The 112,366-nt window shown below is 71.0% G+C and carries 102 protein-coding genes, 1 tRNA gene, 1 other RNA gene and 10 pseudogenes (1 of these 114 cut by a window edge); 72 read left to right on the top strand and 42 right to left on the bottom strand.

Annotated features, from left to right (window positions below; genetic code table 11):
• Positions 1 to 428, bottom strand: a 428-nt coding sequence (locus QQK26_RS00005; protein WP_284228781.1) for an aminotransferase class I/II-fold pyridoxal phosphate-dependent enzyme, incomplete at its 3' end; no start/stop codon positions are given.
• Between the two features lie 335 nt (positions 429 to 763).
• On the opposite strand from QQK26_RS00005, the gene QQK26_RS00010 reads away from it, so the two are divergent.
• The 7 genes from QQK26_RS00010 (at position 764) to QQK26_RS00040 (ending at position 8,930) form a co-directional block, all read left to right on the top strand.
• On the top strand, positions 764 to 1,159 hold the full coding sequence (locus QQK26_RS00010; protein ID WP_284228783.1) for a hypothetical protein: 396 nt from the start codon (positions 764 to 766) through the stop codon (positions 1,157 to 1,159).
• 50 nt (positions 1,160 to 1,209) lie between these two features.
• Positions 1,210 to 1,767 carry a hypothetical protein gene (locus QQK26_RS00015; protein WP_284228784.1) on the top strand — a complete coding sequence of 186 codons (558 nt, stop codon included), beginning with the start codon at positions 1,210 to 1,212 and terminating at the stop codon, positions 1,765 to 1,767.
• Positions 1,768 to 2,961: 1,194 nt separating this feature from the next.
• Positions 2,962 to 4,722 carry a S1C family serine protease gene (locus QQK26_RS00020; RefSeq protein WP_284228787.1) on the top strand — a complete coding sequence of 587 codons (1,761 nt, stop codon included), beginning with the start codon at positions 2,962 to 2,964 and terminating at the stop codon, positions 4,720 to 4,722.
• 66 nt (positions 4,723 to 4,788) lie between these two features.
• A complete protein-coding gene (locus tag QQK26_RS00025) occupies positions 4,789 to 5,826 on the top strand; it encodes a glycosyltransferase family 2 protein (RefSeq protein ID WP_284228788.1) in 1,038 nt (345 codons plus the stop codon).
• Positions 5,826 to 6,632 (top strand): CDP-alcohol phosphatidyltransferase family protein, encoded by an 807-nt coding sequence (locus QQK26_RS00030; protein WP_284228790.1) that lies wholly within the window; start codon positions 5,826 to 5,828, stop codon positions 6,630 to 6,632. The genes QQK26_RS00025 and QQK26_RS00030 overlap by 1 nt, the downstream gene beginning before the upstream one ends.
• A 137-nt stretch (positions 6,633 to 6,769) precedes the next feature.
• Positions 6,770 to 7,609 carry a glycosyltransferase family 2 protein gene (locus QQK26_RS00035; protein ID WP_284234354.1) on the top strand — a complete coding sequence of 280 codons (840 nt, stop codon included), beginning with the start codon at positions 6,770 to 6,772 and terminating at the stop codon, positions 7,607 to 7,609.
• 34 nt (positions 7,610 to 7,643) lie between these two features.
• Entirely contained in the window at positions 7,644 to 8,930 is a 1,287-nt protein-coding gene (locus QQK26_RS00040) for a CDP-glycerol glycerophosphotransferase family protein (RefSeq protein ID WP_284228795.1), read from the top strand.
• A 21-nt stretch (positions 8,931 to 8,951) separates the two neighbouring features.
• Here QQK26_RS00040 and QQK26_RS00045 read toward each other — a convergent pair whose 3' ends face one another.
• Positions 8,952 to 9,824 carry a hypothetical protein gene (locus QQK26_RS00045; protein WP_284228797.1) on the bottom strand — a complete coding sequence of 291 codons (873 nt, stop codon included), beginning with the start codon at positions 9,822 to 9,824 and terminating at the stop codon, positions 8,952 to 8,954.
• Positions 9,825 to 9,964: 140 nt separating this feature from the next.
• Between QQK26_RS00045 and QQK26_RS00050 the strand changes: the two genes are divergently transcribed.
• From QQK26_RS00050 to QQK26_RS00070, 5 genes are all read left to right on the top strand, one after another.
• Positions 9,965 to 10,885, top strand: a complete 921-nt coding sequence (locus QQK26_RS00050; protein WP_284228799.1) for an ABC transporter ATP-binding protein — start codon at positions 9,965 to 9,967, stop codon at positions 10,883 to 10,885.
• Positions 10,882 to 11,682, top strand: coding sequence for an ABC transporter permease (locus QQK26_RS00055; RefSeq protein WP_284228801.1), 801 nt, complete (start codon positions 10,882 to 10,884; stop codon positions 11,680 to 11,682). The genes QQK26_RS00050 and QQK26_RS00055 overlap by 4 nt, the downstream gene beginning before the upstream one ends.
• Positions 11,683 to 11,841: 159 nt before the next feature.
• Entirely contained in the window at positions 11,842 to 12,678 is an 837-nt protein-coding gene (locus QQK26_RS00060; RefSeq protein ID WP_284228803.1) for an HtaA domain-containing protein, read from the top strand.
• Positions 12,678 to 13,775 carry a heme/hemin ABC transporter substrate-binding protein gene (locus QQK26_RS00065; protein WP_284234356.1) on the top strand — a complete coding sequence of 366 codons (1,098 nt, stop codon included), beginning with the start codon at positions 12,678 to 12,680 and terminating at the stop codon, positions 13,773 to 13,775. The genes QQK26_RS00060 and QQK26_RS00065 overlap by 1 nt, the downstream gene beginning before the upstream one ends.
• A 124-nt stretch (positions 13,776 to 13,899) precedes the next feature.
• A complete protein-coding gene (locus QQK26_RS00070; protein ID WP_284228805.1) occupies positions 13,900 to 16,098 on the top strand; it encodes an HtaA domain-containing protein in 2,199 nt (732 codons plus the stop codon).
• A gap of 147 nt (positions 16,099 to 16,245) precedes the next feature.
• Here the strand turns inward: QQK26_RS00070 and QQK26_RS00075 are convergent.
• From QQK26_RS00075 to QQK26_RS00085, 3 genes and pseudogenes are all read right to left on the bottom strand, one after another.
• A pseudogene (locus QQK26_RS00075) lies at positions 16,246 to 16,994 on the bottom strand (ABC transporter ATP-binding protein).
• Positions 16,994 to 17,812, bottom strand: coding sequence for an ABC transporter permease (locus QQK26_RS00080; protein ID WP_284228807.1), 819 nt, complete (start codon positions 17,810 to 17,812; stop codon positions 16,994 to 16,996). Before QQK26_RS00080 ends, QQK26_RS00075 begins: the two are co-directional and overlap by 1 nt.
• A 117-nt stretch (positions 17,813 to 17,929) precedes the next feature.
• Positions 17,930 to 18,622, bottom strand: a complete 693-nt coding sequence (locus QQK26_RS00085) for a phosphocholine cytidylyltransferase family protein (protein ID WP_284228809.1) — start codon at positions 18,620 to 18,622, stop codon at positions 17,930 to 17,932.
• A gap of 697 nt (positions 18,623 to 19,319) precedes the next feature.
• Here QQK26_RS00085 and QQK26_RS00090 point away from each other — a divergent pair.
• From QQK26_RS00090 to QQK26_RS00100, 3 genes are read left to right on the top strand one after another with little or no spacing between them, the layout of a single operon-like run.
• Positions 19,320 to 20,072: an ABC transporter ATP-binding protein gene (locus tag QQK26_RS00090; protein ID WP_431308021.1), complete on the top strand. Its 753-nt coding sequence runs from the start codon at positions 19,320 to 19,322 to the stop codon at positions 20,070 to 20,072.
• Positions 20,048 to 21,622, top strand: coding sequence for a hypothetical protein (locus tag QQK26_RS00095; RefSeq protein WP_284228811.1), 1,575 nt, complete (start codon positions 20,048 to 20,050; stop codon positions 21,620 to 21,622). The genes QQK26_RS00090 and QQK26_RS00095 overlap by 25 nt, the downstream gene beginning before the upstream one ends.
• A gap of 59 nt (positions 21,623 to 21,681) precedes the next feature.
• Positions 21,682 to 21,945 (top strand): DUF3039 domain-containing protein, encoded by a 264-nt coding sequence (locus QQK26_RS00100; protein WP_284228813.1) that lies wholly within the window; start codon positions 21,682 to 21,684, stop codon positions 21,943 to 21,945.
• A 241-nt stretch (positions 21,946 to 22,186) separates the two neighbouring features.
• On the opposite strand, the gene QQK26_RS00105 is transcribed toward QQK26_RS00100, so the two are convergent.
• Positions 22,187 to 23,662: a nicotinate phosphoribosyltransferase gene (locus QQK26_RS00105; protein ID WP_284228814.1), complete on the bottom strand. Its 1,476-nt coding sequence runs from the start codon at positions 23,660 to 23,662 to the stop codon at positions 22,187 to 22,189.
• 81 nt (positions 23,663 to 23,743) lie between these two features.
• On the opposite strand from QQK26_RS00105, the gene murI reads away from it, so the two are divergent.
• Genes murI through rdgB form a run of 3 tightly spaced genes read left to right on the top strand, consistent with a single transcriptional unit; the run spans position 23,744 to position 25,938 of the window.
• Positions 23,744 to 24,574, top strand: coding sequence for a glutamate racemase (gene murI, locus QQK26_RS00110; protein ID WP_284228815.1), 831 nt, complete (start codon positions 23,744 to 23,746; stop codon positions 24,572 to 24,574).
• A gap of 45 nt (positions 24,575 to 24,619) precedes the next feature.
• Positions 24,620 to 25,351 carry a ribonuclease PH gene (gene rph / locus QQK26_RS00115; protein WP_284228816.1) on the top strand — a complete coding sequence of 244 codons (732 nt, stop codon included), beginning with the start codon at positions 24,620 to 24,622 and terminating at the stop codon, positions 25,349 to 25,351.
• Positions 25,348 to 25,938, top strand: a complete 591-nt coding sequence (gene rdgB, locus QQK26_RS00120; RefSeq protein WP_284228817.1) for an RdgB/HAM1 family non-canonical purine NTP pyrophosphatase — start codon at positions 25,348 to 25,350, stop codon at positions 25,936 to 25,938. Before rph ends, rdgB begins: the two co-directional genes overlap by 4 nt.
• A gap of 60 nt (positions 25,939 to 25,998) precedes the next feature.
• Here the strand turns inward: rdgB and QQK26_RS00125 are convergent, their stop codons facing one another.
• Both QQK26_RS00125 and QQK26_RS00130 read right to left on the bottom strand, forming a co-directional pair.
• Entirely contained in the window at positions 25,999 to 26,601 is a 603-nt protein-coding gene (locus QQK26_RS00125) for a response regulator transcription factor (RefSeq protein ID WP_284228818.1), read from the bottom strand.
• Positions 26,598 to 27,746: a sensor histidine kinase gene (locus QQK26_RS00130; protein WP_284228819.1), complete on the bottom strand. Its 1,149-nt coding sequence runs from the start codon at positions 27,744 to 27,746 to the stop codon at positions 26,598 to 26,600. Before QQK26_RS00130 ends, QQK26_RS00125 begins: the two co-directional genes overlap by 4 nt.
• 133 nt (positions 27,747 to 27,879) lie before the next feature.
• On the opposite strand from QQK26_RS00130, the gene QQK26_RS00135 reads away from it, so the two are divergent.
• The 7 genes and pseudogenes from QQK26_RS00135 to QQK26_RS00165 all read left to right on the top strand — a co-directional run bounded on the left by QQK26_RS00135 (position 27,880) and on the right by QQK26_RS00165 (position 34,065).
• Positions 27,880 to 28,776 carry an ABC transporter ATP-binding protein gene (locus QQK26_RS00135; RefSeq protein ID WP_284228820.1) on the top strand — a complete coding sequence of 299 codons (897 nt, stop codon included), beginning with the start codon at positions 27,880 to 27,882 and terminating at the stop codon, positions 28,774 to 28,776.
• Between the two features lie 28 nt (positions 28,777 to 28,804).
• A complete protein-coding gene (locus QQK26_RS00140) occupies positions 28,805 to 29,530 on the top strand; it encodes an ABC transporter permease (RefSeq protein WP_284228821.1) in 726 nt (241 codons plus the stop codon).
• A 199-nt stretch (positions 29,531 to 29,729) separates the two neighbouring features.
• Positions 29,730 to 30,656 carry a metal ABC transporter substrate-binding protein gene (locus QQK26_RS00145; protein WP_284228822.1) on the top strand — a complete coding sequence of 309 codons (927 nt, stop codon included), beginning with the start codon at positions 29,730 to 29,732 and terminating at the stop codon, positions 30,654 to 30,656.
• 41 nt (positions 30,657 to 30,697) lie between these two features.
• Positions 30,698 to 31,141: pseudogene (locus QQK26_RS16095) on the top strand (metal ABC transporter ATP-binding protein); the annotation flags it as partial.
• 292 nt (positions 31,142 to 31,433) lie between these two features.
• Complete coding sequence (locus tag QQK26_RS00155; protein WP_284228824.1) at positions 31,434 to 32,360, top strand: metal ABC transporter permease; 927 nt, start codon at positions 31,434 to 31,436, stop codon at positions 32,358 to 32,360.
• Complete coding sequence (locus QQK26_RS00160) at positions 32,357 to 33,028, top strand: metal-dependent transcriptional regulator (protein WP_284234348.1); 672 nt, start codon at positions 32,357 to 32,359, stop codon at positions 33,026 to 33,028. Before QQK26_RS00155 ends, QQK26_RS00160 begins: the two co-directional genes overlap by 4 nt.
• Before the next feature lie 125 nt (positions 33,029 to 33,153).
• A complete protein-coding gene (locus QQK26_RS00165) occupies positions 33,154 to 34,065 on the top strand; it encodes a cation diffusion facilitator family transporter (protein WP_284228826.1) in 912 nt (303 codons plus the stop codon).
• A gap of 151 nt (positions 34,066 to 34,216) precedes the next feature.
• Here QQK26_RS00165 and QQK26_RS00170 read toward each other — a convergent pair whose 3' ends face one another.
• From QQK26_RS00170 to QQK26_RS00190, 5 genes are all read right to left on the bottom strand, one after another.
• Positions 34,217 to 35,143: a hypothetical protein gene (locus QQK26_RS00170; RefSeq protein ID WP_284228833.1), complete on the bottom strand. Its 927-nt coding sequence runs from the start codon at positions 35,141 to 35,143 to the stop codon at positions 34,217 to 34,219.
• 498 nt (positions 35,144 to 35,641) lie between these two features.
• Positions 35,642 to 36,538, bottom strand: a complete 897-nt coding sequence (locus QQK26_RS00175) for a DedA family protein (protein ID WP_284228835.1) — start codon at positions 36,536 to 36,538, stop codon at positions 35,642 to 35,644.
• A 32-nt stretch (positions 36,539 to 36,570) separates the two neighbouring features.
• Positions 36,571 to 36,652 (bottom strand) — tRNA-Leu (locus QQK26_RS00180).
• A complete protein-coding gene (locus tag QQK26_RS00185; protein ID WP_348519969.1) occupies positions 36,616 to 37,560 on the bottom strand; it encodes an endo alpha-1,4 polygalactosaminidase in 945 nt (314 codons plus the stop codon). Before QQK26_RS00185 ends, QQK26_RS00180 begins: the two co-directional genes overlap by 37 nt.
• A 9-nt stretch (positions 37,561 to 37,569) precedes the next feature.
• Positions 37,570 to 38,085, bottom strand: coding sequence for a putative glycolipid-binding domain-containing protein (locus tag QQK26_RS00190; RefSeq protein ID WP_284228838.1), 516 nt, complete (start codon positions 38,083 to 38,085; stop codon positions 37,570 to 37,572).
• Positions 38,086 to 38,283: 198 nt separating this feature from the next.
• Here QQK26_RS00190 and QQK26_RS00195 point away from each other — a divergent pair, with 198 nt between their 5' ends.
• The 10 genes from QQK26_RS00195 to QQK26_RS00240 all read left to right on the top strand — a co-directional run bounded on the left by QQK26_RS00195 (position 38,284) and on the right by QQK26_RS00240 (position 46,801).
• On the top strand, positions 38,284 to 39,456 hold the full coding sequence (locus QQK26_RS00195; protein WP_284228840.1) for a TadA family conjugal transfer-associated ATPase: 1,173 nt from the start codon (positions 38,284 to 38,286) through the stop codon (positions 39,454 to 39,456).
• Complete coding sequence (locus QQK26_RS00200) at positions 39,453 to 40,322, top strand: type II secretion system F family protein (RefSeq protein ID WP_284228842.1); 870 nt, start codon at positions 39,453 to 39,455, stop codon at positions 40,320 to 40,322. The genes QQK26_RS00195 and QQK26_RS00200 overlap by 4 nt, the downstream gene beginning before the upstream one ends.
• 52 nt (positions 40,323 to 40,374) lie before the next feature.
• Positions 40,375 to 41,256 (top strand): type II secretion system F family protein, encoded by an 882-nt coding sequence (locus QQK26_RS00205; RefSeq protein WP_284228844.1) that lies wholly within the window; start codon positions 40,375 to 40,377, stop codon positions 41,254 to 41,256.
• A 319-nt stretch (positions 41,257 to 41,575) separates the two neighbouring features.
• On the top strand, positions 41,576 to 42,112 hold the full coding sequence (locus tag QQK26_RS00210; protein ID WP_284228846.1) for a hypothetical protein: 537 nt from the start codon (positions 41,576 to 41,578) through the stop codon (positions 42,110 to 42,112).
• 16 nt (positions 42,113 to 42,128) lie between these two features.
• Positions 42,129 to 42,425 (top strand): hypothetical protein, encoded by a 297-nt coding sequence (locus tag QQK26_RS00215; protein WP_284228848.1) that lies wholly within the window; start codon positions 42,129 to 42,131, stop codon positions 42,423 to 42,425.
• Between the two features lie 622 nt (positions 42,426 to 43,047).
• The gene (locus QQK26_RS00220; protein WP_284228850.1) at positions 43,048 to 43,458 is read left to right on the top strand and encodes a hypothetical protein; all 411 of its coding nucleotides are present in this window, start codon (positions 43,048 to 43,050) and stop codon (positions 43,456 to 43,458) included.
• 96 nt (positions 43,459 to 43,554) lie between these two features.
• Complete coding sequence (locus QQK26_RS00225) at positions 43,555 to 44,118, top strand: hypothetical protein (protein WP_284228852.1); 564 nt, start codon at positions 43,555 to 43,557, stop codon at positions 44,116 to 44,118.
• Positions 44,111 to 44,512 (top strand): hypothetical protein, encoded by a 402-nt coding sequence (locus QQK26_RS00230; protein WP_284228855.1) that lies wholly within the window; start codon positions 44,111 to 44,113, stop codon positions 44,510 to 44,512. The genes QQK26_RS00225 and QQK26_RS00230 overlap by 8 nt, the downstream gene beginning before the upstream one ends.
• A gap of 599 nt (positions 44,513 to 45,111) precedes the next feature.
• Positions 45,112 to 46,050 (top strand): tyrosine-type recombinase/integrase, encoded by a 939-nt coding sequence (locus QQK26_RS00235; protein ID WP_284228857.1) that lies wholly within the window; start codon positions 45,112 to 45,114, stop codon positions 46,048 to 46,050.
• Positions 46,051 to 46,210: 160 nt separating this feature from the next.
• A complete protein-coding gene (locus QQK26_RS00240) occupies positions 46,211 to 46,801 on the top strand; it encodes a PIN domain-containing protein (RefSeq protein WP_284228859.1) in 591 nt (196 codons plus the stop codon).
• On the opposite strand, the gene QQK26_RS00245 is transcribed toward QQK26_RS00240, so the two are convergent.
• The 4 genes from QQK26_RS00245 to QQK26_RS00260 form a co-directional block, all read right to left on the bottom strand.
• Positions 46,798 to 47,079, bottom strand: coding sequence for a hypothetical protein (locus tag QQK26_RS00245; protein ID WP_284228862.1), 282 nt, complete (start codon positions 47,077 to 47,079; stop codon positions 46,798 to 46,800). The two genes, QQK26_RS00240 and QQK26_RS00245, sit on opposite strands and share 4 nt — an antisense overlap.
• 16 nt (positions 47,080 to 47,095) lie before the next feature.
• Positions 47,096 to 47,557 carry a hypothetical protein gene (locus tag QQK26_RS00250; RefSeq protein ID WP_284228864.1) on the bottom strand — a complete coding sequence of 154 codons (462 nt, stop codon included), beginning with the start codon at positions 47,555 to 47,557 and terminating at the stop codon, positions 47,096 to 47,098.
• Positions 47,558 to 47,656: 99 nt separating this feature from the next.
• A complete protein-coding gene (locus tag QQK26_RS00255; protein WP_284228866.1) occupies positions 47,657 to 48,550 on the bottom strand; it encodes a hypothetical protein in 894 nt (297 codons plus the stop codon).
• A 23-nt stretch (positions 48,551 to 48,573) separates the two neighbouring features.
• Complete coding sequence (locus tag QQK26_RS00260) at positions 48,574 to 49,011, bottom strand: hypothetical protein (protein WP_284228867.1); 438 nt, start codon at positions 49,009 to 49,011, stop codon at positions 48,574 to 48,576.
• A gap of 183 nt (positions 49,012 to 49,194) precedes the next feature.
• Here QQK26_RS00260 and QQK26_RS00265 point away from each other — a divergent pair, with 183 nt between their 5' ends.
• On the top strand, positions 49,195 to 50,031 hold the full coding sequence (locus QQK26_RS00265) for a DUF3800 domain-containing protein (protein WP_284228869.1): 837 nt from the start codon (positions 49,195 to 49,197) through the stop codon (positions 50,029 to 50,031).
• A 144-nt stretch (positions 50,032 to 50,175) separates the two neighbouring features.
• Here the strand turns inward: QQK26_RS00265 and QQK26_RS00270 are convergent, their stop codons facing one another.
• Complete coding sequence (locus tag QQK26_RS00270) at positions 50,176 to 51,828, bottom strand: recombinase family protein (protein ID WP_284228871.1); 1,653 nt, start codon at positions 51,826 to 51,828, stop codon at positions 50,176 to 50,178.
• On the opposite strand from QQK26_RS00270, the gene QQK26_RS00275 reads away from it, so the two are divergent.
• The 5 genes from QQK26_RS00275 to QQK26_RS00290 are packed head-to-tail and all read left to right on the top strand — an operon-like array spanning position 51,829 to position 53,313.
• Positions 51,829 to 51,963 (top strand): hypothetical protein, encoded by a 135-nt coding sequence (locus QQK26_RS00275; RefSeq protein ID WP_284235385.1) that lies wholly within the window; start codon positions 51,829 to 51,831, stop codon positions 51,961 to 51,963.
• 11 nt (positions 51,964 to 51,974) lie between these two features.
• Entirely contained in the window at positions 51,975 to 52,211 is a 237-nt protein-coding gene (locus QQK26_RS16100; RefSeq protein WP_348519970.1) for a TadE/TadG family type IV pilus assembly protein, read from the top strand.
• A gap of 52 nt (positions 52,212 to 52,263) precedes the next feature.
• Complete coding sequence (locus QQK26_RS16105; RefSeq protein WP_348519971.1) at positions 52,264 to 52,404, top strand: hypothetical protein; 141 nt, start codon at positions 52,264 to 52,266, stop codon at positions 52,402 to 52,404.
• The gene (locus tag QQK26_RS00285; protein ID WP_284228873.1) at positions 52,379 to 52,861 is read left to right on the top strand and encodes a hypothetical protein; all 483 of its coding nucleotides are present in this window, start codon (positions 52,379 to 52,381) and stop codon (positions 52,859 to 52,861) included. The genes QQK26_RS16105 and QQK26_RS00285 overlap by 26 nt, the downstream gene beginning before the upstream one ends.
• Positions 52,862 to 52,875: 14 nt before the next feature.
• Entirely contained in the window at positions 52,876 to 53,313 is a 438-nt protein-coding gene (locus QQK26_RS00290; protein ID WP_284228875.1) for a pilus assembly protein TadG-related protein, read from the top strand.
• Between the two features lie 33 nt (positions 53,314 to 53,346).
• Here QQK26_RS00290 and QQK26_RS00295 read toward each other — a convergent pair whose 3' ends face one another.
• Positions 53,347 to 54,012 carry a histidine phosphatase family protein gene (locus QQK26_RS00295; RefSeq protein ID WP_284228877.1) on the bottom strand — a complete coding sequence of 222 codons (666 nt, stop codon included), beginning with the start codon at positions 54,010 to 54,012 and terminating at the stop codon, positions 53,347 to 53,349.
• 392 nt (positions 54,013 to 54,404) lie between these two features.
• The gene (locus tag QQK26_RS00300; RefSeq protein WP_284228879.1) at positions 54,405 to 55,808 is read right to left on the bottom strand and encodes an MFS transporter; all 1,404 of its coding nucleotides are present in this window, start codon (positions 55,806 to 55,808) and stop codon (positions 54,405 to 54,407) included.
• Positions 55,809 to 55,866: 58 nt separating this feature from the next.
• Between QQK26_RS00300 and prfB the strand changes: the two genes are divergently transcribed.
• The 4 genes from prfB (at position 55,867) to smpB (ending at position 59,574) form a co-directional block, all read left to right on the top strand.
• Positions 55,867 to 56,979, top strand: a complete 1,113-nt coding sequence (prfB, locus tag QQK26_RS00305) for a peptide chain release factor 2 (RefSeq protein WP_284228880.1) — start codon at positions 55,867 to 55,869, stop codon at positions 56,977 to 56,979.
• A 161-nt stretch (positions 56,980 to 57,140) separates the two neighbouring features.
• Positions 57,141 to 58,121: a cell division ATP-binding protein FtsE gene (gene ftsE / locus QQK26_RS00310; protein WP_284228882.1), complete on the top strand. Its 981-nt coding sequence runs from the start codon at positions 57,141 to 57,143 to the stop codon at positions 58,119 to 58,121.
• Positions 58,118 to 59,026, top strand: a complete 909-nt coding sequence (ftsX, locus tag QQK26_RS00315) for a permease-like cell division protein FtsX (RefSeq protein WP_284228884.1) — start codon at positions 58,118 to 58,120, stop codon at positions 59,024 to 59,026. The genes ftsE and ftsX overlap by 4 nt, the downstream gene beginning before the upstream one ends.
• 74 nt (positions 59,027 to 59,100) lie before the next feature.
• Positions 59,101 to 59,574 (top strand): SsrA-binding protein SmpB, encoded by a 474-nt coding sequence (gene smpB / locus QQK26_RS00320; protein WP_284228886.1) that lies wholly within the window; start codon positions 59,101 to 59,103, stop codon positions 59,572 to 59,574.
• 162 nt (positions 59,575 to 59,736) lie between these two features.
• Here the strand turns inward: smpB and cysE are convergent, their stop codons facing one another.
• Entirely contained in the window at positions 59,737 to 60,285 is a 549-nt protein-coding gene (gene cysE / locus QQK26_RS00325) for a serine O-acetyltransferase (protein ID WP_284228888.1), read from the bottom strand.
• Between the two features lie 26 nt (positions 60,286 to 60,311).
• Positions 60,312 to 61,244, bottom strand: a complete 933-nt coding sequence (gene cysK / locus QQK26_RS00330) for a cysteine synthase A (protein ID WP_284228890.1) — start codon at positions 61,242 to 61,244, stop codon at positions 60,312 to 60,314.
• A 229-nt stretch (positions 61,245 to 61,473) separates the two neighbouring features.
• Here cysK and ssrA point away from each other — a divergent pair.
• Positions 61,474 to 61,844, top strand: a transfer-messenger RNA (tmRNA) gene (gene ssrA / locus QQK26_RS00335).
• Positions 61,845 to 62,559: 715 nt separating this feature from the next.
• Here the strand turns inward: ssrA and QQK26_RS16355 are convergent.
• A pseudogene (locus tag QQK26_RS16355) lies at positions 62,560 to 63,210 on the bottom strand (recombinase family protein); the annotation flags it as partial.
• 44 nt (positions 63,211 to 63,254) lie between these two features.
• Here QQK26_RS16355 and QQK26_RS00350 point away from each other — a divergent pair.
• Positions 63,255 to 64,444 (top strand): IS3 family transposase gene (locus QQK26_RS00350; RefSeq protein WP_284228901.1). Its coding sequence is split into 2 segments (ribosomal slippage): positions 63,255 to 63,533 and positions 63,536 to 64,444, totalling 1,188 coding nucleotides; the frame shifts between segments, so codons are not numbered across the junction.
• A gap of 130 nt (positions 64,445 to 64,574) precedes the next feature.
• On the opposite strand, the gene QQK26_RS00355 is transcribed toward QQK26_RS00350, so the two are convergent.
• Positions 64,575 to 64,862 (bottom strand): helix-turn-helix domain-containing protein, encoded by a 288-nt coding sequence (locus QQK26_RS00355; protein ID WP_284228903.1) that lies wholly within the window; start codon positions 64,860 to 64,862, stop codon positions 64,575 to 64,577.
• 197 nt (positions 64,863 to 65,059) lie between these two features.
• Here QQK26_RS00355 and QQK26_RS00360 point away from each other — a divergent pair, with 197 nt between their 5' ends.
• Together QQK26_RS00360 and QQK26_RS00365 are read left to right on the top strand one after the other, a co-directional pair.
• Entirely contained in the window at positions 65,060 to 65,554 is a 495-nt protein-coding gene (locus QQK26_RS00360) for an FHA domain-containing protein (protein ID WP_284228905.1), read from the top strand.
• Between the two features lie 80 nt (positions 65,555 to 65,634).
• On the top strand, positions 65,635 to 66,045 hold the full coding sequence (locus QQK26_RS00365) for a hypothetical protein (RefSeq protein ID WP_284228908.1): 411 nt from the start codon (positions 65,635 to 65,637) through the stop codon (positions 66,043 to 66,045).
• Between the two features lie 257 nt (positions 66,046 to 66,302).
• Here the strand turns inward: QQK26_RS00365 and QQK26_RS00370 are convergent, their stop codons facing one another.
• Positions 66,303 to 66,569, bottom strand: coding sequence for a hypothetical protein (locus tag QQK26_RS00370; RefSeq protein ID WP_284228910.1), 267 nt, complete (start codon positions 66,567 to 66,569; stop codon positions 66,303 to 66,305).
• On the opposite strand from QQK26_RS00370, the gene QQK26_RS00375 reads away from it, so the two are divergent.
• From QQK26_RS00375 to QQK26_RS00385, 3 genes are all read left to right on the top strand, one after another.
• Positions 66,569 to 67,609: a hypothetical protein gene (locus tag QQK26_RS00375; protein WP_284228912.1), complete on the top strand. Its 1,041-nt coding sequence runs from the start codon at positions 66,569 to 66,571 to the stop codon at positions 67,607 to 67,609. The two genes, QQK26_RS00370 and QQK26_RS00375, sit on opposite strands and share 1 nt — an antisense overlap.
• Positions 67,606 to 68,112, top strand: a complete 507-nt coding sequence (locus QQK26_RS00380; protein WP_284228915.1) for a hypothetical protein — start codon at positions 67,606 to 67,608, stop codon at positions 68,110 to 68,112. Before QQK26_RS00375 ends, QQK26_RS00380 begins: the two co-directional genes overlap by 4 nt.
• Positions 68,113 to 68,580: 468 nt before the next feature.
• Entirely contained in the window at positions 68,581 to 68,997 is a 417-nt protein-coding gene (locus tag QQK26_RS00385; RefSeq protein WP_284228918.1) for a hypothetical protein, read from the top strand.
• A 337-nt stretch (positions 68,998 to 69,334) separates the two neighbouring features.
• Here QQK26_RS00385 and QQK26_RS00390 read toward each other — a convergent pair whose 3' ends face one another.
• On the bottom strand, positions 69,335 to 70,276 hold the full coding sequence (locus tag QQK26_RS00390; RefSeq protein WP_284228920.1) for a LysR family transcriptional regulator: 942 nt from the start codon (positions 70,274 to 70,276) through the stop codon (positions 69,335 to 69,337).
• Positions 70,277 to 70,376: 100 nt separating this feature from the next.
• Here QQK26_RS00390 and QQK26_RS00395 point away from each other — a divergent pair.
• From QQK26_RS00395 to QQK26_RS00415, 5 genes and pseudogenes are all read left to right on the top strand, one after another.
• Positions 70,377 to 71,368: pseudogene (locus tag QQK26_RS00395) on the top strand (putative oxygenase MesX).
• A 14-nt stretch (positions 71,369 to 71,382) separates the two neighbouring features.
• Complete coding sequence (locus QQK26_RS00400) at positions 71,383 to 72,417, top strand: methionine synthase (RefSeq protein WP_284234360.1); 1,035 nt, start codon at positions 71,383 to 71,385, stop codon at positions 72,415 to 72,417.
• Positions 72,418 to 72,512: 95 nt separating this feature from the next.
• On the top strand, positions 72,513 to 73,160 hold the full coding sequence (locus QQK26_RS00405; protein ID WP_284228922.1) for an NAD(P)-dependent oxidoreductase: 648 nt from the start codon (positions 72,513 to 72,515) through the stop codon (positions 73,158 to 73,160).
• Between the two features lie 25 nt (positions 73,161 to 73,185).
• The gene (locus QQK26_RS00410) at positions 73,186 to 73,548 is read left to right on the top strand and encodes a winged helix-turn-helix transcriptional regulator (RefSeq protein WP_284228924.1); all 363 of its coding nucleotides are present in this window, start codon (positions 73,186 to 73,188) and stop codon (positions 73,546 to 73,548) included.
• A 118-nt stretch (positions 73,549 to 73,666) separates the two neighbouring features.
• Positions 73,667 to 74,569, top strand: coding sequence for a TolB family protein (locus tag QQK26_RS00415; RefSeq protein ID WP_284228926.1), 903 nt, complete (start codon positions 73,667 to 73,669; stop codon positions 74,567 to 74,569).
• 83 nt (positions 74,570 to 74,652) lie between these two features.
• Here QQK26_RS00415 and QQK26_RS00420 read toward each other — a convergent pair whose 3' ends face one another.
• The 10 genes and pseudogenes from QQK26_RS00420 to QQK26_RS00465 form a co-directional block, all read right to left on the bottom strand.
• Positions 74,653 to 75,318 carry an SDR family NAD(P)-dependent oxidoreductase gene (locus QQK26_RS00420; RefSeq protein WP_284228928.1) on the bottom strand — a complete coding sequence of 222 codons (666 nt, stop codon included), beginning with the start codon at positions 75,316 to 75,318 and terminating at the stop codon, positions 74,653 to 74,655.
• 177 nt (positions 75,319 to 75,495) lie between these two features.
• Positions 75,496 to 76,298: pseudogene (locus QQK26_RS00425) on the bottom strand (ABC transporter ATP-binding protein).
• 13 nt (positions 76,299 to 76,311) lie between these two features.
• Positions 76,312 to 77,385 (bottom strand): FecCD family ABC transporter permease, encoded by a 1,074-nt coding sequence (locus QQK26_RS00430; protein ID WP_284228930.1) that lies wholly within the window; start codon positions 77,383 to 77,385, stop codon positions 76,312 to 76,314.
• Positions 77,382 to 78,345, bottom strand: a pseudogene (locus tag QQK26_RS16360) (FecCD family ABC transporter permease). The gene QQK26_RS00430 and the pseudogene QQK26_RS16360 overlap by 4 nt, the downstream one beginning before the upstream one ends.
• Positions 78,346 to 78,494: 149 nt before the next feature.
• Positions 78,495 to 79,445, bottom strand: a complete 951-nt coding sequence (locus tag QQK26_RS00440) for a hypothetical protein (RefSeq protein ID WP_284228933.1) — start codon at positions 79,443 to 79,445, stop codon at positions 78,495 to 78,497.
• The gene (locus tag QQK26_RS00445) at positions 79,445 to 79,876 is read right to left on the bottom strand and encodes a flavodoxin domain-containing protein (protein WP_284234362.1); all 432 of its coding nucleotides are present in this window, start codon (positions 79,874 to 79,876) and stop codon (positions 79,445 to 79,447) included. Before QQK26_RS00445 ends, QQK26_RS00440 begins: the two co-directional genes overlap by 1 nt.
• 108 nt (positions 79,877 to 79,984) lie before the next feature.
• Positions 79,985 to 80,539: pseudogene (locus tag QQK26_RS00450) on the bottom strand (sulfite reductase subunit alpha); the annotation flags it as partial.
• Positions 80,540 to 80,699: 160 nt separating this feature from the next.
• A pseudogene (locus QQK26_RS00455) lies at positions 80,700 to 81,119 on the bottom strand (flavodoxin domain-containing protein); the annotation flags it as partial.
• Between the two features lie 115 nt (positions 81,120 to 81,234).
• A complete protein-coding gene (locus tag QQK26_RS00460; protein ID WP_284228935.1) occupies positions 81,235 to 85,038 on the bottom strand; it encodes a glutamate synthase-related protein in 3,804 nt (1,267 codons plus the stop codon).
• A gap of 56 nt (positions 85,039 to 85,094) precedes the next feature.
• Positions 85,095 to 86,906 (bottom strand): annotated as a pseudogene (locus tag QQK26_RS00465) (glutamate synthase central domain-containing protein); the annotation flags it as partial.
• A gap of 190 nt (positions 86,907 to 87,096) precedes the next feature.
• Here QQK26_RS00465 and QQK26_RS00470 point away from each other — a divergent pair.
• The 8 genes and pseudogenes from QQK26_RS00470 to QQK26_RS00505 all read left to right on the top strand — a co-directional run bounded on the left by QQK26_RS00470 (position 87,097) and on the right by QQK26_RS00505 (position 95,271).
• Positions 87,097 to 88,059, top strand: coding sequence for a MetQ/NlpA family ABC transporter substrate-binding protein (locus QQK26_RS00470; protein WP_284228937.1), 963 nt, complete (start codon positions 87,097 to 87,099; stop codon positions 88,057 to 88,059).
• Between the two features lie 150 nt (positions 88,060 to 88,209).
• Positions 88,210 to 89,160 (top strand): methionine ABC transporter ATP-binding protein, encoded by a 951-nt coding sequence (locus tag QQK26_RS00475; RefSeq protein WP_284228939.1) that lies wholly within the window; start codon positions 88,210 to 88,212, stop codon positions 89,158 to 89,160.
• A complete protein-coding gene (locus tag QQK26_RS00480) occupies positions 89,153 to 89,815 on the top strand; it encodes a methionine ABC transporter permease (RefSeq protein WP_284228941.1) in 663 nt (220 codons plus the stop codon). The genes QQK26_RS00475 and QQK26_RS00480 overlap by 8 nt, the downstream gene beginning before the upstream one ends.
• A 153-nt stretch (positions 89,816 to 89,968) precedes the next feature.
• Positions 89,969 to 90,946: a mevalonate kinase gene (gene mvk / locus QQK26_RS00485; RefSeq protein ID WP_284228943.1), complete on the top strand. Its 978-nt coding sequence runs from the start codon at positions 89,969 to 89,971 to the stop codon at positions 90,944 to 90,946.
• A pseudogene (mvaD, locus tag QQK26_RS00490) lies at positions 90,943 to 91,785 on the top strand (diphosphomevalonate decarboxylase); the annotation flags it as partial. The gene mvk and the pseudogene mvaD, both read left to right, overlap by 4 nt.
• A gap of 130 nt (positions 91,786 to 91,915) precedes the next feature.
• Complete coding sequence (locus QQK26_RS00495) at positions 91,916 to 93,037, top strand: phosphomevalonate kinase (RefSeq protein ID WP_284228949.1); 1,122 nt, start codon at positions 91,916 to 91,918, stop codon at positions 93,035 to 93,037.
• 13 nt (positions 93,038 to 93,050) lie between these two features.
• Complete coding sequence (locus tag QQK26_RS00500; protein ID WP_284228951.1) at positions 93,051 to 94,070, top strand: hydroxymethylglutaryl-CoA reductase; 1,020 nt, start codon at positions 93,051 to 93,053, stop codon at positions 94,068 to 94,070.
• 34 nt (positions 94,071 to 94,104) lie between these two features.
• Positions 94,105 to 95,271 carry a hydroxymethylglutaryl-CoA synthase gene (locus tag QQK26_RS00505; protein WP_284228953.1) on the top strand — a complete coding sequence of 389 codons (1,167 nt, stop codon included), beginning with the start codon at positions 94,105 to 94,107 and terminating at the stop codon, positions 95,269 to 95,271.
• A gap of 134 nt (positions 95,272 to 95,405) precedes the next feature.
• Here QQK26_RS00505 and surE read toward each other — a convergent pair whose 3' ends face one another.
• Together surE and QQK26_RS00515 are read right to left on the bottom strand one after the other, a co-directional pair.
• The gene (gene surE, locus QQK26_RS00510; protein ID WP_431307970.1) at positions 95,406 to 96,074 is read right to left on the bottom strand and encodes a 5'/3'-nucleotidase SurE; all 669 of its coding nucleotides are present in this window, start codon (positions 96,072 to 96,074) and stop codon (positions 95,406 to 95,408) included.
• 64 nt (positions 96,075 to 96,138) lie between these two features.
• Positions 96,139 to 97,086: a 1-phosphofructokinase family hexose kinase gene (locus QQK26_RS00515; RefSeq protein WP_284228954.1), complete on the bottom strand. Its 948-nt coding sequence runs from the start codon at positions 97,084 to 97,086 to the stop codon at positions 96,139 to 96,141.
• 176 nt (positions 97,087 to 97,262) lie between these two features.
• Between QQK26_RS00515 and QQK26_RS00520 the strand changes: the two genes are divergently transcribed.
• Positions 97,263 to 98,060 carry a sulfite exporter TauE/SafE family protein gene (locus QQK26_RS00520; RefSeq protein ID WP_284228957.1) on the top strand — a complete coding sequence of 266 codons (798 nt, stop codon included), beginning with the start codon at positions 97,263 to 97,265 and terminating at the stop codon, positions 98,058 to 98,060.
• A complete protein-coding gene (locus tag QQK26_RS00525; RefSeq protein WP_284228959.1) occupies positions 98,057 to 99,514 on the top strand; it encodes an MFS transporter in 1,458 nt (485 codons plus the stop codon). Before QQK26_RS00520 ends, QQK26_RS00525 begins: the two co-directional genes overlap by 4 nt.
• A 343-nt stretch (positions 99,515 to 99,857) precedes the next feature.
• Here the strand turns inward: QQK26_RS00525 and hisN are convergent, their stop codons facing one another.
• The 3 genes from hisN to aroA form a co-directional block, all read right to left on the bottom strand.
• Positions 99,858 to 100,649 carry a histidinol-phosphatase gene (gene hisN / locus QQK26_RS00530; RefSeq protein ID WP_284234366.1) on the bottom strand — a complete coding sequence of 264 codons (792 nt, stop codon included), beginning with the start codon at positions 100,647 to 100,649 and terminating at the stop codon, positions 99,858 to 99,860.
• 487 nt (positions 100,650 to 101,136) lie between these two features.
• Positions 101,137 to 102,228, bottom strand: a complete 1,092-nt coding sequence (gene rsgA / locus QQK26_RS00535) for a ribosome small subunit-dependent GTPase A (protein ID WP_284228962.1) — start codon at positions 102,226 to 102,228, stop codon at positions 101,137 to 101,139.
• 7 nt (positions 102,229 to 102,235) lie between these two features.
• Positions 102,236 to 103,639, bottom strand: a complete 1,404-nt coding sequence (gene aroA, locus QQK26_RS00540) for a 3-phosphoshikimate 1-carboxyvinyltransferase (protein WP_284228964.1) — start codon at positions 103,637 to 103,639, stop codon at positions 102,236 to 102,238.
• Between the two features lie 44 nt (positions 103,640 to 103,683).
• Between aroA and QQK26_RS00545 the strand changes: the two genes are divergently transcribed.
• Both QQK26_RS00545 and QQK26_RS00550 read left to right on the top strand, forming a co-directional pair.
• The gene (locus QQK26_RS00545; RefSeq protein ID WP_431308022.1) at positions 103,684 to 104,391 is read left to right on the top strand and encodes a sigma-70 family RNA polymerase sigma factor; all 708 of its coding nucleotides are present in this window, start codon (positions 103,684 to 103,686) and stop codon (positions 104,389 to 104,391) included.
• The gene (locus QQK26_RS00550; RefSeq protein ID WP_284228968.1) at positions 104,388 to 104,630 is read left to right on the top strand and encodes an anti-sigma factor family protein; all 243 of its coding nucleotides are present in this window, start codon (positions 104,388 to 104,390) and stop codon (positions 104,628 to 104,630) included. Before QQK26_RS00545 ends, QQK26_RS00550 begins: the two co-directional genes overlap by 4 nt.
• A 64-nt stretch (positions 104,631 to 104,694) precedes the next feature.
• On the opposite strand, the gene QQK26_RS00555 is transcribed toward QQK26_RS00550, so the two are convergent.
• On the bottom strand, positions 104,695 to 108,393 hold the full coding sequence (locus tag QQK26_RS00555) for a multifunctional oxoglutarate decarboxylase/oxoglutarate dehydrogenase thiamine pyrophosphate-binding subunit/dihydrolipoyllysine-residue succinyltransferase subunit (RefSeq protein ID WP_284228970.1): 3,699 nt from the start codon (positions 108,391 to 108,393) through the stop codon (positions 104,695 to 104,697).
• Between the two features lie 166 nt (positions 108,394 to 108,559).
• Between QQK26_RS00555 and guaB1 the strand changes: the two genes are divergently transcribed.
• The 3 genes from guaB1 to QQK26_RS00570 form a co-directional block, all read left to right on the top strand.
• Complete coding sequence (gene guaB1 / locus QQK26_RS00560; protein WP_284228972.1) at positions 108,560 to 109,999, top strand: GMP reductase; 1,440 nt, start codon at positions 108,560 to 108,562, stop codon at positions 109,997 to 109,999.
• Between the two features lie 136 nt (positions 110,000 to 110,135).
• Positions 110,136 to 111,434 carry a hemolysin family protein gene (locus QQK26_RS00565; protein WP_284234368.1) on the top strand — a complete coding sequence of 433 codons (1,299 nt, stop codon included), beginning with the start codon at positions 110,136 to 110,138 and terminating at the stop codon, positions 111,432 to 111,434.
• Positions 111,431 to 112,366 carry the 5' portion of a hemolysin family protein gene (locus QQK26_RS00570; RefSeq protein ID WP_284228974.1) on the top strand. 102 nt of this gene lie beyond the right edge of the window, so 936 of the gene's 1,038 nt are visible here — the first part of the coding sequence; the start codon lies at positions 111,431 to 111,433; the stop codon falls past the right edge of the window. Before QQK26_RS00565 ends, QQK26_RS00570 begins: the two co-directional genes overlap by 4 nt.

Genomic DNA, 112,366 nt, shown 5'->3' on the forward strand with positions numbered 1-112,366 from the left:
CCGGCCAGGGCCACGGCCGCGGCGTACGAGTCGTAGAACGGTTCGAGCACGACGACCTCGTCGCCGTGGTCGACGAGCGCCAGGATCGTCGCGGTGAGCGCCTCGGTCGCGCCGGCCGTGACGAGCACCTGCGCAGCATCGAGCGGGATGCCGTAGAACCGCAGCTGATGCTCGGCGACCGCCTCCCGCAGCGCCGGCAGGCCGGGCCCGGGCGGGTACTGGTTGACGCCGTCGGCGATCGCCCGGCGCGCCGCCTCGAGCACCTCGGAGGGGCCGTCCTCATCGGGGAAGCCCTGCCCCAGGTTGATCGCCCCGGTCGCCGCGGCGAGGGCGCTCATCTCGGCGAAGATCGTGGTCGCCAGCTCGCCGGCGTCGTCGAGCAGCAGGGCGCCGCGGGCGGTGCGCTGCCAGGGGCCGGGGATGTCCATCGCTACCTCACGTCGAGCTCGGGGTCGGGCGGTCCACCAGCGGCGCGACCGCCCACCGCGAGGCTAGTGCCGTGGGCGTCACGTCCTCCACAGCTGCTCAGCCCTGCGTCTCTTCACGGAGAGCGGATGCACGGCGCCGGCAGCGCCGCCGCCCCGTAGGTTCCCGTGCCATGCACACCCCACGGACGCTCCTGCTCCCACTCATCACCCTCCCGCTCGCCGGCTGCGCTCTGCTGCCGATTCCGGGACCCGGTCGGGGCGACGTCGCTGCCCCGACGACAGCGCCGGACTCGTCCGCGACCGCGTCGGCGGAGCCCGTCAGTGACGAGGACCTCATGCGCGTCGCGGTCGCCGACTACCAGGACTACGTCGTCGTCGCTGGCGAGGTCGCCACGGGCCGGGCGGACCCGAGTGCGCTGAGCGCTCACCTCGACCCGTCGCTGCTCACGGCAGAGACATCCCTGAACGAGCGCCTGCACGCGGCCGGCCTCACGTTCGGCGCCGTCCCGGAGCTGGGCGAGGTGCGCGGCACGATCCTGCAGCAGAGCGACGAGCTGGCGCAGGTGCAACTCGAGGTGTGCCTGGAGGGCGAGCACGTGGCGCTCGGCGACAGCGGCCGCACGCTTGGCCGACTCGAGCAGACCGTCGACCTCGTCGCCGCGCCCGAGACGGGCTGGGTCTTCGTCGTCGAGCGATTGGCCGAGGGCACTGCCTCGCCCATCTGCCGATGACCCTGTGGACGGCCGGTTCGCGGAGCAGCGGGTGCGGCTACGGTGACGCCATGCTCCTCCGCCGCGCCGCCGCCCCGATCGCGCTCTTCACCGCCGTGGCATTCGCCGGCTGCACCGCGCCCGAGCCTGAACCGGAGCCGACGGTCGCGCCCCCGACGGACGAACCCATCTTCGCCTCGGAAGAGGAGGCGCTGGCGGCGGCGGAGGAGGTCTATCGCGCGTACGTGAAAGTCATCGACGACATCCTCAAAGACGGAGGGGCGGAACCCGAACGACTCGATCGATATGCCATCGGGCAGGCCGCCGAACTTCAGAAGGCCGGGTTCGCCGAAGCGCTGTCCAGCGGCGTCAGGAGCCAGGGTGAGACAACCTTCGTGATCGACAAGCTGCAGCATTGGAGTGGCAACCCCTCTGAGGGCTCGGAATCGATAGCCATCTTCGTTTGTCAGGACGTCTCAGCCACAGATTTGGTCAACGCCGACGGAAAGTCCGTATCCGATCCGGGCCGGCCACCGGTCCTTCCGTTCGAGATTGGATTGACGAGTACAGCGTCGGGCGCACTCGTGGTCTCGAGGGATGAGTTATGGCGCGGTCCAAACTTCTGCTGACACTCGCAGTTGTGACGCTACTAAGCCTCCTCCCAGGTGCCGCCTCGGCAGCTTCCGGGGCTGGCGGCACCGAGTGCGGGAGACTGCAGCAAGTCGCCGGATCCTGCCCGGTCATTGAGAGCGACAGCGACGGTCGGACTGTGACGTTGGACGGAGCAGTTGGTGCTCGTTCTGACGCCAACCAGTCGCGCTCCTCGGAGGCGACTGGTTCGGGTCCGGGCAAGAACGACTCCCCGTCGATGAAGCCCGAGGCGCCTGACCCGCGCGACTGCCTCCCGGTGAACGTCGTCGGCTCTGGAGAAGGATGCCTCGCGGGAGAGGACCAGCCGCCCCAGGACACCCCCGGCCCAGCCCCCACCGTCACGATCAACGACCTCGCCTCCTTCTCCCCGCGCGCCGACCGCCTCAGCGCCGAGCCCGGCGATTGGGCGATCACCGGGCTCCCCGTCAACCCGGTGGCCGACGACGCGCCGGTGTCCGCATCCGGGGAGCTGCTGGGCCTGCCCGCGGAGGTCCGCTTCACGCCGGTCGAGTTCCTGTGGGACCGCGGCGACGGGTCGACCCTGAGCACGCCTGACGGCGGCGCGACCTGGGCCGAGCTCGGGCAGGCGGAGTTCTCCGACACCAGGACGAGCCACGTCTACGACGATCCCGGCGTCTACACGCTGGCGCTCTCGGTGCGTTTCGCCGCGGAGTACTCCGTCGGCGGCGGCCTTGGACGCCGGTCCCCGGCACCCTGGTGTCGGAGTCCGGCTCGTTCGAGATCACGGTCGGCCGCGCGGGCACCGTGCTCGTCGACCGGGACTGCCGCACGGGAACCCGCGGCCCCGGCTGCTGACCGAGCGCTGCAGCCCGAACGGAGCGGGTCCTACGGCGGACTGCTCGCAGAGGCGCTCCCGGACGCTGGCCGATGCGGCGAAGCGCCTCCGCACCCGTTCCGATCCTCATCGACGCGGTGTTGGGGCGCTTCGCCGACAGTGGGGCGCGTGCCCGCATGCCCCGCTGTCGTCGAGGCGCCCCAATGCGGAGGATCGGACGCGAGCCGGCGCCCTCGGTCGCCTCTAGCCCCCTCCGTTCCGCCCCCGGCGAATCGCGCTGGCAACGCCATAGACAAGGGCCAACCCGCTCACAGAATCGCCATACAGTTCATTCAGGTGTGCGCTGGAAGCTGGCTCCGCCTGAAAGGAAACCCCGATGAACGAGAACCCGAACACCGGCGCCGGTGACACCGACCCGAACCGTCAGCACGACAGCGCGTCCGTCCCCGCCGAGGAGGGCTCGACGCCGGAGCAGCAGCAGCACGCGAGCCAGCAGGGTGCCGAACCGCAGCATCCGGCAGCCGCCGACGCGACCGCGCAGACCGCGGCCCAGCGGCCCGACGCCGCGACCGCGCAGACCCCGGTCCAGCAGCCCGCCCACTCGGCCCAGCAGCCCGCCGCGAACCCGCAGCACGGCGAGCGCCAGCAGTTCGCGCCCCCGGTCGCGCCGCAGGCCGCCGCCCACGCGCAGCACGGCGCGCAGCACGCCGCCTACCAGCAGCAGGGCCACCCCCAGCAGCACGGCCACCCCCAGCAGCAGGGCCAGCCCCAGCCGCAGTACGGCCAGTACGCCCAGCAGCAGTACTCCCAGCAGCAGCCGAGCCCGGGCTCGCACCACCTCCCGGGCGCCGCCTTCGGCCCCGCGGCCACGGGACCGGGCACCCAGCAGTGGGCCCCTCCCGCGCAGAACGCGCAGAACGCGCAGAAGAAGCCGAGGAACCGCCGCGCCGGCGTCGCCGTCGCGGCCCTGGCGCTCGCCGCGCTGGTCGGCGGCGTGTCCGGTGCCGGCATCACGTCGCTCATCGGCGGCGGTGCGGGCAGCAGCTCGGTCGCCGGCGTCGAGCACGCCAACCCCACCTCCGTCACCGTCAACGACACCGAGGACGTCAACCTCGTCACGGCCGTCGCTGCGCAGGCGACCCCCTCCGTCGTCACGATCTCCGTCTCCGGCGGCGACGCCTCCGGCAGCGGTTCGGGCGTCATCATCAGCGACGACGGCTACGTGCTCACCAACAACCACGTCGTCTCGCTCGACGGCTCGGTCGCCGACCCGAGCATCCAGGTCACCGACTCCGAGGGCCGCCTCTACGACGCCACGATCGTCGGGACCGACCCCGTCTACGACCTCGCGGTCATCAAGCTCGATGGCGCCAGCGACCTCACGCCGGTGGAGTTCGCGAACTCCGACGACCTCAACGTCGGCGACCGCACGATCGCGATCGGCGCCCCGCTCGGTCTGAGCAACACCGTCACCGACGGCATCGTCAGCTCGCTCAACCGCAGCATCTCGGTCGCGTCGAGCGAGGTGCCCGACGGGGGATCGACCGACCAGGGCGAGGGCAACCAGCAGAGCCCCTACGACTTCTGGGGCTTCGACCTTCCCGGTCAGGAGCAGCAGCAGCAGGCGAGCTCGACCATCTCCCTCTCGGTCATCCAGACCGACGCGGCGATCAACCCGGGCAACTCGGGTGGCGCGCTGCTCGACGCCAACGGCGACCTCATCGGCATCAACGTGGCGATCGCGACCGCGGGTGGCGGCGGCACGAGCTCGAGCGCGGGCTCCATCGGCGTCGGTTTCTCGATCCCGTCGAATGTCGCAGAGCGCATCTCCAGCGAGCTCATCGCGAACGGCGAGGCGACGCACGGCCTCCTCGGCGCGACGGTCGGCGACGTGACCAGCACCGACCAGTCCTCGACGGTCGGCGCGCTCATCGACGACGTCTCCCCGGGCGGCGCGGCTGCAGCGGCCGGACTCCGCTCCGGCGATGTGGTCACCGCCATCGACGGCAAGCCGGTGACGAGCATGAGCGACCTCGTCGCCCAGGTGCGCGCCCAGGCCGCGGGTGCCTCCGTCACGATCACCTACAACCGGGGCGACGGCGCCGGCGAGGTCGAGGTGACGCTCGGCTCCATGTGAGCCGCCGCGCAGGCCCCGTCCCGGCAGGGACGGGGCCTGCGCCATGCCCCCACTACCATGGGGCTCATGCAGCAGGACGACTCCCTTCCCGGCGTCTCCTACGTGATGCCGGTGCTCAACGAGGTCGAGCACGTCGAGGCCGCCGTCCGCTCGCTGCTCGCCCAGGACTACGCCGGCGAGGTCGAGGTCATCCTCGCGCTCGGCCCGAGCATCGACGGCACCACCGAGCTCATCGAGGCGATGTCGGCGCGGGATCCGCGCATCCGCTTCCTCGACAACCCGGTCGGCTCGACGCCGGCCGGCCTGAACGTGGCGATCAGGGCGTCGGTCTTCCCGGTCGTCATCCGGGTCGACGCGCACTCGGTGCTCACGCCCGACTACACCGCCGTCGCCGTCGAGACGCTGCTGCGCACGGGCGCCGACAACGTCGGCGGCATCATGCTGGCGGAGGGGACCAGCGCCTTCGAGCGCGCGGTCGCCTTCGCCTACGGCTCGCCCGTCGGGCTCGGCGGCGGCAGCCACCACGTCGGTGGCGAAGAGGGACCCAGCGAGACCGCCTACCTCGGCGTGTTCCAGCGGCACCGTCTGCTCGAGGTCGGCCTCTTCGACGAGGACATCAAGCGCGGCCAGGACTGGGAGCTCAACCGCCGGCTGCGCCAGACCGGCGGCACGGTGTGGTTCACCCCGCGCCTCACCGTCACGTACCGGCCCAGGTCGAGCCTGCGCCGCCTCACCCGCCAATTCGTCGCCACCGGCCTGTGGCGCGGCGAGCTGGCCCGCCGGTTCCCGGCGCAGAACTCGGTGCGCTACTTCGTGCCCCCGCTCGCGGTCGTCGCGATGCTGCTCGGCACCATCGCGGGCCTCGTGGGCGCGATCACAGTGTCGCTCGGCGGCGCCGCCTGGCCGCTGCTCGGTTTCGCAGTGCCCGGCCTCTACCTGCTGGGTGTGATCGCGGTCGCACTGGCGTGCATCCCCCAGCTGGGTGCGGGCGCGGCCCTGCGTCTTCTCGTAGTCTTGCCCTGCATCCACATCGGATGGGGGCTGGGCTTCGTCATCGGCTTCGCCAAGCTCACCCGCAACATCTCCTACTACCGAGGGCGCTAGTGACCGCATCACCCGCCGGCGTCCGCCCGGCCTCGATCGCCGAGCTGCGCGCGGTCACCCAGCCGCCGGAGGTGCGTCAGCGCGCCAACGCCGAGCACTGGACCGCCAGCCTCTACCTGCGCGACCTCTCGCCGTACCTGACCTGGGTGCTGCTGAAGACCCCGATCAGCGCCAACGGCGTGACCGGGCTCATGATCCTCACCGGCTGGGCCACGGCCGCCGCCGTGCTCATCCCGGGCATCCCCGGCGCGATCGTCGCCGTGCTGCTCGGCCAGCTGCAGATGCTCGTCGACTGCTGCGACGGCGAGGTCGCCCGCTGGCGCGGCACCCGCTCGCCGATGGGCGTCTTCCTCGACAAGGTGGGCCACTACACGACCGAGGCGCTCATCCCGATCGCGCTCGGCGTGCGCGCCGCGGGCTGGCCCTTCGAGGCGCCGGCGGACTACCTCTGGACCACGCTCGGCCTGCTGCTCGCGCTCGTCATCGTGCTCAACAAGGCGCTCAACGACATGGTGCACGTCGCCCGTGCCAACGCGGGGCTCGAGAAGCTCGCCGACCGCAAGCACGAGTCGGTGCCGACCTCCGGTGCGCTCGCCACGCTGCGCCGCGCGGCGCGCTTCCTGCCGTTCCACCGCCTCTACCACTCGGTCGAGCTCACGCTGCTCATCGGCGCCTCCGCCGTCGTCGGCCTGTTCGTCGGCGACATCGAGGCGGCCCGTTGGCTGCTGATCGCGCTCGTCCCGCTGTCGCTGCTCGCACTGGCCGGCCACTTCGTTGCGATCCTGGCCTCGAAGCGGGTGCGTTGACCGCCGCCCCGGACGGCCGAGCGGATGCGGCGCCGAGCGTCCCCGCGGACCGAGCGGATGCGAGCACGCCGCAGCCGTCGGCCGCGCCGCACACGCAGCCGGCCGCACCCGCGGCGCCGAGCGTCGGCGTCGTCTCGCTGAGCCAGGGCACCCGCCCCGACGATCTGCGCCACGGCCTCGAGACCCTGCTCGCGCAGACCGGCGTCGAGCTCGACATCGTGGTGGTCGGCAACGGCTGGGCTCCCGTCGGCCTGCCCGAGGGCGTCCGCGGGCTGCACCTGCCCGAGAACCTCGGCATCTCCGCCGGCCGCAACCGCGGCGTCGACGCGGTGTCGGGGGAGTGGGTCTTCTTCCTCGACGACGACGCGAGCCTGCCGAGCCCGACCTTCCTCGCCGACGCGATCGCCCTCATCCGCTCGGATCCGTCGATCGGCCTGCTGCAGCCGCGCGTCGTCGACCCCGAGGGCCGAGCGAACCCGCGGCGCTGGATCCCGCGCATCCGCAAGGGTGAGGCCACCGACTCCGGCCCCGTGTTCTCGGTCTGGGAGGGTGCGACCCTGCTGCCCCGAGCGGTCTTCGACCGGACGGGCGGATGGGCGGCGCCCTTCTTCTACGCGCACGAGGGCGTCGAGCTGGCCTGGCGGGTCTGGGATCAGGGCCTGCGCGCCTGGTACGCCGGCGACCTCGTGGCGCACCACCCCGCCATCGACCCCGCCCGGCACGACTACTACTACCGGCTCAACGCCCGCAACCGGGTGTGGCTGGCCAAGCGCAACCTGCCGTGGGTGCTCGCGCCGATCTACGTGGGCAGCTGGACGGCCATCCAGGTGCTGCGCTGGGCGCGCCGCCCGGAACAGCTGCGCGCCTGGTTCGGCGGCTGGGCGGAGGGATGGCGCGAGACGCCGCCCGGACGGCGCCGTATCTCTTGGGTAACGGTCGCACGCATGTTCAGGGCCGGTCGAGGACCGATCATTTAATCTGGTGCCTCCCCACGTTCGACTGGAGTTCACCATGCCCTTCCGCCGCGATCTGGCCACGGCGCGCAAGCTGGTCGTCGAGGCGCTGCACGCGCGGCGGCTGCAGCGCCGGCTCTGGCCCCTCTACCGCGAGCGCGAGCGGCTCGAGCGGGGCGAGGCCGAGGTGGTGGTCTACTTCGCCGACAGCGACGTGAACATGTACCAGATCCGCCAGTGGTACGCACCGCTGGCCGAGTTGCACAGGACGCATCCGGTGACGATCATCGCCCGGCACCCGACGGCCGCGCTCGCGCTGCTGCAGGAGTCGCCGGTGCCCATCGTCTACGCCAGGAAGGTGGCCCAGCTCGAGGACTTCATCGACAAGCAGGAGCTGCGCGTCGTCCTCTACGTCAACCAGAACGCCAAGAACTTCCAGATGATGCGCTACGGGCGCATGTGGCACGTGTTCATCAACCACGGCGAGTCCGACAAGATGTACATGACCACCAACCAGTTCAAGGCGTACGACTACGCCTTCGTGGCCGGCGACGCGGCGCTCGAGCGGCTCGGCAGGGTGCTCTGGGACTACGACTTCGACAAGCGCGCGATCCCGATCGGCCGCCCGCAGGCGGACCACTTCGCCGGCGCGCTGCCCTACGAGCCCGACGACCGCACGGTGGTGCTCTACGCCCCCACGTGGGAGGGCGACCGACCGGCGGCGGCGTACGGCTCCATCGCCACGCACGGTCGCGAGCTGGTGCGCGCGCTCACCGCGACGGGACGCCATCGCGTGATCTACCGCCCGCACCCGCGCAGCGGCGTGCTCGACGAGGAGTACGGACGCGCGCACCGCGAGATCGTCGCCGAGCTCGCGCGCGCGAACGCCGCCGATCCGGGCGCGCAGCACGTCTTCGACGACGGCCCCGAGATGGGCTGGCAGCTCGCCGCCGCCGACATCGCGGTCTGCGACATCTCGGCGATGGTCTACGACCGCCTCGCCACCGGCAAGCCGATCATGGTGACCCGGCCCGCGCATCCGGAGGCCAGCGTCGACGAGTCGGGCTACCTCGGTGCCGCCGAGTGGCTCACGGTCGAGGGCGCAGCGGATGCGGTGGCCGAGCTCGATCGTGTGATCGGCAGCAGCGACGCGCAGGAGCGCCTGCAGCACTGGGTGCACCGGCACTTCGGCGACACGGCCCCCGGCGCCGCCACCGCGCGGTTCCACGCGGCGATCGAGCGTCTCCTGGAAGCCTGGGATCGTCATGCCCGCCTGCACGATGCCACGGACGTGCCGACCGCGTCGGACCCGTCGTCGCAGCATCCGCTCCGTCAGGCCGGCTGAGTCGGGCTCACGCCGGCCGAGCTAGGACCGCTCCCGCTTGCGGCGGCCGGGGAGGAGCGCCCTGCGAGGCGCGAGGTCGCGCTGCTTCCGCTCCCGCGGGGCCTTCGTCTCGATCGCGAGCGCGTCGGGGAACACGTCGGCAGGCGGGCCGAACGCCGTGCGCGAGGCCGCGATCACGCGCCGGCCCAGGATGAGGTTGCCGCTGCCGCCGATCGCCGCGCCGATGCCGAACGGCACGAGCCGGCCGATCGCGCCGGCACCGGTGTTGGCCGCGAAGCGTCGCAGGAAGGCGTTGCGCAGCTGATCGCCGATCGGCCCGAACGCCGTGCGCGGCAGCCTCTGCGCCAGGGTGCTGCCCCAGTAGCCGCTCATGCCGACGCCGCTGCCGGTGGCCTGCGCGGTGAGGTGCTTCACCAGCTCGACGCCCGGTCCGCCCATGATCATCGTCATGACGAGCGCGCGGGCCCGTGTCGGATCCTCCAGCGCGATGCCGTGCAGCTCGGTGATGGACTGGGCGTAGAGCGCACTCGCCTCGAGGAAGCCGGCCGTCTCGACGCCGGTGAGGGCGAGCGCGGCGCCGGTGCCGAGCCCGGGCACGGCGGCGCTCGCGCCGACCGCCGCTCCGCCCGTGGTGACGGCGGCGAGGTAGCGGCGCTCGAGGATGCGCGCGATCTCGGCAGGGCTCGCATCCGGCTTGGCGCGACGGATGCTGCGCAGGTGGGCGAGCACGGCCGGCCGGTGCACGCTGAGCAGCTTGTCGACCCAGCCGCCGAGGCGCTCGGCCATCGGGTCCTGCGGCGGGCGCAGGTCGAAGTCCGGCATGTCGTGCGGTTGCGGTCCGCCGGATGCGATCGGCGGCACGATCGGGCGGATCGGCTCCTGGGGCTGGGACATGCTCCTCCTGGTTCGGGTGATGCACACGCTACGAGGACGGGATGCATGACAGATGTCACACGTCCGCATGCCGCCTGACACTGGCCTGAGCGCACCTCAGGAAGCCAAGCTGGAGATCACTCAGAGGAGGGGAGCGCCGCATGGCGAGACGAGGATCACCCATCGAGGTCAGGAACCTCACCAAGCAGTACGGGAGCGCGCGGGCCGTCGACGACCTGAGCTTCACGGTCGAGCCGGGCCGGGTCACCGGCTTCCTCGGCCCGAACGGCGCGGGCAAGACCACGACGCTGCGCAGCCTGCTGGGGCTCATCCGCCCCACCTCCGGCTCCGCGACGATCGGCGGCAAGCGCTACGCGGAGCTCGACAGCCCGCTCACCACGGTCGGCGCCGCCCTCGAGGCGAACAGCTTCCACCCCTCGCGCAGCGGTCGCGGGCACCTCGCCATCCAGGCGAAGGCCGCGGGCGTACCAGCGGCCCGCGTGGACGAGGTGCTGCTGCGCGTCGGCCTCGCCGAGGCCGGCTCGCGCAAGGTCGGCGGCTACAGCCTCGGCATGCGCCAGCGCCTCGGCCTCGCCGGAGCACTGCTCGGCGACCCGTCGGTGCTCGTGCTCGACGAGCCGATCAACGGGCTCGACCCGGAGGGCATCCGCTGGATGCGCTCGTTCCTCAAGGTGCTCGCCGAGGAGGGGCGCACGGTGCTGATCAGCTCGCACCTGCTCAGCGAGGTGCAGCAGACGGTCGACGAGCTCGTCATCATCGCGAAGGGCCGGCTCGCCTACCAGGGCGACCTGGCCGGCCTCGCCGGCGAGACCACCGTCACGGTCGACGCCCCGCGCCGGGCCGAGCTGCAGGCGGCGCTCGCGCCGCACGCCGCGGTGCAGCCGCTGCCGAACGGTCTCGTCGTCACTGGCCTCGACGCCGAGCAGGTCGGCGCGCACGCCTTCGCCGCGGGCATCCCGCTGAGCGCTCTGAGCACGACCGCGAGCGGGCTCGAGGACGTCTTCCTGAACCTCGTGACCGGCGAGCATACGACCACCGCGATGGAAGGAGCGGGGCGATGACCCTCATCCGCTCGATCAGCGCCGAGAGCGCGAAGCTCTTCGGCCTCAAGACCTGGTGGATCCTGCTGCTCGTCATGGTGGCGTACGTGGGCGCCTTCGCGGCCGGCATGGCCGCGATCTTCGGTGGTCTGCTCGGCGGCGATCAGCCGATCGAGGGCATCGCGGTCGCCGAGCTCGTCTACAGCCTGGGCAGCACGATCGCCTACGCCTTCCCGGTGCTCGTCGGCGCCTTCATCGTCACAGCGGAGTTCCGTCACGGCACCCTCACGCCCACCTTCCTCGCCACGCCGTCCCGTGCGGTCGTGCTCTCGGGCAAGGTCGTCGTCGCGGCGATCGTCGGCGCGGTCTTCGGCCTCGGCATCGTGCTCGCCTCGGTGGTGCCGGGTGCCGCGGTGCTCGGGGCGACGGGCGCCGAGACCGGGCTGGACGACCCCGACGTGTGGCTGATCATGGCGCGCACCGTGCTCGCCATGGCGATCTGGGCGGTGCTCGGCCTGGGGCTCGGCTCGGTGTTCCGCAACCAGGTGGTCGTCATCGTGATCGTGCTCGCGTTCACGCAGTTCCTCGAGCCCACCCTGCGCGTCGCGCTCGGCTTCACCGACCTCAACGCGAGCGTCGGGCAGTTCCTGCCGGGCGCCGCGGGCGACGCGCTCGTCGGGGGCAGCTCCTTCAACGCCATGATGGGCGGCGGGGGCGACCAGCTCGACTGGTGGCAGGGCGGGCTGGTGCTCGGCGGCATGGCCGCGGTGCTCGTGCTCATCGGGGCGCTGACCACCTGGCGACGCGACGTCGACTGACGGTCCTGGCGTGCATCCGCTCGACTGACGACGCGCGCGGATGCACGGGACGGGGCGGATCGCGCACGGCGCGTCCGCCCCGTCCGCCGTTCCCGGGCCGACCTCCTCGGAACTGGGATAGGTTAGGAGTTCCTAACCTCTCGCAGTCCTGGAGCCCCCATGCGCCCCCACCGCCTCCGTCACTCCGCGCCCGTCCTCGCGACGGCCCTGCTCGGCGGCGCGCTGCTCCTGCCCGCGTCGACCGTCGCTGCGGCGATGGAGGCGCCGACCGAGGGCTGCACCGTCGCCGACGCGAGCATCACCTGGGGCTTCAAGGAGTCGTTCCGCTCCTACATCTCCGGCTCGATCGCCAAGGGCACCTGGGAGGTGCTCGACGGCGCGACCTACGAGACGCCGTCCTTCGGCTTCAGCGGAGGCACGGGCACGGCGGACGCGGAGGCCGGCACGGGCTCGATCGCGTTCGGCGGTGCCATCCGCTTCACCGGGCACGGCGGCCTGCTCGACACGACCGTCGCCAACCCCACGATCGAGCTGACCGGACCGGATGCGGGCCGCCTGCTGCTCGATCTGCGCAGCGTGCCGATGGAGGCCGCGATGGCCGGGCAGACCGACGCCGAGACGCTGATCCAGGTGCCCTTCGCCGATCTCGACCTCTCCGGCGCGACGATCGTGCAGGACGGCGGGACGCTGACCATCGGCGGCGACGCCGTACCCGCCGCGATCACCGCCGAGGGCTTCGAGGCGTTCGGCAGCTACGAGGCCGGCACGGCGCTCGACCCGCTGACCTTCAGTGCGACGGGCACGTGCGCGGTTCCGACCGCCGCCGAGGCGACCGAGCCGTTGCCGGCCGCGTCGGAGGGGCCGGCGCTGGCGGCCGGTGACGACGACGTGCCGTCGCCCGGGCTCATCATCGCCATCGTCGGCGGCCTGATCGCCCTCGCCGGCGGAGTGACCGCGGCCATCGTCGCCGGCCGCAGGAAGTCCGGGGCGGCGTGATGCGGCGCACGGCGGGCATCCCCCTCGGGATCCTCGCGATCGTCGCGCTGGCCGCCTGCGCCGGCCCGTCCGGCAGCGGGCCGCTCGAGGCCGTCGCCGAGCAGCCGCGGGTGCCGCTCAGCGAGCTCGCTACCCTCGACGATCCCGGGGCGTACGTGGGGGAGTCGACCGCTCTCGTCGCCGACGCCGCCATCGAGCCGGTGCTCGACGACCCGCGGCCCGAGCTGCCGGTGACGATCGCCTCGCACGACCTGGCGGGCGATGTGGAGGTCACCGTCGACGACGCCTCGCGCATCATCGCCATGGATCTCTCCGGGTCGCTCGCCGCGACCGTCTGGGGCCTCGGCCTCGGCGGCTCCCTGGTCGGCCGCGACGTCTCGACGACCTTCCCCGGCAGCGAGGACCTGCCGGTGGTCACCTCCGGTGGGCACAGCGTCAACGCCGAATCGGTGCTCGGGTTGGACCCTTCCGTCGTGATCACCGACGGCAGCATCGGGCCGAACGACGTGGTGCTGCAGCTGCGCGATGCCGGCGTGCCGGTGGTCTTCGTCGACACCGCGACGTCGTACGAGGGCGCCGAGCAGCAGGCCCGCGAGGTCGCCGCGGCGCTGGGCGTGCCGGAGGCGGGGGAGCTGCTCGCCGAGCGCATCCGCTCCGACATCGCGGACGCCGTGCGGCAGATCGCGGCGATCGCTCCGCAGGACGAGTCCGAACGGCTGCGCATGGCGTTCCTCTACCTGCGCGGCTCGGCGGGCGTCTACTACCTCTTCGGCGAGGAGTCCGGAGCGGATGAGCTCATCACCGCGCTCGGCGGCATCGACGCGGCGGGCGAGATCGGCTGGACCGGCATGATACCGGCAACGGACGAGGCGTTCACCGAGCTGGACCCGGACCTCATCCTCGTCATGACCGACGGCCTCGAGTCGGTCGGCGGCGTCGACGGCCTGCTGGCCGAGAAGCCAGCGATCGCCCTGACCGCCGCAGGGGAGCACCGCCGCTTCGTCGACATGGCCGACGGCCAGGTGCTCTCCTTCGGCCCGCGCTCGGCCGAGGTGCTCGACGCGCTCGCCCGCGCGATCTACGCGCCCGAGGCCTGAGCCTTCCTCCGTTACCGTTCCGTGATCGGCGGATGCCCATGCGTCCTTAAGGTAAGGCTAAGCTCAGTGAGGCTGCCCTCACTTCCGGGCGCCGACCCGACTCACAGCACCAGGAGGTCTTGTCGTGCACAGAACCAGGAGGGCGCCCGGACGGCGCACCCTCTCGAGCATCGCGATCGGAGCGCTGCTCGCGAGCGCGGCGGCCTTGGGCGTCGCGGCCCCGGCGAATGCGGCCGCAGCCGTGCCCACGCTGACGCTCTCCCAGGCGACGGGCCTCGACCCCGCAGGTCAGACGATCACGGTCACGGGGACGAATTTCGATCCGAACCAGGCGATCTACCTCGTCGAGTGCCCCGACGTGCCTCTGGCGCAGGTCTCCTTCGCGATGGCGTTCAGCTGCCAGTCGACCGCCAAGCGCGTCGTGCCGATCGACGATCCGTCGCCTTCCCCCACGGTCGTCCGTTTCGCCGCCGACGGCTCGTTCACCACCGAGCTCACCGTGCAGCCTCGGGCGAACGGCACCGCGGTCTTCACCCTCGCCGACCACACCGGCATGGATGTTCGCACGCAGGACGCCAAGGCGTCCGTCACCTTCGCCGAGCCGATCCCCCTGCCCTCGCTCGAGCTGTCGAAGTCCGCTGACCTCGACCCGGCCGGCGAGACGGTGAGGGTGACGGGGAGGCACTACGACCCGAACCAGGCCATGTACCTCATCGTGTGCGATGAGGCGCCGGTCGACGAGATCGATTTCAGGTTCGCCCAGTCCTGCACGGCTGGCGCCAAGCGCATCGTGCCGATGGACGACCTCACCGCCTCGCCGACGGCCGTCCGCTTCGCGGATGACGGCTCGTTCAGCACAGAACTGCACATCACGCCCAGGAGCGGCTCGACTGCCGTCTACACCCTGGCCGACCACACGGGCATGGACGTCCGCACACAGGACGTCAAAGTTCCAGTGAGCTTCGCCACGGTCGTCTCACCCGAGCCTGAGCCTGAGCCCGAGCCCGAGCCCGAGCCCGCGCCTGAGCCCGCTGCACCGGCAGTGACCGTGGCCCCGGGCACGGCACTCGACCCGAACGTCGCCAACACCCTCACGATCTCCGGCACCGGGTTCACCGGTCCGGGTGCCGCGAACGGCGCCTACGTCGTCTTCGGTGCGAAGACGCAGTGGGCTCCCGGGACCAAGCCCGGCCAGAACGCTTGGATCGCGCAGACTCACGTTCCGAAGGGCTCGATCGCCGATGGCGCCTTCACGACGACGCTCACCATCCCTCGCGGTGAGCTCGAGCCGGGCACCGAGTACCAGGTCGGCACGTTCGCCGCGCACGGTCTGTCGCAGTCCGACCGCACCCTCGACACGTCGACGACCATCACCGTGCAGGACGTCGCCGTGAAGCCCGCGATCAACCTCAGCGTCGACACCGTTCTGCAGGGCGGCGAGCTCACCGTGCGCGGCGCCGGCCTCGCTGCCGGCAAGACCGCCGTCGTCACGGTCAACTCCGACCCCTACGAGCTCGGCCGCACCACGGTCGGCAGCGACGGACGCTTCTCGGTCACGGGCGCCCTGCCCGCGGACTTCGCGACCGGCGAGCACACCGTGACGGTGTCGGTGGACGGCGTCGAGCTCGCCTCCGCTCCGCTCACGGTCGCCGCGGCGATCCTGCCCGCGGCCGTCGAGGCGCCGCCCGCAGAGACCTGCACGGCCCGTGCCGTCCGCGGCGCGAGCATCTCGTGGAACGTCAAGGAGAGCTTCCGCAGCTACGTCCAAGGTGGCACCGCGAAGGGTTCGTACTCGATCAACTGGGGCGGCGGCAACGGCGCGTTCAACACCGAGGACGACCGCGGTCGCGTCGCCTACAGCGGCTCGGCCACCTTCTCCGGTCACAGCGGCGCGCTCGACATGACCCTGTCGAACCCGCGCATCCAGGTGGCGAGCGCCACCAGCGCCTCGCTCATCCTCGACGTGCGCTCGGCCGGGCTCGGCTCCAACCCGGGTGTGGATGCGAGCGGCGTCGTCTTCGCGACCCTGCGCCTGCCCGCGGCGACCGAGTCCGCGGACCGCATCAGCTGGAGCGGCGCCTCGGCGACGCTCACGGCCGCCGGAGCCGAGGCCTTCGCCGACTTCTACGACGCCGGCGAGGCCCTCGACCCCGTGTCGTTCAGCTTCCCGCTGGGCGCCGAGGTGGAGTGCGACGCCACCACCAGCACGACGCTCGCCAGCACCGGTTCCGAGCAGGGCGCTCAGACGCTCTGGATCGGCCTCGGTCTGCTGGTGCTCGGCGCGGGTGTCTTCGCCCTCCGCCGCCGCACCGCCGGCGTCTGACCCCGGTGCCGGGCCGCGACGCGCGGCCGGCACCGCACGAGCCCCGTCCCGCATCCCGCGGGGCGGGGCTCCGTCGTCCCGCGGTGACGGCCGAGCGGATGCGGGACCACGCAGGCCGCATCCGCTCGGTGCGATGGGGAGGGGCGCCTACGCCTGGTCGGCGTTGTAGCGCTCCACGACCTCGTCGATCGGGCCGTCGAGCAGCAGGCGGCCGCCCTCGAGGTAGAGGCCGCGGGTGCAGAAGCGGCGCAGGTCGCGCTCGGAGTGCGAGACGAAGAACAGCGTGCGCCCCTCCGAGAGCATCTCCTCGATGCGGGCGTAGCACTTCTCCCGGAAGCCCTTGTCGCCGACCGCCAGCACCTCGTCGACGAGCAGCACGGGCTCCTCGACGCGCGACATGACCGAGAACGCGATGCGCACCTTCATGCCGCTCGAGAGGTGCTTGTAGGGGTGTCGACGAAGTCGCCGACGCCGGCGAAGTCGATGATCTCGGCGAAGGCGTCGTCGATCTCGGCCTTCGACATGCCGTGCAGTCCCGCGGTCAGGTACACGTTGTCGCGCACGCTCAGGTCATCGACGAAGCCTCCGGTGATCTCGATCAGCGGAGCGACGCCGCCGTTCACGCGCACGCTCCCCTCATCCGGAAGCTGCACCTCGGCGACGAGCTTCAGCAGCGTCGACTTGCCCTGGCCGTTGCGGCCGACGACGCCGATCGCCTCACCGGCGCGCACCGTGAAGCTGACGTCGCGCAGCGCCCAGAACTCGTCGGGCCGCTTGCGGCGCAGGTTGCCGGAGAGCAGGTCCTTGAAGCTGCGACGTCCGCGACGGTTGCGGCGGTAGCTGATGCCCAGGCCCTCGACCTCGATCATCGGGTGCCCCTCGGTGACCGCGGCCATCACAGCTCCTTCAGCACGGCGCGCTCGCACCGCTTGAACACGAGCAGGCCGATGCCCAGGATCGCGAGGCTCATCGCGGCGCCGATGCCGATCGTGAGCCACTCGAGCTCCTGCGGGAAGAACGCCGAGCGGTAGAGCGCGAAGATGCCGGCGAGCGGATTGAAGGACGCGAGCAGATGCAGCGACTGCGGCAGCAACGCGAAGCTGTAGACGATCGGCGTCGCGTAGAACATGAAGCGCATGATGAGCTTCACGGCCCGCTCGAGGTCGCGGAAGAACACGACGATCGGTGCGACGATCAGGCCGAGACCGACGATGAGCGCGGCCTGCAGGATGATCGCCGGGATCCAGAGCAGCGCGGTCCAGTGCAGCGTGAGGTCCGACTCCGCGTCGAAGAGCGCGAAGGCGAGAGCGAAGCCCGCGAGCACCGGGATCGAGAGCAGGAACTCGATGCCCTTCGACGCCACGACGCGCAGCACCCAGATGCTGCGCGGCAGCTTCGTGGAGCGCACGAGCTTGGCGTCCTTGAGGAAGGCCCGCGTCGACTCGTTGATCGACGTGCTGAACCACATCCACGGCAGCAGGCCGCAGAGCAGGAACACGATGTACGGGTCCTCGCCGACGTCGCGCTTGATGACCACCGTGAAGACGAACCAGTAGATCGCCGACATCATCAGCGGATCGAGGATCGACCAGAGGTAGCCGAGCACGGAGGTCGTGTAGCGCACCCGCAGGTCGCGCTGCGTCAGCAGCCAGAGCGAGTGCCGGTACCGCGCGAACGGGCTGCGCGCGGCGCGCGCAGTTGGTGCGGCGGTCATCCGCTCATCATATTGGGCGCGCCGGAGTGAGCGGGCCCGCGCACGACGAAGGGCGACCGGATGCTCGAAGCATCCGGTCGCCCTCCGGTCGCGCGCCGCAGCGGCGCGTCATGACGCTCAGACGAAGAGGTTCGCCCGCTCCAGGTCCTCGGCGAAGTCGACCTCGACCGCGTACAGGTCGGAGATGTCGACCGGCTCGATGCGCACGCCGTCCTGCTCGATGGCGAGCTCGAGGCCGCGCTCGAAGTAGTCCTGGTCGCCGACGCGGGCCAGCTGGCGCACGAGGGCCGCCTTCTGGTGCGAGGCGATGTAGTTGATGCCCACGGCCTCGCCCAGACCGCCCTTGACGGTCTTCGACAGCTCCTTGATGAAGCCCTCGGCGTCGGTCGTGTACTTGACCTCCTCGTCGCTCACCTTGGCGGTGTTGACGGTCACGAAGGACTGGTCGCGGGCGACGAGCTTGGCCGCGCGGCGCAGCGCCTCGGGGTCGAAGACGACGTCGCCGTTCATCCAGAGCGTGCCGCCACTGCCGCCGGCGCGCAGCGCGCGCAGCAGGCTCTTCGACGTGTTCGTCTGGTCGTACTCCTCGTTGTAGACGAAGTCGGCGTCGGGGAACGCCTCGACGATGTGCTCGAGCTTGTAGCCGACCACGATGGTGACCTTGGCGTCCGCGCCGAAGGCGGCGTGGATGTTGTCGAACTGCTGCTGCATGATGGTGCGGCCGTCGCTGAGCTCGGTCAGCGGCTTCGGCAGCGAACGGCCGAGGCGGCTGCCCATCCCGGCGGCGAGGATGACGATCTGCGTGCTCACGTGGAGTACCTCCCTGATACGTCGTGAATGCGGGAGGGACATGGCGGCGTCGTTCGCTCGCCATTCACCCGCAGGTGGCTTGCTAGACACGACGACGTGCCTCCTCGATCATGACAGAGCGCCTGCGATTCCGCGGTGAAGCGCTTGCTCTGTGGCCAATTCGTGACCCGCGCTCCAACCTCCCGGCGGCGTCCTCGGCCGTTGGTACGGTGGTGCGGTGGAGTCGAAGAATACCCCCGAACTGGGCACGGATGCCGAGTTTCCTGTGAACGCGCAGGAACCGGTTGCGGAGACCTCCGGCAGCGACCCCGAACCCTCCTCGGAGGAGTCGGCTCCCGCGAAGCCCGCGCGGGCGCCGCGCAAGCCCGTCGCGCGCAAGCCGACGACGAAGCCGGCCGGGGCGGCCGCGACGGACGCGCCGGTCGATGAGACCGAGCTGCCGGGAGCCGCTGCGGCCGCGACGAAGCCCTCGACCGCCGCGCGCAAGCCCGCCGCGGCGAAGGCGACGGCCGGGACGACCGGTGCCAAGCGACCCGCCGCGCGCAAGACGGCTGCCGCGAAGACGACCGCGGGAGCGAAGACGCCTGCGGAGACGCCTGCAGCCGCGAAGAAGCCCGCCGCCGCGAAGAAGCCCGCCGCACGCAAGCCCGCTGCCCGCAAGCAGCCCGCGCCGCCGCCGGCGCCGCCGAAGCCCGTGGTGCTGCAGGTCAGCGGTCTCGAGAAGCGATTCGGCCAGAAGGTCGCCGTCGCCGGGATCGACCTCGAGGTGCGCGAGGGCTCCATCTACGGCGTGGTCGGCCCCAACGGCGCAGGCAAGACGACGACGCTCTCGATGGCCACGGGACTGCTCCGTCCTGATGCGGGCGCCGTGACCGTCCACGGCGCCGACGTCTGGGGCGACCCCGAGAAGGCCAAGCGCAACATGGGCGTGCTGCCCGACCGGCTGCGGCTCTTCGACCGCCTCACCGGTGCGCAGCTGCTGCACTACTCCGGCGTGCTGCGCGGGCTCGACGTCGCCGAGGTGCGCCGGCGCAGCGCCGACCTCGTCGCAGCCTTCGGCCTCGAGGAGGCGACGGGCCGGCTCGTCACCGACTACTCCGCCGGCATGACCAAGAAGATCGCCCTGGCGTGCGCGATGATCCACTCGCCGCGCCTGCTCGTCCTCGACGAGCCCTTCGAGTCGGTCGACCCGGTCTCGGCGGCGAACGTCACCGAGATCCTGCAGCGGTACGTGGCCAGCGGCGGCACGGTGGTGCTGTCGAGCCACAGCATGGACCTCATCCAGCGCGTCTGCGACACGGTCGCGGTGGTCGTCGACGGCCACATCCTGGCCTCCGGGCCGGTCGACGAGGTGCGCGCGGGCGCGACCCTCGAGGAGCGCTTCGTCGAACTGGCGGGCGGACGCAAGGCAGCGGAGGGCATGGAGTGGTTGCACACCTTCTCCGACTGAGGCTCAGCCTCTTCGCGAACAACTTCAAGCGGTCCCCGTGGCAGGTCGTCGGCCTGGTCGTCGGCCTGCTCTACGGCGGCATCATGGCGGTCGTGCTGCTCGGCGGTCTCATCGCGCTGCGCTTCGCGCCGCTCGACATCGCCCGGCCCGCGGTGGTGCTCGGCGGTGCGCTCGTGCTGATCGGCGCGCTCGTCGTGCCGCTGCTGATGGGCAGCGACGACGACCTCGATCCGCGTCGCTTCGCGCTCTTCGGCATCCCGCTCGACCGGCTGGTGCGCGGGCTGTTCCTCGCCGGGCTGGTCGCGATCCCGTCCGTCGTGCTGGCGCTGGCCGGGATCGCGCAGATCGTCACCTGGAGCCGCGATCCGCTCGCCCTGGCGCTCGCCATCCCGGTCGCGGCGCTCGTGCCGCTCGCCTGGGTGCTGGGTGCGCGGCTCACGACGAGCATCGCCTCGCTCTTCCTCTCCACCCGCCGCGCCCGCGAGTGGACCGGCATCATCGCACTGCTGCTCGTCCTGATGGTCTCGCCCGTGTTCGTGCTGCTCGGCCAGGTCGACTGGTCGGAGGACGGCGCGGATGTGGTGAGCCTGCTCGCATCCATCGCCGGGTGGACGCCGTTCGGCGCGGTCTGGGCGGCTCCCGCCGACGCTGCCGCGGGACTCGTCGGGCCGGCGCTGCTGAAGCTGCTGATCGGCCTCGCGTACGTGGCGCTGCTCTGGTTCGGCTGGCGCGCGATGGTGGCTCGGATGCTCTCGGCCCCGGACCACGAGGGGGCGGCGAAGGAGTACTCGGGCCTCGGCTGGTTCGATCGCATGCCCGGCACCCCGACCGGGGTCATCGCCGCGCGCAGCTTCGTCTACTGGCTGCGCGACCCGCGCTACCGGGCCTCCCTGCTGGTGCTGCCGATCGTGCCGATCGTGATGATCGTGCCGCTGGCCGTGTCGGGCGTGTCCACGGAGGTGCTCGCGCTCATCCCGGTGCCGATGATCGCGCTGTTCCTCGGCTGGAGCCTGCACGACGATGTCGCCTTCGACAGCACCGCGTTCTGGATGCACGTGGCCTCCAACGTGACCGGTCGCGCCGATCGCTTCGGTCGCCTCGTGCCCGCCCTGACGATCGGCCTGCCGGTCGTGCTCCTCGGTTCGGTCGTGAGCGCTTGGGTGCACGGCGACTGGTCGGTGCTCGGCTCGATCCTGGGCGTGAGCCTGTTCACGCTGCTGTGGGGTCTGGGGCTGTCGAGCGTCATGTCGGCGGCGTTCCCGTACCCGGTGGTGCGCCCCGGCGACAACCCGTTCACGCAGCCGCAGTCCGGCGGCGGACTGACGGCGCTGCTGCAGTCGCTCACGTTCCTCGGCACCCTCGTGGCCGCGGTGCCGGTCATCGTGCTCGCCGCGCTCGGACTGTTCCTCGACCCCGGCTGGCACGTGGCGGCGCTCATCGTCGGCGCGGTGCTCGGCGGCGCGTCCCTCGTCGGCGGCGTGGTCTGGGGAGCGCGCATCTTCGAGCGCCGCGCGCCCGAGCTGCTCGCGTTCACGATCAAGCACGACTGACCTGTCGTTTGCGCCGCCGTCCCCGCCGTGCGCGGGCGCCGAGGCTTATCATCGAGGGCATGAGCAGCAACGAGCCGACCGGCGGTGGCACCGACGTCCTGGACCGCGAGCTCGAGGAGCTCCTGAACCAGGAGGCCATCGAGCCGGGCGACCACGAGCGCTTCTCGCACTACGTGCCGAAGGACAAGATCCTCGAGTCCGCGATGACCGGCAAGCCGGTGCGCGCGCTCTGCGGCAAGAAGTGGACCCCGGGGCGCGACCCGGAGAAGTTCCCGGTCTGCCCGGCCTGCAAGAAGGTCTACGAGAAGATGAAGGCCGAGTAGCACTCGGCCGCACCACGAAGGGCTCCGCCGCGGCGGGGCCCTTCGTCATTCCGGGGCGGCGCATTCGGCCCGGCTTCGGGCGGGCCCGGGAACCAGCCGCGCCCCCGGCCGCGTCCGCGGCACGGGCGCCGCGCATCCGCGCGCCGCGCATCCGCTCGCCCAGCTGGCAAACCGGCACCAGTTCCCAAATGACGGAGATTCGAGCGGATGCACGCCTCATCCAGCCCGGAAGTGCTCGAAATCAAGCCCTAAGGCTTGTTGCCGCCGATCGAGCGCCCGACAGTTCCGTCATTTGGCACAGGGGAGCTGGGGGGCCGGGAAGCTGGGGGCCGGGAAGCTGGGGGCTGGGGGCTGGGGGCTGGGAGCAGAGTGCGGAGGCGGGGAGCAGCTTGGCGGCGAGCAGCGGGGATCGGGGTGCGTCAGTCGATGAGGGTGGGGATGCCGGCCTCGTCGCTGCGGCCGATGCGCAGCGCCTCGCGGGGAGCTCGCCCATCGCGTAGGCGTGGTGGGCGCGGGCCGCCGTGACGCCCGCCGGGCCGGTCCAGCGCTCGTCGACGGCGCCATCGACGACGAGCGGCACGAGCAGCTCGCGGGCGCGCTCGGGCGGCAGCCCCCGGGTGCGCACGATCTCGGCGATGGCGGTGCCCCGCGCATCCGTCTGCCGCCAGGCGCGCTTGCGCCCGCCGACGCTGGCCTTCGAGGCGCTGCGCTTCGCCACGGGCACCCAGGCGCCGTCGTCGTCGACGTGCGCGACCAGCTTGTAGACCATGCCCGCGGTCGGGGCTCCCGAGCCCGTCACGAGCGACGTGCCCACGCCGTAGGAATCGACGGGGGCGGCGCGGAGCGCGCCGATGGTCGCCTCGTCGAGGTCGTTGGTGACGGTGATACGGGTGCCGGTGGCGCCGAGCCCGTCGAGCTGGGCGCGCACCTCGGCGACGAGCGCGGGCAGGTCGCCGCTGTCGAGGCGCACCGCGCCGAGGCCGGTGCCGGCGACGCGCACGGCGGTCTCGACGCCCTGGCGCACGTCGTAGGTGTCGACCAGCAGCGTGGTGCCGGGGCCGAGCGCCTCGACCTGGGCGCGGAACGCCTGCTCCTCGCTGTCGTGCAGCAGCGTGAAGGCGTGCGCCGCGGTGCCCATGGTGGGCACGCCCCAGGCGCGACCGGCCTCGAGGTTGCTGGTCGCCGAGAAGCCGGCGATGTACGCGGCGCGCGATGCGGCCACGGCGGAGACCTCGCCCGTGCGGCGCGAGCCCATCTCGCTGAGCGGGCGGCCGTCGGCGACCGACACCATCCGTGCCGCGGCGGCGGCGACCGCGCTGTCGTGGTTGAGGATGCTGAGGATCACCGTCTCGAGCAGCACCGTCTCGGCGAAGCCGCCCTCGAGCACGAGGATGGGGGAGTTCGGGAAGAAGGGCTCGCCCTCGCGGTAGCCGTGCACCGTGCCGGTGAAGCGGTAGTCGGCGAGCCAGGCGAGGGTCGCCGGCGTGACGACGTTCTCGCGCTCCAGCCAACCGAGCTCCTCGTCGCCGAAGCGGAAGTCGCGGATCGCGTCGAGCATGCGGCCGGTCCCGGCGACGACGCCGTAGCGGCGACCGTTCGGCAGCGAGCGGGCGAACACCTCGAAGACGCTGCGGCGGTGCGCGGTGCCGGCGCGCAGGGCGGCATCGACCATCGTCAGCTCGTAGCGGTCGGTGAGGAAAGCGGTCGTGCCGGTCACCGCGCCAGCCTAGCCATCCGCGCCGGGGGCCCATCCCATCCGGGCGGGACGGCCAGGCGCCCCGCACTAGACTCGACCCCCGTGAACGATGCGCCGATCGGAGTCTTCGACTCGGGAGTGGGCGGCCTGACGGTCGCCCGGGCGATCATCGACCAGCGGCCGAACGAGAGCATCCTCTACGTCGGCGACACCGCGCACTCGCCGTACGGGCCGAAGCCCATCGCCGAGGTGCGCCGCTACGCGCTCGAGGTGCTCGACGACCTCGTCGCCCAGGGCGTGAAGCTGCTCGTCATCGCCTGCAACACCGCCAGCGCCGCCATGCTGCGCGACGCGCGCGAGCGCTACGACGTGCCCGTCGTCGAGGTCATCCAGCCCGCCGTGCGCCGCGCCGTGAAGACCACCCGCAACGGGCGGGTCGGCGTGATCGCGACCGCCGGCACCATCGGCTCGCGCGCCTACGACGACGCCTTCGCCGCCGCCCCGCACCTCGAGCTCTTCTCGAACGCCTGCCCGCGCTTCGTCGAGTTCGTGGAGGCCGGCGTCACGAGCGGGCCCGAGCTGCTCGCCGCCGCCGAGGAGTACCTGGCACCGCTGCGCGCCGCCGACGTCGACACCCTCGTGCTCGGCTGCACGCACTACCCCTACCTCAAGGGCGCGATCTCCTACGTGATGGGTGAGGACGTGACGCTCGTCTCGAGCGACGTCGAGACCGCCAACGATGTGTACCGCGTGCTCGCCGACCGCCGCATCGAGCGCACCGCCTCGACGCCGCCGACCTACCGCTTCCGCGCCACCGGCGAGAGCGAGGACGAGTTCCTGCGCCTCGCGCACCGCTTCCTCGGCCCCGAGGTGAACACGGTGTCGCTGGTGGAGACCGGCGCGATCGCCCTGCCGCGCGACCTGCGCGCCTGACCCGACCCTCCGCATCCGTCCATCCCCTCGAGAAGGAGCACCCCCATGAGCGAGACCCGCGTCGACGGCCGCAGCAACGACCAGCTGCGCCCCATCACGATCGAGCGCGGCTGGAGCGCCCAGGCCGAGGGCAGCGCGCTCATCAGCTTCGGCGGCACGAAGGTGCTGTGCACCGCCAGCTTCACGAACGGCGTGCCGCGCTGGATGGCCGGCAAGGGCAAGGGCTGGGTGACGGCCGAGTACTCGATGCTGCCGCGATCGACGAACGAGCGGATGCAGCGCGAGAGCATCAAGGGCAAGGTCGGCGGCCGCACCCACGAGATCAGCCGGCTCATCGGCCGCAGCCTGCGCGCCGCCGTCGACATGAAGGCGCTCGGCGAGAACACCATCGTCATCGACTGCGACGTGCTGCAGGCGGACGGCGGCACCCGCACCGCCGCGATCACCGGCGCCTTCGTCGCGCTCGTCGACGCCATCGAGTGGGGCCGCGAGAAGAAGTTCATCGGGCAGAAGGCGCAGGCGATCGTCGACAGCATCCAGGCGGTCTCCGTCGGCATCATCGATGGCACGCCGATGCTCGACCTCGCCTACACCGAGGACGTGCGCGCGGAGACCGACATGAACGTCGTCATGACCGGCCGCGGTCTCTTCATCGAGGTGCAGGGCACGGCCGAGGGCGCGCCCTTCGACCGCGAGGAGCTGAACGCGCTGCTCGAGCTCGGCACCGTCGGCAACGCCGAGCTGGCCCGCATCCAGGCCGAGGTGCTCGAGCAGTGAGCACCGTCGTGCTCGCCACGCACAACCAGCACAAGGTGCGCGAGCTGGGCGAGATCCTCGGCCCGCAGCTCGGCGGCATCGAGCTCGTCGCCTACGACGGCCCCGCCCCGGTCGAGGACGGGCTGAGCTTCACGGCGAACGCGTTCATCAAGGCCCGCGCCGCGGCGGCGCACACCGGGCTGCCGGCCCTCGCCGACGACTCGGGCATCTGCGTCGACGTGCTGGGCGGCTCGCCCGGCATCTTCTCGGCGCGCTGGGGCGGCCCGGCGCGCGACGCCGACGCGAACCTGGAACTGCTGCTCTGGCAGCTCGCCGACGTGGCCGACGAGCATCGCGGCGCGCAGTTCGCCTGCGCGGCGGCGCTCGTGCTGCCCGACGGCCGCGAGCACGTGGAGGAGTCGCGCTGGCGCGGGAGCATCCTGCGCGAGCGCACCGGTGCGGGCGGGCACGGCTACGACCCGATCTTCCGCCCCGAGGGCTCCGCGATCTCGGCCGCCGAGATGACCGCCGCCGAGAAGAACGCGGTCTCGCACCGCACGCAGGCGTTCAGCGCCCTGCTGCCGACCCTGCGCGAGCTGCTCGGCTGAGCGCTCCTGCGCGCCGCCCCCTGCGGCGCGTGGCCGGGCGCGGTCGCTCGCCCCGCCGGCTCAGAGCCAGCTGCGCTCGCGGGCGACCCGCGCCGCCTGGTGTCGTGAGCTGGTGCCCGTCTTGCCCATCGCGCTCGAGAGGTAGTTGCGCACGGTGCCGCCCGCGAGGTGCAGGCGCGCGCCGATCTCGCGTACCGAGTAGCCCTCCACGGTGAGCCGCAGCGCGTCGAGCTCGCGCTCGGTGAGCGGGCAGTCGTCCATCATCGCCGCCGCGGAGATCTCGCTGTCGATGTAGCGCTGGCCGCCGTGCACGCGCTCGACGACCTCGGCGAGCTGCGCCGGGTCGATCGACTTCGACACGAAGCCGCGCACGCCCGCGCCGAGGGCCCGCTTGAGCAGGCCCGGCCGCCCGTGCCGGGTGAGCAGCACGATCGCGCGGTCCGGGAACGCCTGCAGGATGCGGGTGGTCGCCTCGATGCCGTCCATTCGCGGCATCTCCATGTCGAGCAGCACGACATCCGGTCGGTGCTCGGCGTCGAGGGCGACCGCATCCGCTCCGTTGTCGGCCTGGGCGACGACCTCGATCTGGCCCTCCAGCTCCAGCAGGGCGCCGATGGCACCGCGCAGCAGGTTCTCGTCGTCGGCGAGCAGCACCCGGATCATGCGCGCACCGCCTCGCGGCTGCCGGCGAGGCTCGCCTCGGTCGTGAAGACGCCCTTGTTCACCGAGGCCTGCAGTGCGCCGCCCGCGTCGCGGAAGCGCTCGCCGAGGCGGGCCAGCCCGCGCAGCTTCGGCTCCGCATCCGCCGCCCCATCGTTGCTGAGCAGGATGCGCCGGTCGCCGAAGCGCACGTCGACCCTGCTGGCCTGCGCGTGCCGCAGGATGTTCGTCGTGCCCTCGCGCACGACGAGGCCGAGCAGCTCCTCGCCCTCCTCGGGCGGTGCGCCGTGCACGGTGAAGCGGATGCCCGCGGCCTCGAACAGCGCCTGCGAGTTCGCGAGCTCGGCGCGCAGCGACACCTCCCGCTGGCCGTAGGCGAGCGAGCGTGTCTCGGCGAGCGTCTCGGCCACCAGCCCCTCGATCTCGGCGAGGTGCTGCCGAGCGGCAGCGGGGTCGCGCTCGAGTAGCCGGTCGGCGAGGCGCGCCTTGAGCCGGATGACGTGCAGGGTGTGGCCCTGGATGTCGTGCAGGTCGGCGGCGAAGCGGAAGCGCTCCTGCATGACGGCCAGGCTCGCGGTGGCCTGGCGCGAGTCCTCGAGCTCGAGGGAGATGTTCCAGGCGTAGCGGTTGAGCCACATCATGAGCACGAACGCGAAGATCGTGCCGACGCCGAGCCCCAAGCCGAAGCCGGGCCCGTTCTCGACCGCGGCGCCCATGGTGGGCGGCCCGTCGAGGTCGACCCCGAGCGCCCGGACGATGACGAGGGGCGCCCAGCCGATCGCGCAGGCGAGCAGCGCCCACCACAGCCGGTGCCGCGGGGCGTACGAGACGAGCATGCCGGCGCCGAGCGCGAAGGGCAGGGCTCCCAGCGGGTTCGTGAGGCAGAGCACCGACACCCACCAGAGCGCATAGCCGGCGGCGGTCATGGTCGGCACGATCCAGCGCGGGCCCTGCTCGGCCCAGTAGAGCGCCAGCACGACCGTGGCGAGCACGCTGAAGGCGAGGCTCGTGAGCAGCAGGCCGGGGTTGTCGAACCAGCCGAGGCCGACGAACATGAGCATGAGGATCGAGCTCAGCAGCGACCACGTGGTGTACCGGTGCATCCGGGTCAGCGGCGACGCCCGCCGCTTCACGCGCTTGGTCCTCATCACGCGTCCACGCTAGCGCGGCCGCACGGCACGGAGCAGAGCGGATGCGCACGCCGCGATGTGACATCCGTCACGCGGATGCGTGCTCGCCGGGCACTACTGCGCCGCCGTCCTCCGGCGTTGGATCGGAGCCATGACGAACTCCACCGTGATCCAGGCCACCGGCCTCCGCGTCTCCTACGGCTCCTTCGAGGCCGTCAGCGGCGTCGACCTCACCGTGCAGCGCGGCGAGATCTACGCGCTGCTCGGCACCAACGGCGCCGGCAAGACCACGACCCTCGAGACGCTCGAGGGCCACCGCGCGCCGAGCGCCGGCACCGTCGAGGTGCTCGGCGGCGACCCCGCCGACCGCAAGCGCATCCGCCCGCGCATGGGCGTGATGCTGCAGGAGACGGGTTTCGCCGGCGAGCTCACCACGATCGAGATGGTCGAGCTGGTGGGCCGGCTCTCGGGGCGCAGCGATGACGCGATGCGCCTGCTGCAGGCCGTCGGACTGGCCGACAAGGCGCGCACCCGCCTCGATCAGCTCTCCGGCGGGCAGAAGCGCCGGGTCGACTTCGTCATGGCCATCTACGGCACCCCCGAGCTGGTCTTCCTCGACGAGCCGACCACCGGCCTCGACCCGAGCGCCCGCGAGGCGCTCTGGCAGGTCGTGGAGGACGTGCGCCGGGCCGGCAGCACGATCGTGCTCACCACCCACTACCTGGAGGAGGCGGAGCGCCACGCCGACCGCATCGGGCTCATGCACGAGGGCCGTCTGCAGCGGGAGGGCTCGCTGCAGGAGCTCGTGGAGGCGCATCCCTCCCGCATCCGCTTCGCGCCCGTCGAAGGGCTGGCGGAGCTGCCGCTCGCGCACCGCCTCGACGACGAGCTCGTGACCATCGAGACCTCCGAGCTGCAGGACGACCTCACCGCCCTGCTCGGCTGGGCCGCCGCCCGGGGCGTGCGACTCGACCGCCTCAGCGCCACCAGCTCGAGCCTGGAGGACGTCTTCCGTCAGCTCGGCACCGCGCAGCCCGCGAACGCCTGACACCCCCGAACCCGACAAGGAGAACCTGATGCTCGCCATCGCCGCCGCCGAGTCCAAGATGCTCGTGCGCAACAAGCTCGTCGCCTTCAGCGCCCTGCTCATGCCGTTCCTGTTCGGCTTCCTCATGATCAACATGAGCGACAACTTCGGCGGCTTCGCCTTCGCCGCCTCGTCCCTGGTCATCAGCGTGGTCGCGACCGCGGTCTACCTGACGTCGACGACGACGCTCTCCGCGCGCCGCCAGAACCTCTTCCTGAAGCGGATGCGCTCCACCGCCGAGAGCGATCTCGGCATCATCACCGGGCTGCTGCTGCCCACCGTCGTGCTCGCCGCGGTGCAGCTCGCGGTGATCCTCACCGGCATGGTGGTGTTCGGCGGCACGACCATCGCGAACCCCGTCGTCGTGATCGCGGCGATCCTGCTCGCGGTCGTCATGTTCGTCGGTCTCGCGCTCGCGACCGCCGGCGTGACGAACTCGCCGGAGCACGCCCAGGTCACCACGCTGCCGGTCTTCTTCATCGCCATCGCGGCCTCCGTGTGGGCGGGCATCGGCTCGCGGATCGAGGAGCCGGGCTCGGTCTTCGGCCTGGTGCGCGCCTTCCTGCCCGGCGGCGGCGTGGCCGAGCTCGTCGGGCTGGGCTGGAGCGGCGCACCGGTGGGCGAGCTCCTGGCCCCGCTCGGCGGAGCGGTGCTCTGGGCGGTCATCGGCCTCGTCGCGGCGCGGCGGATGTTCCGCTGGGAGCCGCGGGTCTGAGCGATCCGGTGCGCCGCCGCCCCGCGGCGCACGCCCGGCGGGAGCGACCGAGCGCGGTCGCTCCTGCCGGGCCGATCGGCACCGGGCCCCGTCTCGGCGGGGCCCTCTGCCATGTCGGCCGCCAGGCCGTCCGTCCGCAGTCCGTGGCCGGGCACGGATCCGGGGCTACTGTCGTGCTGCCGTGGTCTAAGGTTTCGGTATGCCGAAACTTCGATCGTCGACGTCCCTCGCGGCGGTGCTCACCGCTGGTCTGCTGCTGAGCGGATGCGCGAACCCGTTCGCCGACGGGGCACCGCCGACCGCCTCCGACGCCGCCGAGCGCCCGGTGGTGCTGACCACCTTCACGGTGCTCGCCGACCTCGTCGCCGAGATCGGCGGCGATGCCGTCGAGGTGCGCTCCATCACGCGGGTCGGCGCCGAGATCCACGGCTACGAACCGACGCCCTCCGACCTCGTCGCGGCGCAGGACGCGGACCTCATCCTGGACAACGGCCTGGGCCTGGAAGGCTGGTTCGCGCAGTTCACGGACGGCATCGATGCGCCGCACGCGACGCTCAGCGACGGCGTCGAGACCATCGCGATCGGCACCGGCGAGTACGAGGGGCGGGTCAATCCGCACGCCTGGATGTCGCCGAAGGAGGCCGCCGTCTACGTCGACAACGCGGTGGATGCCCTCTCGGCGCTGGTGCCCGCATCCGCTCGCTCCTTCGAGGAGAACGGCGAGGCGTACCAGGCCTCCCTCGCGGAGCTCGAGGCGAGGATCGTCGACGCCGTCGCCACGATCCCGCCGGAGCAGCGGATGCTCGTCACCTGCGAGGGCGCCTTCAGCTACCTCGCGCGCGACGCCGGCCTCGACGAGGCGTACCTCTGGGCGGTGAATCAGGAGCGTCAGGGCACTCCGCAGCAGACCGCCGCGGTCGTCGACACGGTGCGCGAGCGCGGGGTGCGCGCCGTGTTCTGCGAGTCGACCGTCAGCGACGCCGCGCAGCGCCAGGTGGCGCTCGAGACCGGGGCGGTCCTGGCGGGACCGCTGTACGTGGACTCGCTCAGCGAGGGCGCCCCCGTGCCCACACTGCTCGACCTGCTCGAGCACGACATCGACACCATCGTGGCGGCGCTCGCGTGAGCGCCGTGGTGGTCGCCGACCTCACCGTGCACTACGGCGAGGTGCTCGCGTTGAGCGCGGTCGACCTGCGGCTCGAGGAGGGCCGCGTGATCGGGCTGCTCGGCACCAACGGTGCCGGCAAGTCGACGCTCTTCAACTCCGTCATGGGTCTCGTCGCCCCCACCCGCGGGCGTGTCGAAGTGCTGGGCGGCGCCTCGTCCGACGCCCGCCGCCGCGGGCTCGTCGCCTTCGTGCCGCAGAGCGAGCGGATCGACACCGACTTCCCGGTCTCGGTGCGCGACGTCGTGGCGATGGGCCGCTACGGCCGCCTCGGCATCACGCGACGGCTGCGCGCAGCGGACCGCGACGCCGTGGAGTCGGCGATCGCGCGCGTCGGACTCGCGGAGCTGGCCGACCGGCAGATCGGCGAGCTCTCCGGCGGGCAGCGCAAGCGCGCCTTCGTCGCCCGCGGCATCGCGCAGGACGCCCGCCTGCTGCTGCTCGACGAGCCCTTCGCCGGCGTCGACGTCACCTCGCAGGCGCTCATCACACAGCTGCTGCACGAGCTGCGCGACGAGGGCCGCACCGTGCTGATCTCGACCCACGACCTCGCCGGCGTGCCCGCCCTCTGCGACGAGGTGGTGCTGCTGCACCACCGCGTCGTCTTCCACGGCGACCCGGCGTCGGCCATGGCCCCCGAGCGGCTCGCGCACGCCTTCGTGGGGCCGGACGCGCCGGATGCGGCGCACGCCCCGCCCGCCGCCTCCGCGCATCCGCTCGACCGATCGGGGAGCCCGCATGATCGACCTCATCCTCGAGCCGCTGCAGTACTCGTTCATGACACGCGCGCTCCTGGTCAGCCTCGTCGCGGCGGTCACCTGCGCCCTGCTCAGCGTCTGGCTCGTGCAGATCGGCTGGTCGCTCATGGGCGACGCGGTGTCGCACGCCGTGCTGCCCGGGGTGGTCATCGCCTACCTCATCGGCTGGCCGTTCGCGATCGGCGCCTTCGTGTTCGGCGTCGGGGCGGTGGCCCTGATCGGCGGCATCCAGGCGACGACGCGGATCAAGGCGGATGCGGCGATCGGCGTCGTCTTCACCGCGCTCTTCGCGCTCGGCGTGGTGCTCATCAGCCGCACGCCGTCGGGCGTCGATCTGAGCCACATCCTCTTCGGCAACGTGCTCGGCACCAGCGCCGCGGACCTCGTGCAGGTGCTGATCATCGGTGCGGTCACGGCCGCGGTGCTGCTGCTCAAACGCCGCGACCTGACGCTGTTCGCCTTCGATCCCTCGCACGCGCATGCGCTGGGGCTCAGCGTGCGGTGGCTGCGCGCACTGCTCCTGGGCCTGCTGGCGCTCACGGTCGTCACGGCGCTGCAGGCCGTGGGCATCATCCTCGTGGTGGCGATGCTCATCACGCCGGGCGCCACGGTCGTGCTGCTCAGCCGGCGTTTCGACCGCATGCTGCTGCTGGCCGTGCTCATCACGGCGGTGAGCGCCGCCGTCGGCGTCTACGCCAGCTACCACCTCGACGTCGCGACCGGCGGGTCGATCGTGCTCGCGCAGGCCGCGGCGTTCCTGCTCGCGTTCCTGTTCGGTCCGCGCGGCGGGATGCTCGTGCGGTTGCGCGGGCGGCGGCGGGCGCGGGCGGCGACGGCGCCGCCCTCCGGAGCCGGTCCGCTGCCGGCCGGCGGCGCATCCGCTCGTCTCGACGGAGTCGCGCCGTGAAGGCCGTCGCCGGGGCGCCCACCTCGGTCGCCGAGGACTATGTGAAGGTCGTCTACGGGCACACCGAGTGGCAGCCGGCGCCCATCACGACCTCGGGCATCGCGGTGCGACTCGGGCTCGCGGCCTCGAGCGTCACGGAGATGGTCAAGAAGCTCGCCGCGGCCGGCCTGCTCACCCACGTGCCCTACGGCGCCGTCGAGCTCACCGATCGCGGCCGCGAGCTCGCGCTGCGCATGGTGCGCCGGCACCGTCTGATCGAGACGTGGCTCGTCGAGCAGCACGGCTACGGCTGGGACGAGGTGCACGACGAGGCCGAGGTGCTGGAGCACACCGTCAGCGACCGGCTGCTCGACTCGATCGACGAGCAGCTCGGCCGGCCCGTGCGCGATCCGCACGGCGACCCGATCCCCGACGCGGCCGGAGCCCTGCACCGACCGGACGCCGTGCTGCTCGGCGAGGCTCCCGACGGCCACGTCGGGGCGGTCGTGCGCATCAGCGACCGCGACCCCGACCTGCTGCGCTACCTGGAGGCGGAGGGCATCGGGCTCGACACGACCATCTCGGTGCTCGGCAGGCGCCCGTTCGGCGGAGCGCTGGCCGTGCGCGCAGCGGAGGCGGAGCTCGACCTCGGCGAGGAGGTCGCGTCCAGCGTGTGGATCGCGCGCTGACGCGCATCCGATCGCGCAGGTGTCGGCGGTGGGCATCCGCTGTGCGTGAAAGCGCCGATCAGAGCGAGGATCGTTCTCATTCCCGAGATGCCCCACGGGTGACGGATGCGCCCTACGGTGGTCGCATGAGTCACGCGCACGAGCACGGTCAGGGATCGAACCGGCGGCGCCTGCTGCTCGCGATCGCGGTCATCGGCGGGTTCCTGCTCATCGAGGTCATCGGCGCCCTGCTGAGCGGTTCGCTGGCGCTGCTCGCCGACGCCGGCCACATGCTCGGCGACCTCGTCGGGCTCTGCGTCGCGCTCGTCGCGCTGTCGGTCGCCGCTCGGCCGGCCACGGATCGGCAGACCTTCGGCTTCCGCCGCGCCGAGGTGTTCGGCGCCCTGGTGAACGGCGTCATCCTCGCCGCCGTCGCGGTGAGCGTGGGCATCGAGGGCGTGCGCCGGCTCCTGGAGCCGGCTGAGGGCCACGTCGACGGCCCGCTCATGCTCGCGGTCGCCGCGGCGGGCCTGCTGGCGAACGTCGCGGCGCTGCTCGTGCTGCGCGGCGGCCGCGGCGAGTCCATCAACCTGCGCGGTGCCTACCTCGAGGTGCTCGGCGACCTGATCGGCTCCGTCGCGGCGATCCTCGCCGGCGCCGTCATCCTGACGACCGGATGGGCGCCCACCGACGCCATCGCCTCGCTCGCCATCGCGGCCCTCATCCTGCCCCGCGCCATCGCGCTGCTGCGCGAGGTCGTCCACGTGCTCAGCGAGAGCGCTCCGCGCGAGACGAGCGTCGCCGAGATCCGCGAGCACGTGCTCCGCGCCGACGGCGTCGTGGCGGTGCACGACGTGCACGTGTGGGCGATCACCTCGGGGCACCCGGTGTTCACCGCGCACGTCGTGGTCGAGGACTCGGTGCTCGAGTCGGGCGGCACCGATGCGCTGCTCGACCGACTCGCCGGCTGCCTGGCCGAGCACTTCGACGTGGCGCACTCCACGTTCCAGCTCGAGCCGGCCTCGCACGCCCACCACGAGGACGTCGCGCACCGCTGATCGGTGCGCTCCTCGTGGCCCTCGCCGGTGCCGCTCCTCTGCTCCCGGCCGCCGCTCCTCTGCTCCCCGGCAGCTGCTCCTCGTTGCGCAGTGCAGCACGCGAGCGACACGGGAGTATCGAGACTCCTACGTCTTGGTCGGTCGGATACGGCTACTCGATGGCCCGCGGCTGCGCACGCCAGCGCCCCTGGGGGATGCCGGCGCGCAGCATGGCCAGCCTCAGGGGCTCCACGCGCATCACGTCGCTCCAGATCCAGCGGATGAACGCATCACCGGTGGCGGCACGGATCGCGTCTTCGCGGAGCTTCTCATCGATGACCACCTCGGCGGGCGTGCGCCCCTTGCGGAACTCCGCGGCGCGGTACTTCTCCAGACCGTCGAACTCGCCCCGCCGACGCCAGCGGGGCCAGCCGAAGTCCGTCGCGTACGGCGTGCCGATGGCCGGCACCTGCAGCAGCGGCGCCGGGAAGCCGAGCTCGAGCAGCGTGGCTCGACTCGTCGACTCGCCCGCGTTCGCGGCGTGGCCGTCGGCCCAGCTGATGGCGAGCTGCGCACGGCGATGCGCACGGGGCGCAGCGGCATCCAGTTCGGCCGACAACGCCTCGCGCGACCAGCCGCGGCGCAGCGCCTCATCGAGGGGTGCCAGCGCGAAACGGAACGGCGACGTCGCAGCGAGATCCACGAGGGTGCGTCCGATGGGCGTGGCGAGCGCCGCCCCGACCCGCACGACGTCGACGGTTCCGCTGCTGGTATGGCGCAGGACCGCGGCGGTCGAACGCGAGCGGACCGTGCGTCGCTCCACGACCTCGGGGCGCTCCGGCATCGGCCCGATGAGCGGCAGACCGTGCGCGACGGCTGCCGAGCGATGGCTCAGCACCGCCTCCGGCACGGTCGCGACCAGCGCGTGGGTGCGGAGGGCGAACCGCTCCCTGGGGTTCACGAGCTCCCAGTCCCGTCGCGCGATGTAGGCGCCGGGGCGGATGCGCACGAGCGCGCCGCGCTGCTGCGCGCGCTGCAAGCCGCGAGGGTCCGATCCCGGGGAGCGGCCGATGATGATGAGTCGCGGGTCGATCTGCATCCGTCGACGATGCCGGCCGCGTCGCGGCCACGGTGACCGCCCGGGAGACCCGTGCTGGGAGCTCCCGTTGCGCCCGATGTGGAGGGATGGAGCACCGGAGCGTCACGGCGGTATCGGCACCGGTACGGCGCAGTCGTCCGCGTACTGCGCCGACGGCGTGGCATCGCCGGTGGCCCGGCGAGCGCCGTGAGAGGAGCGCACCGCGCACGCGGCTCGCATCCGCTCGGGGTGCCTCAGCGCCCGCGTCATACAGCGCCCGCGTCATACAGCGCCCGCGTCATACAGTGCCCGTGTCATGCAGTGCCCGTGTCATGCAGTGCCCGTGTCGTGCAGCGCCGGTGTCATGCAGTGCCCGTGTCATGCAGTACCGGTGCGACACGGTCGTACGGATGCCGCTACGACTGGGACGTTCGCGTACTCCTTCACGGGGAGGCGCGGCCGTGGTGGCCACAGCGCGTCGGCGCGCTGCCGCGGCATCGCGTCAGCCGAGGTGGCGCGTCAGCCGCGGCGTCGCGGCTCCGGGCCGTGCTCGTCGAGCGAGCCGTGCTCGATCGACGGCGACCTATGCGGCGCACCGGTCGACTCCGACCCGGTGCCGGGCGCAGCGGGCGCACCGATCGCCCCCGACTCGGTGCCGGGACCCCCGGGCGCACCGGTCGGCGCCGACTCGGCGCCGGGCGCCCCGGCATCCTCCTCCTCCTGGCGCTCGCGCCGCTCCTTCAGCCAGTGCACGACCATGCTCGCCACGACGATGACGACCAGCCCGATGAGCACGTACTCGATGTAGTGCGTGACGAGGTCCGCGACTCCGGGGATATGGGCCACGCCCCAGCCGACCATGACGAGCCCGACGCCCCAGACCAGTGCGCCCAGCACGTTGAAGAAGAGGAACTTGCGGTACGGCATCCGGCCGACGCCCGCGGCGACCGGCGCGATGGTGCGGGCAACCGGCACGAAGCGCGCGATCGTGACCGCGAGGCCCCCGTATCGCTCGAAGAAGGCGTTGGTGCGCTCGACGCTGCGGCGCGAGAAGAAGCCGCTCGACTTGCGCTCGAAGATCGCCGGGCCGCTCTTGACGCCGATCAGGTACCCCAGCTGGTCGCCGAGCACCGCTGCGGCGAAGACGGCCAGGCACACCAGCCACACGGGCTGCGGAATCGTGCCCTGGAAGGTGAGCACCCCCGTCACCAGCAGCAGGGTGTCGCCCGGCAGCAGGAAGCCGATGAGCAGCCCGGTCTCGACGAACACGATGGCGCACACGACGAGCAGGCCCCAGGTGCCGGCGCCGGAGATCAGGCCCTCCACGTCGAACAGGCCTGCGGCGAGCGTCTCCACGGGGGTCTCCTGATGCGGGGCCACGAAGCCGCGGCAGGGTGTGCGGGCCTCCTCCGCCATCGCGGCGAGCGGATGCGGGGAGGTTCGATCGGTGCGGAAGGAGGGACTCGAACCCTCACGCCCTGGAGCACAGGAACCTAAATCCTGCGTGTCTGCCGATTCCACCACTCCCGCGGGTGTGCCCAGTGTATCCGCGGGCGCCGTGCAGCCTCGTCCGACCGCGGGATGACGCAGGACGGCGCCCCGGACCAGTCGGGCCGTCGCCCGCCAGCGTCCTCCCGGCCCGCCTCAGCCGCAGAGCTGGAACACGTGCGCCGGGTCGCCGGGCACCGTGAGATCGCGATCGCGCAGCACCACCGAGGCCGGCGTGGCCGGATCGTCGCAGATCTCCTCGAAGGGCGCGGCAGCGCATCCGTGTACTCGATGTCGATGACCGCGTCGCCGTAGACGTCGGTGTAGGCACGGCACTCGTCGAAGGCCGCGCACTCCTCGACGACGGCGAAGTCGAAGCCGGCCTCGTCGTGCATCCGCTCGGTCAGCTCCGCCGCGTTCTTCTGGCCCGCGGCGAGCCCCGCGCCGTGCGCGATGTCGACGAGGGCGGATGCGAGCGCCAGGTTGTCGTCCACGGTCAGCGCGTCGTCCGAGCGCGTGAACGTGTCGAGGTTGTCGAACTCGACCGCGTCGAAGCCGTCCTCGGCGCAGCCCTCGATCCACGGGCCGACGAGGTCGACGATCGCGTCGCGGCCCTCGGCCGTGCTCGTGTCGAGCAGCGCCTCGTCCGGCCAGTCGGGGTCGAAGACGGTCTCGCCGTCCCGCTGCAGCAGCAGCTCGTCGGGCCACTGCTCGAGCTCGCCGGGCTGGGTCTGGAAGCCGTTGACGTAGCAGACCGAGTAGGCGCCCTCCGCGGGTTCCGCGGACCGGTCGCGGCCGACGATACCGACCGCGGGGTCGGGGTCGTAGGCGCCGCCGAGCTGGTAGTCGGGGGCCGCGCCGGCGGGGAAGCCGTCGTCCGGCTGCGCGGCGCATCCGCTCAGCAGCAGGGCCGTGACGGCGACGGCGGCGAGCGGGCGGATGCGGGGCACGGGATGAGCCTAGGCTCGCTCGAACAGCCCCGGGTAGTCCACGACGAGCCCCTCGTCGTCGACCTCGATCTCGCGCTCGAAGCCCCCGTCGAGCGCCTCGTACCGGTAGCGGCGGGCATCGAGGCGGGTGTACCGCTGCCCGTCGGGTTGCACGGCGAGGTCGGGGGAGACGTAGGCGGTGACGATCTCGGCGCTCGCCCCGACGGGCAGCCGCAGCCGCCGGATCGGCAGCGTGTTGGTGAACGGCGACAGGGCCAGGTCGATGTCGACGGCCGCCGCCAGATCGTCGCGGCGCTCGCCGTCGACCCGCCAGGTGCAGTGCGAGCGCTCCAGTCGCAGCTCCCGCTCGCCGTGGCGCAGCAGCAGGCTGCGGAACCACCACAGGGGCGACAGCTCGAGGCTGTAGCGGATGCGCCGACCGCCGGACTCGAGCGTGGACTCGGCCCGGATCCGCTCCGGTTCGCTGCGGAGCGCCAGACGCTCGATGCTCGCGGGATCGGTGCCGCGCCACGCTACGACGGTCATGCCCGAACGCTACGCATCGACGCTGATCAGCGGATGAACGAGGGTGGGGGCCGACGCCGGGGGGACATGACATCGACCCCCGGGAGACGAGAGTAGCCAGCGGCGGATGTGCGGACGCTCGGAGCGCCGGACGGTGGAGAACACTGCGCCCTGTGGATAACGCAGGCCCGCCGATCCGCGGCGAACGACCATGACCGCATGCCCACCGCCGTCGCCGTCATCACCGATCGGGTGCGCGAGCGCCTGCGACGCGACGGCGTCGATCTCGCCGTCCGTCCGGAGGCCGCGGGCTCCCTCGTGCGCGAGGAGGTGCGCCGCTACGCGGAGCGCGCGCTCGCCGGCGACGGCCCGCTGCTCGGCGACGAGCCCGGCACCGCGCGGCAGGTGCTCGCCCAGCTGACCGGCCACGGACCGCTGCAGCCGCTGTTCGACGACCCCTCGGTCGAGGAGATCTGGATCAACGGCGTCGACAAGGTCTTCGCCGCGAGGAACGGCGTCTCCGAGTCCACCGGCATCCGGCTCTCGCAGATCGAGATCCGCGACCTCGTCGAGCGGATGCTGCAGACCTCCGGTCGCCGCGTCGACCTCTCGAGCCCGTTCGTGGACGCGTCGCTGCCGGACGGCTCGCGGCTCCACGTCACGATCCCGGACATCACGCGCGAGTGGTCCGTCAACATCCGCCGCTTCCCGCAGCGCATCCGCTCGCTGCAGCGGCTCGTCGAGCTCGGGTCGCTCGACGCGGCGCTCGCCGAGGTGCTGCGCGACGCGGTGCGCGCCGGGCGCAGCATCCTGGTCACCGGCGCGACGCAGGCCGGCAAGACGACGACGCTGGCGGCGCTGCTCGGCGAGAGCGCGCCGAGCGATCGCATCGTCACGGTCGAGGAGACCTTCGAGCTCGCGATCGAGGCCCGCGACGTCGTGGCCATGCAGTGCCGGCAGCCGAGCCTCGAGGGCACCGGCGAGGTGACGTTGCGCCGCCTCGTCAAGGAGGCGCTGCGCATGCGGCCCGACCGCATCGTCGTGGGCGAGGTGCGCGACGCCGAGGCGCTCGACCTGCTGCTCGCGCTCAACGCCGGCCTGCCCGGCATGTGCACGCTGCACGCCAACAGCGCCCGCGATGCCCTCGCCAAGCTCTGCACGCTGCCGCTGCTGGCCGGGCGCAACATCGACGCCGGCTTCATCCTGCCGACCGTGGCCGCCAGCCTCGACCTCGTCGTGCACTGCGAGCTGCTCCCGGACGGGCGGCGCCGCATCCGCGAGGTCGTCGCGCCGATGGGCGTCGAGGGGGCGACGATCGCGGTGCGCACGGTCTACGAAGCGGATGCGGCGCCGTCCCCCGCTGCATCGCCGGCCCGGGCGGTGACCCGGTGACCGGGCCGATCCTGCTGGGGGCGCTGCTCGGCGCCGGTGTGCTGCTGCTCGCGGCGCCGAAGCTCTGGCCGCGCGCGACGCGCGAGCGCCGCCGCGAACCCGGCCCGCTGCGCCTGCTCCGCGACCGCCTCGTGCAGGCGGGCCTCGCCTCCGTCTCCGCCCCGGTCTTCCTGCTGGTCGTGCTGCTCGTCGCCCTCGCCACGACGGTGCTGGGCGCCGCGCTGCTGCCGGTGCCCGCGCTGGGCCTCGTGCTCGGCGCCGTGGCGCTCGTGCTGCCCTTCCTGCTGCTCGGCTCGCGGGCGCGCAGCCGGCGGCGCTCCGGCCGTGAGCACTGGCCCGACGTGGTCGACCTGCTCGTCTCCGCGGTACGCGCGGGCAGCACGCTGCCCGAGGCGATCGCGCGTCTCGGCGACGTGGCGCCGGAGCCCGTACGGCCGGTGTTCATCCGCTTCGCCGACGACTACGAGACGACCGGCGATGTCGGCCGTTGCCTCGACGACGCGAAGGCGCGGCTCGCGGACCCCGTCGCGGACCGCATCCTCGAGACGCTGCGCATGGCGCGCGAGGTCGGCGGCACCGAGCTGACCAGCGTGCTGCGCGGCCTCGCCGCCGCCCTGCGCGCCGAGGCTGCGGTGCGCCGCGAACTGGAGGCTCGGCAGGGCTGGCTCGTCAACGCCGCCCGGCTCGGCGTCGCCGCGCCGTGGATCGTGCTCGTCATGCTCGTCTCCCGACCCGAGGCCGCGGCGGCCTACGACACCCCGACGGGCGCCGCGGTGATCGTCGGCGGCGTCGGCGTCTCGCTGCTGGCGTACCGGGTGATGCGCGGTCTCGGACGGCTGCCGGAGGAGCGGCGGTGGTTCCGATGACGCTGCCGCTCGCGCTCGCGGTGCTCTGCGGCATCGGCCTCGGGCTCGGGACGTGGTCGCTCGCCTCCCTAGCGCCGCCGCTGCGCGGCCCCGCCTGCTGCTGCGGGTCGCGCCGGCGGTGGTCGACGTGTCGCCCGAGGCGCGCCGCCTGCTCGCACGGCGTCCCGCCGACCCGCTGCCCGTGCTCGGGTTCCTGCTCGCGCCCATCGCCGACGCCGGTCGCACCCTGCTCGACCGGGTGCTCGGCGGCGGTGAGACCATCGCTCGGCGGCTCAGCCAATCCGGCAGCTCCCTCGACCTGCGCGCCTACCGGTCGCAGCAGCTGCTCTGCGTCATCGGCGGCGGGGTGGGCGGGGCCGTGCTCGGCATCCTGCTGCTCGCCTCCGCCGGCGCCTCGCCCCTGCTGCCGTTCGGCCTCAGCCCGCTCGGCGCCGTCGTCGCGCTGCTGGTGCGGGAGCAGCTGCTGGCGCGTGCGGCGCGCGCACGCCTCGACCGGCTGGCCGAGGAGCTGCCCACGACGCTCGAGTTCCTCACCCTCAGCCTCTCCGCGGGCGAGGGGGTGCTGGATGCGCTGCGCCGCCTCGCCCGCGTCGGCCGCGGCGAGCTGGCCGCCGAGTTCTCCCGAGCCCTCGCCGAGCACGCCGCCGGTCGCCCGCTGAGCGAGGCCCTGCTCGAGCTGAGCGCCCGACTGCGCCTGCCCGTGCTGGAGCGTTGCATCGACCAGCTCGTCGTCGCCCTCGAGCGCGGCACCCCGCTCATCGAGGTGCTCCGCGCCCATGCCGACGACGCCCGCGAGCTCGGCAAGCGCGAGCTGCTCGAGTCGGCCGGGCGCAAGGAGGTCGCGATGCTCGTGCCGCTCGTCTTCCTCATCCTGCCCATCACGGTCGTGTTCGCGATGTACCCGGGCCTCGCCGTGCTGCAGATGGGCTTCTGAGATGGGGGAGCGGATGCGGGGACGGGCCGGCACGGCGCCCGCGGCCACGAAGGCGGCCGGGAGCCGAGCGACCGCTTCGCGCCGCACGACCGCTTCGCGCCGCACGACCACGGATCGACCGACCACGACGAGAGGAACGACCATGCGAACCCTTCGAACGCGAGCCGCGCTCGCCGCGGCCGCGGTGCACCGCCGCGCCGCCGACGATCGTGGCGACGTGCCCGGCTGGTCTGAAATTGGCTAGCACATATGACAGGCAGGTGTATGGAGGCTCGGGCGCAGGCTAGGCTTCACGGGTGGTTGGGGGCGAACGATAGCGATGTGGAATCCGGCGGATTATTTCGGCGCGGGACAACTCTTCGTCGCGATTTTGGGGTTCGGGATTGCCATATGGCAATTGGTGCGCACAGCGGACGCGACGGTCGAGTCCACCCGCCTCCTCGGTGCGAGGCTGCTCGCTAACGACTTGCTCGTACTGCTTCCGGAGCTTGAGGCTCTAGAAGACGCTGTTCACTCTGCAGTGAAATCCGAGGACGCGGATAAAGTTGGCATCGCGCTGGCAAAGTACGCGCGTCGGGCCCAGAGGGTTCACGGACACCTCACGTCAAGCCCAGTGTATGAAGGCGTTGTTCTCGTCGGCCTGATCAATGAGAGCGTTGAAGCCTGCCGTGACGCGAAGCAGAAGCTTTACGATAAGCCCAAAGTCAACATCATCCCAACCGTTCGCGCCGCAAGGCAAAGCATCGATAAAGTAGTTCTAGAAGCAGCAAGTTTCTCAGCTACTCTTCAGAAGGGGACCGAAAGTGGCAACAACAGAAGAAAACGTTGGTTCGGTTCTCGCCGCTCTGATCAGTGAGACTCGCTCAGGGGAGATGCACTGGGAGGACTCCATCGAGCCAACAGAGTACACCGCTCGAACAGGAAAATTTGGTTACTACATCAAATCTCGTGATGAAGACGGTCTCTCGCCCTTCAGGTTCCAAATCTTCTCGGAAGATACACCTTCGCGACCGATCTTAGAGATTGTCTCGGCAGACTTCCTCGAGAACCTGAATGACTCCTTCCGGGAACTCTACAACCTGGCGAAGGGAGCGGCGTCCGGGCTGTCCTCAAAACTCACAGCAGAAGTGCTCGAGGCCATCGAAAGGCATCGCGCCAACCCGTCATAAGTAAGGCGTATTTACTTCAAAACACGCCTGCCCTCGAGCGTCGCCACAGGTTGGTGGAGCTCGGGGGCTTCTCTATTTGGTACTTGCCAGGTACTCTTCTCAAGCCGGGACCATCCTGGTGGGCCAATCTTCTGTACGGTGGAATCCCAAATTTTGGGACGGCATGTGTAGTTAGCACATGGGCTCTTGCAGTACGCGCGGAGCATTCGTGTCTATCTCGGAATCTAGGGCTAACTGGGCCGCATCCTTCTATGGCCAGCCTGTTCATTATCAAGACAGAACTCGTTATACCCCTAAGCCTGTACTGCAGCTAACCAGGGAGCTTCAGAACTTCCTATTCGAGCAAAGTACACTCCAGGGACTCAAGCGGTGTAGTGACAGGTTTCCCTGCAGATGCGCCCTGTGCCCCTTCTGCGCTAGACGCCTTGCGGCCAAGGCGCGACGGGGCATCCACGGCAGTGATGTAGCTAACGCTCCCGCGTTGCTGCTTACCCTCACTACAGCGAGCTCGGCGAGCCTTGCTGAAGCATGGGATAACCAATCGCGAGTACGTGCAAGATTCCAGCGCAAATCATGGCTGTCGAGTCGAACTCAAGGCTGGACGCGAAATTCAGAAATTACGATGACGGACGCCGGATGGCACGTGCACGACCACTTTGTGGTGATGCCCGATGCAGCCAACCACGCCTTCCTCGAGGCGGCTATCCGGCACTGGCTCGCCGCTGCGGAGCATGAGGGCGTGGGAGCCTCGCAGAGCGGCCAGGACGCCCGGAGCTACAGGGATGCCCGGACAGCGGTGGCTTATGCGTCCAAGGGCTGGTTCAAGCCCGCCAAGGGCGCATCGCAGTCCCCGGGTGACATCCTTGCCGCCTTCATAGCCGGAGAGGCCGATGCGGCTGAGCGATGGCGTGAGTTGGAGGATCTTCTTATACAACGGAGGGTAGTTACCCGGGGTGCAGGTGGATGCCTCAAGAAGAACGCGCTGCTCAGAATTGCGAATGTGGAGTCTAGTGAGACCGTTACGAGTTCGTGACCGGATGGCGCCGATATAGCGACTTTTCCGGAATCCGAAAGCCGATAGTACTAGTAGAGGTAGTAGTAGAGAATAAGTCGTTCTACTCGGAATCGAATGGAGTTCGAAATGGCCAGGCCATGCGCTCTCTGCGGGCTCGCAAACCGCGACAACGTAGACGCCCGACTCGTTGCGGGTGCTCGCGTTGTGGACATCGCGGCTGAAGCCCGAGTCAGTGAGTCTGCCGTCCGCCGCCATGTCCGGAACCACCTCTCGCTGCCGCTCTTCCGCGACGGACTCGATGTAGACGATTTGTCGCCTTCTGACCTCATCGAAAAGCTCAGCGAGAACCTCCGTGACCTTGAGCGGGTTCGGAGTGCCGCATTGCGCACTGGTGCGAGCGGGACGGTTATCCGGGCCGCGTCTACTTCCTCAGACATCATCGCCACCCTCATGAACAGGCTTGGCATCGATGACCTGAGTATTGCGGGAGAGCTGGCGTACGCCGAGCAGCTAGCCCGAGCAGTCGCCACCGCCACGCGGTCCAGTCCGGCCCTCGCCGCCCTACTCGCGCCCGAACTCCGCACGGTCGGACTCGAAGCCGAGGCCGCCTCTCTAGATGCCTACGTCGCCCACCTAGGCGCGCTAACTACCCTACGCAAGGAGCCCTCTCATGACTGATAAGAAGCATCCTCTAGAAGGTGCGGAGATTCACTTCCTCCGCTCCATCACCGTCTATTTGGGTCAGCGCCAAAGCCGGGTGTTCGACCGCGGCGAGACCCTGACCCTCACCGCCGAGATTCTGGAATTCTCTCGGGACCGCCTCGGACAGTCTTGGTTCGAAACCGAGCTGGCGAAGGGCTCCGCGTCGCTAAAGATCGCTCGCGGCGCATGGCCGGAGGGGGTGCCGACTTGGATCGCTGGGGACGCAGCTTGGGCTACAGCGCGCGAGCAGGCGCGGCTGGAGGCATGGGCGCATCCCACGCTTGAAGAGCAGCTTGCTGCGCGAGCCGAAGTCAACAGGGTGTACGGCCCCGCGGTCACCTCCCGCACGCTAGGGCAGGTCGTGCGATGAGTGCCCCCATGGCCCCTATGGCGTTTCGGCAGCGCATCGCCGACGTGTTGCGGTCCTTCGGGGCTCCGGCACACGTCCGTGCCCGTTCAGACCGTCAACTCTCCGAGCTACTCGCCGAAGCTGAGCAGAACGCCGTGCGTCCGGACATCTTGGGACTGAAACGGTGGAGCATCAACGCTCGTGCCGACCTTGCAGTGTCCGGCGTTATCGCTTCCGCCGCGGAGGTTACGCGCGACGGGGCAGACTTCTCCGCCGTTGTAGTGCGTCGCCACGTCGCTGCGGGTGGCCGTGGCGGACTCGTCGCGGTCGTGCCTATTGCTGTCCTTGCCGATTTGATCGCGGAGAGTGAGGGTCAGCAGGGTATCTAATCTTGCGGGCCGCTTCCGTCCCCTACATGCGGCGGCCCGCGAGCGCGGATTTTCTTCGGGTCCGCGGTGGTGGCTGGGTTCTCCTTCCCTCAGCCCCCGGGGCCGGGCCTCTGCTGGGGCCCGGCCCTTTTTCGTTGCACTGATGCCGAGATTTCCGAATCTCGGGCTCGTAACGCGACCGCAGTCGCTGCATGACTTGAGCCACACGATAATGTCAGTTATCGTGTGTTTATGAGCGCGAGCGTCCAGGCCACCGACATCACGAGCAACACAACACGCCACGGGGCTCTCGCCGGAGCTTGGCTCGCATCGCTGACCAGCGACAACACCCGCCGCGCGTACCGCCGTGACCTGACGGCATTTCTCGAGTTCCTGGACGGTCACGGGGTCGACTTGTTCGCAGCTGAGCGCCCTCACGTTGACCTCTACCGGCTCAGCATCGAAGAGCAGTCCGCTGCCACGGTGGCCCGCAAGCTCTCTGCGCTGAGCGCGTTTTACCGCTATGCGCAGGATGAGGGGGCGGCGACGTCCAACCCCGTCGTTCGCGTCAAGCGCCCCAAGATCGATGCAGACCACTCTGAGACGCAGGGCCTCACCCGTGCACAGGCAATGGCGCTGCTCGAAGCTGCGAAAGAAGATTCCGCACGCTCGCACGCGCTCGTGGCGCTGCTCCTCTTCACCGGCGCTCGCGTCTCTGAGGCCCTAGGAGCGCGCGTGAGCGACCTCAAGCACAGTGGGGGCCACAGGGTACTTAGCGTGACCCGGAAGGGCGGTAAGCGGGCTCTGCTCGTGCTTCCGGCACAGGTGCTCGACGCGCTCGGCGGCTACCTGGGAACAGGGACGGCTCATGGCACTGAGGTCACCACCGCGGATGCGGCGAGCGCCGCCGATGCCCTGCTCTTCACTACCCGCACCGGGAAGTCGTGGGCGCCCTCTGAAGCCTTCCGCACGGTACAGCGGCTCGCTAAGGGCGCGGGTATTGAAGGGGCGCTCAGCCCGCACAGCCTCCGCCACACGCACGCCACGCTGGCGCTCGACGCCGGTATGCCTCTTGCCGAACTCCAGGATTCGCTAGGTCACGCCGACCCCCGAACCACGCAGCGGTACAACCGTGCCCGGAACCGGCTGGAGCGGTCGAGCGCTCACACCCTGGCGGCGGTGTTGTCCTGAGGTCGCACGCCTGTCGTACGTATCTTCACGCCGGAACAGCCGTACGCCAGTCGGGCGTGCATTGGGGTGTACATCCCATATACACGTGGTGCTAGAGTCAGACCATTGCTCCCCGCCCTCCCTAACGGGACTGGCGGGGCCTTTTTCTTTGGGGGACGTTTTGAGCACCGGCTGGCTCCTGATCGACTATCAGAATCTCCATTTCAGCGCTGGAGACGTGTTCGAGCCCCACGGGACGCCGCCCGAGGACTACCTTGTGCACCCCGACCGTTTCGCCGCGCAAGTCGAAGTCGAGTGGCAAAACAAGTTCGCTCAGCCTCTTGAGATTCGCCGTGTAGATGTGTTTCGGGGACTCCCTGATCCTCGCAAAGAGGGTGCGCTCAACGGTCATGTGAGCAGACAGAACCGCCTATGGACTAGTGGTCGAGTCAACGTCTACACCCGTGCTCTTCGCTATCCGCGGGACTGGCCGAACTCTCGCGCCGAGGAAAAGGGCATCGACGTGCTGCTTGCGCTGTCCTTCTTCCGCGCGGTGCTCGTCAAGAAATCGGACTATGTAATTCTCGCGTCGCGAGACACGGACCTCGTGCCTGCGCTTGAGATGGCCGAGACTGCTGTCCCTGGACGCGCTGCAATCGCGACATGGAGTGGTAGCTCCGTTCTCCGCCCGAAGACGGCGAACCAAATTCCGACCGTGCAACTCGGGCGTGCTGCGTACGAGAAAACTTTGGCCGAGCACGACGGGAGCTAGCCCCATCCGAAGTGATGGCGGAAACGTTTGGGATCAGCCCGGAACTCAAGAACCTTGCGCACCCGCTCCTCCCGATCTGCGCTGAGTTCGAGCGGAATCATCCGCCCGTCGTCCGGATGCACCCCATACGCCATCCAAAAGATCGTGTGTCCGCGCCCGATCCGCCGCCGCTCGATCTTGCCGAGCATGTCGCCGTTCTCGTTATGCAGCGTCCACGCCTCGCTTCCGGGTACCTTGCGTTCTTCCACAAGCTCGAAGGTAAAGGGCGCCTGAGACATTGAACCTTTCGAGCCCTCAGGCAGTGGATGGCCGCTCGCTCAGCGCCCGAATCCGAGCGACTGTGCGGTCCATTGCGATCTGGACTTCGATGGCGTCTTTCTTCCACTCCGGCCAGTCGGGGTCCTCAAGAAACTTCTGAAACCCCTCCTCGTCATGACCTACCTGCCGATCCCACTGCTCAGGCACGAGGTCTCGGCCAAGGAGTCCAACCAGGGTCAATGCCTCCGCGCCCATGACCTTCCGCTCCTGAGGATCACTTGATCCACCACGGTTTCGGTTCTGGAGAAGGCGGATCATCATTTCCAGGTCCAGCATGAGTTTGGCTTGCTCGATACTGGCACGCCGATCCTCCGCGGCGATGCGACGGGAGTTCACTCGATCTCGCCACGACACGATTAGAGCAACGACTGAAGCGCCTACGGCAACCACGACGGCAGCCGTCTGAATCCATAGAGCTAGGGCCTCTGGGTAATCCACGGGTTTCCTCCTCGTTGTGCACGATGCTGGTTCCATTCAGACACACTCAATGGCGGATGCCGTTTTGCCTTGACCGATGCGTACCCCCTCGACACGGGTCTACAGAATTGGATCGTCCGACTGCTTCCAATCCGGTGGCCAGCGCTTGCGGATGAACCCTGCTGACCACTCCTCGCCCTCTCCGGGCCACGAGGTTGGAGGTGCGTCGCCTTGGAAGACGAACTTGCTCCTATGCTCCGAACCCCCGATGCCTAGCACCCCACCGCCAGGTGTGATTCGCCAGGCGCGCCATACCTTGAACGCGTCAGCGGTCTCGATGTGCACACCGTGATTGGCGGGCAGCCCGTGAGCCGCGGCATCGATTAGAACATCGGGCACATCGTCCCAATATTGTGAGCCGCGTCTTTCGTACTGTCCGTTTTGCAGGACCCACAACCACTCAAGCTGTTCTTTCGTTTCGCGAAACTCACGACGATCAAGGTGCCTGCCGTCGGCGTCTCGCTCGTTCCGCCCGACGTTGCGTTCCAGTGCCGCGAGGCGATCCGCTTCGGCTTGAGCGGTCTTCCGAATGTCCGCCCGAACTTCTCTCATCCCGAGGAGCGACCCCCGCAAAGTACCGTCACGGGCGAACTCATCATGACGAGGGCGATATCTCTGCAAGATGCTCAGCCTGCCCTGAGAACCCAGGGCGAGACCAGTCACGTTGCGACGTGTGAGCTTCGTCCCTCGGATGCTGATGCGGGTGGTCACCTCTTGGAGGACTACGGAATATCCGAACCAGTAAAAGAAAGGAAACAGCGACAGCGGTAGCCAGAATCCGTAGAACAGGGACTGCATCACATCTGCCCAGTCCGGTGGCTGCGTAACGAAGCTCACCGACGTCCAAATGAATAGAGATGCCCCGATGAGGGCGAGTCCTTTGGTTGCCCAGTTGCTACCGCTGTCCTTGCCTTGCCGGGCCACTGCCACCGACGCAGCGACCAGGACAAGCACGATGACTTGAAGGAGAAGCTCGCCTAGGAGCGGAAGGGGGCTGTGTCTAGATAGAACGTGAGTAGGACGGACAACCCGAACGTCTCTTTCATGAGACGAGAGGCGAGGTGTCCTCCTGAGTCAGCTTTAAACGAGCGGTATGCAAGGGGAAACACCACAGTTGTGGTGAGGATGATGGAGTCCTTGAGCAGGTTCAAATCCCACAGCCCGATGCTCCTCGCAAGGCCGGTGGAGATGACTGCTGCACCTGCGACGACCATGAAGACCTTCAGCATGGTGATGTTGAAGACAGCGCGGAGCAGTTCGCTGAGGGATGGGCGAATCTGCCGCCGCACGTTGGGGATCGCGACAAAGATCAAGCCTGTAGCAACGATCACGATCAGAGAGGCAAGCTCTCGTGTAGTAAGCACATCCAGCATGTTGACTCCCTCGGTCAACAGCGTACGGTTCTCCACCGTCACCCATCTGCCCTCCCTACAGCACGAGACGGTTGCCGCGTGAGGTACCTGACGGTCGGAGCCGCACGCCATCGGCGAACGGCGGGCAGTGTGAGATGACGCCTTCGCTTAGCAGAGTGCCGCTGGGCTGAGAGGGAAGGAAGATCGCTAGGGTACGAGCGGCATTCGATGATCCTGGGGGGACTAATGCACGTCGTGTTCGTTGACGATTCGAAGCAAAAGGGCCGCAGGGAGGCGATGGGGAATCTCATCACCCTCGGCGCAGTCGCGTTCGCTGAGGACAAAGTGCGTCCCTTCGCGGAAGCGTTCAACGCCCGCCTCGATGAGTTCGATGTGCCGCGTGAAGTCGAACTGAAGTGGTCTCCTGACTCGAAGACCGACTGGTTCCGCAAGAACAAAAAGACCAGCATTATCGCTCCGCTCCGCGAGGCCATCCTTGCGGACGCTCTCGCACACGGTTGCAGGGTGGTTGCAGCTGTCTGGGATGACGAGCTCGCCGGACTAGGGATGAGAAATCAGACGGCGGAGCAATGGGTGATTCGGTTCCTCTTCGAACGCGTCGAGATGATGCTTCAAAATGAGGGGCACCGTGGGATTCTGGTTTTTGACAAGCCAGGCGGCGATCACCGTGCAGAGGATGCTTGGTTAGGTGAGACAGCGGACTTGACCTCGATAGGCACCGAATTCGTGAAGTCGGAAGCCATCGTGATACCCGTCTTGACTGCACCGTCTCACCGGCATCCACATCTCCAACTGGCCGATCTTGTGACGGGCGTAGTGACCGCAGCCCTCGCAGGATCGAAGTATGGAATGGCCCTCGCGAACATGGTCACTCCCATGTTTCACCGGAATTACTACGGAGGCATTGGAGGCGCGGGCCTCAAGCTCTACCCGGACTCGCTACTCAACCTGCTGCACTGGGTGTTCGAGGAAGAACGTTTCGTGCGTAACGGCATGGGCTTCGCCTTACCTGCGCCAGCGCTCGGGCGCTTCGGCGAGAACGACGGCCTTGCACCATCCTGACCTGCACGACACTGGTGCCACATCTCTTGATAACGGCCTCGAGCCCGGCTGGGCGTCAATCATTTCGCGTAGCCATGACCGGTGTCGGGGCTGTGAGCGCCACGCCGCCGAGATACACCGGGGTGCAGCAGGCTGATCCGAAAGTCACGAGATGGCTGCCCAGCCCTCGGGCTCGGGTTCGAATGAAACCGGATTGTCGAAGCCCATATAGTCCCCGCCAGGCAACTGCCCCAAACTCAGCCGACTGATCCCACGTCCACCAACCTTCACGGATGGGCGGTAGCGGGCGCGGATCATGGCCCGCTGACGGTCGATGGGCAGGCTGCCCCAAGCCTCACGGAGGCGAGCCTCCCAGGCCTCGCGCTCCTCGGTGTCTTTGAACGGAGCATCGTCCGAACGCCGCCACTCATCCAGGAACCCGGAGAGCGCACCACCATCGGCAGCGCGGGAGAGGAGGCGATCTCGCTCCGCTTCGAGCTCTTCTCGTTCGCTGTCGAGGGCTGCCAGATTCGATTTGCCCTGAGCGTGGATCGACTTGAGGGCAGGGTCGAGCAACTGTGCCCCTACGTGCTTCACGTTCTCTTGGTTCTCAATGAGTCGTTGAGCCAGGTCGCTCAGTTTGGCGCTTACGTCGTCGCCAGGAGCCTTGATCCTGTCGTGAAAGAGGTCCGCCAGGAGCGTAGCCGTGAAGAAATCATCGACGGCACCTTGGGCTATCGATGCATGGCGCTGGCTCTTGTCGTAGAGGGCCTTTGAGCATTTGTAGTTCTTGAAGACGTAGCGCTTGCCCGCGGGGACGTTGCCGCGCTCCTTATTGCGCTGGGAATAGCTCGTGGTGCCGTGCATGACGGCTCCGCACTCACAGCGGAGGACGCCGCCGAGCAGGGTCACGGCACGCTCAGACACCGGTGTCCCGGCCTTCACGCGGCTTTTCAGGGCCTCATGCTGTTCCGGCTCGATGATGCGCTCGATCTTGCTCTCTGCGAGCTGCTGACCCTTGTACACGAGCAGGCCAGCATTCCGAGGGCGAAGGAGCAGCTGACGGACCGTCGTCGCGGTCCAGACCGTTGACACCGGGCGCTTCTCACCATCCCTGCTGACTCGCTCCCGGTAGTCCCGGCCCGCCTCGACATCTGCCTCTGAAGGTCGCATCGCGTCCGTCTTGACGCCAGCAGCGGTCCAGTCCTTTGCGATTCTCAGCATGGAGCGCGTCCCGCTGAGGTAGTCGGCGACGGCGGTCCGAATGTATGCCGCCTCCTCCTCACGGACCGTGATCCGGTCGGGCTCGAATCCGAACGGACGGGTGCCCCACAAGGGCATCCCCGCGGCTCGCTCCCGCTCGTAGCGTCGTCGCTGACGTGCATCGCGGATGCGGCCCTCACGACGCCCTGACGTGAAGATCGCTACGGCTGTCTCCTCTCCATTCGGTGTGGAAACGTCCAGCGGGGTCCGGTCGCCCTCGAAGTGCCAGAGAACACCAGCGTCGGCGGAGGTCGAAATGAACTTCAAGCCGTCTTGATACGTCCTCGCCAGTCGCTCGCCTTCAACAGCAAGGAGCACATCGAACTCCTTGGCCTCCATAGCCTTCAGGAGAGCTTGTGCGCCGGGGCGCTTCTCCAACGTGGTGTCGTCGATGCTCTTGCCTGACGCCGCGATGCCGTCGTCCTGGAACACCGGCCCCACGGTGTAGCCGCACTCGCCAGCGAACAGCTTCAGGATCGCAATCTGATCTGCGACCTTTGGCGTTCGCTTGTCCTTATTGCTGATCCGGGCGTATATCGCAGCGCGCAGCTTCATATGTTGAACTCTAGTACTGGCTGGGTGCTGATCACGCTCATGACCGCCGGGCTGGTCCTCATCATCTGGGCGCTCGCCGAGCCTGCGCTCAGCGGGGTCTTCGACGCGGCCATCGCCCGCGTCATGGGGTACTGAGGGGCTGCGCCGTGCATCCGCTCGTCCGCTCCGTGCCCGCTTTCGTGGTGCGGATGCGGCATCCCCTCGCGGACGAGCGCGGTTCGGCGCCGGCGGAGTTCGTGATGGTGAGCGCCCTGCTGCTCGCGCTGCTGCTGGCGGTGCTGCAGCTGGGAGTCGCGCTGCACGTGCGCAACACCGTGACCGACGCGGCCTCGGAGGGCGCGCTTCGCGGCGCTCGCCGACGGCTCCGCCGCCGCGGGCGTTGAGCGCACGCGCGAGCTGATCGGCACCGCGCTCGGCCCGTCCTACGCCGATGACGTGACGGCGGTCGAGGGCGAGCATCTCGGCGTGCCGTCCGTCGAGGTCACGGTGCGGGCCGCACTGCCGCTCTTCGGACTGCTCGGTGTCGAACGCGGTCTGGAGGTGCGCGGCCATGCGGCCCTCGAGACGCTGCCGTGACACGAGCTCGGCGGTCGGAGCGCGACTGCGCGACGATCGCGGCAGCGCCTCGCTCGAGTTCCTCGGTGCCGGCGTCGTGCTGCTCGTGCCGCTGATCTACCTCGTGCTCGCCGTGTCGCAGATCCAGGCCGGAGCGCTCGCCGTCGAGGGCGCGGCGCGGCAGGCCGCCCGGGTGCTCGTCGCGGCGCCCGACGTGGCCTCCGGGCGGGAATCGGCCGAGCTCGCGCTGGCGTTCGCGCTCGAGGATCACGGACTCGACGACGTCGACGCCTCGCTCGCGCTCCGCTGCGATCCGGAGCCCTGCCTCGGGCGCGGCAGCCTGGTGCACGTGACCGTCACGGCCGAGGTTCCGCTGCCGCTCGTGCCGCCCTTCGTCCAGTCCGCGCTGCCCGTCACCGTGCCGCTCGAGGCCGTCGCCAGCCAGCGCGTCTCGCGCTTCGCGGGAGCCGGGTCGTGAGGGCGGCCGAGCGGATGCGCATCCTCCGCCGCGATGACGGCTCCGTCCTGCCGCTGGTGCTGCTCGGGGCCTTGCTCGGCCTGACGCTGATCATCGTGGCGATGGGCGCCACCTCGCTCTACCTGGAGCGCAAGCGGCTGCTGAGCCTCGCCGACGGTGCCGCGCTCGCCGGAGCGGAGGCGTTCGACCTGGCCGGCGTCGGCCCGGGCGGCGACTGGCGCGCGCCGAACCTCGACTCCGGCGACGTGCTCGTCACCGTCGAGGACCACCTCGCTGTGGTGCCCCACCGGCTCGAGGGCCTCGAGCTCGTGCAGGCCGGCACGCCCGACGGCCGCAGCGCCCGCGTCGTGCTCGCCGCCGAGTGGCGACCGCCGGTCGTCGGGGTCGTGCTGCCGGAGGCGCTGCGCCTCGAGGTGACGACGACGGCGCGCTCGGTGCTCGTCGCGCCGTAGGGGCCTTCCGCGACGTCTGGTCTCGACGCCGCCTCAGCGAGCGGTCGCGGGCGACTCGCCGGCCGGGCCGCCGACGGTCGTGTCGACGCGGTCGCCGCCGAGCGCCTCGCCCTGGAAGGTGCGCACGATCCACTCGCCCTCGGGGGTGTCCTCGGCCACGACGACGCCGGTGTTGTGCATCGGGTTGCTCAGGATGTGCTCGCGCGGCACGTTGATGCCGCGGATCGAGGCCCACGCGCGGATCGCCGCGCCGTGGCTCACGAAGGCGACGGTGCCCCATCCGCTCTCCTGCGCCTCCGCGATGACGGCGTCGTAGCGTGCGACGAACTCGTGGCCGTCCTCGCCGCCCGGGATGCGCGCACCGAGGTCGCCCTGCGACCAGGAGTAGACGGCGGTCATGTAGGTCTCGACGCTGGGACGGTCGCTGTGCATCTCGAGGTCGCCCGAGGTGATCTCGCGGATGCCGGCACGCTGGATCGGCTCGAGGTCGAGGGTCGCGGAGAGGTGTGCCGCGGTGATGCTGGTGCGCACCATGTCCGACACGTAGATCGCGTCGATGCGCTCGTCGCGCAGCGCCCCCGGCAGCGCCGCCGCCTGCTCGAGGCCGAGCAGCGTGAGGCCGGGGCCGGGCAGCCGGGTGTCGAGCACCCCCTTCACGTTCGACGGTGTCTGTCCGTGGCGGATGAGGATGAGGCGCACGTCGCTCCCTGTCTGTTCGGTGCGCCCAGGCTAACCGCGCAAGGGCGTCATCCGTCCCCACGACGTAGATCGTTGGCACTCGCGGTCGGCGAGGCGCGGCCCGAGCGCCGGAAGTGGCAACGATCCCGGCGCGAGCGACCCGAGCGCCAGAAGCCGCGACGATTCCGAGGCGCGGAGTGGGCCAGGGGACACCAGTTGCTCCCCGCGGACTCGGGAAGCGCAGCTTCCGTCCCCTCGGCGGGCATCGTTGCCACTCGCGGTCGGCGAGGCGCGGCCCGAGCGCCGGAAGTGGCACCGATCGCGGCGTGCGGCGTGCGGCGTGCGGGGTGCTCAGTCCCGCGGCGTGCGGCGTGCGGGGTGCTCAGTCCCGCGGCGTGCGGCGTGCGGGGTGCTCAGTCCCGCGGCGTGCGGCCCGGCGCGTAGCGCGGCAGGTAGCGCAGGAACACCAGGCCGCCGATCACGCCGAGCACGCCCATCGCAGCGCTCGCCGCCGAGAGCGACACGAGCGCGGTCAGCCCCGAGATGATGAGCGGAGCGGATGCGGTGCCGCTGTCCGCGATGAAGCGCCACGCCCCGAGGAAGGGCGCCGGGTCGCGCGGGTCGGCCAGGTCGGCGCCGACCGTCATCATGATGCCGCTGCCGACGCCGTTGGCGAGCGCCAGGAAGACGGCGACGGCGCCGAACCACCAGGCGGCGGCGCCGACGTCGTGCGTGAGGGCCAGGACCAGGTGCCCGAGTCCCAGACCCGTCATGGCGGGCACCGCCGACCAGGCGCGGCCGAAGCGGTCCATGATCCATCCGCTCACGAAGAAGAGGCCGAAGTCGATGGCCGCCCCGAGGCCGATGATCAGCGCCGCGTCGCGCTCGCCGATGCCGAGGCTCACGGCCCACAGCGGCAGCAGGGTCATGCGGCTCGAGCGCAGCGCCCCCATGAGCAGCACGCCCCAGCCGAGCCGCAGCAGCACGTCGCGCCGCCGCCACAGCGTGCGGAAGGTGCCGGCGGATGCGGCGGGCGGGTCGTCGTCCGCCCCCGGTCCGCGCTCGGTCGGCTCGAGTGCGGTGCGCGAGCCGGCGCCCGCTCCGAGCTCGGGCGACTCCGCCCTCGGGCGCTCGGCCGCGTTCGCTCCGAGCCCGCCGGCTCCGCCCGCCGCGGTCCTATCGGCAGCGCCGCCCGGACCCCGCCGCGCAGCGGCCCCGGCACCGCCGAAGCCGCGCAGCCCGGTCTCCGGGTCGCGCAGCGCCGCGAGCAGCACCACGCAGGCCAGCGCCATGACGGCCTGCACCCAGAACACGTTCCGCGCGTCGCCGGTCAGCTCGATGATGAGCGCGCCGACGAACGGGCCGATGAAGAGCCCGAGCCGGAACGAGCCGCCGAGGGTCGACAGCGCCCGGGCGCGCACCCGCAGCGGCACCCGCTGGGTCATGAACGAGTGCCGGGCCAGCGCGAAGGCGGTGGTCGCGATGCCGAGCACGAGGATCGCCGCCGCGAGCACGGCCGGGGTCGGCGCCAGCAGGCAGCCGCCCATCGCCAGCAGCGCGAGCACGCAGCTGGCGATCATGGCCGGGCGCTCCCCGATGCGGCTGATCACCCATCCGCTCGGCAGGTCGCCGATCAGCGTGCCGATCATGAGCATGCCGGCGACGAGCCCGGCGATCGCGAGGCTGCCCCCGGCGTTCGCCACGATCTGCGGGATGACCGGCAGGATGGCGCCCTCGCCGGTGGCGAAGAGCACGGTCGGCAGGAACACCGGGATCGCCACGGAGCGCCAACGGAAGGGCTGCTCGGCGACGCTCATCACCGCCGAGCCTACGCCCGTCGGCGCGGGCCTCCGGGGCGGTAGGCTGGTCGGCACAATGCTGGACGACTTCAACGATCAGATCGCCGCTGCGCGGGCCACCTTCGCCGACATCAAGGCGGTGGTGGACACCGAGCGCCTCGAGCGCGAGATCGCTGAGCTCAGCGAGCAGGCGGGCGCCCCCGACCTCTGGGACGACACCGCGAACGCGCAGAAGGTGACCAGCGCGCTCAGCCACGCGCAGGCCGCACTCGGCCGCGTCACCGCGCTCGAGCGCCGGCTCGACGACCTCGAGGTGCTGGCCGAGCTGGCCCGCGAGATGGAGGACGACGACAGCGCCGCCGAGGCGGAGACCGAGCTGAAGTCGATCGAGAAGACCATCGCCGACCTCGAGGTGCAGACGCTGCTCGACGGCGAGTACGACAGCCGCGGCGCGGTCGTGACCATCCGCTCCGGTGCCGGCGGCGACGACGCCACCGACTTCGCCGAGATGCTCATGCGCATGTACCTGCGCTGGGCGGAGCGGCACAAGTACTCGGTCAAGGTGATGGATACCTCCTTCGCGGAGGGCGCCGGCATCAAGAGCGCGACCTTCGAGATCGACGCCCCCTACGTCTTCGGCACGCTCAGCGTCGAGGCGGGCACGCACCGCCTGGCGCGCATCAGCCCGTTCGGCGGCGCCGACAAGCGACAGACGAGCTTCGCCGCGGTCGAGGTCATCCCCGTCATGGAGGAGGCCCAGGCCGTGGAGGTGCCCGAGAACGACATCCGCGTCGACGTGTTCCGCTCGTCCGGCCCCGGCGGCCAGTCGGTCAACACGACCGACTCGGCGGTGCGCATCACGCACATCCCGACCGGCATCGTCGTGTCGATGCAGAACGAGAAGTCGCAGATCCAGAACCGCGCCGCCGCCATGCGCGTGCTGCAGACCCGCCTCATGCTGCTGCAGCGCGAGGAGGAGGCCGCAAAGAAGAAGGAGCTCGCAGGCACCATCACCGCGAGCTGGGGCGACCAGATGCGGTCGTACTTCCTCTACGGCCAGCAGCTGGTCAAGGACCTGCGCACCGGACACGAGGTCGGCAACCCCGCGATCGTGCTCGACGGCGACCTCGACGGCTTCATCGCCGCGGGCATCCGCTGGCGCAAGCAGCGCGCTGGAGCTGAAGGCTGACGCGAAGCGTCAGTGCGACGCCAGCGCCGATCGAGCTGTGCTCGATCGGTTCGATGACGAGCACCGGGCGCTCTGTTCATAAGGAACCCTCAGGGACCCGCCGCCCCCGCGCGGGTGTCGCTCCCGGGATCGCGGATGCGGCGACCTAGGCTCGTGCCGTCATGATTCGATTCGACCAGGTCACCAAGCAGTACGCGCGCACCGCCCGCCCTGCCCTCAACGCGGTCGACCTCGAGATCCTGCGGGGCGAATTCGTCTTCCTCGTCGGCGCATCGGGGTCGGGCAAGTCCAGCTTCCTGCGGCTGATCCTGCGCGAGGAGCGCCCCAACCGCGGGCAGATCCACGTGCTCGGTCAGGACCTCCAGAGCCTGCCGAGCCGCAAGGTGCCGTACTTCCGGCGCAACCTGGGCGTCGTGTTCCAGGACTTCCGCCTGCTGCCGAACAAGACCGTGGCCGAGAACGTCGCGTTCACGCTGCAGGTCATCGGCAAGAGCCGCGGCTTCATCCAGGAGGCCGTGCCCGACGTGCTGCAGATGGTCGGCCTCGGCAACAAGTCGGAGCGCCTGCCCCACGAGCTCTCCGGCGGCGAGCAGCAGCGCGTCGCCATCGCCCGCGCGATCGTCAACAAGCCGCAGCTGCTGCTGGCGGACGAGCCGACCGGCAACCTCGACCCCGCCACGAGCCAGGGCATCATGAACCTGCTCGAGCGCATCAACGCCAACGGCACGACGGTGGTCATGGCCACCCACGCCGCCGATCTGGTCGACCAGATGCAGCGCCGCGTCGTCGAGCTCAGCGCGGGTGACATCGTGCGCGACGAGCGCGGCGGCGGCTACCAGACGCAGGCCGTGCCGATCCAGGCGCCGGCGGACGCGGAGCCCGTCGCCCGGCGACGCGATCTGCGCGAGACCGGCGCGGTGACCATCCCGAGCACGCCGGTGACCGCGGCGACGGACCTGCCGTCCGCGCCCGAGTCGCTGCGCACCGGCCAGCAGCCCGCATCCGCTCCCGCCGCGACGGAACGGCCCGCCAGCGCCGCGCAGCCTGCGAGCGCCGCCCAGCCCGGCGACGACGACCGCGACCCGCGCGGCTTCGACAAGCCCATCCGCAGTACCCGGTTCGACAAGGGGGACCGCGCATGAGGTTCGCACTCGTCATGGGCGAGGTGGGCCAGGGCCTGCGTCGCAACCTGTCCATGGTCGTCTCGGTCGTGCTCGTCACGTTCATCTCGCTGACCTTCGTGGGCGCCTCGGCCCTGCTGCAGCTGCAGGTCAACGAGATGCGCCAGTTCTGGAGCGACCGCGCCCAGGTGGTCGTCTACATGTGCACGGAGTCCGCGGCCAACTGCGAGGGCGTGGCGGCCACGGATGCGCAGATCGAGGCGGTGCAGGCGGAGCTCGACTCCGACGTGCTGCAGCCCTTCGTCTCCTCCATGTCGTACGACACCCCGCAGGAGAGCTACGACCGCTTCGTGCAGCAGTTCTCGGGCACGCCGACCGCCGAGCTCGGCAGCGCCGAGAACTTCGGCGGCACCTTCTGGGTCAACCTGGTCGACCCGGCGCAGTTCGAGGTGCTCACCGAGTCGCTGGCCGGCCTGGCCGGCGTGGACGAGGTCGTCAACCAGCTCAGCTACCTGGCGCCGATCTTCGACGCCCTCAACGCCTCGAGCGTCGCGGCGATCGGCATCGCGGCCCTCATGCTCGTCGCGGCGGTGCTGCTGATCGCCACGACCATCCGTCTCTCCGCCTTCTCCCGGAGGCGCGAGCTCGGCATCATGCGCCTCGTCGGCGCCTCGAACGCGTTCATCAAGACGCCGTTCATCCTCGAGGGCATCGTGGCGGCGCTCATCGGCTCGGTGCTCGCCTGCGCCGCACTGGTGGCGCTCGTGCACTTCTTCGTGGGCGACTACCTGACGGCGCAGCTCACCGCCTTCAGCTTCATCGACCTCGACGAGGTGTGGCTCGTGCTGCCGCTCGTGATCGGCGTCGGGGTGCTGCTCTCGGCGCTCAGCGCCCAGTTCGCCATCAGCCGGTACCTGCGGGTCTGAGGCCCGTCCGCGCGGTAGGCTGTGAGGCTGCCCGCACGGTCCGGTGCGCGGCGATGGACGGATGAGGTGAGACGGTGCCCAGGGAGCAGGGAGAGCGCGTCGTCGCGACGAACCGCAAGGCGCGACACGACTACTCGATCGAGGACACCTACGAGGCGGGCCTCGTGCTCTCGGGCACCGAGGTGAAGTCGCTGCGCGAGGGCAAGGCCTCGCTGGTGGACGGCTACGCGTACATCGACCGCGAGGAGGCGTGGCTCGACAACGTGCACATCCCCGAGTGGGGATCGGGCTCGTGGACGAACCACGCGACCCGCCGCAAGCGCAAGCTGCTGCTGCACAAGGCGCAGATCATCAAGATCAGCCAGCGCATCCAGGGCGGCGGCTACACGCTCGTGCCGCTCAGGATCTACTTCAGCGACGGCAGGGCCAAGGTCGAGATCGCGATCGCGAAGGGCAAGCGCGAGTACGACAAGCGTCAGGCGCTGCGCGAGCAGCAGGACAACCGCGAGGCGCAGCGCGCCATGCGCTACCGCAACCTGGGGGAGTAGGGCTCAGGCCGCGCTCCGCCCAGCACATCGCCCCCTGCTTCTCCGCCCCTCCGCTGTCCTCACCAGCCTTTGGGGCGCTTTGGCGACGCTGGGGCATGCGGGCGCACGCCCCGTTGTCGCCGATGCGCCCCAACGGGAGGATGAGGCGGGTGCGACCCGGCCTCAGATCCCCGCGCCCAGGTCGAGCTCGACGGGTACGGCTGGACCGGTGCCGATCTGCCGTGCGGGCACGCCGACCAGCGTGCTGCCCGGCGCCGCGTCGCGGGTGACGACGGCGTTCGCGCCGACGCGGGTGTCCGCGCCGACCGTGACGGGGCCGATGACCTTGGCGCCGGCGCCGATGACGACGCGGTCGCCGATGGTGGGGTGGCGCTTGCCGGTGCGCAGCGTGCGCCCGCCGAGCGTGACGCCGTGGTAAATCAGCACGTCGTCGCCGACGACCGCGGTGGCGCCGATCACGACGCCCATGCCGTGGTCGATGACGACGCGGCGGCCGATGCGGGCGGCCGGATGGATCTCGACGCCGGTGAGCGAGCGGACGAGCTGTGAGAGCAGCCGGGCCGGCAGCCGCAGGCCCGCGCGCCAGAGGGTGTGGGACGCCCGGTGGGCCCAGAGCGCGTGCATGCCGGAGTAGGCGAGCACGATCTCCAGGCCCGACCGGGCGGCGGGGTCGCGGGCCTGGACGGCGCGCACGTCCTCGCGAAGCCTCATGCGACCAAGGCTATCGGGCCGTGAGGTCAGGCCAGGTCCTCGTAGAGCACCGTCGAGAGGTAGCGCTCGCCGTAGCTGGCGAGGATCACGACGATGGTCTTGCCGGCGTTCTCGGGTCGCTTCGCGAGCTCGAGCGCGGCGTGCACCGTGGCGCCCGACGAGATGCCGGCGAGGATGCCCTCCTCCGTGCCGAGGCGGCGGGCGGTGGCCACCGAGGTCGCGATGTCGACGTCGATGATCTCGTCGTAGACCTCGCGGTCGAGGATCGGCGGCACGAAGTTGGCGCCGATGCCCTGAATCTTGTGCGGGCCCGGGTTGCCGCCGTTGAGGATCGGCGACTCGGCGGGCTCGACGCCGACGACCTGCAGGCCCGGCTTCTGCTCCTTCAGGTAGCGGCCGGCGCCCGTGATGGTGCCGCCCGTGCCGATGCCGGAGACGAAGATGTCGACCTCGCCGTCCGTGTCCTGCCAGATCTCGGGGCCGGTGGTCGCGTGGTGGATGGCGGGGTTCGCCTCGTTCGCGAACTGGCTCGCCAGCACCGCGCCCTCGCGCTCGGCGGCGATCTGCTCGGCACGGGCGACGGCGCCCTTCATGCCCTCGCCGCCCGGGGTGAGCACGAGCTCGGCACCGTAGGCGCGCAGCAGCAGCTTGCGCTCGTTCGACATGGTCTCGGGCATCGCGAGCACGACCTCGTAGCCGCGCGCCGCGCCGACCGCGGCGAGCGCGATGCCGGTGTTGCCGCTGGTGCCCTCGACGATCGTGCCGCCGGGCTGCAGCGCACCGGACGCCTCGGCGGCGTCGACGATGGCGATGCCCAGGCGGTCCTTGACGCTGGCGGAGGGGTTGTAGAACTCGAGCTTGCCCAGCACGGTGGCGCCGACGCCCTCGGTGACGCGGTTCAGTCGCACGAGCGGGGTCTTGCCGAAGGCACCGGTGATGTCGGCGTGGATGTTGGCCATGGGTTGCAGACGCTCCCTTGTCGGTCGGACGGGTCGTTGCGAAGCCTAGTGAGAGCGGGTGAGCGGTGACCTCGCGTGACGGCTCGATGCATCCGCTTCGCTCTGAGCGGATGCGCGGGGCATGCGCCGCGGGCGGGATGCGGGTTACACTGAACGGCCCGCCGGAAACGGCGGACACCGCTCGCGAGGGCGGCTTGGCAACTCCACAGCGCATGACGACGGCCCGCAGGGGGATGATCGGTTTCGACATCGCCTGGATGCGCACGAGAAGCGGGCCGAGGACGCGGGGTTATCTCGTTAACGCCCTCCGCAAACCAATAGGTGCCAATGCTAAGCGCACCGACTTCGCCCTCGCCGCCTAAGGCCAGCGCGTAAGTCCGTCAGACCGGGTTCGCCTCCGCCCCGGTTCCTGGCGTCATCTAGGAGGCTCGCTGCGCGGCGACGCCTGAGCGTCGCGCGGGACTTGTACTCGGGCTGGGCCTGTCGATCCAGGGGCTCATGGCAAGGATCGGGGCCGAGTAGAACGCCTTCATGAGCTGCGCCCGGAGAAGACGTGCAAACTCAGCGATGGACGGGGGTTCAATTCCCCCATCTCCACCATAGGAGGCTTATTAGAAACACCGTCCGCTGAAGCGGCGGTGATCAAGTAAGTCCAAGTCGTCGTCATGCGCTGTGAGCTGTCGAGAAGGCCGTCCTCCTGGGCGGCCTTCTGCTTTGCGGGGACGTTCCGCGCGAATGCAGCGTTGTAAGCCGCCTTGATCGCCTCAGCCCCGAGCCCAGCGTCCGATGCTCGGTAGGCTGCCTCCGTCGCCAGCAACTGGCCGAGCGGCTCGTTGAGCTCGGCGCCCTCCACGACCTCATCGCTGATGTAGAGCCGGTGGAAGATCGCCTGGTTGAGCCGGCGCCGAACCTCGTCCTCCGCGACCACGTAGAGCTCCTGCGGGTTCTCGAGGAGACGAAGGTTGGCCTCGATGTAGCGCACGCCCATCTTGAGATCGGTCTCGACGCCACCAAGCTGTCCGGAGAGGCGCTCGCGCTCGAGCTTGATCTTGGACAGTCGCGCCCGGATGCGAGCCTGCGGAACCTCGGGATCGGCCGCGAGATCGAGGAGGTTCTCCTCCTGCACGTCGTAGGACTTGAGCTGCTCGCGGAGCTGTCGCTGGAGCAGGCGCTGAGCGTCGGACTGGTCGGCGATCGTGCCCGTCATGAGGTCGCGCATCGCAGCGATGAAGTCGGGGCCGAAGCGCTTCGTCTTGTAGAAGTCCTCGACCGCGTACTCAACGCGCAGCACGTTGTGGTGCGGCTGGTTGCAGTCGCGCTCTCGCCGGCCAGGGCAGAAGAAGTAGTAGTACTCGCCGCCATTGCGCCCAACCGCCCGCTGCAGGATGAGACGCTGCTCGACACCGAATCGGCGCCTGCATTCACCGCAGTAGACGGAGCCCTTGAGGTAATGGTGGTGCTCACGGCGACGCTCACCCGAACGACCTCGTGATTCGACGAGTGCCTGTACGGCATTGAACAGTTCTTCGTCAATCAGCGGCTCGTGGCGCCCGGCGAACTGCTCGCCCTTGTAGCTGACGATGCCGACGTAGTAACTGTCGGTGAGCATCTGGTGGATCTTGTTGACCGATACCGGGCCGGCGGGGCGACTTGCTGTCGGGCGCGTAGTGAGGCCGCGCTCCGTCAACTCGTCCACGATGTCATTGAGGGTGTAGTTGCCGGTGGCGTAAAGCTCGAACGCGAGCTTGACGAAGGGGGCCCGATCCGGGTCGAGACCGACCGTGCGGATTTGCCGGCCCTCGCTCGAGTCGATCACGTTGAGGTAGCCGAGCTTGGCCTTGCCGAGCGTTCCACCGCGCCTGGCCTTCTCGCCCATCTTGAAGGCGATGTCAGCTCCTGAAGCCTTGGACTGGTACTCATTGATCACGGCCAGCATGCCGGGGACTGCCCCGACTTTGGTTGACATCTGAGTTCTGAGGCCCGTGGGTCTCTGATGGAAGGATGTTCCCTGTGCCGAAGCCGTATCCGAAAGAGTTCCGTGACGATGTCGTGGCCGTCGCCCGACGCGGGCAAGCGCCGCTGGTCCAGATCGCGAAGGACTTCGGGATCTCCGAAGGCTCGTTGACGAACTGGATCAAGCGCGCCGACATCGAAGACGGCGTTCGTGCCGGTGCGAGCGACGCCGACCGTGCCGAACTGCGTGAAGCGAGGAAGCGGATCCGTTTGCTCGAGCAGGAGAACGAGGTGCTGCGGCGGGCGGCGGCGTATCTGTCGCAGGCAAACCTGCCGGGAAAATAGTCTTCCCGCTCGTCCGAGAGATGGCCGAGCCCGGCGCCCGCGTGCGGGTGCCGGTCGCGGTGGCGTTGCGGGTCCTCGGCCTCTCGAGGCAGGGGTATTACCAGTGGTTGGCGGAGCCGGTGTCCCAGCGGGACTGGGACGACGCGCATGTCATCGACGCGCTGCGCGTCGAGCACGACAAGGACGCGACGCTCGGGTACCGGTTCCTGACCGACGAGCTCGCCAGTGAGCACGACCTGGTCGTGGGCGAGAACCGGGTGGCGCGACTGTGTCGTATCGCGGGCATCCAGGCCTCACACCACCCCAAACGCAGCAAGGCCGGCAGCGCCGGGCCCGCCCCGCACGACGATCTCCTCGCGATCGTCGACGAGCACGGCGTCGTCCGGCACCGGTTCGTCGCGGCCGGGCCGAACACGGTCTGGTTGTGGGACATCTCCGAGCACCCGACCCGGGAGGGCAAGGTCTACATCTGCGCGATCAAGGACCTCTGGTCGAACAAGATCGTCGGCTACTCCATCGGCGACCGCATGCGCGGCGAACTCGTCCGCGCAGCCCTGCGCAACGCGATCGCGTTGCGCTCCCCGGTCGGCACGATCTGCCACTCCGACCGAGGCGGCCAATTTTGTGCCAAGAAGACCCACGAGCTCCTGCAACGTCACGGGCTCGTCGGGTCGATGGGCCGCTCCTACGGCGCTGGCGACAACGCGAGCATGGAGAGCTTCTTCGCGCTGCTGCAGAAGAACGTCCTCAACACGCGCCGGTGGGAAACCCGGCAGGACTTGCGCCTGGCGATGGTGTCCTGGATCGAGACGAAGTACAACCGGCGCCGCCGCCAACGCGGCCTCGGGAAACTCACCCCGGTCGAGTTTGAGATGATCTACACGGCCGCAAAGGCGGCCTGATTTCTACAACCCCCCGACTGTCAACCAAACTCGGGGCAATCCCATCTGTGGTTTGTCGGAGATTAGGACTGGGACTCGTAAGGCGCTCGAAACGTGCGGCGGCGCGACCTCATTGCTAGGGCGTGGACGGTCACCTCGACCGAGTTGGCAGCCCGCGCCGCTTCAGCAGCGCGCGGATCGTCTCGCGGTGCACCTCGAACTCGACGGCCAGCGCCCGGGCAGACTCGCCCGCTTGATGCCGCTCAACGAGCTCGTCGATCCGCGCCTTCGACAACCTTCCCGACCGCTCGAGGGTTTTATTCACAGCAGGTGTCTCGAGCCGCGGAAGCCGGATCTCGCCCCGAGAAGCCCGATCCAGCAGCTCGATCACTGCATTCGCGGCCCTCGCGTGGTTGGAGTAGTGTCCCAGCACTTCCACCGAAGAGACGGTCGGATGGACGGTTGATGAGACGGGTGTGAGCTCGGCTGATCAGCTGGTTCCGTGAAGACCGTCGTGGTCGTCGTCATGCGTTGTGCTGCTGTAGTCCTGCTGCCCTCCCCGAATGAGCCACGCTTGCGACCGTGCCTGACTAGGCTCGACGCGCTGCGCAGGCGGCGGGATATCGGGGGATCGACGTGCGATTGAAGCTGACGGTGCGTTCGGAGCGCGGCGACGACGACGTGGTGGTGTCGTGCGACGCGACGGCGACGGTCGGGGATCTCGCGTCGGCGCTGTTCCGGCAGACGGTGGAGCAGCGGCTGCGGCAGCCGGTGACGTTGTGGACGGATGGCGGCGGGCGTACCGCCCCACGCGTGCTGAGCCCGTTGTTGTCCGTGCACGAGGCCGGGATCGGCTCGGGTGCGTTGGTGTCGGTAACGAGCCCGGAGGGTCCGGACGACGCCTTCGTGACTGCGCGGGCGACGGTCGTGGTGGAGGAGCCGCGCCGTGAGCGGCGCACGGTTCCCTTGGGCGACGGGGTGGCTTTCATCGGCCGGGATTCGGCTGCGCAGATCCGGTTGAACGATCCGAAGGTGTCCCGCCGTCACGCGAGCCTGCAGCTCGACGTCATCGCTCGCGAAGCCGATAACCAGCGCGCTCTAGAGGACATCAAGGCGGTGATGGAGCGATGAGGGGCAGAGCACGAGCAACGGCGACCGTCGGCGCGCTCGTCATCGCGATGCTCTTGACGGGGTGCGGAACGGAGGACCCGGTGGCCCAGGATCTCGAATCGGCCAAGCGCGCTGCGCAACAGCAGCAGGAGGCGATCGTTGCCTTGCTGCCGCAGGAGCTGATCGCATCACTCGAGCAGCCCGACACCGGTGTGCTGATGGCGTGCGAGTCGGAGGGCAGCGCGCAATGGACTGGAAGGGCGACCGTCGTGCTGTCCGAGCTGCCGGATCTCGAAGCGACGTTGGCGAGCATCGCAGCGGCATTCGAGGAACGAGGCTTCGCTGCACGGTGGGACCAGACGATCTCCGGCGAGCCGCGGGTGCAGCTGCTCGGAGCCGATGGCGATTCGTATCTCGTGTCGCCTTGGGCGGAGGAAATGAGTATCGGTGTGGCCTCCGCCTCGCCGTGCTTCCCGCTCGCTGATGACGAGCACCCAGGTCTGGTCGTCTGAAATCGAATCCGGCTCGAAATGTCGGAGTGTGGAGATGCGGGCGTGTCCGTGACTGACTTCCTCCCGCCGGATCGCCCCGCGGTCAGCCTTCTCGTGACTTCGCGCTGCGGCAACGAAGCTGAGGGAGGCTGAGCCACGACGACGACGGTAGTGAAATGACCAAGCCCATGCGACAACAACGGCTGCTGATCGCGGCGCCTCTCGGGTCGATGTTGCTCGCCAGATGCGCGACAGCCGATGTGAAAGAGAGCCCGTGTTCACGATCGAAGTCGTCTGCCGCATCGAGTCTGCTCAGCGAATCGACGTTGCTCATCGGAGCCGTCCAGTTGGGTTCGGCTGCTGTCGAGGGCGTACTCGCTCAGACCACGAGCATCCATCAGGCTCGTGTTGGTGCGGTCGCCAACCTGCTCGCTGTCGAGAAGGCCGGAGTGCGGGGCGCGATCCTCGAGTTCACCGGGGTCGACGAGCAAGCCGGCGAGACGGGGCGTCGGCTGGGAGCGGCCATCGGACATGGTGGGCGTCATTGGGCGAGCCTCAGCAGACCGCGCTGGTCCTCGGGGCCGCCGGTGCCATCGGCGCCCTCGGAGGGATCCCACCCCTCGCCCGCGCAGCCGCGAACCGGGTTAACGCGACAAGAGCGCTGACGACGATCGACGAGGAAATCCGCAGCGCCGAGGAATCCAGGCCGAGCGGAGCGCTCCGTGAGGAGGTATTCGCTGATCATCTCGAGAAACTTCGCGATGAGCGCACCTACGTCGCTAAGGTCGCTGAGGGCAGCGTGCAGCTCTATCTCTGGGACCGCGACCGCGGGCACATCGTCGAAATGGTCGGTGACTTCACGAAGGAGTACCACCGCGTCATCACCTACACGCCGGGTACATTCACGAACATGCAGTCGTTCTACGACGGTTCCGTGCAAGAGGCAGCGAAGTGGTTCACCGGAGAGAACTCCGGGGCGGTCGGTTTCGTCTGGAAAGGTGCCGAGTTCCCGGGGCAAACTCGCGAGCTCGGCAAGCCCGTCGACACCTTCGTCGGGATCAACGAGGCCAACGCCCAGCAGCTCGCACTGGATACCGGCTCCGCGCTCGCTGCTTTCCAGGACGGGATCCGGGCCGATCCCCGCATTGACGGCAGCCAGAGCATCGCGATGGGGCACAGCTGGGGTCTCGCAGCGACGACGGGATCGGAGGTCGCCGGCGCGCACTATGACCAGGTGCACTCGCTGGCCGGCGCCTGGATGCCGCAGGGCTGGGACGCCGACGGCGACACCGGCTACCACCATTGGTCATACACCGACTTCCTATCGGTCGCGCAGGACTTCGGGCTCGTCGGTGAAGGGAACGTGCCTGATACGGATCCCGCTTTCACGAGCACGATCTACGAATCCGACGAGGACTCGACGATCTACATTCCGACGACGACAAATCCCTGGGCACCGACCCCGCCCGGCGAGATCCGGAGCGCGTCCGGCGCCGGACTGACGGAGAATCACACCCTGATCGCAACGCAGGAGGACAAGAACTTGGAGGCGCTCCTGGACATGCGCGCGAGGATGGACCGGTGATGTCGAGAATGCGCAAAGTCGCAGGTATGGCGGTGCTCGGTGCAGTGATGACGCTCACCGCGTGCGCCAGCGTGGAGGAGGAACCGGTGGTGGACGAGACGATCACGCTCGAGACAGCGAAGCAAACGACGATGCAGGTGGAGCGACAGATCGCTGAGCTGGTCCCCGATGTCTCCCCGGATGCAATCCAACAGCAGCAGGAAGGCGTTCTGCTGAGCTGTTCCGATGACGGAGTCAAGCGCTGGACCGGACGCACCACTGTGGCGGTCGATCCTGGTCGCTCCGACGGTCTGCTCGATGCGGTACAAGAGCACTTCGCGGCGCTCGAAGGTTTCGAATCGCTCCGCGAGACCTCGCAGGGCGGCATCGATCTGACGACGGTGCGCCGAGACGGTTACCTCTGGCTCGTGTCCATCGAGCGGGACGGAGCGTTGCTCGACGTCACCTCAGGATCCGCGTGCATCCGTCTCGCGCCGTCGGAGGAGCGACTCAGCTCGTACTGACTTCGTGGGCAGTGGGCCGCCGCCTCAGTGATGCGGGGCGGTCAGCAGGCGAGGTGTCGAAGCTTCTCGGCATTCAGCAAGGTGGGACGACCGCGCCGGAACTCGCTATCACCACTGGGCCTACACCGACATCCTGACGATCGGTCAGACGACGGGACTCATCTGGAATGGTCGCATCTCAGCCAACGACGATGCGTTCTCGTCAACCGTCTACGAGCGAGAGGGTGACTTTGACTTCTATCTTGGGAGTGGCGGGGCGCTCAGTATCGAAGGCGAGACACCCAGCTTTCCGCTTTCGACGACGCCGGTCGAGAATCACGTGCTCATCGCCTCTGACGAGCTGGAGAACCACAGGGTGCTTGAAGACGTATTGGTCGAGTTACGGCGATGAGTAAACGGAGACTGCTGGCCGTCCTCCTAGGCGGCGCGATGATGCTGACAGGCTGCACGGCCGGAACGGAGAGCACTGTGGACACTGAACTCTCACTCGAAGAAGCTAAACAGGGCGCGATAGATCTGGCCTCCGAACTGGCAACGTTCATCCCTGCCAGCGCAGTTGGAGAGATCGAGCGACCACCGGACGGAATCCTCATGAACTGTGGCGATGACGGGTATCAGTGGACCGGCCGAACTGTGGTGCCGCTGCTTGAGCCGATCGACACCGATGCTTTGGTTGTCAGCATCATCGAACACTTCGAGGATTCTGTCGATCACGAGGCAATCTCCATCCCCACTGCGGATGGCGAACCTCGAGTACAAGTTCGAGGTCGATTCGGCGCCAGTGCGATCGTTGCCGAGCATCCCGACGAACCCGAGATCAGGATTTCATCCCTCTCCTCATGCTTCGTCTTGCCTGAAGGAGTAAGTCCGCTCGGTAGACACTGAGCTCGGCGAAGCGGTGGCGAGGGAGGACTGACCCGGCAAACAAGGGAGCCGAGTTGCTCGGGCAGACTTGAGAGCTCGGCAAGCCCGTCGACACGTTCACCGGCATCAACGAGGCCAATGCCCAGCAGCTCGCGTTGGACACTGGCTCCGCGCTCGCCGCTTTCCAGGAGGAGATCCGAACCGAATCCTTGCATCGACGGGGGTGGGATGTCGCTCGACCAGCTCGTCGATCCGCGCCTTCGAGAGCCTTCCCGACCGTTCCAGGGTTCATCCACCGAAGGTGTCTCGAACCGCGGCAACCGGATCTCACCCCTCGACGCTCGGTCCAGCAGCTCGATCACCCCAGCAGCGCCACCCCGAACCCCGCCACGACCGCGCGCACCTCGTCGAGGTAGCGCTGCGCCTGCTCGGTGAGGGGGATCGCGGCGTGGCCGATCCAGCCGATCTCGATGCGCTCGTCCACGTCGAGCGGCACGGCGACGATCTCGGGGTCGAGGTCGTCGCTGATGATGCCGGTGGAGATCGTGTAGCCGTCGAGGCCGATCATGAGGTTGAAGATCGTCGCCCGGTCGGAGACGCGGATCTGCTGGCGGCTGGAGAGCGTCGAGAGGATCTCCTCGGCGAAGTAGAACGAGTTGTTGGCGCCCTGGTCGAAGGTCAGGCGAGGCAGGTCGGCGAGATCGTCGAGCGTCGCGCGCTCCCGGCCGGCGAGGGCGTTGCGCCGGGAGACGAAGATGTGCGGCTCGGCGAAGAAGAGCGGATGGAAGGCGAGGCCGGATTCGCGCAGCAGCTTGTCGATCACGTTGCGGTTGAAATCGTTGCGGTACAGCACGCCGAGCTCGCTGCGGTGCGTGCGGACGTCCTCGATGATGTCCCAGGTGCGGGTCTCGCGCAGCGAGAACTCGTACTCCGCCGCCCCGCTGGCCTTGACCATGCGCACGAAGGCGTCGACCACGAAGGAGTAGTGCTGCGCCGAGACGCCGAGCAGCCGGCGCGACGGCGGCCGGCCGAGGTAGCGCTGCTCGAGCAGCGACGCCTGCTCGACGACCTGGCGGGCGTAGCCGAGGAACTCGACGCCGTCGGTGGTCAGCGTGACACCGCGGGCGGAGCGCAGCAGCAGGGCGCGGCCGGCCCGCTGCTCGAGGTCCTTCATCGCCGCCGAGATGGTGGGCTGCGCCACGTAGAGCACGTCGGCGGCAGCGCTGATCGAGCCCTCCGCGGCGACCTCGATGAAGTACTGCAGCTGCTGCAGCGTGATGCCGCTCGTGCGCTTCGCCATAGTCAAAGGCTATAGCGGTGCATAGTCGACCTGGATTACCCGATAGCGTTCCTCCGCCAGCAGCATGGAGTCATCCCCTCCCGACTCCCGGATCGGCCCCATGACGAACGCCTTCACGTACCGCATCACGACGACCCGCTTCGACGAGGACTACGCGCCGTCGGAGAGCTCGCGGGCCACCACGAACTTCGCCAACCTCGCCCGCGGCAAGCACCGGCAGCAGAACCTGCGCAACGCGCTGACCATGATCGAGGGCCGCTTCAACGACCTCGCGCGCTGGGACAACCCGGCGGGGGATCGCTGGGGGTCGAGCTCGACATCGTCTCGGTGCAGCTGTGCTTCGCCGCCGAGGGCGACGACCGCGAGTTCCCGCTGCTCGAAGTGCTCGACGTCACGATCGTCGACCGCACGTCGGGGCGTCGCCACCGGGGCATCGTCGGCAACAATTTCTCGTCGTACCTGCGCGACTACGACTTCAGCGTGCTGCTGCCGGCGGCGGGCGGATCGTTGCCGGAGGACTTCGGCGACCTTCACGGCAAGCTGTTCCAGCATTTCCTCGACTCCGAGGCCTACCGCGAGCGCTACGCGGGCTCGCCGGTCGTCTGCATCAGCGTCTCGACCAGCAGGACGTACGAGCGCACCGGCACCGTGCATCCGATCCTCGGTGTCGAGTACCGGCAGGACGAGCTCTCGCTCACCGACGCGTACTTCGGTCGGATGGGGCTGCGGGTGCGCTACTTCATGCCGCCCGGCAGCGTCGCTCCGCTCGCCTTCTACTTCCGCGGCGACCTGCTCGGCGACTACACCGACCTGCAGCTGGTCGGCACGATCAGCACGATGGAGACCTTCCAGAAGATCTACCGGCCGGAGGTCTACAACGCCAACTCGGCGGCCCCGAGCGTCTACCGCCCGAGCCTCGAGCGGCAGGACTTCTCGCGCACGCTGATCGATTACGACCGCGAGGAGCGCAGCCGCCTCGCCATCACGCAGGGGCGCTGGACCGACGAGCACTTCATGCAGCCGCACGGCGAGGAGCTGGCCCGCTGGGCCGCCGGCGCCGCATCCGCTCACGACCCGGCCCTCGCCCGATGACCGACGGAGGCGCCGTGAACGCGCTGCTGCCCACCTCGACCGTGGGCAGCCTGCCGAAGCCCTCGTGGCTCGCGGCGCCGGAGACGCTCTGGGCCCCCTGGTCGCTCGAGGGCGACGCGCTCATCGAGGGCAAGCAGGATGCGCTGCGCATCGCCGTGCAGGAGCAGCAGCGGCGCGGCATCGACGTCGTCAGCGACGGCGAGCAGACCCGCCAGCACTTCGTGACCACCTTCATCGAGCACCTCGAGGGCGTCGACTTCGAGCGGCGCGAGACGGTGCGCATCCGCAACCGCTACGACGCGAGCGTGCCGACCGTGATCGGCGCGGTGAGCCGCCGGCAGCCCGTCTTCGTCGAGGATGCGGCGTTCCTGCGCCGGCAGACCGACCGGCCGATCAAGTGGGCCCTGCCCGGCCCGATGACGATGATCGACACCCTCTCCGACCGCCACTACGGCAGCCGCGAGAAGCTGGCGTGGGAGTTCGCGACCATCCTCAACGAGGAGGCGCGCGAGCTCGAGGCGGTCGGTGTCGACGTGATCCAGTTCGACGAGCCCTCGTTCAACGTCTTCTTCGACGAGGTGCACGACTGGGGCATCGCCGCGCTGGAGCGCGCGGTCGAGGGGCTGCGTGCCGAGACCGTCGTGCACATCTGCTACGGCTACGGCATCAAGGCCAACACCGACTGGAAGGCCACGCTGGGTGCGCAGTGGCGGCAGTACGAGGCGTCGTTCCCGCTGCTGCAGCGGTCCTCCATCGACACCGTCTCGCTCGAGAGCCACAACTCGCACGTGCCGATCGACCTCATCGAGCTCATCCGGGGCAAGCGGGTGATGCTCGGCGCGATCGACGTGGCGAGCGAGGTCGTCGAGACCCCGGAGGAGGTCGCCGGCACCCTGCGCCGCGCGCTCGAGTTCGTCGACGCCGACAAGCTCGTGCCGAGCACCAACTGCGGGATGGCGCCACTGCCGCGCCGCGTCGCCTACGACAAGCTCGACGCGCTCGTGGCCGGAGCGGAGATCGTGCGCGCGGAGGTCGCGCCACGCGGCTGACGCGCCCGTCCCTCCCGCAGAGGGGCGTCGACGAGCGCGCCGCCACGTGCTATCTTCGCGATAGTCAGTTTCCACTGGATAGCTAGGAGTTGCACATGGCGAAGGTCGTCGTCTTCGGAGTCACCGGTTACGCGGGCGGTCACATCACCGCCGAGCTCGTCTCGAGGGGGCACGAGGTGCTCGGCATCGCGCGCGACGTCGCCGAGGCGCCGGAGGGCATCGAGACCCGCGCCGGCACGATCTTCGACGAGGCGCTCGTGCGCGAGGTGGCGCAGGACGCCGACCAGCTCGTGGTCGCGCTGCCCGCCCGCGCGCTCGAGGAGGGCGGCCCGAAGCTCATCGACGCGCTGCCCGTGCTCGTCGAGGCGTCCATCGCCGGTGGCGCGCGGCTGAGCTTCGTCGGCGGCGCCGGCTCGCTGCAGGTCGCCGAGGGCGGCCCGAAGGGCTACGACACCCCGGAGTTCGAGCCCGCCTACCTCGACGAGGCGCGGTCGCACGGCGCGATCCTCGACGCGCTGCGCGAGACCGACGCGGCGCTCGACTGGTTCTACGTCAGCCCCGCCGGCGGCTTCGGCTCATGGAACCCCGGCGAGCGCACGGGCGAGTTCCGCCTCGGCGGCGAGGTGCTGCTCACCGACGCGAACGGCGACTCGAACATCTCGGGCGCCGACTTCGCCATCGCCTACGTCGACGAGATCGAGCAGGCGGCGCACCCGCGCGGCCGCTTCACCGTCGCGTACTGAGCCGGTCGCCCCTCCAGAGGACGTCGTGACCGAGACCCCGGCCTTCGATCCGTACGCCGCCGACTGCCCCAGCCGGCAGCTCGTCGACCGCATCGCCGACCGCTGGGCCGTGCTCGTGATTGGCGTCCTCTCCGAGGGACCGGCCCGCAACGGCGAGCTCGCCGCCCGAGTCGGGGGCATCTCGCCCAAGATGCTCTCCCAGACCCTCAGGGGTCTCGAGCGCGACGGGCTGATCACCCGCGAAGCGCACAACACCGTGCCGCCGCGTGTGGAGTACGCGCTCACGGCGAGCGGTGCCTCGCTGCAGCCCGTGCTCATGGCCGTGGAGCAGTGGGCGCGCGACCACGCCGGCTCGGTGCTGCGCGCCCAGGCCGCGTACGACGGCTGAGCCGCCGCCTGCCCGCCCGAGCGCCGTGCGCATGGTCGACATCCGGTGCGTCCTCGCAGGGGCGCCGTGGTCTGATCATCGAGGGCATCCGCGCCCACCTCAGCGAAGGAGCCGCAGCATGATCGACGCGACCGAACTGCCCGCGCGCCGGCTCGTCGCGGGGCAGCGCGCCCGCATCCGCATCTGGGATCGCGCCAGCGGCGAGGCGCGCACCGTGCACGAGAGCGCCGAGCGGCTCTACGAGGCGCCCAACTGGACCCGGGACGGGCGGCTGCTCGTGAACGGCGACGGTCGCCTGTGGCTCCTGCCCGCGGACGGCTCGGCCGAGCCGGAGGCGATCCCGTCGCCGGGGCTGCCGAACGTCAACAACGACCACGTGCTGAGCCCCGACTCGCGCACGGTCTACGCCTCGGCGAACGACTGGCACATCTACAGCCTGCCCATCGAGGGCGGCGCGCCGACACGGCTCACGGAGGACGACGGCGCCTACCACTTCCTGCACGGCGTGCGGCCGGACGGGGAACGGCTCGCGTACGTGCGCCTGATCGCCGACGGCGACGCGTGGCCGAGCGCCGGCACGATCCACACGATCTCGAGCGCCGGCGGCGACGACCGCGCCGTGACCACCGACCCCGGGCCCGCCGACGGCTGCGCGTGGAGCCCGGACGGCGAGTGGATCCACTGCAACACCGAGCAGTTCAGCACGGCGCCCGGGCATGCCCAGCTCGCGCGCGTGCGGGAGGACGGCTCCGGACTCGAGCAGCTGACCTTCGACGAGCGCGTCAACTGGTTCCCGCACATCGCCCCCACCGGCGACGTGGCCGTGTACCTGAGCTTCCCGCCCGGCACGATCGGGCATCCGGCCGACCTGCCCGTGGAGCTGCGGCTCGTGACGGTCGGCGCGTGGGCCGACCCGACCACGATCGTGCGGCTGCACGGCGGCCAGGGCACCATCAACGTGCCCAGCTGGGCGCCCGACGGCTCGGCGTTCGCCTTCGTCGACTACCCCGTCGAGGGCTGAGCGCGGCAGCGGAGGGCCCGGACGCATCGGCCGTGCCCTCCGCTGGTCGACCGTGGTTCGTGCGGCCGGAGGACGGCGCTCGCTCAGGCGTCCATGTCCGCCGCGAAGGTGCGGAAGCCGTCGCGCCCGGAGTGGATGCCCCACAGCTTCTCGGCGAGCACGGTCGGGTCCTTCTCGGCGTGCCCCTGCTCGATGCCGCCCGGGATGATCAGCTGGCCGACGTGCACGTTCTCCGGCGCGAGCTGCTCGTGCAGGGCCTGCCCGTAGGCGCTCTGCCCGGCGAAGGAGATCGTGGTGCCGGCGAAGTCCGAGCGCGGGCGCACGGCCGTGCCGCCGTTGACGAAGAGCACCGTGCCGCGACCGAGCACGCGCATGCCCTGCAGCACGTGGTGCACGGCGGCGATCGGTCCGAGCACCGAGAACTCGATGGCCGCGAGCGCGTCGTCGGGCGTGGTCTCGAGCACGGGGCGCAGGAACTCCTTCTGCGGCAGCGGGCTGTACTGCAGCACCTCGATGGGGCCGAGCGCCGTGGTGGCCTCGTCGAGCGCGGCGATCAGCGAGGCGCGGTCGCGCACGTTCGCCGTGAAGCCCTGGGCGGTGACGCCCTCGGCGGCGAGCTCGGCGGCCAGGGCATCGACGCGCTGACGGTTGCGGGCGATGAGGGCGACGGAGAAGCCCTCCTTCGCGAAGCGGCGGGCGGTGGCGGCGCCGAGGCCGGAACCGGCCCCGATGATGGCGAGAGTGGTCATGCCGACCACGCTACGGAGCGAATGCGCGGCGAGGGATGCCCTGGCAGGGCGTCGCAGGTCGCGTCCAGCCCGCTCGCCGGATCGGCGAGGCGGGTGGCCCCGGACCGATCCACGGCCGGCTGCGCGGCGCCCGGCGGGCGGCGTGCCCGATGGGGTCGTGCTCGCGCGTCGGCGCGGCTAGCGGGCGGCCGCGCGCGGATCGAGCGGAGCGACCGAGGGCGTGCCCGTGACGGGGTCGGGCATGACGATGCAGGGCAGCCCGAAGACCTCGTGCACCATCTCGGCCGTGACGACCTCGGCGGGCGCGCCGGTGGCGACGATCGCGCCGTCGCGCATCACGACCAGGTGGTCGGCGTAGCGGGCGGCCTGATCGAGATCGTGCAGCACCGCGACGATCGTCCTGCCCTCCTCGTGGAGGGTGCGCAGCAGCTCGAGCAGCTCGTACTGGTGCGCGATGTCGAGGAACGTCGTCGGCTCGTCGAGCAGCAGGACGCCGGTCTGCTGCGCCAGCAGCATCGCCACCCACACCCGCTGGCGCTGGCCGCCGGAGAGCTCGTCGACGAGCCGGCCGGAGAGCTCCGTGAGCCGCGTGGCCTCGAGGGCGGCGCTCACCGCCTCCTCGTCGCTCGTCCGCCACTGCTGGAAGAGCCCCTGGTGGGGCGCCCGGCCCCGGGCGACGAGGTCGGCCACCCGGATGCCATCGGGCGCCAGCGAGCTCTGCGGCAGCAGGCCCATCCGGCGCGCGACCTCCTTGGCGCCGTACCGCGTGATCGCCCGACCGTCGAGCAGCACGCGGCCGGAGGAGGGGTCAGCACCCGCGCGAGGGCGCGCAGCAGCGTCGACTTGCCGCATCCGTTCGGTCCGATGATCGCGGTGAAGGAGCCGTCCGGGATCTCGAGCGACAGCCGCTGCGCGATCGTGCGCCGGTCGTAGCCGATCGTGGCGTCCTCGACGACGAGCGGGGGCGGATGCGCGGACATGGGACCTCCGGGGTCAGCGGGCCGCGCCGGACCGGCGGCGGGTCTCGCGGATGAGCAGGTGGATGAGGTAGAGCCCGCCGAGGCACACGGTGATGAGACCGACGGGGATGCTGCGGTACGCCTGGGCGATGAGCAGCGACAGCAGGTGCGCGGCGGCCAGCAGCGCGGCGCCCATGGCGGCCGCGCCGAGCAGGCTCACCCCGGCCGAGCGCGTCAGGCGCCGCGCGAGCTGCGGGGCGACCAGGGCGACGAAGCCGATGGGACCCGCGGCGGCCGTCACCAGCGCCGTGGTCGCCACGCCGATCACGAGCAGGGCGAGCCGCACGGGGCCCGGTCGGGTGCCCTGCGCCACCGCGGCGTCGTCGCCGAGCTCGAGACGCCGCAGCGCCGGCGCGAGCGCCGCGGCGGCGACGACGAGCACGGCGCCGAGTCCGAGGGCGGGGACGAGCCCCTCCCAGGTGACCCGGGTGATCGATCCGGCGCTCCAGAAGCCCACCGACATGGCGTCGGTGACGTCGGCGCGCGTGATGAGGTAGCTGTTGAGCGAGCCGAGCATGGCGGCGACGCCGATGCCGACGACGATGAGCCGGAACCCCTGCACGCCGCGGCGCCAGGCGAGCAGGTAGACGGCGAGGGCGGTCGCCAGCCCGCCGGCGATGGCGGCGCCGGCGGTCGACCAGCTGCCGCCTCCGGCACCCGCGAGCATGACGACGACCACGGCCGTGTAGGCGCCGGCGTCGAAGCCGATGACGTCCGGGGAGCCGAGCGGGTTGCGGGTGATCGACTGGAAGATCGCGCCGCCGATGCCGAGCAGCGCCCCGAAGGCGACCGCGGCGATCGCCACGGGCAGACGCCACTCGAGCACGACGATGCGGTGGAACGGCTCGCCGCCGCCGAGCAGGGTCTGCAGCACCTGCGTGAGCGTGAGCGGGTAGTCGCCGAGGGCGATGGCGACCACGGCGACCGCGGCGGCCACGCCGAGCAGCAGCACCGAGAGGCCGACCAGCCGCAGCGGCACGCGCACCGAGGTCCAGCGCGTGCGCAGCACCGCGTCGCGGTAGCCGACGTCCAGGCGCGCGCCGCTCACAGGCCGGCCGCCTTCCGCCGCCGCACGAGCGCGATGAGCACGGGCGCGCCGACCACCGCCGCGACGATGCCCACCTCGATCTCGCCCGGTCGCGCGACGACGCGGCCCAGCACATCCGCCGCCAGCACGAGCACCGGGGCGGCGACGGCCGAGGTGGCCAGGATCCAGCGCTGGTCGGGGCCGGTGAACCAGCGCACGACGTGCGGCACCATGAGCCCGACGAAGCCGATCCCGCCCGTGAGCGCGGTGCCGCCGCCCGCCAGCAGGGTCACGGCGACGATGCCGAGCACCCGCGTGCGGCCGACCTTCGTGCCGAGCGACGCCGCGAGGTCGTCGCCGAGGGCGACCGCGTTCAGGGGCCCGCCAGCGCGAGCGCCAGCACGAGGCCGGCGACGATGAACGGAGCGACGGATGCGGCGTCCGCCAGGCTCGTCAGCGCGATCGAGCCGAGCCCCCAGCTGCGCACGGCCCGGAAGGTCTCCTCGTCGAGGAGGGTGAGGAAGGTGCTGAACCCGCCGAGCACGGCGCTCAGCGCCACGCCGGCGAGCACGAGCGTGACGGGGAGACCCGGCCGCGCCCCGCCGAGCCGATGAGGTACACCAGCACGGTCGCGACGGCGGCGCCGAGGAAGGCGAACCAGACGTAGCCGCTCGCCCCGCCCAGCCCGAACGCGCCCACCCCGAGCGTGACGGCGAAGCCGGCGCCCGCATTGACGCCGAGGATGCCGGGGTCGGCGAGCGGATTCCGGGTGAGCGCCTGGATGAGGGCGCCGGCGACCCCGAAGGCCGCGCCGACCAGCAGGCCGACGACGGTGCGCGGCACGCGCAGCGACCAGACGATGAGCGAGGCCTCGCCGCCGTCGGGCCGCAGCAGCGCGTGCCGCACCTGCTCCAGGGGCAGCGGATTGGCGCCGAGCGCGAGGCTCGCGGCGCAGACGAGCACGAGCGCGACGGCGAGCAGCAGGAGGCCGACCGCGCGGCGACCGGCGCGGCCGCCCTGCTCGGTGCGCTCGGTGGTCGCGGTGCTGATCACGCTGCTCCTGCTGGCGTTCGGTTCGGGCGGTCGGGGTTCGAGCGAGCTGTGCCGCACGCGGCGGCGCGAGCCGGGCCTCATCCGAGCGAGGGCAGCGCCTCGGCGAGGTCCTCCCACGCGCGATGGGTGGCGGCTCCGACGAGGCCGAACTGGGTGAGCATCGCGACGCGACGGCCGCGGCGATCGACCAGCTCGAGCGCGCTGGTCGGGCCGTGCACGCCCGCGGTGCGCACGAGCACGCAGCCGCCGAGCGCCGTCGCATCGAGGTCGAGCGAGGCGTCCTGGAAGACGACCCCCAGTCGCCCGTCGTCGGCGCTGACCGCCTGCAGGGCGCCGGCGCAGGCCTGCGCGACGCCATCGCCGAGCACGGCCGCGCCGAACGGCAGACCCGTCGAGCAGAGATGGCCGAGCACCTCGGGCAGCAGGCGCAGGTCGATGTGCCGGTGCTCGACCGGCGAGCGCCCGACGCCGGCGAGCGCGTCGTCGAGCCGCGAGAGCTGGTCGTCGCCCGGCCACTCCGCGGAACCGGGGGATGGGGTCCAGTCGTCGAGCAGCGCCCCTGCGAGCGCGGCGGCCGGGCCCGGATGCTCGCGGGCGAGGCTGCGCAGGACGAGGTGGTCGACCGGCGTTTGCGAACGCAGGCGGTGCACCGGGCGCCCGGAGCCGGTGACGAGCTCCAGCACAGGGTCGCCGCCGCGGTGCTCGTCGAGCACCGCGCCCACGACCGTGCTCGGGTCCAGCCGCAGCGCGATCCGTCCGGGCGGTACCGCGAAGGCGGTGCCGGTGCGGGTCACCGAGGAGTACGCGCCCGCCTGGGCGATGGCGACGCCTTCGGTCCACGTGGTGGCCAGCGAGGACTCCAGGACGGGCAGGGTCGCGGCGACCTCGGGCGCGCTCGCGTCGATCGGGGTGCCGCCGTGCCCGGATGCGCAGCGACCGCATCCGTCCTGCGGGCCGCAGGGCGCTCCGTCGTCGGGCAGCGAGCCGGCGCTGCGCTCGCCCGAACCGGGATCGCCCTGCGCCGACATCAGTAGACGTCCCGCACGTACCGCTTCTCGCGCTTGAGCGCGGCGATGTACTCGTCGGCCTCGGCCTCGCTGCAGCCGCGGTGCGCCTGCACGATCTCGTGCAGTGCGTGCTCGACGTCCTTCGCCATGCGGGTCGCGTCGCCGCAGACGTAGAGGTAGCCGCCCTGCTCGAGCCAGGAGTAGAGCTCGGCGCCCTGCTCGCGCATGCGCGTCTGCACGTAGACCTTCTCGACCTGGTCGCGCGAGAACGCGAGGTCGAGGCGGGTCAGCACGCCGGAGGCCTGCATGGCCTCGAGCTCCTCGCGGTAGATGAAGTCGCTCGCCGCGTGCTGATCGCCGAAGAACAGCCAGTTCGGACCGGTCGCACCGCTGGCGGCCCGCTCGTGCAGGAATCCGCGGAACGGCGCGATGCCGGTGCCGGGGCCGATCATGACGACCGGGCGCTCGCCGTCCTCCGGCACGCTGAACGCGTTGTTCGGCTGCAGGTAGATGCCCACCGTCTGCTCGGCGTCGAGGCGGTCCGCGAGGTAGGTCGACGTGACGCCGCCGTGCTCGCGGTCCCTGCCGTGGCGCACGGAGGCGACGGTGAGGTGGATGCGGTCCGGGCTCTGCAGCGGGCTCGACGAGATCGAGTACGAGCGCGCCTGCAGCGGGCGCAGCAGCTCCGAGAGCTCGAGGGCGCTGAAGCGCACGTCCGGGCTGGCCTCGAGCAGGTCGAGGGTGTCGCGGCCCCAGAGCCACGAGTCCATCGCCGCGCGGTCCTCGCGGCGCACCATCGCGGCGAGCTCGCTCTCGGGGTCGCGCTCGGCGAGCGCGGCGATGAGGTCCTTCGACGGCGTCGCGATCTCCCACTCCCGCAGCATCCGCTCGCGCAGCGAGGCGCCGCCCGCGTCGACGTCGCCGTCCAGGCCCAGGCGGGCGAGCAGCAGCTCGACGAGCGCCGGGTCGTTGAGCGGCACGACGGCGAGCGCGTCGCCGGCGGCGTAGGTGATGCCGCTGTCGCCGAGGTCGAACTCGTAGTGGCGGATCTCCTTCGCGGAACCCTCGCCCGAGAGCACCCGGTTCACCGAGAGCCGGCTCGGATACGGGGTCTTCTTGTTCCAGGGGAGCGGGCCGGCGCCGGGGCGGTCGCCTCCGCGCCGCCGCCGGCCCCGGGGGCGCCTCCGCGACGAGCGCGGCGAGGGTCTCCTCGATCCACGCCTCGGCGGGCTCCTCGAAGTCCACGTCGCAGTCGACCCGGGCCACGATGCGGCCGGCGCCGAGCTGCTCGAAGCGCAGGTCGATGTCGCGGCCCGCCTGGCAGAAGTCGTCGTAGCCGCTGTCGCCGAGCGAGAGCACCGCGAAGCGGGTCTCCTCGAGGCGCGGCGCGGTCGGCGCGCTGAGCGCCTCCCAGAACAGCTCGGCGTTGTCGGGCATCTCGCCCTCGCCGTACGTCGAGGTGACCACGAGCACGTAGGGCAGCGTCGCGAGCCTCTCGGGCGTCATGGCGTCGAGCTCGGTGAGGTTCGCACCGTACCCCTTGCCGCGCGCGAGCGCTCGAGCTGCTGCGCGAGCATCTCGCTGTTGCCGGTCTGGCTGCCGTAGAGGATCTCGAGGGTCGTGGTCGGTGCGGCCTGACCGTCCTCCATGTTGCGCTTCATGGCGGCGAGGCCCGCCAGGAAGCCGTTCAGCCAGGCCTGCTGCGACTCGCTGAACGGCGTGCCCGCGAAGAGCGAGCCCGGAGCGGGCTGCGCGGCCAGGGCGAGCGCGGCCGAGCCGAAGGAGGCGTCCGCGGGGATCAGGAGGTCGCTCACGCGGGCACCGCCTCGGTGGTCGAGGTCTGCTCGTCGCGCACCGCGCTCGTCGCCAGGTCGGTCAGCGCCGAGCTGGCGAGCAGCTCGTCGAAGCGCGCACCGTCGGTGCGGCCCAGGTTCTTGCGCTGCTGGTGGAGGATCCAGCCGTAGGTGCCGGGCGCGTCGATGCCGCGCACGTTGCGCAGGCGCAGCGAGCGCTTGTAGTCGTCGATGCGCTTGATCGCGATGAGGGTGGCCAGCTCCGCGTCGTCGAAGCGCTCGAGGGCGTCGCGCAGGTAGCGCAGCACCTTCTGCATGACGAAGAAGTCCTCGGTGAGGATGAGCTTGCGCACCGCGTCCTGCACCCGCGGGTCCTCGGCGCTGGCGGCGCCGGGCACCCGGTCGAGCGCGATCTCGCGCGCCGCGTTGAGCACGGTGTACGACGAGAGCAGCGAGAACATGTCCGCCGCACCGTGCTCGCCGAGCCCGGGCGCGCGGCCGCCGAGCACCATGCGCTGGTCGCGGAAGTCGACCTTGAACGCGCGCAGCTTGTCGGTGGCGACGGAGTTCGCCAGCTCGTCGAGCAGCTCCTTGCGGCTCTTCTGCGCCAGGATCTCGTCGGCGTCCTGCGAGAGCAGCAGCGCCCGCGGCATGCCGACCACGACGTGCTCGCGCTCGGTCTCCCAGTGCTCGAGCAGGTGCGCGGCCTTCGCCGAGCCCGTCGCCTCGAGGTGCCACTCGAGCAGCAGCCGCACGGCCTGCTCGTGGAAGTCGCCCTGCTCCGCATCCGTCACCGGGAACAGCAGCAGCGAGTCGGCGCTCACCAGGCTCGGCAGCAGGCCCTCGGGGTCGTACTGGTAGAGGAAGCCGCCGCTCATGCCGTTGCCGACGCCCTTGCCGAAGGCGCCGAGGTTGAGCACCGCGCCGTTGGTCATGTACTCGCAGCCGAAGTCGCCCAGGCCCTCGACCACCGCGGTGGCGCCCGAGTTGCGCACGGCGAAGCGGTCGCCCGCCTCGCCCTCGACGAAGAGGCGGCCGCCCGTCGCGCCGAACAGGGCGAAGTTGCCGATGAGCACGTTGCCGCCGCGCACGGGTGCGCCGCCGCCGGGGGAGCGCACGATGACGCGGCCGCCGCTCTGGCCCTTGCCCACGCCGTCGTTCGCGGTGCCGGTGTGCTCGAGCGTGATGCCGTCGTTGGTGAAGGCGCCGTAGCTCTGGCCCGCCGAGCCGTCGGTGGCGATGCGCACGGCGCCGTCGACGAGGTAGGCGCGGCCGCGCTCGTCGCGCTGCACCGCGGGCAGCCCGGCGGTCTGCTCGGCCGAGAGCTCGTGGTTGAGGATGCGCTCCACGTCGATCGACAGCTGGCCGCCGACGGACTTGTTGCGGTTCATCAGGCTGACGCCGTCGATGCGCACCTCGGACTCGCCGCCGTCGATGATCGCGGCGCGCACGCGCTCGATGAGCGAGTCGTCGATCGCGAAGTCGCGCGGCAGCGTGATCGGGTCGGCGACCTGCGGGATGTCGTGGACGGCGAGCATGTCGCGCACGTCGAGGCGGCCGACCGCCGACGGGTGGTCGAGCAGCTGCAGCAGATCGGTACGGCCGCGCGCCTCGCGCAGCGACTTCAGCCCCAGGCCCGCGAGGATCTCGCGCACCTCGTGCGCGATGTTCAGCAGGTACTGCGCCAGCGCGCGCGGGTCGCCGTCGAAGGCCTCGGGGTTGGTCGTGAGGCCGGCCGGGCACTTGATGTTGCAGTTCTTGGCCATCACGCACTTGAGCATCATGAGCGCGGTGGTGCCGAACTCGAAGCTGTCGCCGCCGAGCAGGGCGCTGGTGACGACGTCGCCACCGGTCTGGTGGGCGCCCGAGCAGCGCAGGGTGACCTTGTCGCGCAGACCGTTGGCCACGAGCGCCTGGTGCACCTCGGCGATGCCGATCTCCGCGGAGCGGCCCGCGTACTTGAGGCTCGTCACGGCCGCCGCCCCGGTGCCGCCGGTGTTGCCGGCGACGTTGATGACGTCGGCACCCGCCTTGGCGACGCCGACCGCGATGGTGCCGATGCCCTCCGAGGAGACGAGCTTGACGATGACGCGCACGCGCGCCGCCTTCGCGTCGTGGATGAGCTGCGCCAGGTCCTCGATCGAGTACGTGTCGTGGTGGGGAGGCGGCGAGACGAGCTCGACGCCGGGCGTGCCGCCTCGGGCGGCGGCGATGTCGACCGTCACCTTGGCCGCGGGCAGCTGGCCGCCCTCGCCGGGCTTGGCGCCCTGGCCCATCTTGATCTCGATCTCCTCGAGCATCGGGTCGGCGAGGTAGCCGGCCCAGACGCCGAAGCGGCCGGAGGCGAACTGCTTGATGCGCGAGCCGCGGATCGTGCCGTAGCGCGAGAGGTGCTCGCCGCCCTCGCCGGAGTTCGACATGCCGCCGACCATGTTGGTGCCGTGCGCCACCGCCTCGTGGGCGGTCGCGACGAGCGCCCCGTGGCTCATGGCGCCGGACGCGAGCGAGCGCGTGATCTCGTGCGCGGGCTGCACCTCGTCGAGCGAGACGGCCTCCGGGGCCTCCTCGAGCAGCGCGAGCAGCTCCGCGGCGCGGCCGGTCGCGGTGATCGCGACGTGCTCGGCGTCCACGTCGACGATGGTCAGCTCCCGGCCGAGCGCGGCGGAGAGCCACTCCGCGAGCGCGGAGTGGCGGGCGTGGGAGTCCGCATCGATCGCGCTCTCGGCGAGGCGCAGCACGGTCGCGTCGCCGTCGCGCTCGATGCCGAGGCCGCGCACCGCGATGGAGGTGTTCCCCTCGATCGCGAAGCGGCGGAACTCCCGCTCGAAGTCGGCGGCCGTGCGCAGGCCGACGGTGTCCGCGGGCAGCGCGAGCACATCGCGCAGCGCGCTCGGGCGGCGGTGCCGCTCGGCGTTCGTCGTGGCGACGAAGTCGCGGTAACCGGGGGTGATGCCGAAGCCGTCGATCCGCTCGTCCGTCAGCGCCTCGTAGCCGGTGTTCGCGTAGGCGCGGTCGTCGAGGCCGAAGGCGTCGTCGAGCTGGCCGAGCGTCAGCATGCGCAGCGCGGTGTGCGCGGGGTCCTGCTCGTGACCGAACGCCGGCTCCTCGTCGGTCATGACGGCGAAGCCGCGCACCGAGGTCGTGCCGAAGCTGTGGCCGGCGCCCTCGGAGCGCTCCTTGAAGAGCCCCAGCAGCGGCACCTGCCCGTCGGTCTGCACCGAGCGCGCGCGGGCGTGCCAGTCGGTCGCCGCCTCGGCGATGCGGGCGAAGCCCACGCCGCCGACGGGAGCGTCGAGGTGCGGGAAGGCGCGCGCGAGCACGGGGTCGCGGGTGTCGAGGTAGTTCGGCTCGAAGAACTCGCCGCCGATGTAGCTCTCGACGGTGCAGAGGCCCACACGGCCCATCGTCTTGCCCAGCTGCTTGAGCGCCGCCTTGCGGAACCGGTCGAAGGCCCGGTCGGTGTCGGTCTGCTCGCCGGCGGGGCCGGCGGGCGCGGGGAACTGCTCCTCGGCGCGCAGACGGGCGCTGAGGCTGTACACGGCGCTCGCGCCGAAGCCGAGGGCGCTCGCGACGTGGTGCGAGCTCGGCAGCTGACCGCTCTCCGCCACGATCGAGACGCGCAGTCGCACGCCGGCCTCGATGAGGCGCTGGTTGATCGTCGCGACGGCGAGCAGCAGCGGCAGGGGCGCGTGCTCGGCGTCGATGCCGCGGTCGGTGACCACGGCGATGCCGCCGGCCGCGCTCGCGAAGGCGACCACCGCATCCGCCAGCGCATCCAGCGCCGCGACCATCGAGGCCGCGTTGGCGTCGGCGTCGCCCACGACCGGCGTGTAGAGGAGGTCGAAGCGCTCGAGGGGGTGAGCGTCTGCTCGCGCAGGCGCAGCATGTCGAGCTGGCTGAGGATGGGGGACTCCACGACCAGCTGGTGGGTCGCCGACGCGCCGCCGTCGGGCTTGGCACCGAGGGCGACGCGGAAGGTCATGCCGTCGGCCTCGCGGATGCTGTCGAGCGGCGGGTTGGTGACCTGGGCGAAGCGCTGCGAGAAGTACTTCGCCATGCCGCCCTCCTGGTCGGCGAGCGCGTGGATGGCGTTGCCGTAGCCCATGGCGGAGATGCGCTCGCCGCCGGTGGCGAGCATCGGGTCCATGAGGAACCGGAAGCTCTCCTGGTTCAGCGAGTACGACACGTACCGGCCCGACCGGCTCAGGTCGCCCTCGTAGCCCAGGGTGTCGTCGCCGCGCTCCAGACCGTCGAGCGCGATCGCGTCGAGCGGGGTGCGGGCCTCGGCGAGCAGCGCGCCGTAGTCGCGGCGCGCGGCGAGCAGTTCGAGCGCCTCGCGGCTGCGCAGCTGGCGACCGGTGCGGTGGTCGAAGGTGAGCATGCCGCCCGCCTCGATGCGTCCGCGGTGGAGGACCTCGTCCGGGTCGGCGTGCAGCTGCCCGGCTTCGGAGGAGACCATGAGGTACTCGGCCGTCTCGACCGTGCGCAGCGGGCGCAGGCCGAGGCGGTCGAGGCGCGCGCCGACGACGTCGCCATCGCTGAAGATCACGGCGGCGGGACCGTCGTTCTTCTCCTCGTAGAGCGAGAAGTACTCGAGCATGTCGCGCACGTGCTGCGGCAGCGTCGCGTCGTTCTCCCACGCCGGCGGCATGAGCGCGACGATCGCCTCGACGAGGTCGAGGCCGTCGTCGAACACGCGGCTCTGCAGCGTCTGGTCGAGGCGGCTGCTGTCGCTCTGGCCGTGCGGGCGCACGATCGTGCGGTCCTTCGCGCGCGCCAGCGCCTCGTCCGAGAGGCGGTTCTTGCGGTCGGTGTTGAGCTCGCCGTTGTGCGCCATGAGACGGAACGGCTGGGCCATCGTCGGGTGCGGCTCGGTGTTCGTGGAGAAGCGCGTGTGGAAGTAGAGCGTGCGCACCGAGTGGCGCTCGTCGAGCAGGTCGACGAAGTAGGGGATGACCTCGTTCGAGTTGAGGCGGCCCTTCAGCGTCTGCGTGCGGGTGCTCAGCGAGAGCGGGTACAGGCCGGCCAGCTCGGGGCGCCCGTAGGCCTCGCTCTCGATGGCGAGCAGCGCCTGGTTGGCGGCCTCGTCGGTGCGGGTGCGGTCCCAGCCCTCGGGCGCGCGGAACACCCACTGCAGGATGGGCAGCTGCAGCCGCTCGGCGGCCGGCACGGCGGCGCCGTGGTCGACCGGAACCGGGCGCACCACGAGCACCTCGAGGCCGGTGGCCTCGACGGCCTCCGTCACGACGCGACGTGCCTCGTCCTCCTGCGCGACGTCGTCGGGCAGGAAGAAGTTGCCCACGCCGAAGCGGCCGGGCTCGAGCGGCTCGCCGACGAGCGCGCCGAAGAACTCGGCCGAGAGGTCGACGTTGACGCCGGCGCCGTCGCCGACGCCCTCGGCGGACATGCCGCCGCGGTGGGGGATGGCGCACAGGGCCGCGTCGCCGCGCACGATCACGTCGTGGCTGGGGGTGCCGTCCTTGCGGGTGATGAAGCCGACGCCGCACGCGCTCGATTCGCGGGCAGGGTCGTAGAGGCCGATTCGGTCGAGAGTCACGGGCGGATCCTGGAAGTCGCCGGCATGCCGGAGGTGCTGTGGTTGCGGTGCCGCGACGTTGGGGCTCCGATCGCGCGCGGGCAGGGGTGCGTGCTGTGTGCGCGGAATTGCGGTGACATCACGGTAAGGCACCCCTTAAGGCTGCGCAAGCGAGGAAGGCCTCCGGGGCGGTCGCCCGTCCACGTGACACGGCGTGACACGACGTGACACGGCGTGACGACTCGGCTTCCGCGGCCTCCCTGCGCGCCGCATGCTGATCCGGCATCCACGACCGCTCCGGCTCACGAACGCCGAGCGGTCCCCACAGCCACGAGGAGATCCCATGTCCGAGCAGCAGAGCGACCTGCGCGCATCCGTCGAGAGCGCCGGGAAGAAGCGCCGCAACATCGTCATCGGCGCCGCGGGCGTCGCCGTCGTCGCGCTCGTCGCGGGCGGTGCCGTGATCGCGGCGAACCTCGGGGGCGGCGGCGACGCCGGCGCCTCCGCCGCCGAGGAGCGCCTCAGCCTGCGCCTCGCGGTCGGCGAGGACAACGCCTACACCGACGCGGTCGTCGCCTCGGCCGCCGACCTCGGCCTCGACCTCGAGTACGTCAACGTCGCCGACTGGGTGCTGCCGAACACCGAGGTCGCCTCGGGCGAGTTCGACGGCAACGCCTTCCAGCACATCACCTACCTGTCGACCTTCAACGCCGAGAACGGCAAGGACCTCACCCCCCAGTTCTCGACGATCATCGTGCAGTGGGGCGTCTTCTCCTCCACGCTCGAGTCGCTCGACGACCTCGGGCGGGGCGCGCGCATCGCGCTGCCGGACGACCCCTCCAACCTCGGCCGCGCGCTGCTGATCCTCGAGTCGGCCGGCGTCATCGAGGTCGACGACGCCGCCGGCATCAAGCCCACGGTCGACGACGTCACCGACAACCCGCTCGGCGTCGAGTTCGTGCAGATCGCCGCGCTCACCATCCCGCAGCAGTTCGACGACCCGAGCCTCGACGCGGTCGTGGTGGGCACCTCCTACTTCGACCCGAAGCAGGGCGTCACGGCCGACGACGCGCTCTTCATCGACGACGCCCTCGCCGAGACCTCGCTGCCCTACGTCAACGTCGTCGCGAGTCGCGCCGACAACGCCGACGACCCCGCCTGGGCCGTGCTCGAGGAGGCGTACCGGGACGAGCGGGTGCGGGACGCCATCGAGGAGGAGTTCTTCGGCACCACCATCCCCGTCGACGTGCCCGTCGACACGCTCCGCGAGCGCCTCGCCGAGCTCGAGGCGAGCGCGTCCGCGTGACGCGACGTCCGACCGCCGACGCCTCGGGCGCCCTCACGGGCCCGGGGCGTCCGGCCGCGCAGGAGGAGCGATGAGCACAGCAGTCACCTTCGAGCACGTCTCGAAGACGTTCTCCGGCAAGGGGGCCGCGGCGTCGCCGCGCTCGACGACGTGTCGCTGCGCGTCGAGGCGGGGCAGATCTTCGGCATCGTCGGCTACTCCGGCGCCGGCAAGTCGACGCTGCTGCGCACCGTCAACGCGCTCGAGCGCCCGACGGGCGGCAGAGTGCGGGTGGGCGACGTCGAGATCTCCGCGCTCGCCGGCCGCGAGCTGCACCGGGCCCGTCAGCGCATCGGCATGATCTTCCAGCAGTTCAACCTGCTGCGCTCGCGCACGGTGTACAAGAACATCGCCTACCCGCTAAAGCTGGCGGGCCTCGGCGAGGCGCAGATCCTCGACCGCGTCGAGGAGCTGCTCGCCTTCGTCGGGCTCAGCGACAAGGCGCTCAGCTACCCGTCGCAGCTCTCGGGCGGCCAGAAGCAGCGCGTCGGCATCGCCCGCGCGCTCGCCAACCGCCCGGACGTGCTCATCAGCGACGAGTCGACGAGCGCGCTCGACCCGCAGACCACCGGCGAGGTGCTCGACCTGCTGCGCCGTGCCAACCGGGAGTACGGCACCACGATCCTGCTCGTCACGCACGAGATGGACGTCATCCGCGAGATCTGCGACCGCGTCGCGGTCATGCAGGACGGCCGGGTGGTCGAGCACGGCGACGTCTTCGACGTGTTCGCGCATCCGCAGCACCCGACGACCCGCCGCTTCGTCTCCTCCGTGCTGCACCACCTGCCGAGCGACGAGACGCTGCGGCGCATCCGCGCGCGGCACCCCGGCAGGCTCGTGCAGCTCGACCACGCGCCGGACGAGTCGTCGGATCCGCTGGTCTCGCGCGTCGCGCGCGACCACGGCGTGGGGCTCGAGGTCGTGTACGGCGGCGTCGGCGAGCTGCAGTCGCGGCGCTTCGGCAGCCTGACCATCGAGGTCAGCGGAGCGGAGCCCGCGGTCGAGGCGGCGATCGTCGACCTCGTCGCGAGCGGACGGGCGGCGGAGGTGACCCATGCGTGAGACGGACTTCGGCGCCTTCCTGCCGCGACTCGGCGACGCGCTCCTCGAGACCCTGCTCATGGTCACCGGCGCGTTCCTCTTCGCCGGGATCATCGGCCTCCTGCTGGGACTGCTCCTCTACGCGTCCCGGCCGGGCAACCTGCTCGAGAACCGCGTCGTGTTCGCGGTGCTCAACGTCGTGATCAACGTCGTGCGGCCGGTGCCGTTCATCATCATCGCGATCGCGATCATCCCCTTCACCCGCCTGCTGGTCGGCACGAGCATCGGGGCCGGCGCGGCGATCGTGCCGCTCACCCTCGCCGCGGCGGTGGCCGTGGCCCGCATCGCCGAATCGAACCTCGTCGCGGTCGACCCCGGCGCGGTGGAGGCGGGCTTCGCCATGGGCGCCGGCCCTGCACGGGTGCTGTTCACGATCGTCGTGCCCGAGGCGCTCGGCCCGCTCGTGCTGGGCTTCACGTACATCGTCGTGGCGCTCGTCGACGCGAGCGCCGTGGCCGGCGTCATCGGCGCCGGAGGGCTCGGCGACCTCGCCATCCGGTACGGCTACCAGCGCTTCGACACGCTGGTGGTGGTCGTCATCGTGGTGATCCTCATCGTGCTGGTGCAGGCCGCGCAGCTGCTCGGCGACCGGATCGCCCGGGCGGTGATGCACTGAGCTCCTGAGCGAGCGGATGGAGCGCGGCGGCCGGCGGGCCGCCGCGCCCCGTCGTCGGTGCGTCGGGCCCGTCCGGGAATCGCCCGAGCGGCGGATGCGCGTCACCCGCCCGTCGGCTGGCACCCCCGGCTCCGAATGGCTAGCGTGATCGGGTTGAACGCACACAGACCCCCGCCCCGCCCCGGCGCCGCCGTCGCGGGCCACGGGCGCTCCCACGCCAAGCTCATCCTGTTCGGTGAGCACTCCGTCGTGCACGGGCACCCGGCCATCGCCGTGCCGGTGCACGCGATCGGCGCCGAGGCGGATGCGGTGCCCGTCGGGGGCGCGCTGAGCGTCTCCTCGGACGACGCGGCCATCACGGCGCGCGAGGGCTGGCAGGACGTGCCGGTCATGGCGATCGCCGCCACGCTGCGCCGCCTCGGACTGCCGGAGGAGGGGGTGCACGCGAGCATCCGCAGCCGCGTGCCCGCCGGCCGCGGCTTCGGTTCCTCCGCCGCCGTCGCCGGCGCGATCGTCGCCGCCGTCGCCGATCTGCACGGGGCCGAGCTCGACCGGCAGACGCGCTTCGAGCTCGTGCAGGAGGCGGAGCGGGTGGCCCACGGCAACCCGAGCGGTCTCGACGCACGCACCACCGTCGCCGATCGCGCCGTCGCGTTCCAGCGCGGTGCCGTGCGCGAGTTCGACATCGCGCTGCAGGGCTCCTTCGTCGTGGCCGACACCGGCGTGCACGGCAGCACCCGGCGGGCGGTCGCCGACGTCCGGGCGCTGCTCGAGCGGGAGCCCGAGCGCGCCGAGACGCTGCTCGATCGGCTCGGGGCCATCGCGGTGGACGCTGAGCGCGCCCTGCGCGTGGGCGATGCGCAGGCGACGGGTGGGATGATGGACGAGAGCCAGCGCATCCTCCGCGAGCTCGGCGTCTCCAGCGTCGAGATCGAGGCACTGGTCACCGCGGCGACGGGCGCCGGCGCACTCGGCGCCAAGCTCAGCGGCGGCGGCCAGGGCGGATGCATCGTCGCCCTCATCGGCGACGGCGACGACGCGACGGCGGTGACGGAGGCCCTGCGCGCAGCGGGCGCTGCCGGCATCTGGTCCGTGCCGCCGGCTCCCCATCCGAGCGGAACGACGACATGACCACCAGCAGCACCGCGGTCGCGCACCCGAACATCGCCCTCATCAAGTACTGGGGCAAGCGCGACGACCTCCTCATCCTGCCCGCCACCAGCAGCCTGTCGCTGACGCTGGACGTGCATCCCACCACCACCACGGTCGCCCTCGCCGAGGCCGACAGCGCCTCCCTCGACGGCGCACCGATGACCGGCGACGCGCTCGAGCGCGTCAGCCGCTTCCTCGACCTGGTACGCGAGCTCGCCGGCTCCGACGCCCGCGCCGCCGTGGTGAGCACGAACGCCGGCCCGACCGCCGCCGGCCTCGCCTCCTCCGCCTCCGGCTTCGCGGCGCTCGCCGCGGCCGCCGCGCACGCCTACGGCCTCGACCTCGACGAGCGCGCGCTCAGCCGTCTGGCCCGCCGCGGCTCGGGCAGCGCCAGCAGGTCGATCTACCCCGGCTTCGCGCAGTGGCACGCCGGCACCGACGACGAGAGCTCCTTCGCCGAGCCCGTCGAGGCCCCGGGCATCGACGCGACCATGATCGTCGCGGTCGTCGACGGCGGCCCCAAGCACGTCTCGAGCCGCGCCGCGATGCGCGAGACGGTGCGCACCTCCCCGTTCTTCCCCGCCTGGATCGACTCGAGCGCCGTCGACCTCGCCGACCTGCGCGCCGCGCTCGCGGCGGGCGACCTGCCGGCCGTCGGCGAGGTGGCCGAGCGCAACGCGATGCGCATGCACGCGACCATGCTGGGCGCCGAGCCGCCCGTGCGCTACCTGTCGCCCGCCTCCGTCGCCGTGCTCGACCGCGTGCGGCAGCTGCGCGCGGAGGGCGTCGGCGCCTGGGCGACCATGGACGCCGGCCCCAACGTGAAGGTGCTGACCGATCGAGCGGATGCGGAGCGCGTGCGCGCCGCGGTCGCGGAGCTCGGCGTCGCGAGCAGCCTGCTCGTCGCGGGGTCCGGCCCGGGCGTGACCGTGCGCGAGGGGGCACCGCGTGAGCGCCATCGTCAGCCGTGCGCCCGGCAAGCTCTTCATCGCCGGCGAGTACGCGGTCGTCGAGCCCGGGCACCCCTCCGTGCTCGTGGCGGTGGACCGGTACATCACCGTGACCCTCACCCCGAGCGAGGGCAAGGGATCGATCTCGAGCGACCAGTACGGCAAGCTGCCCGTGGTCTGGCGTCGGCAGGGCCGCACGATGGTGCTCGATCACGACCACCGGCCCTTCGACTACGTGCTCACGGTCATCCAGACGGTCGAGCGCCTCGTGACCGAGCTCGGCATCCCGCTGCGCTTCTACGACCTCGCCATCACCAGCGAGCTCGACGACGTCAACGGCCGCAAGTTCGGCCTCGGCTCGTCCGCCGCCGTCACGGTGGCGACCGTGCGGGTGCTCGACGAGCTCTACGGGCTGGGCCTCGGCCCGCTCGAGCAGTTCAAGCTGGCGCTGCTCGCCACCGTGCAGGTCGCGCCGATGGCCTCGGGCGGCGATGTCGCCGCGAGCCTCTTCGGCGGCTGGATCACGTACTCCGCGCCCGACCGCGCCGAGCTGCGCCGCCGGCTCGACGCCGGCGCCGGCATCGGCGAGCTCCTCGGTGAGGAGTGGACGCACCTGAACGTGCGCAACCTGCGCGCGCCGAGCTCGGTCGAGCTGCTGGTCGGCTGGACGGGCGAGCCGGCCTCGACGACCCGGTTGGTCGACGAGCTGCAGGGCCGCAAGCAGCGCGAGGAGAGCCACTACGCCGAGTTCCTCGAGGGCAGCCGTCGCTGCGTCGACGGCCTCGTGGCCGCGCTGGCCCGCGATGACGCCGAGGGTGTGAAGACCCGCATCCGCGAGGCGCGCGCGCTGCTCGCCTCGCTCAGCGCGAGCGCCGGCGTGCACATCGAGACCCCCGAGCTCGCGCAGCTCTGCGCCGCCGCCGAGTCGATCGGCGCGGCGGCCAAGTCCTCGGGCGCCGGAGGCGGCGACTGCGGCATCGTGCTCGCCGACACCGGTGCGCCGATCGGCGAACTGCTGCGACGCTGGGAGCACCACGACATCCGCCGACTCGATCTGGCCGTGCACCCGCCGCTGCCGACCGAGGTCACGGGGGCGATCCCCACCGTGCGCGCGGACTGAGGAGGAGAACCGCATGACCGTCCAGGACTCCGCCGCTCCCGTGCCGCTGCGCTGGATCGGCCCCGTCAAGATCAGCGGGGGCACCGTCGGTCGCGACGCCCCCGAGCTGGTCGAGGTGCCGCTGGCCACCTACGAGACCACCCTCTGGCCGAGCGTCAAGCGCGGCGCGGCGCTGTCGAAGCTCGCCGAGCGCGGCATCGTCGCGACCGTGGTGGACGAGCGGATGACGCGCTCCGTGCTCTTCGAGGCGGCCGACGCCTCCGTCGCCCTCGCCGCCGTGCGCGCCTTCGACGCGCAGCGCGCCGAGCTGGCCGCCGTGGTCGCGGCGAGCAGCCGCTTCGCCAAGCTCATCGACCTGCACACGCAGATCGTGGGCGATCTGCTCTTCGTGCGCTTCGAGTTCACGACCGGCGACGCCAGCGGCCACAACATGGTGACGCTCGCGAGCGATCGCCTGATGGACCACATCCTCGCCACCGTCCCCGGCCTGCGCTACGGATCGATCTCGGCCAACTACTGCACCGACAAGAAGGCCACCGCCGTCAACGGCATCCTGGGCCGCGGCAAGAACGTCGTCACCGAGCTGCTCATCCCGCGCGAGCACGTCGAGCGGCGGCTGCGCACCACGGCGAAGCAGGTCGAGACGCTCAACATCCGCAAGAACCTGATCGGCACCCTGCTGGCCGGCGGCATCCGCTCGGCGAACGCGCACTACGCGAACATGCTGCTCGGCTTCTACCTGGCCACCGGCCAGGACGCCGCCAACATCGTCGAGGGCAGCCAGGGCATCACCCACGTCGAGGACCGCGACGGCGACCTGTACTTCTCGTGCACCCTGCCGAACGTGATCGTCGGCAGCGTCGGCAACGGCAAGGGGCTCGGCTTCGTCGAGGACAACCTCGCACGACTCGGCTGCCGCGAGGAGCGCGAGCCGGGGAGAACGGCCGCCGGCTCGCCGTGCTGGCCGCGGCCACGGTGCTGTGCGGCGAGCTCTCGCTCATGGCGGCGCAGACGAACCCGGGCGAGCTCATGAGCGCGCACCTGAAGTTCGAGCGGTAGGAGGCATCATGACCCGCATCGGCATCCACGACATCGCCATGGCGACCACGAAGTACCGGCTCGACCTGCCGCTGCTCGCCGAGGCCCAGGGCATCGACCCCGAGAAGTACCGCATCGGCATCGGGCAGGACGCGATGAGCTTCCCCGCCGCCGACGAGGACGTGGTCACGCTCGCGGCCGCGGCCGCGCAGCCGATCATCGAGCGGCACGGCGTCGAGGGCATCCGCACCGTGCTGCTGGCCACCGAGACCGGCATCGACCAGTCCAAGGCCGCGGCGGTGTACGTGCACGCCCTGCTCGGGCTGCCGCACTCCGCCCGCGCCGTCGAGCTCAAGCAGGCCTGCTACTCGGGCACGGCCGCGCTGCAGATGGCGGCGGGGCTCATCGCCCGCGACCCGCGCCAGCGCGTGCTCGTGATCGCGACCGACGTGGCCAAGTACGACCTCGATTCGAGCGGCGAGTCGACGCAGGGCGCCGCCGCCGTGGCGATGCTCGTGAGCGCCGATCCCGCGATCGCCGTGCTCGAGGGGCCGAGCGGCGTGCACACCAACGACGTCATGGACTTCTGGCGCCCGAACTACCGGGTCACCCCGCTGGTCGACGGCAAGTACTCCGTGCGCGCGTACCTGCGCGCCGCGGAGGGCGCCTGGCTCGACTACCGGGCGCTCGGCGGCGCGGCGTTCGAGGACTTCGCCGCGCACTGCTACCACTCGCCGTTCACCAAGATGACGGCGAAGGCCCACAAGCACCTCATCGGCGTCAGCGGCGGGCAGGCCACGCCCGCCGAGGCCGAGGCCGCGCTGGCCGACACGGCCGTCTACAACCGGGCGATCGGCAACAGCTACACGGCGTCGCTCTACCTGGGGCTGCTCTCGCTGCTGGACCAGCGCGACGACCTCGCCGGCGAGCTGGTCGGCATGCTCAGCTACGGCTCCGGCGCCGTCGCGGAGTTCTTCGCCCTGCGCGTCGTCGAGGGCTACCGGGAGCACCTGCGCACCGAGCGCACCCGCGCGCAGATCACCCGGCGCGAGCCGCTCGACGTCGCGCACTACCGCGAGCTGCACGAGCTGCGCCAGCCGTCCGACGGCGGCGACCACGCGGTGCCCGTCGACACGGCCGGGCCCTTCCGGCTGGCCGAGTACAGCGGTCACCAGCGGGTCTACCGCAGCCGCTGAGCCGACGGTGGTCCGCGCAGGCCCCGCGATCCGTCACAATGGAAGCTGCGACGGCGCTCGACCCGATCGTGGGGATGGGGTCGGGTGCCGTCGCCCCAGCGCGCGGGCGCGGCCCGCGGCCTCCCGCTCCGCATTCACGAAGCGAGCGGAGGCGCCTCCCCGATCCCCGTGATCGCGGTGGCGACGGCGAGTCCGTCGCGCAGCAGCGCCGCATCCGTCCCCGGCTCCAGCTCGGCCTGCGGATCGGCGATCGTGAGGCGTGCACCACCGGCCTCGCCGGGCTCGGCGACGAGGGCCTGCACGATGCCGAAGCTCGACAGGGCGGCCCACTCGAGCGCGGCCGGCGTCGCGGTGTTCGGGGCGTTCACGTTCACGACCGTGCCCTCCTCCGCGGCCAGCACCGCGTCGAGCACGGTCGCCGCCGCGGCCGCGGCGGAGTCCCAGTGCAGCGCCTCCGGGCGCAGCCCGACGTCGAGCGACACCGCGAGGCCGCGCGACCCGTTCGCGCCGGCGGTGAGCGCCGCGCCGACGGTGCCGGAGTGCAGCACGACGCGGCCGACGTTCGCGCCGCGGTTGATGCCCGACAGCACCAGATCGGGCGGGGTGCCGAACGAGCCGTGCGCGCCGAGCAGCGCGATCAGCGCCGGAGCGGCCCCGACCGCGTAGACCTGCAGGCCGTCCTGCTCGCGGTGCTCGATCGTCACGCGGCCCTGCTCGTCCGCGCCAATGATCGCCGCGCCCGAGCCGCTGGCCTCGGTGCTCGGGGCGGCGACGACCACGTCGTGCCCGAGCTCGACGGCCATGCGCGCGAGCGCGTACAGACCGGGGAGTGCACCCCGTCGTCGTTGGTCACCAGGATGCGTGCCATCAGTCGTCCCCGTTCCTCTCGATCGGCTCCACGCGCACGTGCTCGCGCAGCCGGTGGATCGCCTCCCCGTCGCCGCTGCCCAGGCCGTGCCGGGTCACGTTGAGCGCCCCGGCCGCCGTGCCCAGCGCGACGGCCTCGTCGAGCGGGTCGCCGCGGTCGAGCGCGAGCGTCGTCGCCGCGGTGAGGGAGTCGCCGGCGCCGGAGGAGTCGACGACCTCCATCTCGGGGCCGTGCACGCGTCGGGCGCCGTCGCCGTCGAGCAGCAGCGTGCCGCTGCGCCGGGTGACGATCACCGCCTCGGCGCCGTCGGCGCGCATCCGCTCCATCGCCCGCAGGATGTCCCGCTCGTCGGCGTCCGCGCCCGGCCCGTCGATCAGGCCGTCGCGCTCCAGCTCCTCGTCGCTCACCTTCGCCAGGGCGACGCCGCCCTCGAGCGCGGCCTGCAGGCGCTCGCCGGCGAGGTCGACGATCACGCGCTTGCCCAGGCCGCCGAGATCGGCGGCCAGGCGGCGGTACACCTCGGCCGGCAGCAGGTCGTCCTCGGCCGGCCCGCTCAGCAGCACCGTGTCGACGGCCAGCGCCTCGCGCACCGTCAGGGCGTACAGCTCGTCGAGGTCGTGGCGGGTGAACGGTTCGCCGCCCGCCTCGGCGATCGGCTCGCGCTCGCCGTCGCGCCGGTCGTGCACGTAGGCGCTGCCGCGCGCATCGCGCCGGACGGCGCTCACCTGCAGGCCGAGCTCCCCGAGCAGCGGCCCGAGCACGAGGCCGGTCTCGCCGCTCAGCACGCTGCAGAGCGTCACCTGCGCGCCGAGCGAGCGCAGCATGCGCGCCTGCCAGACGCCCTGCCCGCCTGCGTGCACGTGCACGTCCGGGCCGTCGGGATGCTCCTCGATCGTCACGGTGAGCACGGGCGAGGGGGCGAGGATCACGAGGCGCTGCTGGGTCATGTCCGTCATTAAGGTACGGAGCCGGGAGGATGCGCGGCAGCTCTCGCGGGCCCCGTTCAGCGGGGCGTCGCCCGCCTGCACCACGGGTGTAGGCTGCCGACCGGCCCGCCCGGCCGCCGCCTCCTCGCGACGAGAGCCATGACGGACCCTGTCCCACGTTCCTGCGGAGGAGAGCCATGCCCGTCGTCCCCACCCGATCGCGCCGCGACTGGATCGTGCTCGTCGTGATCGGCCTCGCCGCCGGCTTCCTCTCCGGGTTCCTCGGCGTCGGCGGCGGCACCATCATCGTGCCGATGCTCACGGCGTTCCTGGCCTTCGACCAGCGCCTGGCCGCGGGCACCTCGCTCACCGCGATCATCCCTCCCGCGATCGTGGGTGTGATCGGCTACCTCATCACCGGTCAGGTCAACTGGATCGCCGGCATCGTGCTCATCGTGGGCGCCATCGCCGGCGCCTGGATCGGTTCGTGGCTGCTGTCGAAGCTGCCCATCCTGGTGCTGCGGTGGATCTTCATCGTCTTTCTGCTCTTCATGGCCGTCACGCTCTTCCTCGCGGTGCCCAGCCGCGAGTCCGAGGTCGACATGAACGTCCTCACGGTGGCGCTCCTGCTCCTGCTCGGCCTGGTCACGGGCATCATCTCGGGCCTGGTCGGCGTGGGCGGAGGGGTCATCCTCGTGCCCGCGCTCGTGCTGCTCTTCGGCGCCAGCGACCTCGAGGCCAAGGGCACGAGCCTGCTCGTGATGATCCCGACGACCATCACCGGCACCATCGGCAACGCGCGCCGCAAGAACGTCGACCTCAAGGCGGCACTCGTCATCGGCCTCACCGCGGCGCTGACGAGCCTGCTGGGCGTGTGGTGCGCGGTGCTGATCGACCCGCGGGTCGGCAGCATCCTCTTCGGCGCCTATCTCGTCTTCATCGCGCTGCAGAACACCATCAAGACCCTCAAGGCGCAGCGAGCGGCACGCGCGTGAGCGCCGGCGCAGAGTCGGCCGACCAGGAGCGGATGCGCTGGCGCGCCTTCGCGGTCTGCGTCGGCGTCGCCTGCCTCACCATCCTCGACCTGTCGAAGGTCAACGTCGGCCTGCCCGCGCTGGAGAGCGCGCTCGGCGCCGGACCGACCCAGCTGCAGCTGATCGTCGCCGGCTACACGCTCGTGTTCGGCCTCACGCTGGTGCCCGGCGGGCGTCTCGGCGACCTCACCTCCCGGCGCAGGCTCTTCGTCATCGGTCTCTCGCTCTTCACCGCCGCGAGCCTCCTGTGCGCGATCGCACCGACCATCGAGGTGCTCATCGCCGCCCGCCTGCTGCAGGGTGCGGCCGCCGGCCTGCAGATGCCGCAGGTGACGGGCATGATCCAGCAGCTCTTCCAGGGCCCGGAACGCGGACGCGCCTTCGGGCTGTTCGGCGCGATTATCGGTCTCTCCACCGCCTTCGGACCCGCCATCGGCGGCCTGCTCATCGCCGTCGGCGGCGAGCAGGACGGCTGGCGCCTGCTGTTCTGGATGAACGTGCCGCTCGGCGCGATCGCGCTGATCGCCGCGCTGCGGCTCCTGCCGCGGGAGCAGCGGTCGGAGGGCGGCCCGCGGGGCCTCGATCCGCTCGGCCTGGTCCTGCTCGGCGGGGCGATCCTCGCGCTGCTGGCGCCGTTCCTGCTCACCACGGGTGGCGAGTCCGACGACCCGCGGCGCTGGTTCCTGCTGCTGCTCGGCGCGGTGCTGCTGCTGGCCTTCGTGCTCTGGGAGCGCCGCTACGCCCGCGGCGGGCGCTCGCCGGTGCTCGACCTCGAGCTCGTGCGGCGCCCGTCGTTCCGCAACGGCGTCATCGTCGGCACCGCGTTCTTCGCGGCGATGCCGTCGCTCTTCCTCGTGGCGACGCTCTACCTGCAGCAGGGCCTCGCGCTCAGTGCGCTGGCCGCCGGCTCGGTGAGCATCGGCTTCGCGCTCGCGTCGGCGCTCGGCTCGTGGCTGAGCGGCCCGCGGGTGCAGCGCCTCGGACGGGCGCTCGTGGTCGGCGGCCTGGTCGTGCTGATCGCCGGGTTCGCCCTGGCACTGCTGCTCGTGCACCTCGTGCCGAGCGCGGCGGTGCCGTGGGCGATGGCCGGGGCGCTCACCCTCGCCGGCATCGGCGGCGGCTGCGTCGTCGGCCCCAACCAGACGCTCACGCTGTCGGAGGTGCCGGTCGCCCAGGCTGGCGTCGCGGGCTCGGTCGTGCAGCTCGGCCAGCGCGTGGGCACGGCCGTGGGCGTGGCGCTCGCGACCTCGACCTTCTACGGCGTGCTCTCGCGCGAGGTCGGCGCCGAGACCGACGCCACCGCCTACCTCGACGCCTTCTCGCTGGCCCTCGTCGTCGTCATCGGCCTCGCCTCCCTGGCCCTCGTCGCCTCGCTGCTCGACCTCCGCAAGCGCCACGAGGCCGGCACGCGCTGACCCGCTGCGCCCGCGCGCCCGCGCCTGCGCCTGCGCGCCCGCGCCCGCGCCTCGCCCCCAGCCCTCTCGCCCCCAGACTCTTTCGCCAAACGACGGAGATCCGGCCACCGGGAGCAGCAGGCACGGAGCGAAGCCCCGCCAACGCGGGTCCCACGCCGCTCGGCGCATCCGTCGTGCCTCAGATCTCCGTCATTCGGCGAACGGCGGGATGGACGGGGTGACGCGACGTACGAACGCGCGACCAGCGGCTGGCCGCACAGGCAGCTCCGAGGAGCCCGCCGCCGCGAGCTGCTCCGCCGTGCAGGGGCCCGGAGCTGCTCCGCCGTGCAGCGCCGCGAGCGGCTCAGCTGTGCAGCGCCGCGAGCGTCGCGTCGTGCAGCAGGCCGTTCGTCGCGAGCGCGCTGCCGTGCCAGGGGCCGTCCTCGCCGGCGACCGAGGTGAAGCGCCCGCCCGCCTCCTCCACGATCGGCACGAGCGCCGCCATGTCGTACACCTGCAGGTCGAACTCGCCGGCGACGTCGAGCACGCCCTCGGCGACGAGCATGTACGACCACATGTCGCCGTACGCGCGGGTGCGCCACACACGGCGGCTCAGCGCGACGAGGGGTTCGAGCATGCCGGCCTGATCCCACTGCTGCATCGAGTTGTAGCTGATCGACGCGTCCTCGAGGGCACCGACCGAGCTCACCGCGAGGCGCCGCGGCTCTCCGCCGCGCTCCGAGATCCAGGCGCCGCCGCCGCGGGTCGCCCACCAGCGCTTGCCGAGGGCGGGCGAGCTCACCACGCCGAGCACCGGCACGCCGTCGACCACGAGCGCGATGAGCGTCGCCCACACGGGCGCGCCGCGCAGGAAGTTCGCGGTGCCGTCGATCGGATCGACGATCCACTGCCGGCTCGCCTCGCCCACCGTGCCGTACTCCTCGCCGAGGAACGCGTCGTCCGGGCGCTCCGCCTCGACCCCCGAGCGGATGGCGCGCTCGACGGCCTGGTCCGCATCCGTCACGGGCGTGCGGTCGGGCTTCGTATCGATGCGCAGGTCCTGCGCGCCGAAGCGCTCCGAGCTGATGGCGTCGGCCGCGTCGGCGAGCCGCAGCGCCAGCGCGAGGTCGGTGGCGAGCTCATCACCCGCCGGCAGCGTGGAAGCGGATGCGGATGCGGGCGTCGGGTCGCTGGCGGAGCTCACGCGCCCAGCGTACCGGCGCGGGACGCCCGCCGAACGTCGCTGGATGCGCCGAGCGGCGCCGCACCGCGGCGCACCGCATCGCGGCGCCCGCACAGCGGCGCACCGCACCACACAGCGCCTACCGCACCGCGGCGTACCCAGGCGCACCGCACCGCACCGCAGCGCTCCGGCGCGCGTTCGGCCGGCGGACCGTGACCCGCGCCGCGGGATGACGGCCGGCCGCACCGCCCAGCGATGCCGTACGCGAACGTCAGCGCAGCACGCGGACCGATACCGCGCTGTCGCTGCGGTACTGCGCTGTACGAGACGGGGCACATCCCCGGCGCCGCACCGCCCGCGCTGTCGCCGCGGTACTGCGCTGCCGACCGGACCCGCGCCTACGCCGCACCACCCGCGCTCCCGCACCGGTACTGCGCAACCCGCCGGCCCCAGCGCGCGCCTACGCCTCGGGACGCTCCGTGCCCTCCAGCCCCGCGGCCGGGTCCTCGCCCAGCGCGCTGAGCAGCTTGCGCAGCGAGGCGAGCCGCTCGCGGCCGAGGTCGCCGAGCTCCCCGGCCTCGACGCGCTCGATGATCTCCCAGTCGTGCGCCTGCGCGAGCGGCACCTCCTGCTCCGGGGCGCCCTCGGGCACGATCGCGGTCGCGGCGAAGGAGCGCAGCACGCTCGCCGGGTCGACGTGGCCGAGGCCGAAGGAGCGCACGCCGGGGGTGTCGATGATCCAGCCGCTGCGACCATCCGCTCCCCGCATGCGCAGCGAGACGGTGGAGGAGGACGTGTGCCGGCCCCGCCCGGTGACGGCGTTGACCCGCCCGATGGCGCGCTTGGCGCTCGGCACGAGCGCGTTGACGAGCGTCGACTTGCCCACGCCCGAGTGCCCCACCGCCACCGTGGTGCGGCCGAGCAGCAGACGCTCGAGCTCGGCGCGCGGCACCTCGCCCTGCGCGCTCGTGACGACGGGCACGTCGAGGCAGGAGAACTGGTGCGCGAAGGCGGCGGGGTCCGCGAGGTCGGCCTTGGTGATGCAGAGGATCGGCTGGATGCCCGCGTCGAACGCCGCCACGAGGTAGCGATCGACGAGCCGGGCGCGCGGTTCCGGGTTCGCTGCGGCGACCACGATGAGCATCTGGTCGGCGTTCGCGACGATGACCCGCTCGACGTCGTCGCTGTCGTCCGCGCTGCGGCGCAGCAGGGTGCTGCGCTGGCGGATGCGCACGGCGCGGGCGAGGGTGCCCTCGTCGCCGCTGACGTCGCCGACGAGGTCGACCCGGTCGCCGGTGACGATCGACTGCCGCCCGAGCTCGCGAGCCCGGGTCGCGGTGAGCTCGCGCTCGTCGTGCCGCCCCTCGGCGACCAGCACCGAGTAGCGGCCGCGGTCGACGCCGAGCACCCGGGCCTCGACCGCGTCGTCGTGCTCCGGGCGCAGCTTCGACCGGGGCTTGCTGCCCTTCGGGTTCGGACGGATGCGCACCGCATCCTCGTAGCGCTCGTAGCCGGAGGCGCCGTCGTCGTCGCCGTCGTCCCACCAGCTCATGGGCGGCTCAGAACGCCAGACCGCTCGTGGGCGCGGGGGCCTCGCCGAGCATCCGCTTCCACAGCTCGGGGAACTGCGGGAGCGTCTTCGAGGTCGTGCGGATGTCCTCGATCTCGACGCCCGGCACCGCCAGCCCGATGATCGCGCCGGCCGTCGCCATGCGGTGGTCCTCGTAGGTTCGCCAGAGGCCGCCCGCGAGCGGGCGCGGCTCGATCGCCAGGCCGTCCTCGAGCTCGGTCACGGCGCCGCCGAGCCCGTTGATCTCGGCGGCGAGGGCCGCGAGACGGTCGGTCTCGTGTCCGCGCAGGTGGCCGATGCCGGTGATGCGGCTGGGGCCGCCGGCCAGCGCGGCGAGCGCGACGATCGCGGGAGCCAGCTCGCCGCCGCGGCTGAGGTCGAGGTCGATGCCGGGCAGGGGGCCGCCGTCGCGCAGTCCGCGCGCCTCGACCGTGAGGTCCGCACCCTCGCGGCGCACCTCGGCGCCGAAGAGCGGCAGCAGCTGCTCGAGGTCGGCGCCCACCTGGGTGGTCGAGGCCGGCCAGCGCTCGATGGTCACGGTGCCGCCGGCGACGATCGCCGCGGCCAGGAACGGCGCGGCGTTGGAGAGGTCCGGCTCGATGCGCACGTCGAGACCGCTGATCGCACCGGGCTGCACGACCCAGAGGCCGACCTCGGGCGATTCGACGACGACGCCGCGCGCCGCGAGCGCGGCGATGGTCATCTCGATGTGCGGCAGGCTCGGCAGGTGCTCGCCGACGTGGCGCAGGGTGAGCCCCTCGTCGAAGCGAGCGGCGGCGAGCAGCAGGCCGGAGACGAACTGGCTCGAGGCGCTCGCGTCGATCTGCACCTCGCCGCCGCGCACCGAACCGGTGCCGAAGAGGCTGAACGGCAGTGCTCCGCGACCGTCGTCGGTGACGTCGGCGCCCACCGCGCGCAGCGACTCGATGGTCGTGCGCATCGGGCGTCGGCGGGCCGACTCGTCGCCGTCGAAGGCGACGGGGCCGAGCGCGAGCGCGGCGACGGGCGGCAGGAAGCGCATGACGGTGCCGGCGAGGCCGCAGTCGATCGAGGTCGAGCCCGTCAGCTCCTCGGGCGGCGTGACGAGCAGATCGGGGCCGTAGCCGCCCTCGCCCTCGCGCTCCTCGATGGAGACGTCCAGGTTGCGCAGCGCCTCGATCATGAGCGCGCTGTCGCGGGAGTGCAGGGGCTCGCGCAGCAGCGAGGGCGCGTCCGCGAGCGCGGCGAGCACGAGCTCGCGATTGGTCAGCGACTTCGAGCCCGGCAGCGGCAGGACCGCCGCGAGCGGGGTCCCGGCGACGGGCGCCATCCAGCGCCCCGTGTCGAGGCTGCCCGCGGCGCGCTGGTCGCCGTAGGGGTCGAACTCGGGCTCGGAATATTGCTGAATGGGCATCGGTTCACAGACTACGGGAGAGAGCGGAGGACGAGCGGATGAGCATGGTGCTGGACGCCCCGGTGCGCGCCGATGACGCGGGTCTAGGCTGGGCCGCGATGAACCACGACACCGCAGTACCCGTGGAGGACCCGCGCGGCGAGGACGGCGAGCGCGAGACCGAGCTCGACGACGCGACCCTGCGCCGTCTCTTCGAGGAGCAGGCGCTGCCCTTCATGGACCAGCTCTACGCGGCGGGGATGCGCATGACGCGCAACCCGGCCGACGCCGCCGACCTCGTGCAGGAGACCTTCGTGAAGGCGTTCACCGCCTTCCGCCAGTTCCAGCAGGGCACGAACCTCAAGGCGTGGCTGTACCGCATCCTCACGAACACCTTCATCAACTCGTACCGCAAGAAGCAGCGCGACCCGTACCAGGGCACCATCGACGAGCTCGAGGATTGGCAGCTCGGCGGCGCCGAGTCGGCGACCGCATCGACCGGGCGCTCCGCCGAGGCCGAGGCGATCGACCACCTGCCCGACAGCACCGTCAAGGACGCGCTGCAGTCGATCCCCGAGGACTTCCGTCTGGCGGTGTACCTCGCCGACGTCGAGGGCTTCGCCTACCAGGAGATCGCCGACATCATGAAGACCCCCGTCGGCACCGTGATGAGCCGTCTGCACCGTGGCCGGAAGCTGCTGCGCGAGCGGCTGGCGGGGTACGCACGCGAACGGGGCATCCAGGTGCCCGAGAAGACCGGAGGCAAGCGATGAGCGACTGCGGCTGCGAGAAGGCCAAGGCCGAGCTCGAGGAGTACCTGCACCAGGAGCTCAGCGAGCAGGACTTCCAGGACATCACGGAGCACCTCGCGCACTGCGACGACTGCAGCACGGAGCACCTCGTGGGGATCGCCCTCACCGAGAAGATGCGCAAGGCGTGCCGCGAGCAGGCGCCCGCCGAGCTGCGCCAGGCCGTCGAGCTGAAGCTGCGCTCGCTCACCGCGAAGCAGTAGCGCACCCGCCGACCGACGACGAAGGCCCCGCCGGAGCGGGGCCTTCGTCGTTCGCGGGAGCGGATCAGGCGAGCGCGCGCTCCACGAGATCCTTCTGCTCCTGCGCGTGCCGCTTCGCGGAGCCGGCGGCCGGGGAGGCCGCGGCGGGACGGCAGACGACGTCCACGTGGCGGGCGCCCTCCGAGCGGTCGAGCTGGAAGTGGATGAACGGCCACGCGCCCTGGTTCTCGGGCTCGTCCTGCACCCAGACGACCTCCGCCGACTCCGGGTACGTCGCGAGGATCGCGCGGAACTCGTCGCGGGGGATCGGGTAGTACTGCTCGAGGCGCACGAGCGCGACCGAGCGGTCGTCGCGCTTGTCGAGCTCGCCGCGCAGGTCGTAGTGCACCTTGCCCGAGTGCAGCAGCACCTTGCGCACGGCGCTCTTGTCGGTGATGCGGTCGTCGTCGATCACCGGCTGGAAGCGGCCCTCGGTGAAGTCCTCCACCGCGCTGGTCGCGCCGCGCAGGCGCAGCATCGACTTCGGCGTGAAGACGACGAGCGGACGCCGCGGGCGGGCGTAGGCCTGCCGCCGCAGCAGGTGGAAGTACGAGGCGGGGGTCGAGGGCTGGGCCACCGTCATGTTGTTCTCGGCGCAGAGCTGCAGGTAGCGCTCGATGCGCGCCGACGAGTGGTCCGGGCCCTGGCCCTCGTAGCCGTGCGGCAGCAGCAGCACGACGCTCGAGCGCTGCGCCCACTTCTGCTCCGCCGACGAGATGAACTCGTCGACGACCGTCTGGGCGCCGTTCGCGAAGTCGCCGAACTGCGCCTCCCACAGCACCAGCGCATCCGCCCGCTCCACGGAGTAGCCGTACTCGAAGGCCATCGCCGCGTACTCGCTGAGCAGCGAGTCGTAGATCCAGAAGCGCCCCTGCTCGTCGGCGAGGTTGCCGAGGGGCAGCCACTCCTGACCGTTCTCGCGGTCGTGCAGCACCGCGTGGCGCTGCACGAAGGTGCCGCGGCGCGAGTCCTGGCCCGACATGCGCACCGGGGTGCCCTCGAGCAGCAGGGAGCCCAGCGCGAGCAGCTCGCCGAAGCCCCAGTCGATGCCGCCGCTGCGGCTCATGTCGACGCGCTTCCTGAGCAGCGCCTGCAGCTTCGGATGCACGGAGAAGCCGGCGGGCGGGTTGTCGTGCGCGTCGCCGATCGCCTCCACGACGCCGCGGTCGACCTTCGTCTCGAAGGCCGCGGTGTCGGCCTCCGCCTGCTGCGCGTCGGGGCGCTCGAGGTCGGCCACGGAGTCGCCGGTGACGACGGGGATCGAGCCCGTCTGCGCCGCGTGCGTCTCCGCGAAGGCGCGCTCGAGGCGCTCCTGGAAGTCGCGGTGCACGTTCTCGTACTCCTCGCGCGTGATGTCCTCGCGGCCCACCAGGTTCTCGGTGTAGAGGGTCCGCACGCTGCGCTTCGCCTCGATGAGGTTGTACATCAGCGGCTGCGTCATCGAGGGGTCGTCGCCCTCGTTGTGGCCGCGTCGGCGGTAGCAGACGAGGTCGATGACGACGTCGCGCTTGAACTGCTGCCGGTAGGCGAACGCCATCTCGGCCACGCGCACCACGGCCTCGGGGTCGTCGCCGTTCACGTGGAAGATCGGCGCCTGGATGGCCTTGGCCACGTCGGTCGAGTAGACCGAGGAGCGGCTCTCGTTCGGCGGGGTCGTGAACCCGACCTGGTTGTTGACGACCAGGTGCACGGTGCCGCCGGTGCGGTACCCGCGCAGCTGCGACATCTGCAGGGTCTCGAAGACCACGCCCTGTCCGGCCATGGCCGCGTCGCCGTGCAGCAGCACGGGCAGCACGGGGAACGTGCCGGGGGCCTTGCGGTCCTGCTTGGCGCGCACGATGCCCTCGAGCACGCCGTCGACGGCCTCGAGGTGCGAGGGGTTCGCGGCGAGGTACACGGGAACCTGCTTGCCGGAGGGGCTCGTGAAGGTGCCCTCGGTGCCGAGGTGGTACTTCACGTCGCCGGAGCCCTGCACGGTGCGCGGGTCCTGCGTGCCCTCGAACTCGCGGAAGATCTGCGCGTAGGTCTTGCCCGCGATGTTCGTGAGCACGTTGAGGCGGCCGCGGTGCGGCATGCCGATGGCGACCTCGTCGAGCTGCTCCTCGGCGGAGGCCTGGACGATCGCGTCGAGGAACGCGATCGTCGACTCGCCGCCCTCGAGGCTGAAGCGCTTCTGGCCGACGTACTTGGTCTGCAGGAAGGTCTCGAAGGCCTCGGCCTCGTTCAGCTTGCCGAGGATGCGCAGCTGCTCGTCGTGGCTGGGCTTCTCGTAGGGCACCTCGACGTGCTCCTGGATCCAGCGCCGCTGCTCCGGGTCCTGGATGTGCATGAACTCGACGCCGATCGTGCGGCAGTACGAGTCGCGCAGGATGCCGAGGATCTCGCGCAGCTTGGCCTGCCGCTTGCCGGCAAAGCCGCCGACCACGAACTCGCGGTCGAGGTCCCAGAAGGTCAGCCCGTGGCTCTCGATCTCGAGGTCCGGGTGGCTGCGCTGGCGGTACTCGAGCGGGTCGATGTCGGCCATGAGGTGGCCGCGCACGCGGTAGCTGTTGATGAGCTCCTGCACCCGGCTGGTCTTCGACACCCGCGCCGAGAGGTCGACGTTGATGTCCTGGCTCCAGTGGATCGGAGCGTAGGGGATGCGCAGCGCCGAGAAGATGCCCTCGTAGAAGCCGCGCGCGCCGGTGAGCAGCTCGTGCACCTTCTTGAGGAACTCGCCGCTGCCGGCGCCCTGGATGACCCGGTGGTCGTAGGTGGAGGTGAGCGTGATCGTCTTGCCGATGCCGAGCTCGACGAGCGTCTTGGTCGAGGAGCCCTGGAACTCGGCCGGGTACTCGAGCGCGCCGGCGCCGATGATGCTGCCCTGGCCGCGCATGAGGCGCGGTACCGAGTGCACGGTGCCGATGCCGCCGGGATTGGTCAGCGAGATGGTCGTGCCGGCGAAGTCGTCGCCGGTCAGCTTGTTGGCCCGGGCCTTCTTGACGAGCGCCTCGTACGCGGCGAGGAACTCGCCGAAGCCGAGGGTGTCGGCCTGCTTGATGCTCGGCACGAGCAGCGCGCGGGTGCCGTCGGGCTTGGGGATGTCGATCGCCAGGCCCATGTTCACGTGAGCGGGCTGCACCGCGGCCGGCTTGCCGTCGACCTCGTCGTAGTAGACGTTCTGGCTCGGGAACTCCTTGAGCGCCTGCACCAGCGCCCAGCCGATGAGGTGGGTGAAGGAGACCTTGCCGCCGCGCGTGCGCTGCAGGTGGTTGTTGATGACGATGCGGTTGTCGATCATCAGCTTCGCCGGCACGGTGCGCACGCTCGTCGCGGTCGGCACGGTGAGGCTCGCGTCCATGTTCGCGGCGAGGGCCTTGCTCATGCCCTTGAGCACGGTCACGACGTCCTCGGGGCCCTCGCTGGGCGCATCCGCCTCCGGCTTCGCGGTCGAGACGGGAGCCGTCTTCGGCGCCTCGGCCGGGATCGGCTTCTCCTTGGGCTGGACGGAGGTGGTCCTCGCCACCGGCTGCGTCGCCGGTGCGGTGGCCGAGGCGGGCGGGCCGGCGGGCGGGGGAGCGGATGCGGCGGAGGGGCCTCCCGAGCCGTACTGCTCGAGGATCGGCCACCATGATCGGTCGACCGAGTCCCGGTCGTCCTTGAAGCGCTCGTACATCTCCTCGACGAGCCATTCGTTCGCGCCGAACTCCCCGTCGGGAGCCTCACCGGTCTTCTGGTCGGACAAGCCGATCGCCCACTCTCCTGTTGCCTGACGCAACGTCGTCGTCTGGTGGTGGAAGCACGGCCGCAGCCGTGCGGGAATACCTCGTCCAGCCTAGGGGTTGGCGGCTCCGCGCCCGTTCAGGAAACCGCCCCTTGCGCGCAGCGGTCGAAAGTATGAGCGTGGGAGCATGCAGTTCATCGGGACGGCGCCGTCGCACGATCTGACCTACTCGGACGTGTTCCTCGTACCGAGCCGATCGACCGTCCGGAGCAGGCTCGACGTCTCCCTCGCGCCCGGCGACGGCACCGGTGCCACGCTGCCCCTGGTCTCGGCCAACATGAACTCGGTCACGGGACCGCGGCTCGCGGCCGCCCTGGCCCGTCGCGGCGGCCTGGGCGTGCTGCCGCAGGACATGCCGCTGCAGGATCTCGACGCAGCCATCCGCTGGGTCAAGGAGCAGCCGGTCGCCTTCGACACCCCCGTCGCCTTCGGGCCGGAGGCCTCCGTCGCCGATGCGCTCGCGGTGCTGCCGCCCGTCGACGGCCACGGCCTCGTGGTGCTCGATGCGCACGGCGCCTTCCTCGGCTGCATGGCGGCGACCCGGCTCGCGCACGCCCAGCCCGACGCCCAGCTCGTCGACCTGCTGCACGGCAGCCTCACCGCCTTCGAGGAGGAGGACCTCGGCGACGGCCGGCACGCCTTCGACACGATGGTCGCCGCGGAGCTCGACTACGCGCCGGTGCTGCGCCACGGGCACCTCATCGGCACCATCAGCCGCACCGGTGCCCTGCGCTCGACGATCTACGAACCGGCGGTCGACGCGCACGGCCGTCTGCGGGTCGCCGCCGCGATCGGCATCAACGGCGACGTCGCCGCGAAGGCCTCGGCGCTCGCCGCGGCCGGCGTCGACGTGCTCGTGCTCGACACCGCCCACGGGCACCAGGAGGGCATGCTCGCGGCCATCCGCACCGTGAAGGCGCTGCGGCTCGGCGTGCCGATCGTCGCGGGCAACGTCGTCACCGAGCACGCCGTGCGCAACCTCGTGGAGGCGGGCGCCGACATCCTCAAGGTCGGCGTCGGCCCGGGCGCGATGTGCACCACCCGCATGATGACCGCCGTGGGCCGCCCGCAGTTCTCGGCCGTGCTCGAGACGGCGGCCGCGGCGCGCGAGCTCGGCGCCCATGTGTGGGCCGACGGCGGGGTGCGCTACCCCCGCGACGTGGCCCTCGCACTCGCCGCCGGCGCCGCCAGCGTGATGGTCGGCTCCTGGTTCGCGGGCACCATCGAGGCGCCCGGTCGGCTGGAAGCGGATGCGGACGGCCGCCTCTTCAAGCAGAGCTGGGGCATGGCCTCCACGAAGGCCGTGCAGGAGCGTTTCGGACGCCTGGACGCCTTCGAGCTCGCCCGCCGCACCCTCTTCGCCGAGGGCATCTCGAGCTCGCGCATCTACCTCAACCCGCTGCGCCCCTCGCTCGAGGACCTGCTCGACATGATCACCTCGGGCGTGCGCAGCAGCCTGACCTACGCGGGTGCCCGGGACCTCGCCGAGTTCCACGAGCGCGCCGTCGTCGGCACCCAGTCGGCCGCCGGCTACGAGGAGGGCAAGGCGCTGCCGGTCTCCTGGTAGCGAACCGCCTGCCGCGGCGGCTCCGCCGCGAGTACGATCGGAGGTCCCATGGACGATCCTCCCAGTACCGCGACGCCTCGATCGGCGCGCCCCCTCCAGCCGATGAGGGGAGGCCGCGGTGTCCACTGAGTGGATCATGCTGATCGTGGGCGTCGTCCTCACGATCGGCACCGGCCTCTTCGTGGCGAGCGAGTTCTCGCTCGTCAACCTCGACCGCTCCGACCTCGAGCAGCGCCAGGAGCGCGGCGAGCGCCGGCTCGGTCCCGTGATCGGCGCCCTGCGGATCACCTCGACCCACCTGTCGAGCGCGCAGCTCGGCATCACCCTCACGACCCTGCTGACGGGCTACACGCTCGAGCCGGCGATCAGCGCGTGGCTGCGGCCCGTGGTGGAGCTGCTCGGCGTGCCCGAGGCGGTGGCGACCGTGGTCGCCGTCGTGCTCGCGGTGACGCTCGCCACACTGCTGTCGATGATCGTGGGCGAGCTGGTGCCGAAGAACTTCGCGCTCGCGCTGCCGCGGCAGACCGCGAAGCTCGTCATCCCGTTCCAGGTGCTGTTCACCACGGTCTTCAAGCCGATCATCGCGCTGCTCAACAACTCGGCCAACGCACTGCTGCGCGCCATCGGCATCGAGCCGAAGGAGGAGCTCAGCGGCGCGCGCACCGCCGACGAGCTGAGCTCGCTCGTGCGCCGTTCGGCCACCGTCGGCACGCTCGAGGCCGACACGGCCACGCTGCTCGAGCGCACCATCGCCTTCTCGGAGCTCAGCGCCGCCGACGTCATGACGCCCCGCCCGCGGGTGATCAGCGTGGAGCGCGGCGCGAGCGTCGACACGGTCATCGAGCTCGCCACCCGCACCGGCTTCTCCCGCTTCCCGGTCGTCGACGAGGACCGCGACGACGTGGTCGGCCTCGTGCACGTCAAGCAGGCCGTCTCGGTGCCGCGCGAGAAGCGCGCCGAGGTGCCCGTCGGCGCCATCGAGACCGAGGCGCTGCGCGTGCCCGAGACGATGGGCCTGGACGGCCTGCTCGCCGAGCTGCGCGGCCGCGGGTACCAGATGGCCGTCGTGGTCGACGAGTACGGCGGCACCGCCGGCGTCGCCACGCTGGAGGACCTCGTCGAGGAGCTGATCGGCGAGGTCGCCGACGAGCACGACCGCGCCCGCGTCGACGTGGTCCGCTCGCGCGACTGGCTGACCTTCCCGGGCGGGCTCCGCCCCGACGAGCTGCTCGACCGCGCCGGCGTGACCGTGCCGGAGGAGGGTCCGTACGAGACCGTCGCCGGCTACGTGATGGCCGAGCTCGGCCGCATCCCGGCCGTCGGCGACGAGGTCGTGCTGGAGGCCGGCCGCCTGCGCGTCGAGCGGATGGACGGCCGTCGCGTGGACCGCATCCGCTGGACCCCATCATCCGAGACGACGGAGGCGACCCGATGAGCGACTGGGCTGGACTGGCCTGGCTCGTGGTGCTGCTCGCCGCGAACGCCTTCTTCGTCGGCGCGGAGTTCGCCGTCATCTCGGCGAAGCGCTCCCAGATCGAGCCTCGAGCGGAGGCGGGCGGCAAGGCCGCAAAGACCGCGCTGTGGGCCATGGAGCACGCGACCCTCATGCTGGCGACCAGCCAGCTGGGCATCACCGTGTGCTCGCTGCTGATCCTCAACGTCTCCGAGCCCGCGCTGCACCACCTGCTCGAGGTGCCGCTCGCGCTGACCGGTCTGCCGGAGGCCGCGATCGGCGGCATCGCCTTCGCGATGGCGCTGGTGATCGTCTCCTACCTGCACGTCGTGCTCGGCGAGATGGTGCCGAAGAACCTGTCGTTCTCGGTGCCGGACCGCGCGGTGCTCATCCTCGCCCCGCCCCTGGTGTTCATCGCCCGCGCCCTCAAGCCGGTCATCTGGTCGCTCAACGCGATCGCGAACACCGTGCTGCGCGCGTTCAAGGTGGAGCCGAAGGACGAGGCGAACAGCTCGTTCACCCTCGACGAGGTGGCCACGATCGTGAGCCACTCGACGAAGGAGGGCGTGCTGACGGATGCGTCGGGCGCGCTCATGAACGCGTTCGAGTTCACGGAGAAGAAGGTCGCCGACGTGGCCCTGGGTCTGGAGACGCTCGTGACGCTCGACGAGGCGGCGACACCGGCCGAGGTCGAGCGGGCGGTGGCCCAGCACGGCTTCTCGCGCTACGTGCTCGTGCGCGAGGACGGCGAGCCGAGCGGCTACGTGCACCTGAAGGACGTCATCGACCTCGACGAGGACGAGTACGACGACCCGGTGCCGCCGAAGCGCATCCGGCAGCTCGTGTCCATCTACGCCGGCAGCGAGCTCGAGGACGGTCTCGCCACGATGCGCCGCCTCGGCGTGCACGTCGCG

Origin of the sequence: Arenivirga flava (assembly GCF_030161575.1) — a bacterium.
Taxonomy (GTDB): Bacteria; Actinomycetota; Actinomycetes; order Actinomycetales; family Microbacteriaceae; genus Arenivirga; species Arenivirga flava.

Bases quoted from the DNA above. Each gene is read 5' to 3' on its own strand.
- aroA (WP_284228964.1), bottom strand. From the start codon at position 103,639: ATGCCCATTCAGCAATATTCCGAGCCCGAGTTCGACCCCTACGGCGAC.
- ftsE (WP_284228882.1), top strand. From the start codon at position 57,141: ATGATTCGATTCGACCAGGTCACCAAGCAGTACGCGCGCACCGCCCGC.
- QQK26_RS00050 (WP_284228799.1), top strand. From the start codon at position 9,965: ATGGCGAGACGAGGATCACCCATCGAGGTCAGGAACCTCACCAAGCAG.
- prfB (WP_284228880.1), top strand. From the start codon at position 55,867: ATGCTGGACGACTTCAACGATCAGATCGCCGCTGCGCGGGCCACCTTC.
- QQK26_RS00235 (WP_284228857.1), top strand. From the start codon at position 45,112: ATGAGCGCGAGCGTCCAGGCCACCGACATCACGAGCAACACAACACGC.
- QQK26_RS00285 (WP_284228873.1), top strand. From the start codon at position 52,379: ATGCGGCCCTCGAGACGCTGCCGTGACACGAGCTCGGCGGTCGGAGCG.
- rph (WP_284228816.1), top strand. From the start codon at position 24,620: ATGAGCGAGACCCGCGTCGACGGCCGCAGCAACGACCAGCTGCGCCCC.
- QQK26_RS00545 (WP_431308022.1), top strand. From the start codon at position 103,684: ATGGTGCTGGACGCCCCGGTGCGCGCCGATGACGCGGGTCTAGGCTGG.
- QQK26_RS00225 (WP_284228852.1), top strand. From the start codon at position 43,555: ATGGAGTTCGAAATGGCCAGGCCATGCGCTCTCTGCGGGCTCGCAAAC.
- QQK26_RS00015 (WP_284228784.1), top strand. From the start codon at position 1,210: ATGCTCCTCCGCCGCGCCGCCGCCCCGATCGCGCTCTTCACCGCCGTG.
- QQK26_RS00520 (WP_284228957.1), top strand. From the start codon at position 97,263: ATGCCCGTCGTCCCCACCCGATCGCGCCGCGACTGGATCGTGCTCGTC.
- QQK26_RS00470 (WP_284228937.1), top strand. From the start codon at position 87,097: ATGTCCGAGCAGCAGAGCGACCTGCGCGCATCCGTCGAGAGCGCCGGG.
- QQK26_RS00025 (WP_284228788.1), top strand. From the start codon at position 4,789: ATGCAGCAGGACGACTCCCTTCCCGGCGTCTCCTACGTGATGCCGGTG.
- surE (WP_431307970.1), bottom strand. From the start codon at position 96,074: ATGGCCGTCGAGCTCGGGCACGACGTGGTCGTCGCCGCCCCGAGCACC.
- QQK26_RS00405 (WP_284228922.1), top strand. From the start codon at position 72,513: ATGGCGAAGGTCGTCGTCTTCGGAGTCACCGGTTACGCGGGCGGTCAC.
- QQK26_RS00045 (WP_284228797.1), bottom strand. From the start codon at position 9,824: ATGTCCCAGCCCCAGGAGCCGATCCGCCCGATCGTGCCGCCGATCGCA.
- QQK26_RS00440 (WP_284228933.1), bottom strand. From the start codon at position 79,445: ATGTCGGCGCAGGGCGATCCCGGTTCGGGCGAGCGCAGCGCCGGCTCG.
- QQK26_RS00145 (WP_284228822.1), top strand. From the start codon at position 29,730: ATGCCGAAACTTCGATCGTCGACGTCCCTCGCGGCGGTGCTCACCGCT.
- QQK26_RS00505 (WP_284228953.1), top strand. From the start codon at position 94,105: ATGACCCGCATCGGCATCCACGACATCGCCATGGCGACCACGAAGTAC.
- QQK26_RS00170 (WP_284228833.1), bottom strand. From the start codon at position 35,143: ATGCAGATCGACCCGCGACTCATCATCATCGGCCGCTCCCCGGGATCG.
- QQK26_RS00130 (WP_284228819.1), bottom strand. From the start codon at position 27,746: ATGAGGACCAAGCGCGTGAAGCGGCGGGCGTCGCCGCTGACCCGGATG.
- QQK26_RS00245 (WP_284228862.1), bottom strand. From the start codon at position 47,079: ATGTCTCAGGCGCCCTTTACCTTCGAGCTTGTGGAAGAACGCAAGGTA.
- QQK26_RS00100 (WP_284228813.1), top strand. From the start codon at position 21,682: ATGAGCAGCAACGAGCCGACCGGCGGTGGCACCGACGTCCTGGACCGC.
- QQK26_RS00390 (WP_284228920.1), bottom strand. From the start codon at position 70,276: ATGGCGAAGCGCACGAGCGGCATCACGCTGCAGCAGCTGCAGTACTTC.
- QQK26_RS00415 (WP_284228926.1), top strand. From the start codon at position 73,667: ATGATCGACGCGACCGAACTGCCCGCGCGCCGGCTCGTCGCGGGGCAG.
- QQK26_RS00125 (WP_284228818.1), bottom strand. From the start codon at position 26,601: ATGATCCGGGTGCTGCTCGCCGACGACGAGAACCTGCTGCGCGGTGCC.
- QQK26_RS00370 (WP_284228910.1), bottom strand. From the start codon at position 66,569: ATGACGCCCACCATGTCCGATGGCCGCTCCCAGCCGACGCCCCGTCTC.
- QQK26_RS00065 (WP_284234356.1), top strand. From the start codon at position 12,678: ATGCGGCGCACGGCGGGCATCCCCCTCGGGATCCTCGCGATCGTCGCG.
- QQK26_RS00230 (WP_284228855.1), top strand. From the start codon at position 44,111: ATGACTGATAAGAAGCATCCTCTAGAAGGTGCGGAGATTCACTTCCTC.
- QQK26_RS00215 (WP_284228848.1), top strand. From the start codon at position 42,129: ATGCACTGGGAGGACTCCATCGAGCCAACAGAGTACACCGCTCGAACA.
- QQK26_RS00175 (WP_284228835.1), bottom strand. From the start codon at position 36,538: ATGGCGGAGGAGGCCCGCACACCCTGCCGCGGCTTCGTGGCCCCGCAT.
- QQK26_RS00270 (WP_284228871.1), bottom strand. From the start codon at position 51,828: ATGAAGCTGCGCGCTGCGATATACGCCCGGATCAGCAATAAGGACAAG.
- QQK26_RS00480 (WP_284228941.1), top strand. From the start codon at position 89,153: ATGCGTGAGACGGACTTCGGCGCCTTCCTGCCGCGACTCGGCGACGCG.
- cysE (WP_284228888.1), bottom strand. From the start codon at position 60,285: ATGAGGCTTCGCGAGGACGTGCGCGCCGTCCAGGCCCGCGACCCCGCC.
- QQK26_RS00445 (WP_284234362.1), bottom strand. From the start codon at position 79,876: ATGATCGGCCCCGGCACCGGCATCGCGCCGTTCCGCGGATTCCTGCAC.
- QQK26_RS00300 (WP_284228879.1), bottom strand. From the start codon at position 55,808: ATGAGCGTCGCCGAGCAGCCCTTCCGTTGGCGCTCCGTGGCGATCCCG.
- QQK26_RS00195 (WP_284228840.1), top strand. From the start codon at position 38,284: ATGCCCACCGCCGTCGCCGTCATCACCGATCGGGTGCGCGAGCGCCTG.
- QQK26_RS00220 (WP_284228850.1), top strand. From the start codon at position 43,048: ATGACGGACGCCGGATGGCACGTGCACGACCACTTTGTGGTGATGCCC.
- cysK (WP_284228890.1), bottom strand. From the start codon at position 61,244: ATGGCCAACATCCACGCCGACATCACCGGTGCCTTCGGCAAGACCCCG.
- QQK26_RS00565 (WP_284234368.1), top strand. From the start codon at position 110,136: ATGCTGATCGTGGGCGTCGTCCTCACGATCGGCACCGGCCTCTTCGTG.
- QQK26_RS00290 (WP_284228875.1), top strand. From the start codon at position 52,876: ATGCGCATCCTCCGCCGCGATGACGGCTCCGTCCTGCCGCTGGTGCTG.
- rsgA (WP_284228962.1), bottom strand. From the start codon at position 102,228: ATGAGCTGGTGGGACGACGGCGACGACGACGGCGCCTCCGGCTACGAG.
- QQK26_RS00550 (WP_284228968.1), top strand. From the start codon at position 104,388: ATGAGCGACTGCGGCTGCGAGAAGGCCAAGGCCGAGCTCGAGGAGTAC.
- QQK26_RS00060 (WP_284228803.1), top strand. From the start codon at position 11,842: ATGCGCCCCCACCGCCTCCGTCACTCCGCGCCCGTCCTCGCGACGGCC.
- QQK26_RS00190 (WP_284228838.1), bottom strand. From the start codon at position 38,085: ATGACCGTCGTAGCGTGGCGCGGCACCGATCCCGCGAGCATCGAGCGT.
- QQK26_RS00135 (WP_284228820.1), top strand. From the start codon at position 27,880: ATGACGAACTCCACCGTGATCCAGGCCACCGGCCTCCGCGTCTCCTAC.
- QQK26_RS00140 (WP_284228821.1), top strand. From the start codon at position 28,805: ATGCTCGCCATCGCCGCCGCCGAGTCCAAGATGCTCGTGCGCAACAAG.
- QQK26_RS00080 (WP_284228807.1), bottom strand. From the start codon at position 17,812: ATGACCGCCGCACCAACTGCGCGCGCCGCGCGCAGCCCGTTCGCGCGG.
- QQK26_RS00275 (WP_284235385.1), top strand. From the start codon at position 51,829: ATGTTGAACTCTAGTACTGGCTGGGTGCTGATCACGCTCATGACCGCC.
- QQK26_RS00265 (WP_284228869.1), top strand. From the start codon at position 49,195: ATGCACGTCGTGTTCGTTGACGATTCGAAGCAAAAGGGCCGCAGGGAG.
- QQK26_RS00500 (WP_284228951.1), top strand. From the start codon at position 93,051: ATGACCGTCCAGGACTCCGCCGCTCCCGTGCCGCTGCGCTGGATCGGC.
- QQK26_RS00020 (WP_284228787.1), top strand. From the start codon at position 2,962: ATGAACGAGAACCCGAACACCGGCGCCGGTGACACCGACCCGAACCGT.
- QQK26_RS00165 (WP_284228826.1), top strand. From the start codon at position 33,154: ATGAGTCACGCGCACGAGCACGGTCAGGGATCGAACCGGCGGCGCCTG.
- ftsX (WP_284228884.1), top strand. From the start codon at position 58,118: ATGAGGTTCGCACTCGTCATGGGCGAGGTGGGCCAGGGCCTGCGTCGC.
- QQK26_RS00420 (WP_284228928.1), bottom strand. From the start codon at position 75,318: ATGACCACTCTCGCCATCATCGGGGCCGGTTCCGGCCTCGGCGCCGCC.
- QQK26_RS00155 (WP_284228824.1), top strand. From the start codon at position 31,434: ATGATCGACCTCATCCTCGAGCCGCTGCAGTACTCGTTCATGACACGC.
- QQK26_RS00010 (WP_284228783.1), top strand. From the start codon at position 764: ATGCGCGTCGCGGTCGCCGACTACCAGGACTACGTCGTCGTCGCTGGC.
- QQK26_RS00040 (WP_284228795.1), top strand. From the start codon at position 7,644: ATGCCCTTCCGCCGCGATCTGGCCACGGCGCGCAAGCTGGTCGTCGAG.
- QQK26_RS00055 (WP_284228801.1), top strand. From the start codon at position 10,882: ATGACCCTCATCCGCTCGATCAGCGCCGAGAGCGCGAAGCTCTTCGGC.
- guaB1 (WP_284228972.1), top strand. From the start codon at position 108,560: ATGCAGTTCATCGGGACGGCGCCGTCGCACGATCTGACCTACTCGGAC.
- QQK26_RS00515 (WP_284228954.1), bottom strand. From the start codon at position 97,086: ATGACCCAGCAGCGCCTCGTGATCCTCGCCCCCTCGCCCGTGCTCACC.
- QQK26_RS00210 (WP_284228846.1), top strand. From the start codon at position 41,576: ATGTGGAATCCGGCGGATTATTTCGGCGCGGGACAACTCTTCGTCGCG.